This is a genomic window from Paraburkholderia atlantica (assembly GCF_009362785.1).
GTDB lineage: Bacteria > Pseudomonadota > Gammaproteobacteria > Burkholderiales > Burkholderiaceae > Paraburkholderia > Paraburkholderia atlantica.
This window is the reverse complement of record NZ_WHNQ01000019.1, coordinates 1-115343: the sequence shown is the minus strand read 5'-3', so window position 1 is coordinate 115343 and position 115343 is coordinate 1. Positions and strand designations below refer to the sequence as shown.

Here is a 115343-nt window from a genome sequence, read left to right as displayed (position 1 = left end):
GCATCGCTTCGACGATATCGCCCATCCGGATCAATTCGCGGGTCGCGCATGCGAGCGCCTGCGAGGGCACCCGCAGCGCAGCTTCGTCGAGGTAGCGCGGCGCGTCGCCGTTTTCAGCGGCGCCCGGCGCCGGCAGCAGCCGTTCGAGAAGGTGCGCGACAGGCGCGAGCAGCCCCATGAAAGCCACGGCGATCGCCACGTTCACGCCCGTGTGGAAGTCGGCGATCGCACGGGCGGGGCTACCGTAGACCTGCTGCAGCAACGTTGCGAGCGGCGAGCACGCGGCGAGCATCAGCAGGCACACACCGCCTCGCAGCACGAGGTTGCCGGCCGGCAGACGCCTGCGGCTGCGGTCAGCGCCCTTCGCGGCCTCGAAATACGGGTTGAGCGCGCTGCCGATGTTCGCGCCGAGCACCATCGCGATCGCCGTGTCCATCGGCACGGTATGCAGGTTGGCGAGCGACATCACGAACAGTACGACCGGAATACTCGAATGCGCGGCCCACGTGAGCACGCACGCGAGCGCCGCGTTCAGCACCGGCTCGCCTGCCAGCGCGCCGAGCACCGTGCGCAGGGCAGGGGCGGTCTCGGCGGGCTGCACGGTCGAGACGAGGAGCGTGAGCGCAAGCAACATCAGGCCGAGCCCGATCGACGCGCGGCCGATATCACGATTGCGCGAGCCTTTGCCCCTCTCGAAGAGCGTCATGCCAACCAGCAGACACACCGGCGAGATCCAGCTCAGATCGAGCGAGAACGCCTGCACGATCAGCGTCGAGCCGACGTTGGCCCCCAGCATGATGGCGAGGCCGGTAACAGGCCGCATCAAGCCGCGTGCCGCGAACGACGACGCGATCATGCCGGTCGCCGTGCTGCTTTGCAGCGCGCCGGTGATTGCGAGCCCGGCGCAGAACGCGTTCAACCGGTTGCCGAGACTCTTGGCCATGAAGCGCTTGAGCGAGGCGCCGAACGCGCGCATCAGGCCGGACTCGACCATATGAAGGCCCCACGTCAGCAGCGCGACGCCACCCGCGAGATGAAGCACGATCATGATCATCTGGCACCTCCCTTTATGTTTTTTGTCGTGCGCATCTTTCAGGCCCGCTCAGCGCCCGCCGCGATTGCCTCCTCGAGTATCCACGGCGCCTCCGGCATCTGCGCCGGTGTGACGGCGAGCGTCAGATCGCGGCTCTTTCCCTGACGCTCAGGGACACCGTCATCCACGCACCATTGCACGGTTCGAGATGCGCGAGAGCCCCATCAATACCGCGAGCGTGCCGATACCGAGGATCATCGTGAGCGTCGCGGCGTCGAAGATCGCACCGCGGTCGGACAGCGCGAAGATGCCCACCGGCAGCGTGACCCAGCCCGGCGGATAGATCATCAGCGTCGCACCGAGTTCGCCCATCGACAGTGCGAAGCTCAGGCTGAACGATGCGAGCAGGTACGGTGCGACGAGCGGCAGCGTCACGCGCGAGAGCTGGTAGAGCGGCCGGGCGCCGAGGCTCTGGGCCACCTCGCCGTATTCCGGCGCGACCCGCGCAAGCCCGGCCGCCACGTTGCCGTAGGTGAACGCCGAGATCAGCAGGAAGTGCGCGATGAAGACGATCGTCGCCGTGCCGTTGAGCAACACCGGCGGCCGGCTGAATGCGACCAGCAAGCCGAGCCCGATCGAGACCGACGGCACCGCGCTCGGCACGAAGAAGACCACGTCGAGCACGCGGCGCGGCAGGCCTTTGATGCGGCGCAGCGCGAGTGCGGCCCACGTGCCGCTGACGAGCGCCGCGACGCTCGCGACCACGCCGGTCAGCACGCTCACTCGCAACTGGCTCGCCGAATCGGTATGCAGCACCCGCGCGTAATGCTCGAGTGTCAGGTGGCTCGGCAGGATACCGTTCCACTGTCCGCTGATGCTGGCGAGCGCGATCATCGCGACCGGCAGCCCGTAGACTGCGCAGAACAGCAACGCCGTGCCGCTCCACGTCAGCCACTTACCCCATTTAGCCCAGAGCAGCACGGCGACCTCCGCAAAGTGACACGACGGCGCGGTAGCAGGCATAAAGCCCGAGCGACAGCGCGATATTGACGACGGCGATCACACACGCGGTGGTGTAGTCGAATTCCTGGATCGCCTTGTCGTAAATCAGCAGCGGCAACGTGATCACGTCTTTCGCGCCGATGAAGAGCACGATGCCGAACTCGTTGACGGTCAACAGCAGACACAGGCTGCCGCCCGCCAACAGCGCAGGCAACGCGGCGGGCAGGATGATCTGCCGGATGATGCGCAGCGGCCGCGCGCCGAGGCTGCCCGCCATCTCGATCTGAGCACTGTCGATCTGCGAGAAGCACGCGAGCAACGGACGCATGATGAACGGTGTATAGACCGTGATCTCCGACAGCACGACACCCCATTGCGTGTACAGGAAGTTCAGCGGCGGCAGCGGCAGATGGAACATCTCCATCAGCGACTGGTTCAGCAGTCCGGCCGAACCGTACACGAACGTGAACGCGAGCGCGACGAGGAAGGTGGGAAGCGCGATGAACGTATCGATGAGCCGGCCCACGAAACGCGCGCCCGGAAACGGCACGAACGCGATCACGAGCGAGAACACGAAGCCGAGCACGAGGCATCCCGCCGAGGCCGATACTGCGATCGCGATCGTGTGATAGAGACCGCTCAGGAACTGGCGCGAGCGCAGCACGTGCTCGAAGTTCGCGAACGACAGCACATGCTGGTCGCCGCCCAGCGCCTGTACGACGATCAGCCCGAACGGGTAAAAGAACAGCGCGGCGAGCACCGCGAGCGGCGGCGCGATCCACAGGCCGCCTAGCCCCGCGGCCGGCGCACGCGCGCGTGCCGGCGGCGCGATGACGATATCAGCCATGACGTTCAGCCTCCGGTACGAGAGTGACATCCGCGGGATCGAAACGTACGCTGAGCGCAGTGCCCGGCTCTGGCGGCTCCGCGAGCGGCGCGCAGGTGAGCCGCAGCAGCTCGCCTTCGACATCGAGCACGATGCTGTGCATTTCGCCGAGCCACTGCACGCTGACGACGACCCCTGTCAGTTGGTTCAGGCGTCGCCCATCGCCGCCTCGCTCACCGCCGCCCGCAGCGAACTGCAGATGGTGCGGCCGCACGCACACGAAGCAGGCGGCGCCGGCCGCGAGTCCGTGGTGGTTGCAGCCTTCGAGCGGCTGGCTATGAAAGCGCACGCGTGCGCGCCCGTCGTCCATCGGTTCGAGCTGCTGTGCCGGCAGCACGTTCGCGCGGCCGAGGAACTCGGCGGCGAAGCGGTTCGGCGGATGACGATAGAGCCCTTGCGCGTCGCCGTAAGCGACCAGGTGGCCGTCGCGCATGATGCCGATGTGGTTTGCGAGCGTCAGCGCCTCGGTCTGGTCGTGCGTCACGTACAGCACCGTGAGCGACGGCAGCGTACGGTGCAGCTTCGCGAGTTCGTCGAGCATCGAGCGGCGGATCTGCGCGTCGAGCGCCGAGAGCGGCTCGTCGAGCAGCAGCACCTGCGGACGGATCGCGAGCGCGCGGGCGATCGCCACGCGCTGCTGCTGACCGCCCGACAACTCGCGCGGATAGCGCTTCGCGTACTTCGCCATACCGACGAGGCCGAGGCACTCGGGCACGCGTTCGCGAATCACCTCGGCGTCCGCGCCACGGGCACGCAGCCCGAAGGCGACGTTGTCCTCGACGCGCATATGGGGAAACAGCGCGTAGTTCTGCACCACCATGCCGATGTTGCGTGCGTACGGCGGCAGCCGGGTCACGTCGCGATCGCCGATGGTGATGCGCCCGGCGCTCGGCTGCACGAAGCCGGCGACGGCGCGCAACGCGGTCGTCTTGCCGGAGCCGGACGGGCCGATCAGCGCGACGATTTCGCCGGGCTTCACGGTCAGCGTCAGGGACTCCAGAATGGTCTGGCTGCCGTAAGCCACCGACACGCCTTCGAAACCGATGCCGCTCGCTCCGTGCGCGATGACGCTCGGGGCAGTGGAGGCGCGCCGCTGCGGCCCCCGTTCCATGGTCATGGTGTTTGCCATTAGTCGCTCGTCGGTAGCTGGGTTAGTCGATGGAAATCGCCTGGTTGTAGGCGGCCACGTCGGGACGCAGCTCCTGGAGCACCTGGTTCCAATCGGGTTGCCAGATGTCGACGCCCTTCAGCATCGTGTTCAACGCCTGGAAGTTGCTGTCCGTCGGATGCACATCCGTGCGCACCGGGAAGCCGTAGGCGACCTTGCTGACTTCCTGCTGCGCTGGCGCGCTCAACAGGAAATCGATCAGCTTTTTGCCATTGCCGGCATGCGGCGCGTTCGCCACGAGGCCGACGTAGTAGGGCAACGCAAAGGTGGTGCGGCGGCCGTCGGGACCGGCCGGGAAGAACATCGCGACGTTGGGGTTCTCGCGCATCTGCGCGAGGTTCATCTGCATATCGCCGTTGGCCACGAAGAGCTCGCCTTTGTTGACGAGCGCCGTCAGCTTGCCGGTCGACGCGGACGGCCCGAGGTTGTTGGTCTGCAGCTTGCGCAAATAGTCGAAGCCGGCCGGCTTGCCACCGAACGCGTGGAAGGTCTGCAGCATCAGCGCCGTGCCGTCGCCGGCCTGACCCGGCGTCGAGTACTGGATCTTCTGCTTGAACTGCGGTGCGAGCAGGTCGGCGTAGGTCTTGGGCGGGCTCTTCAGCACCGCCGAGTTGTAGATGAAGCTCGGATAGTTACCGACCATCGCGTAGTACAGGCCTTTCGGGTCCTTGTCGCGCGTCTCGATCTTGTCGGCGCCCGCCGGCGAATAGGACTGCAACAGACCGTCAGCCGCGGCTTTCTGCATGAAGGGCGGCAGTGTGACGAGCACGTCCGCCTGGGTGTTCGACTTCTCCTTGCTCAGCCGGTCCACCACGCCGCTCGAGCCGGCCTCGATGTACTGCACCTTGATGCCGGTCGCCTTCGTGAAGGCTTCGAACTGGTTGCCGAACCAGCTCGGCGAACCGTCGTGCAAACCATCCGCGGCATAGAGGGTCACGACGTCGGACTGTGCGTAGAGGGGGGGCGTTGCCATGGCGAGCGCGCAGGCGGCCAGGGCGATCAGACGAGTTTTCATATCCATCCTTCCTTGCGTTGAGTTCGGATGAGGTCAGCATTTCACCTGGTCGAGCGGACGGTCACTCCCAGGGCATCGACCAGGTCCGCACATTCGAGTAGCTCTTCATTGCCTCGACCATGCCCTCCTTGTAACCATTGCCTGAATCCTTGATGCCGCCGAACGGCGACATCTCCGTGCGATAGCCGGGCACTTCCCACACGTTCACGGTGCCGACTTCCAGCTCCCTGACGAAGCGCGTGATGTAGTCGAGCCGGTTCGTGCAGACGCCCGACGAAAGGCCATACGCGGTCGAGTTCGAAACCCGGATCACTTCTTCGATCGCATCGGGCACGCGGATGAGCGGGATTACCGGGCCGAAGGTCTCTTCGCGCACGAGCTCGCAGTCGTACGGCACATGGTCGACGACGGTCGGATGGAACAGCGCGCCTTGGCGCGGCGCGCCGTAAAGCACCTGGGCACCGTGGGCCTGCGCGTCGGCCACGCGTCGCTCGAACAGTTGCGCGGAGGCCTCGTTGATGACGGTGCCCACGTCGACGGACGGGTCCATCGGATCGCCGCACTTGAGCTTTTTCGCATGCACGAGCACGCGCTCGACAAACGCGTCGGCCACGCTTTGCACCACGAGAATCCGCTTGACCGCCGTGCAGCGCTGCCCCGAATTTTTCGTCGCACCGGTTACCGCGAGCTGCGCGGCCTTGTCGAGATCGGCGTCCTCCATCACGATCAGCGGATCGTTGCCGCCGAGTTCCAGCACCGTGCGGCGATAGCCCGCGTGCTGCGCGATGTATTTGCCGACTCGCACGGAGCCTGTGAACGTGACGAGATCACAGTGCGGATCGGTGATCATCGCATCGCCCATCGTGCGCGGATTGCCGGTGACGACGCTCAGCATTTCCGGCGGCAGGCCCGCTTCATAGAGCACGTCGGCAAGCGCGAGCGCGGTGAGCGGCGTGAGCTCGGTGGGCTTCAGCACCACCCGGTTGTTGGTCGCGATCGCGGGCGCGAGCTTGTGGCTCACCATGTTCAGCGGATGATTGAACGGCGTGATCGCCGAAATCACGCCGAGCAGCGGCAGCCGCGTCGTGAAAATCTTGCGGTTCTTGCCGTTCGGGCTGATATCGCAGGAATAGACCTCGCCGTCATCCTTGATCGTGAGCTGCGCCGCGAACGACCACACGTCGTAGGCGCGGCTCGCCTCGTAAAGACCATCCTTCCAGCACAGCCCCGACTCCGCGGTGATCAGGCGTGCAAAGTCTTCCTTGCGCTCGCTCAGCATCTCGGCCGTGCGCTGCAGGATGCGCTGACGCTCGAAGCGCGTGAGCCGCGGCTTGAATGCGTGCGCTTTCGCGAACGCCTGCTGCACGTGTTCGGGACGACCCGCGGGCACGGTGCCGACGACCTCGTTCGTGTACGGGTTGAAGACTTCGATCAGCTCGTCGGTGGTCGTGTGCTGGCCGGCGATGCGCATCGATTCCTGCCTGAAGGCGGGTTTGGTCATGACGTTCATCGAATACCTCGTTCAATGATCCGGTGGAGCCCGCAGGCCGCCGCGACAAGCGGAGCGCGCGGGTTGTTGTGATCGACGCGTTATGCCGCGGCGCCTTGCGTTACGTGGTTCAGCGCGACATCGAAGATGTCGAAGTTGCGCAGCGCGCGGTCCGCTGGCCAGTCGGTTCTGCGGTTGACGATCAGCGGCACGTTCTGTTCCGATAGCCCGCCATGCGAACGCAACGGCTCGGTGAGTCCCGACAGGTCGTGACGCGCGGCGCTCGTGCCGAATACCTTGGCGCGTGTGCCGACCACGACGACGTCGCCGATACGGTCGGGCGGCAGCTCGAAGCGCTCGCAGGCGTCGGCGCTCGTCAGCGCGAGCTGGATGCCTTCGGTCCCGCGCAGCCGTTCGAGCAGCGCCGCTGCGTCGGCCGCGGCGATCCCATCGGGCAGATAGATGGTGGCGAAAGAGCCGAGCGCCCCGTGATGCGCGACGTACGGATCGGTGATCGGCAGAATCACGCGCGAGCGGCCTTTGCCTGTCCATCCGTCGAACAGGTCTTGCAGGTACAGCACGTCGGGCGCGCCATCCGCGCGATGTTTGCCGTTCATGCCGTGATCGGCGGTGATCGCCAGCACGCAGCCTGCCGCATCGAGCGCGCCGACGTAGCGGTCGAACATCGCGTAGAACTCGTTGGCTTTGGGCGAGCCCGGCGCCGCCTTATGCTGCACGTAGTCCGTCGTCGACAGGTACATCAGGTCAGGCCGGAACGTGTCGAGCAGTTTGACGCCCGCCGCGAACACGAACTCGGACAGGTCCGCCGAATACACATCCGGCAGCGGCTTGCCGACGTAGGCGAGCACGTCGCCGAGGCCATTCTGTGCACGGGTCGCCTCGTTGGCCTTTTCAGCCGAAAAGGCGATCGCGCGGCCGCTCGTGAAGTCGAGCCCTTTGCCGAGCAGCGTGCGCAGCTTGTCCTTCGCGGTGACGACGGCGACCTTCGCACCGGCGTCGTGGAACGCCGCGAAGATCGTCGGCGCACGCAGGAAGCGGGCGTCGTTCATCATCACTTCTTCGCCGCTCGCGCGGTCGTAGAAGTAGTTGCCCACGATGCCGTGCACCTTGGGCGGACGGCCTGTGACGATCGACAGATTGTTCGGGTTCGTGAAGCTCGGAATCACGCATTGGGCGATGCGGCTCGTGCCCGTGCGCAGCAGCTTCGCGAGATGCGGCGCGTGCCCGGCCTTCGCGGCTTCCTCGATATAGGCGGGCTCCGAACCGTCGAGGCAGATCACGACGACCGGCTCCGCCGGAAAGCGATAGTCGCGGCCATTGATGCTCAGCACCGTGTCTTGCAGCGTACTCATGATGTCCCCCTCAAGCCGTTTTCGCGACCGGCGCGTTAATGCCCATTTCATCGAGCACCTCGCTGATCGCACTGAGCGCGGCGCGCATCTCGCGCTCGCCGAGCCGGCCGATGCAGCCGATGCGGAACGAGTCCGCGACGGTGAGCTTGCCCGGATAGATCACATAGCCGCGCGCCTTCAGGCTGTCGTAGAAGCGCTGGAATTCGAAGCGAGGGTCCTCGGGCATGTGGAAGGTCACGATGATCGGAGCCTGCAGCGCTTCAGCCAGCAGCGGCTTGAAGCCGAGCGCGCGCATGCCTTCGACGAGAATCCGGCAGTTGTTGCGATAGCGCGCGCCGCGCCCCGCAACGCCGCCTTCGGCATCGAATTCCTCCAGCGCCTGATGGAACGCGACGATCACGTGCGTGGGCGGCGTGAAGCGGTACTGGCTGGTCTTTTCGAGGTTGGTCCATTGCTCGTGCAGATCGAGCACGAGCGTAGTCGCGTTGCCCTGCGTGCGGGCTAGCGCTTCACGTCGGCAGATCACGAAGCCGAGACCGGGCACGCCTTCGATGCACTTGTTCGACGACGCGGCGACCGCATCGATATGCATCGTCTGCACGTCGAGCGGCAACGCGCCGAACGCGCTCATCGAATCGACCAGATAGCCCTTGCCGTAGCGGGCCGCGAGCGCGCCGATCTGCGCGATCGGATTGAGAATGCCCGCGGTGGTCTCGCAGTGAACCGCGAACACATGCGTGATCGACGGCGAGGCGGCCAGCACCTTGTCGATCTCGGCGAGATCGGGCGGCGTGTCCTCGGCCGTTTCATGCACGACGGTCTTGCGGCCGGCGATTTCGAGGATGCGCTTCGCACGCTTGCCATACGCACCGTTGATCAGCACCAGCACCTCGCCGCCGGGCGGCACGAAGGTGGTGAGCATCGCCTCGACGGCGAAGGTGCCCGAGCCCTGCATCGGTACCGTCACCCAGTCGCGCGCGCCATTGGCGATCGCGGCAAGGCGCGCGAGAACCGAGCGGTTGATCTCGATGAAGTTGGCGTCGCGCGAGCCCCAGTCGTGAATCATCGCGGCCTTGACGGTGCGTGACGTCGTTAGTGGTCCTGGGGTCAGCAACAGTGGATCGCCAGTTTCGGAACAAGCCGGCGATGCATACGTGGAACCGGTCATCGATGTCTCCTTGTGGGTCGATTTGGGTACTGCGCAAGTGCGTGAGACCCACTCTAGGAGCTGCAACAAAAACAGTCAAGATGCCAAAAAATGCCACATTCCGGTCGGACACGCGAAACGCCGCCTGGAAGTTGGCGAAGTCCGTGATGGATATGGGGAAGCGGCCTCCGCTCGGGACAAACCCGCAGTGGGAGGCGTGGAGGGGCGGGGGGTGGTAGCCGGCGCCGATTGAGTGACAGGCGCGGCCGGTTGCGTCACTGCTCAGGAGGCCGGTGCGCCGCCTTCAGCGCCGAAGAGCACGCCTAGAACAGTCGCATCAGCGCAAGGCCGGCCAACGTCAACGTAGCGGCCGCGGTACGCACGCGGCTGAACGGCTCCTTGAGCACATACACGGCGATGAAGCCAGCGAATACCACGCTCGTCTCGCGTACTGCCGCAACGAGGGCGATGGGAGCGACGGTCATCGCCCAGATCACGATCCAGTACGCCGCGAGCGACATCGCGCCGCCCGCGAAGCCCGGCAGCAGGAAACGCCGCATCGGCGCCATGCCGGCCAGCCCGTAGCGATACAGGCAAAGCGTCAGCATCGGTAACGCATCGAACACGAACAGCGTCGCGGCGTATGAGTTCGGATTGCCGGCGACGCGCGCGCCCACGCCGTCGACGACCGTGTAGCCCGCGATCGTCACCGCCGTGAGCAGCGCGAAGCCGAGCGCGACACGGTTTTCCGATGCGGAGTGATGGCGGCCGCGCAGCGACAGCAGCAACACGCCGCTGCCGAGCAGCACGACCCCCGCAACGCCGCCCGCGCTCATCGTCTCGTGCAAGATCGTGACGGAGACGAGCGCGGTCATCAGCGGCGCGGAGCCGCGCGCGATCGGGTAGATCTGGCTCATGTCGGCACGACGGTATGCCTCGCTCAGACACACGTAGTAACCGAAATGAAGCGCCACCGATCCCGCCACCCAGGGCCACGCGGCAGGTCGAGCGAATCCGGTGAACGCTAGCGACGGCAGCGCGATCAGACCGCAGGCGATGCACAGCAGGGTCATCGCCAGAAAAGGATCGAGGCGCACCTTGATCACCGCGTTCCAGCCCGCATGCAAAAGCGCGGCGGACAGCACGGCGAAGAACACGGGAAGCGTCATCGTCATGCTAGGTGTGGCGATTGGCGATGATGACTTCCCAGCGCTGTTCGGCGCAGGCGCGGACGATGCCCGCGGGCGGCTCGGCGTCGACGATCAGTCCGGCGATATGCGGCACAGGCGCGATCAGCACGGGCGTCTGCTGTTCGAACTTGCTATGGTCCGCGAGCACGTAAACCTTCTTGCCCGACTTCATCATCAGATGACGTTGCTCGGCGGCGAGCCGCGAGTAGTCGGTGAATTCGCCTTCGGGCGAGATGCCGCCCACGCCGACAAACACCAGATCGACGCGGAAATGGCTGAGCGCCGTCATCGTCTCGACGCCGATAGCGGCCTCGTCGTTCGGGTCGATGTCGCCGCCGAGCACGACGACTTTCACGCCGGGCGCGCGGCACAGCATCAGTGCGATCGGCAGGCTGTTGGTGATCACGGTCAGGTCGCGATGATGCTGCAGCGCCTCGGCGAGACCCAGCGTGGTCGAACCCGAATCGATCAGCACGACCATGCCGTTGGCGACGAGCCGTGCGGCCGCGGCACCAATGGCCGCCTTGCCCAGCGCGTTGACCGCCTCGCGGCTTGCCAGCGACGGTTCGGCGACGGGCCGCTTCGACGCGCCCCCGTGTACGAGATTCGCGCGGCCCTGTTCCGCGAGAATCTTCAGGTCGCGGCGGATCGTTTCGCGCGACACGCCGAGCGTCGCCGAGAGGTCCGCGACGCTGACCGAGCCGCTCGCCTCGAGGCTTTGGACGATGTAGTCGATGCGCTCGATCGCGAGCCGGCGGTTCGGGTTCAATGAAGCGGGCACGGGCCCAGCTGAGCGGTTATCGAGCATGGTGTGGCTCTCCGTGCGCATCGTCGGCGCTGGCGTCGCTGGATGCATGGCAAGTCGCGTCGGACAGACCGCGCGGGGGCGAGCGGTGCGCTGCCTCGTCCGGTCCTTCCGTCCCTTCTGCGAGGGCAACGGTCATCGGCGCGGCCGCGCTGCCCGGATACCGCACCTCGACGCGTGCCGCGGCGAAGATCTGCGCATAGTGCGCGTCGAGCGGCGCATCGGTGACCAGCACGTCGATCTCGTCGGCGTTCATCGCGCGCACCAGCGCGCTGTGCTCGAACTTGGCGTGCACGGCGACGACGACCCGCCGCCGCGCTTGTCCGAACGCGGCACGCGTGAACTCGACATCCCACGGCTGTGCGTCCATGAAGCGTCCGGCACCATCCACGGCCGTCACCGAGACGATTGCGTACTTGACGTGAAACTGCCGGATGTAGGCGAGCACCGGCTCGCCGAGCGCGGCGGCGTCGTCCGCGCAAAGCTCGCCGCCCGCCATGAACACGCGATTGCCGTTGTGCTGCGCGAGCAGGCTGGCGATGGCGGCGGAGTTGGTGATCACCGTGAGCCGGGAGCGGCTGCGCAGCGCCTGGGCGATGTGCGTGCAGGTCGTACCGCTGTCGAGGATCAGTGAGTCGCCGTCTTGCACGAGTTCGCAAATCTGCTGCGCGACGATGTCTTTTTCCGCCCGGTGCTCGTGCATACGCCGCCGGAACGGCGACTCTTCCAGATGGCTGGGCAGCATTACGCCGCCGTGCACTTTGATCAGCAGGCCCTCCTCGATCAGCGGCTTGACGGTGCGCCGGATCGTTTCGTCCGATACGGCGAGCGCCTCGGCGAGCTGGGCAATCGAGGTGGTGCCCTGCGACTGGGCGATCCGCAAAATCTCGGCACGACGTAGCAACGGATACATAGGCGACCAGGGTGACAAAAACAAAAAGGGGCGCGAGGTGTAACGGCGCGCCAAGTTGGGGCCGTCACAAAGCCACAAAATAACACACATTTCCTCGTCACTCGGAGTTTTATTGCGATTGGATTGCACCGGTCACCGCTCGAAAAAGACAAGGTGGGCAAGTGTCTCGCGGATTCCGGGCATGCGTCATAGGCCCTTTGGCCAAGGCATTGTGGGCGAATTTTCACCGTGCGCCCGCTCTTCGCTGGCTCCCGGTGATTTCCGGTTTCTGTTGTTTTTTGCGTCTTTTTGTTGCAGTCTATGGCCACAGCGTTTTCCACACATTGCCACACACATCCAAAAAAGCGAGGCCGCCGATGTCCACGGAAATCCCAAGCCATGCTCGTGTCGTCATCATCGGCGGCGGCATCGTCGGTTGCTCGGTTGCGTGGCACCTGACGAAGCTCGGCTGGACCGACGTCGTGCTGCTCGAACAGGGGCAGCTGTCGTGCGGCACCACCTGGCATGCGGCCGGTCTCGTCGGGCAGTTGCGGGCGCAGGAAAGCATGACGAAGCTGATCCGCTACTCGACGAAGCTCTACGCGGAGCTCGAGGCCGAGACCGGCCTCGCCACGGGCTGGAAGCAGTGCGGTTCGTTGTCGGTCGCGCGCACCGCGGAGCGCATGACCCAGCTGAAACGCACGGCGGCAGTCGCCCGCGCCTATGGCGTGGCCTGCGAAGTCATCGGGCCGCGCGAGGCCGGCGAACTGTGGCCGGTGATGCGCACCGACGATCTGCTCGGCGCGGTCTGGCTGCCGGGCGACGGCAAGGCGAATCCCACCGATCTGACACAGTCGCTCGCGCGCGGCGCACGCATGCGCGGCGCACGTATCGTCGAAAACGTTCGCATCACCGCAGTGCAGACTCGCCCGGCGCGTCAGGGCCGCGAGGCCTGCGGCGTCACATGGTGTCGCAAGGACGGCGCCGAAGGGACGCTGCACGCCGATATCGTCGTCAACTGCGCAGGCCAGTGGGCCAAGGCGGTCGGGCGGCTGTGCGGCGTCACGGTGCCGCTGCATTCGGCTGAGCACTACTACATCGTCACCGAGCCGATCCCCGGCGTGCATCGCGATTTGCCCGTGATGCGCGACCCGGATGGCTACATCTACTTCAAGGAGGAGGTGGGCGGCCTCGTGATGGGCGGCTTCGAGCCGAACGCAAAGCCGTGGGGCATGGCGGGCATCCCCGAGAACTTCGAGTTCCAGCTTCTGCCGGATGATTGGGATCAGTTCGAGATCCTGATGCAAAACGCGCTCGTGCGCGTGCCGGCGCTCGAAACCGCGCAAGTCAGGCAGTTCTATAACGGGCCCGAATCGTTCACGCCGGACAACAATTTCATCCTTGGCGAGGCGCCTGAGTTGCGCCGCTTTTTCGTGGCCGCAGGGTTCAACTCGATGGGTATTGCGTCGGCGGGCGGCGCGGGCATGGCGCTCGCCGAGTGGATCGTCGCTGGCGAGCCGACCATGGACTTGTGGCCGGTCGACATCCGCCGCTTTGCGCGCTTCAATGGCAACGACACGTGGCTGCACGACCGCGTGAAGGAAACCCTCGGTCTGCATTACGCGATGCCATGGCCCAATCGCGAGCTCGATACCGCGCGGCCATTCCGGCGTTCGCCGTTGTATGCGCTGCTGCGCGACGATGGCGCGTGCTTCGGCAGCAAGATGGGTTGGGAGCGCGCCAACTTTTTCGCACCGAGCCCCGCGGAAGCGCGCATCGACTACGCGTTCGGCCAGCAGAACTGGCTGCCGTGGAGCGCCGCCGAGCACCGCGCGTGCCGCGAGCGTGTCGCCCTGTTCGACATGAGCTCGTTCGCGAAACTGCTCGTCAAGGGGCGCGACGCCGAAGCGGTGCTGCAAGGCATCGTAGCGAACGACGTCGCCGTGCCGCCCGGCACCACCGTCTATACCGGCGTGCTGAACGAGCGCGGCAACTACGAATCGGACCTAACGCTGACCCGCCTCGCCGACGACCAATACCTGGTCGTCACGGGCTCGGCGCAGGCAACGCGCGACCTCAACTATCTGGAGAAGGCGATTGCGCCCGAGCGCCACTGCGTGGTGATCGATGTCACGAGTCAGTACGCGGTGCTCGCGGTGATGGGGCCGCACGCTCGCGCGCTGTTGCAAAGCGTGTCGAAGGCCGACTGGAGCAACGAGGCGTTCCCGTTCGGCCAGAGCCGCGAAGTCGACATCGGCTACGCGACGGTGCGCGCGACGCGCCTCACCTACGTGGGCGAGCTGGGCTGGGAGTTGTACGTGCCGGTCGAATTCGCGGTGGGCGTCTACGAGACCTTGCGCGCGGCTGGCAAGCCGTTTGGGCTCGTCAACGCCGGTTACTACGCGATCGAATCGCTACGGATCGAAAAAGGCTACCGGGCGTGGGGCCGCGAGCTTTCGCCGGATTGCAATCCGTTCGAGGCAGGCCTCGCATTCGCCTGCAAGCTCGACAAGGACATCGACTTCCGCGGCCGCGACGCCCTTTTGCGTCTGCGCGACGCGCCGCTGCGCCGGCGTCTCGTGACCCTGACGGTCGACGGCGCCGAACATCTGATGCTATGGGGTGGCGAAGCTATCTTGCGCGATGGCGAGCCGGTGGGGGCGGTAACGTCCGCCGCGTTCGGGCATACCTTGCGATGTCCGGTCGCAATGGGTTTCGTGAACCGTGCCGATGGTGCCGCCGATGCTGCGTGGCTCGCGCAAGGCCGCTATACGATCGACGTGGCGGGCGAACAGGTGAGGGCAAGCGTGCATCTGAAGGCGCCGTACGATCCGCGATCCGAACGCGTGAAGGGCTAGAGGCACCGGCCTTCGACCCAGACTTCTTCGTGATTCAGTTCGTGGTCCAGTCCCGCGTCAGAACAGATGCGTAGCATGGAGGATTTGCCGAAAATGAATTCGTTTGGTCACAGTGAAGCGTCATACGCGACTGAAACCGTGCTCGGTGTCGGCGTGGTGATTCAGCGCGAAGGCCGTTATCTTCTGGGTCTGCGTCGTAGCGAATATGGCTACGGAACATGGGGCTTCCCCGGCGGCAAAGTCGACATGGGTGAAGATCCGCTTGCAGCCGCTTCCCGCGAGTTGCTCGAGGAGACAGGTCTGGTGCTAACGGATTCAGTGGCAACGACCTGGAGGACGGGATGGATCGAGCCCGGCAAGCTTCGGCATATCACATTGTTCGTCGAGGGCGGTTCAACGGGTTTGCCGATATGTATGGAGCCGGATAAGTGCGAAGCATGGTCATGGTTCGCGGAAGACGCCCTGCCGGCGAATCTCTTCGAACCAACCCAGCTCTATTTTTCTCGGGCACAGCGAATGGGATCGCCGCAAAGGGGGCGACAGTAGACGCAGGCGACCGGCCCGCGCGGAAAGCGCAATCCGGTCCGATCCGTCGAGCATCGCCCACCTATCCGGCCGATGCCGCGGGGCGCTGCTCAATGGTTGCTTCGTCGCTCTCTCGCACGGTCAATCTATTCCTCACCGACTTGACACCGAGCACTGATCTCGCCGCATTGGCGGCGCGCGAGATCTGCCAGCTCTCCGGCACCGTTCCGGTGAGCGTAACGACGCCTTGGCTCGACCTGATGTGAATCTTTGAATCATCCATATCCGGTACGCGCCTGAGGGCACGGCGGACGTCGCGAACTATCGAAGTATCCGGCTTGGGTCGAGGCGGTGAGCCTGAGGCCGCGACCTTTTGTGCGACCACGTCGGCCGTCGCGCTCAGAGCCGGTTGCGCGCTCGCATAGGCCGAGGCACTCGCGATGGCCGCGACTAAGGTTGCGCCGATTATTCTGCTCGCATTGTTTGCATTCATGCTTTGCCTCCTTTGGGTTCTGTCAACCTTGCGGCGCAAGACAGAAAGATTGGGCGCGGCTCTACCGTTTATAGCGCGATTGAGCGATTTTGTGGCATTTCCGTGAACTTGTCCCGCCCGGAAAATCCAGTTACGCGCAACCCTGTCCGGTCAAAACCTGTCCGACAATAGCTAGCGCGGAAGCGACGAACGGGCCGCTGCAACTTAACATCCTGCAGTCGATGGCAACGAAACGGATAGGGCGGTTACGCATACCCACGCAGTCCACTGCCATCAATTCGGACGCGTACGTACAAGAGAGTACGCCTTACGCGAAAATCGGAACAGGAACATGAAGAAAGGCGCCAGCTGATACGCGGGGCGTAAATATTCGCTTTGCGCGACGCTGGGCCTCATATGGTAAAGGCGCTGGCGGCCGAGCGGTTGAGCAAAGAGAGCACGTGTTCTTAGGAGTCTGGCAGCAGGTGTGTATTTGGGTCTTTTTGCTACCACCGGTTTCAAGCGACTTGAAGCATCCCATGGAATTGCAACGCCGCCAGGTCTCAACGGTTAATTTACCCGCGCATCGCACTCGCTAGAGTGAGGGGTTTCTGGGCTTTTCGCGTGGGCACTCTTCACGAATATCTTCATTTGCCGAGGTACGTTGCAGGGTCTCTGGCGGCTTGCAGGGAATCGCTGTTTCGTCCGGCTCAATGTCGGCACAGAGGCCGATTTCCGATTGTGCGTGGCGCAGGAGCAGAGCAAGAAGTTCGGGACGCAGCCCGTCACCGCGTTGCGCTGCAAGTGAATGCAGCGAGAGAAATGGCAACATGGTTCGACTCCAATCAAGATTGGGCTGTTCGATTCAGGAAAGGTAAGAAGTCACTTCGAATCGGCAGCCCTAACAGTCAGGCGGCAAAAGCGGGCCATGTGGCTACCAGGAGAAAACTTTTTTCACGAGCGGTCGACCATCGGCGTTAAGCGCCGGTTGATCTTGAGCGTCGGCGTATTTCAACTGGACGTAACAGGGGACTGCGTGCTTGCGAAACCATGTCGCCAACTATTTTTGAGCAGCTTGTATCGCTCGCATACCCCCATTTGGGAGTAGGGAATGCTTGACGCCAAAGTGAATCATGATTTGCTCAACGAGATGATGGACGATATTTTGTTGTAGTTACACGATGAATATTCGACTACGTTTTTTATCGATTCTGGCGGCGTAGTGCCGCCCAAAGGCGTTTTAAAGCGTCGAGACGTGCTTAAACTGGAAATCGGCGAGGTTACCTGATCCCTCTCGTGGCAAGGATGAGGGCGACTGTGGGCACAGACAATATCCATTTAGCGATTCAGCGTATCTACGAAGCGGTTCTAGCGCCGCAAGCGTGGGAAGAGGCTGCGGCAAGTATTGTCACGGCCATCGGTGCGGACTGGGGATTTTTAATCGCGACCCAGGGAGGCGTGACGGCGCTTTCGGTGTCGGCGGGGCTTGAGCCGGTTCTTGCTCGAGGGCTTCAGCGTGAATTTCAAAACCGCCTTCCGCAGTGGATCAAAAATATTCCTGTTGGAACACCGCGACGACAGTCATCGGAAATCTCAGACTCCGAGTTCAAACGCACTCACATTTATAACGAAGTAGTCAAGCCCGCGAATATGTTCTATGGGCTCGTTCTGCCGGTTTCTCACTCCGATACGCGGCAGGTTTATTTCTCGGCGGGTAGACACCTTGGTGCCAGAGACTTTGGCGAGGCCGATCTTTCGGCTGCCGCAATGATAGCGCCGCACCTAACAGCGGCCTTGAACGCGCGCGGTCATATGGTGTCGGCTGATCTGCGCGCCGATGGTGCATTCGACCTTTTGATGCGCCTCAATATAGGCGTCGTGCTTCTCTACTCGAAAGCCCGACCCGTCTTTGTCAATCGCTATGCCGAAGCGCTTTGCGAACCTCACGACGGTTTGATAATTAACCATCAGGAAGTATCTGCCCTCGTTCTGTCGGACGCGAAAAGCTTGCGGGACACGATTGCTTGCGCGATCGATATCAATGGTGACCGGTCGAATCTGACCATCAGTCGCCTGACGATGCGTGCATCGCCTCGCTGCTATGTTTCTCGACGATCGCCGCGATTGCCGTTGATCGTTCGCGCCATACCGGTGATGCCGCCTGAATCCTTGGGTGGGATTAGTCCACTTGTTTGCACGGCTTTATTAATCTTCGACCCGGAGCGACCCGTTGCAGTCAATCAGTCGGACGTCGCGAAAACATTCGGGCTCACGCCGCGCGAGGCTGAGTTCGCAGCACTACTGGCGCGCGGGCATGATGTTGACGAAGCCGCGTTGATGATGGGAATCAAATCTGAGACCGCACGAGAATATCTGAAGGATATTGAGGGGAAAACACAAACGCATCGCCAGTCACAGTTGGTCTCTCTGCTGCTGCGTGGTGGCACGGATATCTTTCGCGAATAGAGAATGCCCGCCGCCATCTGCTGTTCACCGCGACCGATCCCAAGGGTCCGGAAATCAATCGCTACGACTTCCACGCAAAATCTGATCTCCTAGTCGAACGATTTCCTTGACCAGCAAATCAAGGTCGTCCCGACGGGTCCGGTGATTGCATATCGCGACCCTGAGGCAATGTACTCCTTGCACCGTTGTGTCCGACAACGCAGCAATACCAGCCTCCTGAAGCTGCAACATGATCTCGATGTTGAGAGCCTTTAACGCTTCCTCTTCCATCTCCTTCTCTGGCCGATATCTGAAGCATACGATGTTGATGTTGGTCGGTACGATCAACTCGAGGCGTTGCTCAGAGACGATGAGGTCACTGAGGTAGCGCCCCTGCGCGATGTTCTGGTCGATCAGACGGCCGAACTTCTCGACGCCATGCTCTTTCAGAGCCATCCAGACCTTCAGCGCACGGAAACCTCTGGACGTCTGCAATCCATACTCGTATAACCAGGGAGCCGAAGCAATTCCACGCGGTGTGGGTTGCAGATATTCCGGTGTCAGCGCGAATGCGCCTCGATGCGCAGCGGCGTCGCGAACGAGCGCGCAGCCGACCTCGAACGGGGCGTGCAGCCACTTGTGAGGATCGAGGGCAATCGAATCAGCGCGTCCGATGCCCGCAACGCGATATGCATTGTCGGGTGCGATCGCAATCAGCGCGCCGATGCATCCGTCGACGTGTAACCAGACATCCTCTTCAGCGGCCACGTCGGCCAGCGCCATCAGATCGTCGATCGCGCCGGTATTGACGGTCCCCGCCGTCGCGATCACGCACGCGGGCTGAAATCCGGCGGCCCGGTCCTCTGCGATCGCATTGCGCAGAGCGGCGACGTCGATTCTCAACGCCGCATCGGTCGGGACCCGCCGCAACGCCGTATTTCCCAGGCCGAGCGACTCGATAGCCTTACGATGGCAGCTATGCATCTGATCGGAGCCGTAAAAGCGCAACGGCCGGTCGATGGCCGCTACACCATGCTCCCGCACGTCGATTCCAGCCTTCGCATTGCGCGCCACTGTCAACGCAATGATGTTTGCCATCGAGCCGCCGCTGACCAATGTGCCACTGGCCGAAACGGGAAAGCCGACCATCTCCTTGCACCAGTCGACCACCTGCTGGTCCATCAAAGCCGCCGCATGATTGCCCCCACCCAGGTTAGAACCCTGAATTGCCGCCAGAAAGTCTCCCAGTGCTCCGGTGAAGTTGCTTGCGCCCATATACCAGGACCAGAAGCGAGGATGCACGTTGCCCAGTGGATAAGGCATCAAATTGTCGCCAAGCTCGTGATAAATGCTTTCCGCCGATGACGCCGAGCGTGGCAGCGGCTGCTCGAACAAGGCCTTGGCGTCCTCGGGCATGCTTCGCCACACTGGCCGGCTGCGGACGTCGCGCAGGTAGTCGACCGCATCGTCGACGATGCGGTGTGACAGTGTGCGCAACGCAGTCCAATCGTCCGGATCGAGCGTTTCCTCGGTACGTGGCTGAACGCCGTGGATAGGGAGCAAACCGTCTGCGTCGTTCTTATCCATCACGGCACCTGTCGGGTTCGATGTTGAGCAAACAAGAATAACGCCAGCAGGAAACACAGGACGAGTAAAGGACGCCCCTTCACACCAGCGGTGAACTCATCTTCGTCGATCCGCCTCGCGCGCAAGCGCAGCGTCGATCGTCTGGAGCGCATAGAGGAAGCCCAGGCTGCCGCCCTCCTGCCGTAGCCGCTGCAGTTCCTTCAGCAATGCCGGATCGCGATTGCCGGTTCCATACGAGACGAGCGCCCGCGCGCGCGCCACGAAAAATGCAGAAAAGGCCGATGGTTCGCGGCGCGCATAGTCTTCAAGCGCCGCCGCGTGATGCGCGGCCGCATCCCAGCGTTTGCGGTCGATGCATGCATCTATCGCATCGCGTCGAAACAGAAAGTGGTTGTGGCTCACCGCTCCCGCCGAGAGCAAAGCTTCGCCTTCCGCGAGCGCCTGTGCGAAGACGACAGGGTCATCCGTCGTGCGCGCGAGCACGCCGAGATAAGCCGCGCCCAGGTAGTTCATGCCGGTCTCGCGGCTGATCGACAGCGCCGCTTCGATAGCGGCGCGTGCTTCGCGCTGACGGCCGGCAACACGATGCATTTCCGCGCTAAATGCCAGAGCTTCACCTTCGAAGCGCCTCGATTTCAGCTCGCGCGCGCACTGTAGCGCGGGTGCGACGTGCTCCCACGCGCGATCCCACTCCGCGCGATCGTGCAGGCAGTGCCAGGCAGCGTGATGCGCGACGGCAAGCGCCCGGGGATGACCCACCTTCTGCGCCGCGGCGACGCTGGCGAGCGCGGCGTCGAGTGCGCTCGCGGCTTCGCCGGTAAACCACGTGGTGATCGCCCGCATCGGCAGGTTGGCAACCTCGATCCGTCCGAAGCCATGGCATTGGCAGAGTTCGATGCAGCGGCTGAAGGCCTCGTGGGCACTGATCATCCGGCCGCGCATGTACTCTGCGTCGCCGAGGCCGCCAAGCGCGGCCGCCTCCTGTTCGGGGTCGCACGCGTCGCGCGCGAGGGCGAGGCTGCGTCCGTGTTCGCGCACGCAACCGTCGATATCGCCGCTCGGAAAACACAGATTGCCGCGCAGGAAGTGAATGCGCGCCTGCTCGCGCGCAAGACCTTCGGCGGCTTCGGCGGCATGATCGAGGTCGGCCCACGCACCGTCGAGATCGTCGATGATCCGCTTCACGGTCGCCCGCCCGATCCATGCGCGGCAACGCTCCGCGTCGCTCGTCGCAAATTCGAGAGCGGTTTCGAATGCATGGAGTGCCGACTTCATGTCACCGAGGTCATGCAGGACGTCGCCACGCAGACACTCGAGTGCGGCGCGCTCGCTACGTTGATCCGCGAGATCGAGCCCGCGTTCGACAAGCCGGAGCGCGGTTTCATGGTGGTAGCCCGACGCCTGCGAGCGCGCTGCGTCGCAATAGGCGAGCGATGCCCCGGGGTCTCCCGCGCGATCGAGATGTTCGGCACGCAGCACGAGGTCGCGCTCGCCGTACCACTGTGCGGCGCGACGATGCAAATCGCGGCGCCGGCTTTTCAGCAGCCCGTCATAAATGGCGTCGCGAATCAGCGCGTGATGGAAGATGAATCCGCTGCCTTGACGTCGTAACAGCAGACCGATCACGAGCGGTTCCAGCGCAACACCGGCATCGGCGCTAGCGCCGTCGCCATCGACGAGAAAATCGACTGCCTCCTTCTCGAACAACTGGCCGAGCACCGAGGCAGCCTGCAGCACTGTCTTATTGGCGGGATCGAGTCGATCCAGCCGCGCCTGTACGAGGCTTCGCACCGACCCCGGTACGCCGGTCCCTTGGCCGTCCTGCGCATCGTTCAGCAACTGCTCGAGAAACAGCGGATTGCCCGCCGCCCGTGCGATGCAGCGTCCCGTCAGACCTGCCTGCGCCCCGGGAAACGATCTGGCCATCGCATGCGCGTCGCTGGTGCTTAGCGGACCCAGATCGATCTGCGAATACGGCTCGCTCATCGCCGCGCGCCACGGCTCTTCGCTCGAATCGCCGTGCGTTCGCGCGGTCAGCACGAGTACGGCCGGACATCCCGCCATCGTTGCCGACAGCCCGGCGAGGTCGCGAAGCGTCGATTCGTCCGACCAGTGAATATCCTCGACGACAAGTAGCCGAGGCCGCCGGCGGCTCGCGCGTTGGACGAGCCGGGCGACGGCGTTGCGCCGGCCGCGAACACGCATTTCATTGTCCATCGCCTCGTAGACCGTCCGGTCCTCGAAACCCATCGGTACATCGACGAGATCGTCGAGGAAGAGTGCGTCGCCAGCGTCGATCAACCCGGTATCGAGCGCGTGCTCGACGCCGGCGGCACTCGCATTTCCATCAGTCGAGCCGTCGGGTGCCAACAGGCCGCGCACGAGAGACTGAATTGCGCCACGTCCGGTTGCTGCACCGAAGTCGAGTACGAGGCCCGTATGAGAAAGAAATCCTGACTCCCGTGCCTCGCGTTCGAATTCCTCGACCAGCCGTGTTTTGCCGATTCCGGCCTCACCGCGCAGCAGAACGGTGCGTCCGACGCCGGTCTCGCGGCACGAGTCGAGCACCGATCGAAACTGTTGCATCTGATGATGCCGGCCGACCAATGGCCGGCCCGGGCGCGAGCGCAGAAGGGCGGCGATAGACCACGCCGTGACCGTTTCCGCGAAGCCCTTGACCGACAGCGCGCCGCGTTCGACGCAGTCGAGGCGGTCAGCCAGTGGGCGTCGCACGGTTTCCGATATCAGGATCTGCCCCGGCTCGGCCGCATCGGTGAGACGCGAGGCGAGGTTGACCGTGTCGCCGGTGACCGTGTATTCCCTGTGAGTCGCGCTACCGGTGCCGCTTGCGACGACTTCGCCGCCGGCTATACCGATATGCACGGACACCGGCCGGCCGAGAGCGCGCGCCAGGTCGGGCATCCCGTCCCGGATCGCGAGTGCCGTCCGCACGGCGCGTTCGACATCGTTTCCATGCGAGACTGGCGCGCCGAATACGGCCATCACGCAGTCGCCGACATGCTTGTCGACGTGCCCGCCGTGCTGCTCGACGGTGCGATCAGCCTGGTCGAAGTAGCGATCGAGCACGGCGAGTACTTCCTCCGCGTCGACTTCACGGCTCATCTGCGTAAAGCCACACAGGTCGGCGAAGAGGACGGCGACTTGCCGTCGTTCGCCTTTCGCGTCGCCCGGGCTCGCGGCGCCGTGCCGGGGTTCTTCGGTGTGCGCCCGCAATTCCGTCAATGCAGCGAGCAGTTTGCGGCGATGACCCACCGAAGCAATACCCAGTTCTTTCAGATCGTCCGCGGTGAGATTGCGAAGCACGTCGGCGTCGATGGCGTTGTCGCGAAACACCGGTTCATACCGCTCCATTCCGAGGTTGTGCAGCCACGCGGCGACGTCCACGAGCCCTCCTGACAGGAAGGTTTCGAATCAGTCAAAGATAGCACGCGGTTACACCGCGCTTGCCCCGCGCTTCGAGCGTGCCAACGCCAGCGCCAACCTTGCGCCGACCTCGGCATTGTGTTTCACGAGCGCGATGTTTGTCGCCAGGCTGCGCCCGCCCGTCAACGCCTTGATGCGCGCCAGCAGGAAGGGGGTGACGGCCTTACCGGTGATTCCCTGCGCAGCGGCCTCGTCGAGCGCGTGCTGAGTCAGCGCGTCGATCTCTTCGGACGACATCGCCGCCGCTTCCGGCACCGGCGTGCTCAACACCACACCGCCGTCGAGGCCGAGGTCCCACTTGGTGCGGATGAAGCGTGCCTGCTCCGCGGCGTCGTCCATCCTGAAGTCCGCGCGAAAGCCGCTATCACGCGTGTAGAACGCCGCAAAGTTGTCCTGTTCGCAACTGAGCACCGGCACGCCGTGGGTTTCCAGGTATTCCAGGGTGAGCCCGATGTCCAGAATGGACTTCGCACCGGCGCAGATCACCGCAACCGAGGTCTTCGCCAGTTCCTGCAGGTCGGCCGAGATGTCGAAGGTGTCCTGCGCCCCGCGGTGTACGCCGCCAATGCCTCCGGTGACGAAGACCTCGATGCCGGCCAGCGCCGCGCAGATCATCGTGCCAGCCACGGTCGTGGCGCCCAGGCCGCCGCTGGCCAGCACAGCCGGCAGGTCACGACGGCTGACCTTATGTACGTGATCGGAGCGGCCGATCATTTCCAGTTCGTCATCCGAAAGGCCGATGCGGATTCGCCCGCCGATCAGCGCGATCGTCGCCGGCTCGGCGCCCGCGTCACGGATCAAGGCCTCCACTTCGCGCGCGGTTCGAACGTTTTCCGGATAGGGCATGCCATGGGCGATGATGGTCGATTCCAGCGCCACGAGCGGGTGGCCTGCGGCTTGCGCAGCGGCCGCAGGCGCGCTCCAGCTCAACCAGGAGCGTGCCAGGTTGGCAACCATTTCGATCCTTTCGGTGGTGCGAATCACTGCAGCCTGCGGCGCAGGACCGGTTTAGGCGCCCGTGTGTCCTTGGCGCCGTAGAACGACATGGGTGGCCTTCTCCGCCGCTACGAATTCAACGCATTCGTATCCCAAAGCCCGTAAATCGACCCCTTCGAACAGCGATTCTCCGCGGCCGAGCAGGACCGGCGCGATTGCAATGTGCAGTTCATCGATGAGGCCCTCACGGAGATACTGCCGGATCGTGTCCGGCCCACCGCCGATCCGCACGTCCATTCCGGCGGCGGCCTCGCGTGCATGGTCGAGCGCCTCGCGAATGCCCCCCGTGATGAAGTGGAACGTCGTGCCGCCTGCCATCTCGATGGGGGCGCGCGGATGATGGGTCAAGACGAACACTGGGACGTGATACGGGGGACTGTCTCCCCACCAGCCTTTCCAGTTCGTGTCCGGCCAGTCGCCACGAATGGGTCCGAACATGTTCCGTCCAAGAATCCAGGCCCCGACATTCTGAAAGCCACGGGCGGCGAAATCATCGTTAACCCCGGTCGTACCATCGTCGTTGCCGAACAAGGCTCGCTGGAACGTGCGTGTTGGGACTAGCCACTGGTGCAATTCCGTCCCGCCAACGCCGAGTGGATTGTTGATGTCCTGATTCGGGCCTGCACCGTATCCGTCGAGCGAGATGGTGAAGCCCTGAACGCGAACGCGTGTCATCGTTTTCCTCCGATTGGACGCCTAACGTAATGTGGACCGTAAATATGCAGGGTTTCCGGAACTACGCGAAATAGTCTGGCAGCATATTTATGCTTAACGATACGTCTTCAAGAGAATTTTCTGAATTTGTAAACTGGCATACAGCAGTGATCATCCGCCCACAGGATTGCCGGCGGCGGGCGTACGATAAAGAGCATCGTCCCGTAGGAGGACGGCTTGGTTGATGGAGGATCGAGATGAGACGTCTTTATTTTCTCGCACCCGACACGACGACGGCGAAGGCGATCGTAGACGACTTGCTGCGGGCGCGGATCACGTGGCGACACATCCATGTTCTCGCGAATCACAGCGTCGCACTCGAAGAGCTGCCCGAGGCAACTTTGCTGCAAAGCAGCGACGTCGTGCACTCGCTCGAAAGGGGCGTGGCGCTCGGCGGTGCGACCGGCGCGCTTCTCGGCCTCGTGGCACTGGTGTTTCCTCCCGCGGGGCTCACGATTGCGGGCGGAGCCGTCATCGCATTGACGTTGACAGGTGCCGGCTTCGGAGCCTGGACGGCCACGATGATCGGCGTCGACGAGCCGAACGCACAACTCGAGCGCTTTCGCGGCGCCATCCGTGACGGCCAGCTCCTGATCATGGCCGACGTGCCAGGATCGCGAGAACAGGAGATCGAGCAAATGGTCGTGCAGCATGTTCCGAAGGCCGATCTCGAAGGCGCGGAGCCCACGACACCGATCTTCCCGTGAGAAGCAGTCGAGACGAGGCCATCGGCGGCACCTTCGGGGCTGGTGCATGCCCGAACCTGCCCGACGGGTAACGGGGGCGTCGCGCCCGATGCCGTTGCAAGCGGCTTTCGTTAGAATCTGTTTTCGATTCTATTACTCGTCAATTACTGGAGGCGAACGTGCCAGGTTTACTTCCCGATGTCGACCGCGAGGGACTCCTCGAATATTCGGTCGTGTACACGGACCGATCAATCAATCACATGTCGGAGCTCTTTCAAGGCGTCGTACGCGATATTTCCGGCGCCTTGAAAAAAGTCTACAACGCGAAGTCGGCCGTGATCGTCCCGGGCAGCGGGACCTTCGGCATGGAAGCCGTCGCCCGGCAATTCGCGACGAACAGCAAGTGTCTGGTCATCCGCAATGGCTGGTTCAGTTACCGCTGGTCGCAGATTTTCGACATGGGCGGCATTCCGTCTGAATCGATCGTGCTGAAGGCGCGTCCGGTCGACCAGGGAAGGCAGGCCGCCTATGCACCCGCTCCGATCGAAGAAGTGGTCGCCGCGATCAAGCAACACAAGCCGGATCTGGTGTTTGCGCCGCATGTCGAAACGGCATCCGGAATGATGCTGCCCGATGCCTACATGCGCGCAGTGTCCGACGCCGTGCATGAGGTCGGCGGCATGTTCGTTCTCGATTGCATCGCCTCCGGCACGATCTGGGTGGACATGCAGGCCAGTGGCATCGATGTCCTGATCAGCGCACCGCAAAAAGGATGGAGCGCGTCACCTTGCTGCGCCATGGTCATGCTCAGCCCGCTCGCCCGCGAACGAATCGACGCAACGACCAGCACCAGCTTCGCTTGTGATCTTCGCAAGTGGCTGCAGATCATGGAAGCCTACGAGAACGGCGGCTTCGCGTACCACGCCACAATGCCGACGGACAGTCTCGCGACGCTGCGCGACGTCATGAAGGAAACCGAAGCATATGGCCTGGACAAAGTGAGAGCGGAGCAGCTTGAACTCGGCAAGCGCATTCGCTCACTCCTGAGCGACAAAGGCTTCAAAAGCGTGGCGGCCGAAGGATTTCAGGCTCCGGGCGTCGTGGTCTGCTATACGGACGATGACGGCATACGATCCGGCAAGAAATTCGCCGATGCCGGTTTGCAGATCGCGGCCGGCGTCCCCCTTCAATGCGACGAGCCTGAAGACTTCAAAACCTTCCGCGTAGGTTTATTCGGCCTGGACAAACTGCATGACGTCGAGGGCTCGGTCGCCAGGTTCGCCAAGGCGCTGGACAATATTCTTTAGAGCGTTTTTCCGAAGTATGTGCGCATGGCTCGCCTTCGCAGCTGCATCGGCGGGAGGATTCCGGGACCTGCAGGAATAGCTATGCGCACTTCAAAGCCTGAGCTATAGGCGAGAAAGTAGTTGTAGAAGATCGGCCCCATCACACGCACGTGGCCGTAAAAGCGCCGCCCGGTGGTACCGCCGAACCGCTCAAACCTGCGTCGATTGGTTCGCCTGGGCAGTGATTTCCCACCGCTTTGCGGCATGAGTGTCGTGAAGAACCGCCCGACTGTCGGGCGGTTTTTTTACGCGTCAGTTCGTGCCCCTCATGCTGCCAGCGCCTCGCCGTGATGAAACGGATAGTCGGTATAGCCGATTTCCGTGCCACCGAAGAACGTCGGGCGATCGTACGGATTGAGTGGCAAACCCTTGCGCAAACGTTCCGGCAGATCCGGGTTGGCGATGAAGTCGCGGCCGAAAGCAACGAGATCGGCGTCGCCCGCTTGCAGGATGGCTTCGGCCGTGTCGCGCTTGAACCCGCCCGCGGCGATGATCACGCCGTGATAGTGCCGGCGAATCAGTTGCGCGGCGACAGGGTTCGGGTCTTTCGAATCGTCGTCGACATTGCCAAGCACGCGCGGTTCGATCAGATGCAGATACGCGAGATTCATCGCATCGAGCTTCTCAGCGACGAACGTGAAAAGGCCTTCCGGGTCGCTATCCGACATGTCGCCCCAACTGCCGCTCGGGCCCAGGCGCACGGCGACGCGCTCGCTGCCCCACACCGAGATGACTGCTTCGGTCGCTTCGATCAGCAAACGCGCGCGATTTTCGAACGAGCCACCATAGATGTCCGTGCGTTTGTTGCTGCCGTCCTGCAGGAACTGATCGAACAGATAGCCGTTGGCCGCATGCAGTTCGACGCCATCGAAGCCGGCCTCTTTGCCGCGCAGCGCGGCGCGGCGAAAGCTCTCCACGAGATCGGCGATTTCCGTCAAGGTCAGCGCGCGGCTCGGTGTGTTGGGGATCCAGCCTGCTTCCGTATAGGCCACGCCGCCGTGCGGCACGGCGGAAGGTGCGACCGGCTGCGCACCATCGGGCTGCAATTGGCTGTGCGACTGGCGTCCCGCGTGATACAGCTGGAGGAAGATGCGACCGCCTTTGGCGTGCACGGCATCGGTAACCCGTTTCCAGCCTTCGATCTGGCTGTCGTCGTAGAGCCCCGGCGCGCCGAGATAGCCATTTCCGTTGGGTGCCGCGATGGTGGCTTCGCTGATCAGCAAACCGCCTTGCGAGGCGCGCTGCGCATAATACTCGGCCATCAGCGGGCCGGGTCGCGCGCCTTGCTCGGCGCGCATCCGGGTGAGCGGCGCCAGCACGACGCGATGTGAAAATTCGAAGGAACCCACCTGGATGGGTGAATGAAGTTTGAACATGACTCTCTCCGGTTGTAGTGGCTGTCGATGGCAATCGACTGCGGTGAGGAGAGTGTAGGAACCGATCGAAAGAAGAAAAATGGGCCAGGGTTCCGAATATATCGGACAGAAATGTCCTAAATTGAAAGCTGCGCCGCGGTTCCGGCGAGCCAGCCCACCAATCGTCCGGGGGAATGCTGATGGATAGCTTTGGCGGTATTTCTCTATTCGTGCAGGTCGCCGATACACGCAGCTTCACCGAAACGGGACGTCAACTCGGCCTCTCGTCGTCGGCCGTTGGCAAGAGCATCGCGCGGATGGAAGAGCGCCTCGGCGTGCGGCTATTTCATCGGAGCACGCGCAGCATCACGCTGACTGCGGAAGGCGCGCTGTTTCTCGAGCGCTGCCGTCGCATTCTCGGAGAAATCGAGGCCGCCGAAGCAGAACTTTCCGGTGCTGCTGGAAGCCCGCGCGGCCGGTTGCGAATCAGCACGCCGCAGTTGTCGGGCCTCATCATGCCGGCGCTGGACGGGTTTATGGCGCAATACCCGGACATCGAACTCGATGTCGATCTGTCGGATCGCATGGCGGACATTATCGAAGAGGGCTTCGATGCCGTCATTCGTACCGGCGAGCAGCACGACTCGCGGTTGGTGTCGCGTCGGCTGGGTTCGTGCGGTCAGGTCCTGGTCGGCTCCGCTGCTTATCTCGAGCGCCACGGCACACCCGCGCATCCGTCCGAACTCGCCGCTCACGCCTGCCTGCTGCATAAATTTCCGGCTACGGGCAAGTTCGAACGCTGGCCGTTCCGGCTCGGGGCGTCTGAAGCTCAGCCGGAATTACCTCAGACGTTCTCGGCCAATACCATCGAAGTGCTGGCCTTTCTCGCACTTCAGGACAAAGGCCTTGCGTTCCTGCCGACATTCATCGTGCGTGATGCATTGTCGAGTGGGGCGTTGCGGATCGTGCTCAGCGACTACATCGAACAGACCGTGACTTTCTGGATTCTGTGGCCCGCGAGCCGTTACGCTTCGCCGAAGCTCAGGGTGTTCATCGACTACATCGGGCGGCACTTGCGGATTTGATGTCGGCTTCGATGTGGCATGCGATTTCACGATTCAGCCACCAGAACCGTCAAGACGGAATTTGTCAATTGCGCCGGTGTATAGCGGGTTCGAAATTTTGTGAGTGCTACTGAGTCACTGGATCGTGACAACAAACGCAAATCTTGTTTTCCTCTGGGTCGCGAAAATACGCCCCGTAATAATCCGGGTGATAGGGCGTGCGCAAACCGGGAGGGCCTTCGCAAGAACCTGAATTTGCCAACGCGGTAGCGTATGCGTTGTCGACCGAACTACGATCAGGCGCAAGCAATGCCACCATTTGGCCGTTTCCATGTTCTGCTGGGTTGCCATCGTATGGCCTGCCGATAAGGAAGAGTGGACGCGGCATACCCACAGCCATCCAACCAGCCCACGGTCTATCTGGCTCGCAAAACTTCAGTCGATGTCCCAACTCGCTCATGACGGCCGAATAGAACTTCAACGCACGGTCAAAGTCGTTAACCCCAACGAATACATGCGAAATCATCCTGATCTGTTCCTGTTCGAGAGCCGAGATGTCTTTGCACGTTACCACGGCGGAGTTGCGCTCAAGCCCTTAGACGCTTGCGAGCACCGGGCCCGCGAGTGGCAACCTGGAAACTTCAATTAATGATTCTGTAATCACGAGCGACAAAACCGTGCACGCATGCCCCGTATTGGACGGGCGACAGGAAAACGCGCTCGCCCATGGTGCCCGGGTACATTCCACCTGTACGCCGCATTCCGCGACGAAGCCTTCTGACGGTCCCGCCACCCGATGCCGTTCCGTTCCTCACAACATCCATCTGACCGCCGAAGGACCCAACACTCGGCTCCTCTGATAACTCTCCCGCTGCAATACCGTTCGTGCGAATGGCATGACAGTTGCTTTGAACGTCCCCGCGCGCTGAGCCACGGTCACCGACGGCCAGCATCGGGATGGGCGATCAACGGAGGGCAAATTGAAACTAATAAGTGCGGTAATCAAGCCATTCAAGCTTGATGAGGCTCGAGAAGCCTTGTCATCGCTTGGCGTCTCTGGAATCACGGTTACGGAGGTCAAGGGCTTTGGGCGTCAGAAGGGCCACACCGAAATGTATCGGGGCGCGGAGTACGTCGTCGATTTCCTGCCGAAAGTGAAGATCGAGGTCGCCGTCCCGGATGACATCGTCGATCAGGCTATCGAAGCGATCGAGCGTGCGGCGCGTACTGGAAAGATTGGTGACGGGAAGATCTTCGTGACGTCGATCGAACAGGTGATCCGGATCCGCACCGGCGAGACCGGCGCCGACGCCCTATAAAGACACTCGGATAAGAGGAAAGAGAGATGCGCAAACTGTTGATGACGTTGTTGATGGCGGGCTCGTTGCTCGCGGGCGGGCTGAGCCCCGCATTCGCGCAAGACGCCTCGGCGCCCGCGGCCGCCTCCGGGCCGGTCGCGCAAGCGTCCACGGCTCCCGCGGCGGATGCCGCTGCATCGGCCCCGGCCGCGCCGACCGCACCGTTCTCGGTCGATTCATCGAAGATCAACTCCGGCGACACCGCGTGGATGCTGACCTCGACCGCGCTGGTGCTGTTCATGACGATCCCGGGTCTCGCGCTGTTCTACGGCGGCATGGTTCGCAAGAAGAACGTGCTCGCGACGCTGATGCAAAGCTTCGCGATCACCTGTCTGGTGACGATCGTCTGGACCGTGGTGGGCTACAGCATCGCGTTCACGCCGGGCAACTCGTTCATCGGCGGCTTCTCGCGCGTGTTCATGACGGGCATGAACTACATCAAGGGCGACAAGGCCACGACGCTGACCGTCAGCCATCTCGCGCCGACGATCCCCGAGACGGTCTACTTCGTCTATCAGATGACCTTCGCGATCATCACGCCGGCGCTGATCACCGGTGCGTTCGCTGACCGCATGAAGTTCTCGGCGATGCTGGTGTTCATGACGCTGTGGTCGATCATCGTCTACTCGCCGATCGCGCACATGGTGTGGGAACCGAGCGGCTGGCTGGCTACCGCGGGCATCCTCGACTTCGCGGGCGGCACGGTGGTGCACATCAACGCGGGTATCGCAGGTCTGGTCTGCTGTCTGGTGCTGGGCAAGCGCGTCGGCTACGGCAAGGAAGCGATGGCGCCGCATAACCTGACGCTGACGCTGATCGGCGGCGCGATGCTGTGGGTCGGCTGGTTCGGCTTCAACGCGGGTTCGGCGGTGGCGGCGGACGGCCGTGCCGGCTTCGCGATGTTCGCGACGCAGGTGGCGACCGCCGCGGCGGCGCTCGCGTGGATGTTCGCCGAATGGGCGGCCAAGGGTAAGCCGTCGGTGCTCGGTATCGTGTCGGGCGCGGTCGCGGGGCTGGTGGCGGTGACGCCGGCGTCGGGCTTCGTCGGCACCCTCGGCGCGCTGGTGATCGGCATTGTCGCCGGTGTGCTCTGCTTCTGGTCGGCCACGTGGCTCAAGCACAAGCTCGGCTACGACGATTCGCTCGACGCGTTCGGCGTGCACTGCGTGGGCGGGATCGTCGGCGCGATCCTCACGGGCGTGTTCGCGGTCAAGGACATCGGCGGCGCGGACGGCGACGTGTTGCTGCAACTCAAGGGTGTCGCGACGACGCTGATCTACAGTGGGGTGGTTTCGTTTGTCCTGCTCAAGGCGATCGACGCAGTGATGGGATTGCGCGTCGCCGAGGAAGAAGAGCGCGAAGGACTGGACCTGGTGCTGCACGGCGAGGCGGTCGAATAACGGTTACGCCGCGGATGGAGTGGGTACGACGGTCACTGCCCGTTATTTGGGGTGGCCCGTACCCGCGGACATCTGTGCCACGCAAGGCGGGGCCCCTGTGTGCCTTCGGTTGGGGGCCGGGCGCTTACAGCGGTCAGGCCACGACAGAAGCCGGGGAGGTCGTGCCGGGTTCGAGCAATCGGATTTCCGCCAGTCAATGAAAAAGGATAATCAGCAGCATATTGCCGTACTGGTTGTTCTCATATCCCAAATCGCCTTCTTGGCAATGTTCGCATTCGCTGAACATCTCGTCAGGCATAACAAATGGATCGCCGCAGGATTTGGATTCGACCTTTTATTCGGGCTGATTTTGTCGGTCGGGTTTGTTGGGACATGGCGCGCACGGTCTATCGATTCAGATTTTCTCGGCCTTCTTCTGGCCAATCCGGTCGAGCTGGCTGTCGTTATTGCGACCGCCGGTCAGTTAGTGGCCATTCTCCTTGTTTAATGTCATCGGAAAGCGTGAGCTGAAGTGACGCGGCTGTGTGCGTAACGTGAAGCATGAACGCAGCCGCGTCGCCAAATACGCTCAGCTATCGGCATGGCTCGCGATAAAACTCGCGAATGCGTTATACGAAAGCGGAAGCACCGTGCCGTCGATCATCAGGCCGTAGGTGGAGTCCCCGCTATCGAGCTCGTAATACATCGCCGATTGGATGTTCTTCGTCTTTCTCGCCTGATAATAAGTGAGCAGACGCGAGCTGATGTAGTTAGCCCGGTACCCCTCGGTCTTCTCCGGTCCAGTGTTCCATTCCGAGATCACGAAGGGGACGCCATATCGGGCCTTGCAATAGGTGGGCAAATCGAAGCCCGGGCCGGACCCGTCGGTGCCGATGTCGAAGATGTCGCCATACACCTCGTAGTTGTGCCACGTAGTCAGGTCCCACCTCACGGTCGGATGGCCGCTCGTGCCGTCGGGCTGCTTGCCGTCCCACAGAGCGTCGGATGCGCCGGTATCGGCAACACAAAAGTTGACGCCACATTTAGCGTCCGCCTGCACCGACTTCACTCCGTCGATCATGCCGCGCATCACGCCGCGCATCAGCGGCCAGTTCGCATTGTTGAAGTCGACGACGTTCGTTCCCGCGTTGGTCGAGTCGAGAATGATCCCATTCGCGCGCGTCAGCTCATTGCCGCATTCATACATGGTCACGCCGTGGGGTTGCAATGCCGACGCGACAGCGACCGCGCAATTGAAACCCCGCGTATAGGCCGCCGATTCGCTCGTGAACAGGTTGCCGTTACCGTCGTAGATGCCGACGTCGACCAGCACGAAAAGCTTCAGGCCCGCGGGCTGGAAGGCTTGGGCCAACGCCACGACCTTGGCGAGTTGCGGTGCGTAGTCGGTACAGCTGAGCCGGTACGTAGAGCAGCCGAGGGCTTGCATGATCGATACGATCTGTGACGTCGAATACCGGTAGTCGTAATGCCCGTTGATACCGTGAAACGAGCCGGCCGGTGCCGCGGTCGCGATGCGCGGATCGTTGCACGGCAACCATTGATCGGCACCGCCGCATACATAGAACTGACCGCCGGTCGACTGTGCCCAGAACTTACCGCCGTACCACAGCAGAAGCGCCGCATCCGAGATCGTGCCGACGGCACTGCGATTGCGGTATACGACGCCATTCTCAACGGTCCATATCGAGCCGGCCTTGTCGATCAGATACGTCGCGGGCGGGATCATGGCGCCGTCGGCGGAGGTGCCGCCCAAACGCGGGTCATTGCACGATCGCCATGTCGTCCCATTCCATCCGTAAAACTGACCGCCGGTTCCCTCGTGATAGATCGCGCTCCCGTACCAGAGGATCAACGAAACGTTGTAGGTGTAGCCCGCTGCGACGCCGTTCCTGTAGACAGACCCGCCGACCAGGGTCCACGGCGCGTTCTGACTGTCGATGATCACCGTCGCCGGCGGGATCGTCGTGTTCTGTGGCGAAGCGTTCGAAGCGTTGCCGGGCGACCCCGAGTTCGGCTCTGATGCAGAGCCGGAGCTGTCGCCCGAGGTCGAGCCGGATGTATCGGTGGGCCCCGTCCCACTCGATGGCGTCGGTGACGAGCCGTTCGCCACGGGGGTCGCATTACCCGTCGAGATCGGAATACTTGCGGCAGTCGTGCCCGTCGAGGCCGCGATGCCGGAGGTTGCTGTGCCGGTAGAGGGCGCTGCGGTGCCCGACGGACTCGCGGAATTGCCCGTGGAAGAACCGCCGGCATCCGGCGTACCACTACTACCACCGCCGCCGCCGCACGCGCTCAATACGACGCTTCCGCCGAGCGCAGAAAGACAACCAAGAAATTGACGTCGACCAATCATGACAATAGCGCGGGCTGCCGCGAGGCGGCCCACGAGAAAATCTGGAGAGAGTTGGGGAGTCCTGCGGGTCGCGAGTGCGTCGCGTGAGCCGTTCAGGACATTCGATGTGCGGTAGTGGATGGTCTTTCGTGGCGACCGATCACTGAGTCCGGCAAGTCATGCCTGTGTGTCGGCACAAGTTGCACGTGGGAGCAGGGTTGTTCGGAAATAAAATCTTTTCGCTCGCAATGGACGGACTGCGGAAAGATTTCACTCCGGGTGAGGCGGGGGAATTGGACGATGTCTGGGCGGCGGCGGACATGGATGGCCACCGCGTTGTGCTACCGGTAGATCGAAAGCATTGCCAAGCCGCATGCGCGGCCCAGTAACAGATCACGTACTGCTTGTCGAACACGAACGTTGCGGATGACGGCGACCGAGAATTCAGTGTTGATGCCGCCTATGTGCGATGCGGCCCGACGATGCCCAGCCGCGCGATGCGCCGGTACAGCGTCGCGCGCGATATGCCCAACGCCTGCGCGGCGGCATTGGGCCGCCACTGGCAACGCGTGAGTGCCGCGACGATCCTGGCCCGCTCGTCGTCGGCGCTGGCCGGCGACGTGGAGTCCGCCGCGAGAGCGGGCGTCGCGGCGGGTGCGAGTTGCGCGGCGAAGTCCGGCGACACGTGCCGCAACTCGACGCGAGCCGAATCGCAGACCGCGCACGCATAGCGCAGCACGTTGCGCAGCTGCCGGATATTGCCGGGCCACGAGAAAGCGGCAAGACGCTCGGCGAATTGCGGATCGAGCATCAGCACATGGCTGGCCGCCTGTGCTTCCTCGTTGAATACCGTATCGATCACATCGCGGATGTCGGTGCGCTCGCGCAGCGGCGGCATCCGCAGCGTCGCGCCGCTCAGGCGATAGTAGAGATCTTCGCGGAACGTTCCCGCTTCGACCATCTGCAACAGATCACGGTGCGTCGCGCAGATCACGTCGATATCGACGCGTACCGGCGCGTCGCCGCCGAGCGGCACCACTTCGCCCTCGGCGAGCACGCGCAGCAGCCGTGTTTGCAGGCCGAGCGGCATGTCGCCGATTTCATCGAGAAACAGCGTACCGCCGTGCGCGAGCGCGATCTTGCCGCGCGCGCCGCGACTGCGCGCGCCGGTGAACGCGCCGGGCGCATAACCGAACAGCTCGCTCTCGATCAGCGGCTCCGGAATCGCACCGCAATTCACGGCGACGAACGGCCGCGTACGCCGCGAACCCGACTCGTGCACCGCGTGCGCGAACACCTCCTTGCCGACTCCGGTTTCGCCGAGCAGCATAACCGGCAGCCGCTTGCCGGCGATCCGCAACGCGACTTCCGCATTGCGCGCGATCCGTTCGTCCGAGCTGTGCAGAAAGTGGCTCATTGCGCCGATGCTGCTGTCGGCGTGCACATCGCCCGGCCGTGTCGTGACGAGCGGGCGAGCCGCGCGTCTCATCGGCGCGCGAATGCGCGCATACAGCATCGCGCCGGTCGCGCGCAGCCGCAGCGCCACGATCATGTCGGTGCGCGCGACGTCGTGCAGACGGACCTCGGACGTATCGAATATCTCGTCGATGTGACGCGGACCGTCGAGGCCCGCGATGCTCTCGTGCGCCTTACGGTTTGCGGCGGCGATGTTGCCGCATTCGTCGAATGCGATCAGTGCTTCGGGTTGCGCTTCGACGAAATGGCGGCTTTGATGGCCGAACAGGACCCAGTGCTGTGCGGTCTGGTTCAGGAAATAGCCATCCTCGATCAGACTCGCGCTTTGCCGCACCAATTGAAAAACCAGCCCCTGGCTGTCGCGGTTGTCGGGCGATCGAATCGCCGATGCATCGAGCACGCCGATCAGCTCGCCGGTCGGCGCGAAGATCGGCGAGGCACTGCACGTGAGCGTCGTGAAGGCGGCCCGGAAGTGATCGGTCTTGTGCACGGTGATCGGCGCGAGATCGGTGAGCACGTTCGCGATGCCACAGGTGCCTTCTTCGCGCTCGGACCAGCACGAGCCGATGTGCAGCCCCGCATGCTTGAAATCGTTGCGCCGGTCGCGGTCGATCCGATAGTCGATCGTGACGCCGTGCGCGTCGGACAGCATCACGCAATAGTCGGCGACGCGGATCATCTCGTGCAGCCGCGTCAGGCACTGGCCCGACGCACGCAGAAAGGCTTCCTCCTTGCCCTGGACTTCGCGCAGCTCGGCGGACGACAGCACGCGCGGGCCGATCACGGAGCTGGGGTCGAGCCGGTACTGCTCGAACGAGCGCTGCCACGACGACACGAGGCGCGGCGAATTCGCCGGCGCGGGCAAGCGCCCTTCGATGGCCCCGCGTACGCGATCGACGTGCTGCGTTTGAGAAACATAGGGCATGGCCGGCTCCAGGCGAGCGACACCGAGTTGGGCGAGTCCCTGTCTTGTAGCACATCCGCAACGAGCAATCACATTGCGGCGCAGCACTCGACGCGCGTGAGACGAACGTCTCAGAGGCTGGCGAGACGCTGGTCGCATTGCGCAAACCCTTATCTGGCGCGGCACCGCGCAGGCGTCGCGAGGTGCGTCGGGACTCGCGCCACGTCGCGGGGCGTGCTCGTGAGACACAGTGAACTGCGCGGCGCAGGTCTGATGAAAGCGGCCGGGAACCCGGGCCCCCGCGTCTGCCCTTTGAATACAACGCTTTCGGCGCGTGAGCATGGCGCGCAAGCAACTGGCCCGACCTTTGCAGTATCGCTGCCAGACGAAAGCAAACGCAAAAGCAAACGCGAAAGCAAGCGCTCTTCAGCACAGCAAGTCCGCTTCGCAACTCGCGCACAGGAGACAAGCCAGTGTTATCGCCCATCACCGTCGGCGTGATCGCGAACCCCGCATCGGGCCGTGATATTCGACGCCTCACCACACACGCCTCGGTGTTTCCGACCGCCGAGAAAGCGAACATGGTCGTGCGTCTGCTCGCGGGCCTCGGCATGCTCGGTGTTGCGCGCGTGCTGACCTTGCGTGACCGGACCGGTGTCGCCGCCTTGGTGCTGCGTGCGCTCGAAACGCATGCGGCCGTAGCAGAGCCGCAGCCCTGGCCGAAGGTCGAATTCCTCGAACTGCCGATCACGGACAGCGCGGCGGACACCCACGCAGGTGTCGCGCGGATGGTCGGGCTGGGTGTCGATCTGATCGCGGTGCTCGGCGGCGACGGCACGCATCGCGCGGTGGCCGCGCATTGCGGCGACGTGCCGCTGCTGACGCTGTCGACGGGCACCAACAACGCGTTCCCGGAACTGCGCGAAGCGACGGTGGCGGGCCTCGCGGGCGCGCTCGCGGCTTCCGGGCTCGTGCCGCCCGAGGTCGCGCTGACGCGCAACAAGCGTCTCGTGGTCCGCTGCGTCGCGGGCCCGAACAAGGGGCGCGAGGAAATCGCGCTGGTCGATGTGTGCGTAAGCCGGCAGCGGTTCGTCGGCGCGCGGGCCGTCTGCGAGCCCGCGGATCTCGAAGCGCTGTTTCTGACGTTCGCGGCGCCCGATGGCATTGGCCTGTCGTCGATCGGCGGCGCGTGGGCCCCGGTCGAGCGCGGCGCGCCGTACGGGCTGCATATGACGTTCGCGCGCACGGGCGAATCCGGCGTGCCGATCTTCGCGCCGCTCGCGCCGGGCCGTGTCGATCGGGTGACGATGCGCACCTGCGAGCGCTTCGAAGCGGGCTGCTGGACGCCGCTGCATACGGAACAAGGGACGCTCGCCTTCGACGGCGAGCGCGAGATCGAGCTCGAGCGCGACGACCGCTACGAGATCGCGCTCGATTGGGCGGGACCGCTGACCGTCGATGTCGGCCGCACGCTCCGCTTTTGCGCGTCGCGGCAGTTGATGCGCGAAGCGGCGACGCGTCCGAGGTAATCAGAGGAGGAAGCGAACGCCTGAAGCAAAGCCGGCTGAAGTAGCAGTGACCATCGAGATCATTCCAAGGAGACACACCATGTCTGTTTTGACGCAGTTGAGCAAGGAAAAGCTGCTGGAAGCGTACCGGATGATGCGCACGATCCGCGAGTTCGAGGAGCGTCTGCACGTCGAATTCGCGACCGGCGAGATACCCGGCTTCGTGCATCTGTATGCCGGCGAAGAGGCGTCGGCGGTCGGCACGATGATGCATCTGAACGACGCGGATTACGTTGCGACCACGCACCGTGGTCACGGCCACTGCATCGCGAAGGGTGTGGACGTGCGCGGCATGATGGCCGAAATCTACGGCCGCAGCACCGGCGTGTGCCGCGGCAAGGGCGGCTCGATGCACATCGCCGATCTGTCGAAAGGGATGCTCGGCGCCAACGGGATCGTCGGCGCGGGTGGTCCGCTCGTGTGCGGCGCCGCGCTCGCCGCGAAGCTGAAGAAGACCGGCGGCGTCGGCGTGTGCTTTTTCGGCGACGGCGCGTCGAACCAGGGGGTGATCTTCGAATCGATGAATCTCGCTTCCGTGTGGCGCCTGCCAGCGATTTTCGTCGCGGAGAACAACGGCTATGCGGAGGCGACCTCGTCGACGTGGTCGGTCGCGGCCGACAACATCGCCGACCGGGCCAGCGGCTTCGGCATGCCCGGCGTGATCGTCGACGGCTTCGATTTCTTCGCGGTGCACGAGGCGCTCGGCGCCGCGATCGAGCGGGCCCGCGGCGGCGGCGGCCCGACGCTCGTCGAAGTGAAGCTGTCGCGCTATTTCGGTCACTTCGAGGGCGATGCGCAAACCTATCGCGCGCCCGGTGAGGTGCAGAAGCTGCGTGACGAAAAAGATTGCCTGAAGCGTTTCGAGGAGCGCGTCGTGCGCGCCGAAATGCTCAGCGCCGACGAACTGCGCGGCGTCGATGCCGAGGTGAAGCAGTTGATCGACGGCGCGGTGACGGAAGCGAAGGCCGCGCCTTTGCCGACTGCCGCTGACCTGCTGACCGACGTCTACGTGTCCTATCCGTAATCCGCAGCGCGAACCAATCAATCAGGAGACAGTCATGGCACGGAAGATCACGTTTTCCCAGGCGATCAACGAAGCGCTGAGCCAGGAAATGGCGCGCGACGAAACCGTCATCGTGATGGGCGAGGACAACGCGGGCGGCGCCGGGTCCCCCGGCGAGCAGGATGCGTGGGGCGGTGTGCTCGGTGTGACGAAAGGGCTCTTTCACAAGTATCCCGGGCGCGTGCTCGACACGCCGCTATCCGAAGGCGGCTTTATCGGCGCGGCGGTCGGCGCGGCCGCATGCGGTCTGCGTCCGGTGGCCGAGCTGATGTTCATCGATTTCATGGGCGTGTGCTTCGACCAGATCTTCAATCAGGCCGCGAAGTTTCGCTACATGTTCGGCGGCAAGGCAGTGACGCCGGTCGTGATTCGCACGATGCAGGGCGCGGGCCTGCGCGCGGCCGCGCAGCACTCGCAGATGCTGACGTCGTTGTTCACCCACATACCCGGTCTGAAAGTGGTGTGTCCGTCGACGCCGTACGACGCGAAGGGCCTGCTGATCCAGGCGATCCGCGACAACGACCCGGTCATCTTCTGCGAGCACAAGCTGCTGTATGGCCGCGAGGGCGACGTGCCGGAAGAGTCGTATGCGATTCCGTTCGGCGAAGCGAACGTGGTGCGCGATGGCGACGACGCGACGATCGTCACTTATGGCCGGATGGTTCACCACGCGACCGACGCCGCCGAAAAGCTCGCGAAAGAGGGCATTCAGGCCGAGCTGATCGATTTGCGCACGACCTCGCCGCTCGACGAGGAAACGATATTGGAAAGCGCTGAGCGCACCGGGCGCGTCGTCGTGGTCGACGAGTCGAATCCGCGCTGCTCGGTCGCGACCGATATCGCCGCGCTGGTCGCGCAGCGTGCGTTCCATTCGCTGAAGGCGCCGATCGAACTCGTGACCGCGCCGCATACACCCGCGCCTTTCGCAGGCGTGCTCGAAGACCTGTATATCCCGTCGGCGGAAAACATCGCCGCGGCCGTGCGGAAAGTAAGGAGCTGAGCAATGCCGATTCACATGATCACGATGCCCAAGTGGGGGCTGTCGATGGAGCAGGGTCAGGTCAACGGCTGGCTGAAGGAGGTCGGCGAAAAAGTCGCGAAGGGCGACGAGATACTCGACGTCGAGACCGACAAGATTTCGTCGGGCGTCGAGTGCGCTTTCGACGGCACATTGCGCCGGCAGATCGCGCAGCAGGGCGACACGCTGCCGATCGGCGCGCTGCTCGGCGTCGTCGCGGACGCCGAGACGTCCGACGCCGACATCGATGCTGCCGTCGAGGCGTTCCAGCGCGACTTCGTGCCGGCCACCGCGGATGCCGCGGACGCGGGACCGCAGCCGGAAAAAGCGCAGATCGGCGGGCGCACCCTGCGTTACCTGAAGATCGGCGACGGCGGCACGCCCGCGGTGCTGATCCACGGCTTCGGCGGCGATCTGAACAACTGGCTCTTCAATCATGCGGATCTCGCCGCGCACCGCGCCGTGTGGGCGCTCGATCTGCCGGGGCATGGCGAGTCGGGCAAGACGCTCGACACGGGCAGCCTCGACGAACTGGCCGACAGCGTGATCGCGTTTCTCGACGACCGGGGTATCGAGCGCGCGCATCTGGTCGGCCATTCGCTGGGCAGCGCGGTGTCGATGACGGTCGCCGCGAAGGCCCCCGAACGCGTCGCGTCGCTGGCCTTGATCGCGGGCGCCGGGCTCGGCGACGAGATCAACCGCGAGTACATCGAAGGCTTCGTCGAGGGCAGCAGCCGTAACACGCTGAAGCCGCATCTGGTGAAGCTGTTCGCCGACGGGTCGCTGGTCACGCGGCAATTGATCGAAGACATCGTCAAGTACAAGCGGCTAGAAGGCGTGAACGACGCGCTGCGCAAGATCGCCGGGTCCGCGTTCGAAGGCGGGGTGCAAAGCCGCGTCTATCGCGACCGGCTCGACACGCTGGCACCGCGCACGCTGGTGATCTGGGGGGCGCAGGACCAGATCATTCCGGCCGCGCACGCGCAGGGCTTGCCCGCTCAGGTGCGCGTGCACGTGATCGACGGCAAAGGGCACATGGTGCAGATGGAGGCTGCATCGGACGTGAACCGCCTGCTCAACGAGTTCTTCGGATAACCGCGATGGACGCCGCTTCCGATACCGACAGCCTCACGGCGCTTGGCCAGCATGGCAAGCGCAACCGCGACAAGCTCGCCCGCATTCCGGTGAAGATCGTGCCCGCGGACCATGCGGCCGTCTTGCCGAAGCCGCCCTGGCTGCACGCGCGGCCGATGATGAGCGAAACCGTCGCGGGCATGGCGGCGGTTCTGCGCCAGCACAAGCTGCATTCGGTCTGCGAGGAGGCGATGTGTCCGAACATCGGCGAGTGTTTTGCGCAGCGCACCGCGACATTCATGATCATGGGAGGGATCTGCACGCGGCGCTGCGCGTTCTGCGATGTCGCGCATGGCCGGCCGCAAGCGCTCGACGACGACGAGCCCGCGCGGCTCGCCGACGCCGTCGCGGCGCTCGGGCTGCGCTACGTCGTGATTACATCGGTGGACCGCGATGATCTGCGCGACGGCGGCGCCGCGCACTTCGCGCGCTGTATCGCGCTCGTGCGCGAGCGCGTACCGGGCATTCGCGTGGAAATCCTGACGCCGGATTTTCGCGGGCGGATCGAGCGCGCGCTCGATGCGCTGTCGGGGGCGTGGCCGGACGTCTTCAACCACAACATCGAGACGGTGCCGTCGCTGTATCGGGCGGCGCGGGCAGGCGCGGACTACGGCGGCTCGCTCGACCTGCTGTCGCGTGCGAAACGCCAGAACGCGGCGGTATTGACCAAATCCGGCCTGATGGCCGGCCTCGGCGAGACCGACGGCGAACTGCTCGCGACGATGCGCGATCTGCGCGCGCACGACGTCGACGTGCTGACGATCGGCCAGTATCTCGCGCCGTCGCGGTATCACATGCCGGTGCGCAGATATGTGCCGCCCGCGACTTTCGACATGCTGCGCGACGAAGGTTTGAAGATGGGGTTCGTCGAAGTGGTGGCGGGGCCGCTCGTGCGCTCGTCGTATCACGCGGATCGGACGCCGCACGGCCGCGCCCCAATCCCGTGAATACCTCCCCGTAACCTCGGCTTTTCGACCGATTGGTCGCCTCGCAGGTAGCCGACAATTGGTGGCTATGCGAGGCGAGTCCCAGCGCGCGGCTGCCTCCCGGACGACGAAACGGTATTCGTCACCACGAGCACTTTGTCGAGGCAGACATGTCAAGCAACATTACGATCACGGACGAACTCGTAGCTGAAATCGCAAACCGGATGGCCGACGAGGGCCAAAAGGTGTCTCCCGTAGCTATCTGGTCCGAAGTTCATAGCGGTTCGGTGGTCGCGGTGTCCGCGGCATTGCGCAAGTGGCGCGAAACGCGCGCCGCGCGTGTGCCGCAGGTCGTCGAACGTCCTGCTTTGCCGGAAACCGTGACGGACACCATGCGCGAAGCGCTCGACCGGCTGTGGACGTCGGCGCAGGACGAAGCGGAACGCTCGGTGGCGCGACGCCTCGCCGCGATGCGCCAGCGTGTCGAGGACGCCAGCAACGAGCGCGACGAAGCGCTCGCCGAGCTGCAAACCACCGTCCAGGAACTGGACGCGCTGCAAGTCCAGCTGGACAAGATGACCAGCGCCTACGACGAAAAGGTCGATGCAGTGGCCGGGCTCGAAGAGGACATCGCGCTCGCGGTGCAACGCACCGACGCAGCCGAGAAGCGCGCGCAGGAGCTGGCCGACCGCGTTTCGCACCTCGAAGCGGAACTGGAGCGCGCGGAACAGGCCGCCGAGCGTGGAGCGATTGCGGGCGACGACAGCGATGCCGCAGGCGAGAGCGAGGTGGCGAGCGAGTCGGCGGAGTCGGTTGTCGAAACGGCGGCCGGCGAAGCAGAGCGCGCGGCGCTGGAGGCGGAGCATGCCGAAGCGGTCGCTCGTCTTCAGAGCGAGCTCGAAGCGATTCGCGCGGAGCTGCAGGCCGAGCAGGAAGCGCACACGGCCCGGCGCGAAGAGGTCGCGGGCGCGAAGGCCGAGCGGGATGCCGCGGCGCTTGAATTGCAGAATGCCCAGACGCAAATCGCCAGCCTGACCGATGAGCGCGATGCGGACGCCTCCGAAATCGCGAGGTTGTCGGCTAGCTTGTCCGAAGCACAGCAGCGTGCCGACGCGGAGCAGCAGCGCGCGGCCGAACTGGCCGAAAGCGCGGCGGCGAGCGAGCAGGTCGAGGACCTCGAGTCGGCGTCGCCGGCGGCTGTCGACTCGCATGAACTCGAGGCGTTGAAGGCGCAGATGTCGCGCGACGCGGAAGCGCATGCCGCCGCGATTGCCGAGGCGCGGGAGACCGTCAGGAAATGGTCCGACTACTCGAACGCACTGAAGCAGCAGCTGACTCAGGCGAATGAAAAAATGGTGGTCGTCCTTGCCCGCGGCGCAGGCGAAGCGACCTTGAGCCGCCGGCTTACCGCTGAACTGAGTCAGGTCAAGCCGGAGCATGAATTGCTGCGCAAGGAGATCCAGCAGCAAGTGATCGTCGAAACGATCACCGCTCACCTCGAGAAACAAGGCTATCGCTACGACGAGCAGACGGGTGCGGTGTCGAAGCTGAACGCCGAAAGCTCGCCTGCGTAACGGTATCGTCGATGGGATGGCGCGCGTCGCGGGGATGGCGACGCGCAATGTGCTCATAGGGAGGGCGGCGCTGTCGAGGGCTCGGTCCGCTCACTCGGAAGCGGGAACACCTGCCGGAGCAGTATGGCGGGCGCGCGAACCGTCGTTCGATGCGAACAGGTAGTAAGTCACTGCCGTCGCCACCAGTCCAACGATCCAGGAGACGTCCGCACCGCCCATGATCGACGCCCACGGACCATGGAAGAAGCTCTCCTCCATGAACGGGACCTGAACCGCGATGCCGAAGAGGTAAATCGCGATGGCCTTGAAATTGAACGAGCCGTACACGCCGCCGTTACTGCCGATGATCTCCGACACGCGGTAGCGCCGGTTGCTGATCAGGTAGAAGTCGACCAGATTGATCGCTACCCATGGCGCGAGCACGATACGCATCGCGAAGATCGCGGTCAGGAAGATCGCGATAAAGTTGCTCGACGCCCACAACGCAGTGACGGTAGACGAAGCCAGCAGCACCGTCGATACGACGATGCGAACGTTGCGGCCCGGCACCCAGTTCGGACGGAACGTTTGCGCGGCGGTAATGAACGACAACACGCCGCCATACAGATTCATGCCGTTGTGCCCGATGATATTGACGAGGAACAGCAAGATCAGCACGTAGCCGAACAGGCCGGTTTGCGTGCGGATGGCTTCCATCGCATCGCTGGCGTGGCTGGTGCTGATCGCCAGTACGCCGAACAGGAACGCGAAGATCGTGCCGAGCGACGTGCCGAAATACGTGAACGCGAACGTCTTCGCGAAGCCGGTGGTGGCCGGAAGGTAGCGCGAATAGTCGGACGTGTAGGGCGCGAAGCTGATTTGCCAAACGGCGCAAAGTCCGAACATCGCGAACCAGTTCGACAGATCGAAATGGCCTTGCTGGAAAATCCGCGCGTCGAGACCGGGCGCCATCATGATCATGCCGATCAGCAGCGCGCCGCCCATGAACCATGCGCCCACCTTGTTGAAGCGGTGGATGAAGTGATAGCCGATTACGCCGACCAGCGTGGCGAGAATCGCGCCGAGCACGGTGCCAACCGCCACCGGTACGGCAGGGACAGCGGTGTGCAGCGTCTTGCCCGCGAGGATGATGTTCGAGACGAAGAAGCCGAGGTAAATCAGCGTGGTGAAGCCGACCACGAGCAGCGAGCCATAACGGCCGAACTGCGCGCGGCTTTGAATCATCTGCGGCACGCCGACGAGCGGACCTTGCGCGGAGGTCAGCGCATGAAAAATGGCGCCGAAAAACTGGCCGGCGGCGATCGCGAGAATCGCGCTCACCACATCGAGGTGGAAGACCAGTACCGACGTCGCACCGGAAATCACCGCAAGCGGCGCGACGTTCGTGCAGAACCACAGGGTGAACAGATCGACGGGTTTGCCGTGCCGATCCGCGGGAGCGACGTACTCGATCGAGTTGCTTTCAATGGTCAGAACGCGGTTGTCGTTCGACTGGTCTTTCATAGTGTCTCCATCTTTATCGCACAGGCATGCGCGATGCCACGTTCGATCGACGTGGCATCGCGTTGTCCTCTACGGCTTTGAAACGGTGCAGCGGGGGATGGATCGCGCGTGGGCTCAGCGCATCACGAACGGATCGCTGATCGGCTCATCCGAGGTGCGCAGCCATACCGACTTCGTCGTCGTGTATTCGAGCGCCGCGGCCATGCCGCCCTCGCGGCCGTGGCCGGACAGGCCGAAGCCGCCGAACGGCACCAGCGGCGACACCGCGCGATAGGTGTTGATCCAGACGATCCCGGAGCGCACGCGCCTCGATACGCGATGCGCGCGAGTCAGATTGGTGGTGAAAATGCCCGCGGCGAGACCGTAGACGGTGCTGTTCGCCTTGTCGATCGCTTCCTGCTCGGTGGTGAACGTATCGACCGAAAGCACCGGCCCGAACAACTCCGTCGTGATGCTGTCGGCGTTGCTCACGCCGGTGCAGTCGAGAATCGTCGGCGCGTAGTAGTAGCCGTCGCGCTGCAGCGCATTGCCGCCAGCGAGCACCCTGGCGCCCTGGCGCACCGAGTTCGCGACGACCTTCTCGATATTGCGCAACTGCCTCTCAGTGCAAAGCGGCCCGTATTCGGTCGTCATCTCGTTGGGGGAACCCACGCGTATGCGCGACACGCGTTCCACCAGCAGGGCGAGAAACCGCTCTTTCACGGAGGCTTCGATCAGCAGCCGCGAGCCCGCCACGCAGCTTTGGCCGCTCGCCGCGAAAATGGCCGCGACCTGCGCGTTCACGGCGCTCTGGATATCCGTATCGGCGAACACGATGAAGGGCGACTTGCCGCCCAGTTCCAGCGACACCTTCGCGAGGTTGTTCGAGGTGTTCGACACGATGTGCCGAGCAGTTTCCGGGCCACCTGTGAAGGCAACCTTATCGACCTTCGGATGGCTGCTGAGCACCGCGCCGCATTCCGGCCCGAAGCCGGTAATCACGTTGACGACGCCCGGCGGGAAGCCCGCCTCGTGCACGAGCTTCGCGAATTCGAGCAGCGGCCCCGGCGCCTCCTCGGACGCTTTGAGCACGACCGTGCAACCGGCGGCGAGCGCCGGCCCGAGTTTGACGGCGGATAAAAACAGCTGGCTGTTCCACGGAACGATCGCGGCGACCACGCCGACCGGCTGCCGTTCGAGCCAGACCTGCATGTCCGGCTTGTCGACGGGAATGCTGCTCCCTTCGAGCTTGTCGGCGATGCCGCCGTAGTAGCGGTAGTACTCGGCGACGTAAGCGATCTGGCTGGACGTCTCGCGAATGATCTTGCCGGTGTCGTTCGTTTCGATTTCAGCGAGTTGCGACGCTGCCTTTTCGACGAGCCCGGCCAGCTTGTAGAGCAGCTTGCCGCGCGCCGACGCGGTGAGGCCGGCCCACGCGGAATCGGTGAGCGCGCGGTTGGCCGCCTCGACCGCGCGGTTGACCTGCTCCGTGCGCGCTTCGGGCATCCGGGCCCATGCTTCGCCGGTGGCCGGGTTCACGCTCGCGAACGTGGCGGCGCCCGGTTCGAACTGTCCGTCGATATACAGCTGGAAATGCGAATCCATGGAGTCGGCCCCTTAGCGGAATGCAGGCATCACGTCGTTGATCATGCGTTCGAGCGACGCCTTCTTGCGCTCGAAGCTCATGCCCGTATCGATCCAGAACGAGTACTCGTCGAAGCCGAGCGCCTCGTATGCCCGCAGGCGCGCAATCACTTCCTCGGGCGTGCCGATCACGTTGTTCTTGCGCATCGCCGCGGGCGTGTAGAACGGATGAGCGGCAATCTCTTCCGGGCTCAGCGTCTTGATCATGCCGCGGCTCACCAGTCTCTCGTTCTTGAACCATGCACCGAAGTAGTTGTAGAAGGTGTTCACTTCGTCGGCGGCGATCTGCGCGTCGTGCTCGCTGCTCGCCACATACGTGTGACGCAGCAGCATGATCTGCGGGCGCGGCAGGTTGCTGAACTTCTCGCACGCGGCGTTGAAGTGGCCAACCAGCTTCTCGACTTCTTCGTCGCCCAGATGCAGCGGCGTCACCTGCACGTTGCAACCGTTGGACACCGCGAATTCGTGGCTGTTCGGGTCGCGCGCGGCCACCCAGATCGGCGGGTGCGGGCGCTGCAGCGGCAGCGGCGAAGACGTCGTGGCAGGGAATTTCCAGAATTCGCCTTCGTGCGCGTAATCGCCTTCCCAGAGCTTTTTTACGGCCGGGATCAGTTCGCGCATGCGTTGACCCGCGCCCCACGCGTCGAGGCCCGGATGCAGGCGTTCGTATTCGAATGAATACGCGCCGCGCGCGATGCCCAACTCAAGGCGACCGTTCGAAATGATGTCGGTCATTGCGGCTTCGCCGGCGAGCTTGATCGGATGCCAGAACGGCGCCACCACCGTGCCGGTGCCGAGCCTCACGTGCTTCGTCTTGTTGGCGAGGTCCGCGAGATTGATGAACGGATTCGGCGCGATCGTGAAGTCCATGCCGTGGTGCTCGCCGGTCCAGACCGCGTGCATGCCGCCGCGATCGGCGATCTGGCAAAGCTCGACCATTTCGTCATACAGCTGCTTCTGACTGGTCTGCTCGGAGACGCGCTCCATGTGAACGAAGAGGGAAAATCGCATGATGTGACCTTTCAGGAATGAAGCGGGCGGACTGTGCCGTTGCTATGGTCGCCGAAGTACAACCCGTAGCTCTTCAACTGGCTTTCCTTGCGGTAGCGATGCAGCATGCTGGCCAACGCGCTGTCCTGCAACGCTTGCGTGTCGATGTCGTCGAGGCTGATGAACTTGCCCGAAGCGTGACCCGAAGCGGCGAGTTCATCCGGTGCGCTGCACAGGAACGAGATGTACTGGTATTGGGTTTCGGTGTTGTTGTAGGCCGAATAGATGAAACTTGCCGATGCGTCGGGCTGGTACTTCTCGAAGATCTCGGCGAGTGCCTTGTCGGCGCCTTCCTTGCCGATCTCTTTCGACGGGAGTCCCCATTTGTCGTCGGCTGTTTTGACCAACAGCACTTTGTCGTCGCGCGCAATGATCGCGCTGACGATGACCTTCGGGCCCGCGATGACTTCGGCCGACACCCTGGCCGGCGTGAAATAGCCGCCGCGGTAGTAGCCGAGGCCCGCGTAGCCGGCCGAATGGAACGCCTCGACCTTGCCGACGATCAGCGCATGATCGCCCGCGTCGATCACCGCGTGCGTCGTGCAGTCGAACCACGCACTGACGTCGTCGATCAGCGGGTTGCGGTTTTGGCTCAGATGCCAGGCCACGTTGGCGAAGCGATCGTCGCTCGGTCGCGCGAACGTGTTGGACAGCTCTTTTTGCCCTTCCGCGAGGATGTTGATCGCGAAGTGCCCGCTGGTGGAAAACGTCTGGTAGTTGCTCGACGTCTTCGCAATACTCACCAGCAGCAACGCGGGGTCGAGCGAAACGGACGAAAACGAATTGGCGGTGAAGCCGAGCGGCTTGCCGTCATCGCTCGCGGTGGTCACGATCGTCACGCCGGTCATGAACGCGCCGAACGCGTCGCGCAGCTCGCGCGTGTTGAGTCTCGCGGCTTCCTGGCTCACTACCTGGCAAACTTGCTGGCTCGTCTGTTGGCTCATTTCACACTTCCACTTCGTGGTTTTCCGTCTGCGGCGCCGTCTGCAACCATGCACGCAGCGCGCGGTTGACTTCGCGAGGCGCGGTTAGGTTCACCATATGGCGCTCGTTGTCGATCACGACGGCGTGGCCGTGACGGGCGGCTTGCGCCATCTGTGTGGCCATTGCCGGCGTCGAGTTCGGATCGTCGGAACCGGTGAGCACGAGGGCAGGGCAGGTGATCGTGTTCCAGCCTTCGGCATATACGTCGTCGCCGTTCGCGAATGCTGTGTAGGCAGTCGCGTAGCCGCACAGGTCCACCGACTTCAGCCACGACTCGACCCGTTGCGCGGCAACCCGTTGCGATTCCTCAGCGGTGAACCAGCGCTGCATAGGCGTTGCCACATCGACGGCGCCCGAGCGCAGTTCGGCCGCGCGACTCAGGACGGCAACGCGCGCTTGCGCGGTGCGCCGATACACGCCGTTCAACACGGCGACGCGCTTGACCAGATCGGGCCGCGTGACCGCGATGCCCGCAGCGATCAACGAGCCCATCGAATGGCCGCCCAGATTGACGGGGCCCATATCCAGCGCCTCGATGAAACTCGCTGCCCACTCGACGAACTGTTGCAAGCCGACGCCCGGTTCGAGCGGATCGCTTCGACCGTGGCCCGGCATATCGACCGAGATCACCCGGAACTCGGACGACAGCGCTTCGATCTGCGGATACCACGCGAGCGCCTGCATGCCGACGCCGTGGATCAGGACCAGCGGTTCGCCGGTGCCCTGTTCCAGATAGTGCGCGACGCGCTTATTTGACAGCTGCAGGGTTCTTGACGTCATTTCCGAGCTCTGCGAGGTCTTTGTAGCGATCGCCAATGCGGTGATGCGGACGGCCACCGATGGAGGCGCCAATCGCGATCACCAGTTCGTCCGCGGCCGGCGCGTCCGCAATCGCAAACTGCAGCGTCAGGTAGTGCGAACGGCGGCCTTCGTCGTTCTTGTCCATCATCGGGATCAGCAGCGGCGCGTTGGCGGGGCCGCGCGTGTTGTTGAACGCCAGATACGACTTCGCACCGACGGCCGAGCGATAGATGTTGCCGAAGTGCAGCGTGTGGATCAGCGCGGACGCATGCTCGATCTCACCCGCAAGGCCGACGATCGCGCTCTTGCCGAACGCTTCGACCGCTTCGCCCGAACCGGCTTCGTCGATGATCAGCCTGGTCAGGTGCTCGCTCAATTGCGGCGCGAGCGCACGAATCTCCGGCGACAGGTCTTCCACATAGCCGCGGCCCGCCCACGGGTTCTTGATCACGGCGGCCGCGCCGATCATTTTCAGCGGCTTGGCGGCGACCTTGTCGCCGTCGACGAAGACGGTTTCGACATGGAGGATGGATTTGCGAATCAGGCTCATGGCAGCTTCCTGCGTGGGTTGGATGTGTGAGGCATTGTGGTATACCATGTTACGGCATGCCATGAGTGTTAACCCGGGGCGCCGGCGAAAGCCGTGTCCGGTGGGGAACAGGGCGGTTTTGCGAGGTATTTGCTGGCGAGCAGCGACGCCAAAAACACGCAGCGCGGTTCGTCAGACCATCAACGAAACGGCCGGCATTGCGCAAACCATTCAGGAGTTAGAAGGAGGAGATATGGCTGCATATTGGATCGCCCACGTAACCGTACTCGACGCCGCGAAATACAAGGGCTACACGGACATCGCACCGCAGGCGTTCAACAAGTACGGCGCGGTGTTTCTCGCGCGCGGCGGCGCGTCGGAGGTGCTGGAAGGCGAGTCGTTCGAGCGGCACGTCGTGATCCGCTTCAGGGACATGCAAACGGCGCTCGACTGCTATCACTCGCCCGAGTATCAGGCCGCCAAACAGAAGCGCGACGGACATTGCCGGGCCCAGATCACGATCGTCGAGGGCCTGGGCGGCTGATCGTGCCCTTGCGTGCAAGCCTGAACGCCGGATAGGTCATAATATGGCATTCCACGCCCGCACTCCGTGTGTGGGCCTCCGTCCACCGTCCCACTGCCGCCTATGCACGACCTCAAAATCGACCGCAATGTCAAAACCTTGCGTGAGCTCACGCTCGACAAACTGCGCGCTGCGATAGTCCAAGGGTATTTCCGGCCGGGCACACGCCTCGTCGAACGTACGCTGTGCGACGAGCTTGGCGTGAGCCGCACTGTCGTGCGCGAGGTGCTGCGGCATCTGGAGACCGAGGGTCTGGTCGAGATCGTCGCGCGGCAAGGACCGATCGTCGCGCGGCTCGACCCCGCGCAGGTCAGCGAAATTTACGAATTGCGCGGGCTGCTCGAAGCGAACGCCGCGCGGGCCTGCGCCGAGGGCGCCACCCCTGAAGTCGTGCGGCAACTGCGCGAGATCCGCGCCATCATCGAAGACGCGTTCGAGAAACACGATCTGCCGCGCGTGCTCGAGTACACAGAGCGCTTCTACGAAACGCTGTTCGAAGCCGCCAACAAACAGGTGTCGCTGGCGGTCGTCACATCACTCAACGCGCGCATCAACCGCCTGCGCGCGTTGACCATCGCGACGCCGGGCAGAGGCGGCGAGTCGAACCGCGAAATGAACCTGCTGCTCGACGCGATCGAGCGGCGCGACGGCGACGCGGCTTCCGCAGCATCGTTCGCGCATATCAAACGGGTGTCGGAACTGGCTTTGAAGGTTCTTGCCGAGCAGAACGAAGCGACCGGCGACGCCTGAGTCCATCCGCAGTCGCCTCTATCAAGGCCGCCGGCATATGCCGGCGGCCTTTTCTTTTGTCTGTTTGATCGCGCTAAACCGCGCATTAGCCCAAAGCGTGCCAGCCGAATTCACCGCGAGATCATGGTATTCCATAATACGCCATGCATTGTTGTGTGCCATAAGATGGCATACCATAATCTCATCGATGTTGGTTTGCGGCTCGAAGCCTGAAAGGAGAACCCCATGCCGTTCGAAGTGGAGCGTGTCCGATGAAGCCCGATTTGTCGCCGACGCGCGTGATCTCGCGTGGTCAGCGGGACCGAACCGCGGGCACCTGCTACAGCGTGTACCCGCCGCAATCGGATGCCGTCGCCGAAACGGTCGTGCTGATCCACGGCGTGGGCATGAATCAGAGCGTGTGGGCGCCGCAGATCGATGCGTTGTCCGCATCGTTTCGCGTCGTTGTCTACGACATGCTGGGGCACGGCGACAGCGTGCTGCCGAGCGCGGAGCCCTCGCTCGACGAATACGCGGCGCAGCTCGCGTCGCTGCTCGACGCGCTGCGGATCGAGCGCGCGCACGTGGTGGGGCACTCGATGGGCGCACTGGTCGCGCTCGAATTCGCGCTGAATCACCCCCAGCGCACGCTGAGTGTCGCCGCGCTGAACGCGGTGTACGACCGTACGCCGGCACAACGCGAGGCGGTGATGACACGCGCGGCCACGCTCGGCGATGCGCGGGCCGACACCGGGGTGGACGGAACGCTGTCGCGCTGGTTCGGCGATCCCATTCCGGGACATCTGACCCAGGCCGCGCGCGCGGTGCGCGCGCTGCTGCTTGCTGTCGATCCGGTGGGCTACGCGCGCACCTATCGTCTGTTCGCATGCTCGGACGACGCGCATGTCGGGCGTCTCGCGAGTCTCGCGGTTCCCGCGCTATTTCTGACGGGTGAAGGCGATCCGAATTCGAGCGCCCAGATGTCGCGGGCGATGGCCGCAGCGGCACCACATGGCCGCGCCGAAGTCATCGCCAACGCTCGCCACATGATGAACGTCACCGACCCGGAGCGCGTGAACGCAAGCCTGCTCGCGTTCCTTGTCGAAGCATCGGCGTCGCGCCGCAAGAACGCCGCAACGACCGCAGCAACGACCGCAGCAACTACCGCCGCAACTACCGCAGTACCAACCGGAGAACGCCATGGCTGAGCCGATCACCGCCGCGACCGCGCAACCCGCTTTCGATATCGTCGATTTTCGACGCGCGCTCGGCGCATTCGTGACGGGCGTGACCGTCGTCACGACGATCCAGGCAGACGGTTCGCCGCGCGGCTTCACGGCGAACTCGTTCACGTCGGTGTCGCTCGATCCGCCGCTGATTCTCGTATGCATCGCGAAGACCGCGGCGAGTTATGCGGTGTTCTCCGACACGCACCGCTTCGCGGTGAGCGTGCTCGCCGAAGACCAGAAGCATGTGTCGGGCGTGTTCGCTTCGAAGGCCACGGACAAGTTCAAGCAAGTGCCGTGGAGCACACGCAAAACGGGTTCGCCGGTGATGGATGGCGCGGCCGCGAGCTTCGATTGCACGACGCATCAAGTGGTCGATGCGGGCGATCACATCATCCTGATCGGTCGCGTGGTGGACTTCGTGCAAACGAGCTCGTCGCCGCTCGGCTACTGCCGCGGCGCATACGTGAACTTCAGCCTGTCGCAGGACGCGCTGGCCGCAGCCGGTGCGCGCGCGAAAGTCGGCGCGATTCTCGAGCATCGCGACGGGCTCGTACTGGTCGACACAGGCAAAGGCTTGGGCCTGCCAACAGGCATCAAGCTCGACCCGGCCAGCGACCCCGCGAGCCTGCACGGCGTGCTCGCGAAGCTCGGCCTGCGCGTGCATCTCGACTTCCTGTTCGCGGTATTCGAGGACGGCAGCGGCAAGGAGCCCGGCGTGCATATCTACTATCGCGGCCGCGTGATTCCCAACGGCTCGCCGTGGCTCGACAGCAGCGTGCGCATCGTGCCGCTGTCCCAGATTCCGTGGGACGACGTGAGCGACGCCGCGGTGCGCTCGATGCTCGAACGCTATGAGCGCGAACGCCGGCAGGACGCGTTCGGCATTTATGTCGGCGATAGCGAAGCCGGCACCGTGCAGCCGCTCGGCCTCGCTCATTGACAGCGCGGCACCGCTGCAACCCGAAATCCACAACTCACAACGATGAAGCCGGCGCGTTTTCTCGCCGCCGGACCGACGAAGCAACACCCAACCGTATCCCGGAGACAGACATGAGCAGCAGAAGCATTCCGTTTATCGCGCCGTTGTTCGTTGCTTGCGCGACGGCGCTCGCCGCAGCGCCCGCACTCGCCGCAGACCCGATCGTCTTCACCAGTTGGGGCGGCACCACGCAGTCGTCGCAACAGAAGAACTGGGCGCAGCCGTTCACGCAAGCGAGCGGCATCACCGTATTGATGGATGGTCCGACCGACTACGGCAAGCTGAAGGCAATGGTCGACAGCGGCAACGTCAGCTGGGACGTCGTCGATGTGGAAGGCGACTTCGCGTACGCCGCGCAAAAGGCCGGTCTGATCGAGCCGATCGACTACTCGGTCGTGAAGAAGGACGAACTGGACCCGCGCTTTGCGACCCCGGACGCGGTGGGCAGCTTCTATTACTCGTTCGTGCTCGGCTACAACAAGTCGAAGTACACGGGCGCGCAGCCGCAGACGTGGGCAGATCTGTTCGACACCAAGAAATTCCCCGGCAAGCGCACGTTCTACAAGTGGTCGGCGCCGGGCGTGCTGGAAATCGCGCTGCTCGCCGATGGCGTGCCGCCGAACAAGCTCTATCCGCTCGACCTCGACCGCGCCTTCAAGAAGCTCGACACGATCAAGGGCGACATCGTCTGGTGGAGCGGCGGCGCGCAGTCGCAGCAACTGCTCGCGTCGGGCGAAGCGCCGATCGGGATGTTCTGGAACGGGCGCTTGCACGCGCTCGCGCAGACCGGTGTGCCGGTGGCCATTTCGTGGAACCAGAATCTGACCGCCGCCGACATGCTGGTGATTCCGAAGGGCGCCAAGCATCGCGCGGAAGCCATGAAGTATCTGGCGGCCGCGACGAGTCCGCAGGCGCAGGCGAAGTTCGCCGCCGAGACGGGTTACGCGCCGATCAACGTGAAATCGGCCGCGCTGATGCCGGCCGCGATGGCGAAGACGCTGCCCGACCAGTACAAGGACTCGCAGATCAATCTCGACATGAAGTACTGGGCCGACAACCGCGACGCGATTGCGAAGCGCTGGTACGCGTGGCAATCGAAATAAGCCGCACGGACCGACGTTAGAGCCGAGCGCCGCGCAGTGAACCGGCGCGCACAGAGACACCGAGCAGGAGACATCATGCCCAACGTAATGAGTACCGTCGCGCATCCGCCCGCGACGGCCGCGCGCAAGCGGCGCGACTGGCGCAGCATCTGGCTGCTGACGCCGGCCATGCTGCTGCTGCTGATCTTCTTCCTGCTGCCGGTGCTGTCGCTGCTATTGCGCAGCGTGCTCGAACCGACACCGGGACTGGAGAACTATCAGCAACTGGTTGGTTCGACCACGTATCTGCGCGTCTTCGGCAATACCTTTCTCGTCGCGACGGTCGTGACGCTCGTCACGGTGCTGGTGGGCTTTCCGATGGCGTGGCTGCTCGCGATCGCACCGCGCAAGCTCAGCTCCGTGCTATTCGCGATCCTGCTGCTGTCGATGTGGACCAACCTGCTTGCACGGACCTTCGCGTGGATGGTGCTGTTGCAGGGCACCGGTCCGATCAACCGCGCGCTGATGGCGATCGGCCTGATTCACGAGCCGCTCGCACTGGTGAACAACCTGACCGGCGTGACGATCGGTATGACATACATCATGCTGCCGTTCCTCGTGATGCCGCTGCACGCGACGCTGCGCGGCATCGACCCGTCGACGCTGCGCGCCGCCGCGGTCTGCGGTGCGAGCCGCTGGCAGGCGTTCTGGCGCATCCTCGTGCCGCTCGCGATGCCGGGCGTCGCCTCCGGCGCGCTGATGGTGTTCGTGATGGCGCTCGGCTACTTCGTCACGCCCGCGCTGCTCGGCGGTCCGTCCTACATGATGCTCGCCGAACTGATCGCACAGCTGGTGCAGGAACTGCTGAACTGGGGCCTCGCCGGTGCTGCCGCTTTCGTACTGCTGAGCGTGACGCTCGTGCTCTATGCGTTGCAATTGCGCTTCACCGGCAGTGCGCGCGCAATTCAGGGAGGACGTTGACATGTTGCTCGATTTCGATCGTCTCGGCGGCCTTCGCTGGGCATTGGTGGCGATAGGCGCGGCCGTCGCACTGTTTCTGTTGCTGCCGATCCTGTTCATCGTCGCGCTGTCGTTCGGCGATTCGCAGTGGCTGATCTTCCCGCCGCCGGGCTGGACGCTCGAGTGGTATCGGCAGCTCTTCACGGACGCGGGCTGGATCGACTCGCTGCTGACGAGCGCGAAGCTGGCCGTGATCGTGATGGCGCTTTCGGTGCTGCTCGGTTTTCTTGCGTCGCTTGCGCTGGTGCGCGGCAAGTTCCGCGGCCGCGAAGCGGTAAAAGGCTTCTTCCTGACACCGATGGTGCTGCCCGTCGTCGTTCTGGCCGTCGCGCTGTACGCGTTCTTTCTGCGCATCGGCCTGAACGGCACGATGACCGGTTTCGTGATCGGCCATCTGATCATTGCGCTGCCGTTCTCGATCATCTCCATCAGCAACTCGCTGGTGAGCTTCGATACGGCGCTCGAAGATGCCGCGCTGATCTGTGGCGCGTCGCCGCTCACCGTGAAGCTGCGCGTGACCCTTCCCGCGATCCGGCTCGGCCTGTTCGCCGCCGCGATCTTCGCGTTTCTGGCGTCGTGGGATGAAGTCGTGGTGTCGATCTTCATGTCGAGCCCGACATTGCAAACGCTGCCCGTGCGTATCTGGTCGACGCTGCGGCAGGACCTGACGCCCGTCGTTGCGGCGGCGTCTTCACTGCTGGTCGCATTGACGACCGTATTGATGCTGGCGGGCGCCGTGCTGCGCCGCGCGCGCTAATCGACGTAATCAGCGAGGTAAACAAGCCATGACTGCATTTCTGCAAATCCAGCGTCTGCGCAAGACCTACGACGACGTCGTCGCCATCGACCAGGTTTCCCTCGATGTGCGCAAGGGCGAATTCATGACCTTTCTCGGACCGTCCGGTTCGGGCAAGAGCACGACGCTGTATATCGTCGCGGGCTTCCAGGAGCCCACCGACGGCCGCGTGCTGCTCGACGGCAAGCCGCTGCTGGCGGTCGCACCGAACAAGCGCAACATCGGCATGGTGTTTCAGCGCTACACGCTGTTTCCGCACCTGACCGTGGGTGAGAACGTGGCGTTTCCGCTGCGCGTGCGCCGGCGCCCCGAAGCCGAGGTCAACGCGCAAGTCGACAAGATGCTCAAGCTCGTGCATCTGTCCGAGTGCCGCGACCGGATGCCCGCGCAGTTGTCGGGCGGGCAACAGCAACGCGTGGCGATCGCCCGTGCGCTGGCTTACGATCCGCCCGTGCTGCTGATGGACGAGCCGCTGTCCGCGCTCGACAAGAAGCTCCGCGAGGAAATCCAGCTCGAACTGCGCCGCATCCATCAGGAGACGGGCGTGACCATCCTCTACGTCACGCACGACCAGGAAGAAGCGCTGCGCCTGTCCGACCGCATCGCGGTGTTCAACAAAGGCCGCATCGAGCAGGTGGGCACCGGTGAGGAGTTATACGCGAACCCGGCGTCGCGCTTTGTCGCCAGCTTCATCGGCAATTCGAATTTCTTGCCGGTGAAGGTCACGAAGAGTAGCGAAGGCCGCATGAACGGCGTGTTTCCGAACGGTCACGAGATCGCGTCGGACGCCTTCAGCCCCGCGCTGACCGCGGGCGACGACGGCACCTTGATGATCCGCCCCGAGCAGATGCGCATCAGCGCGCTGCAAAGTGCAAGCGGCACGAGCGGCCTGCCCGTGACGGTGCGCGATATCACGTATCTCGGCGACGCGATGCACTACGCGGTGGCGACGCCGTGGCAGCAGGAAATCTCGATCCGGATGCCGGCCGCGCATCGGCACGACAGCGGCATCGCGATCGGTACCCAGGCGCTCGTCGACTGGGACGCACGCGATGTGCGCCTGTTCGCTCAAGCATGACGGCGACTGCCATGAGCGGCGCACTGCCATCGCTGAAGGTTCAACGCCCGACGACCACCTTGCGCGAACTCGCGCTCGAGAAAATGCGCACGGCGATCCTGGAGGCCCATTTCCATCCGGGCGAGCGGCTCGTCGAGCGCTCGCTGTGCGAGATTCTCGGCGTGAGCCGCACGGTGGTGCGCGAGGTGTTGCGGCATCTGGAAACGGAAGGGCTCGTCGACTCGATACCGAACCAGGGGCCGATCGTCGCCGTGCTCGACTTCGACACGGCGGCGGAGATCTACGAAATCCGCGCGCTGCTCGAAGGCGAGGCGGCGATGGCGTGCGCGCAGCATGCGGACGAGCAGACCGTTGCCGATCTGGCAGGTTTCATCGAGCAGATCCAGGCGGCCTTCGAAGCGCAGGATCATCAGGCCGTCAGGGCGCTCACATCGGCGTTCTACGAACGCATGTTCATCAGCGGGAAAAAGCATGTGGCCTGGGAGATCGTGCAGTCGTTGACCGCGCGCATCAACCGCCTCAGAGCGCTGACGATTGCTTCCGACGACCGCGGCCGCCAGGCCGTCGACGAGATGCACCGAATCCTGTCGGCCATCGAGGTTCGCGATACCGCGGCCGCGCGCGAGGCCGCGATCGCGCATGTGCACCGAGTGGCCGAAATCGCTCGTAAGCTGCTGGCGGAAGGGCACGAGCAGGCGGTGTGGCGTCAGGCGGGCTAACTCGCGGTCCCCATCAACCGGCGGCCGGAACGTGGCATCAACCGCATTTTGTGTAATGAAGGAAAGCAACGTGGAATTGAAGACCCTGTTGAAGGACGCGGCGCTTTTGCGCCATCAGGCTTATATCGACGGGCAATGGTGCCCGGCCGACTCGGGCGCGAGTTTCGACGTATTGGACCCGGCAACGGGCGCAACGCTCGGCAGCGTTCCTTTGATGGGCGAGGCCGAAACGACGCGCGCAATCGAGGCGGCCAACGCCGCGTGGCCAGCGTGGCGAGCCCGCACGGCCAAGGAGCGCGCGGTCGTGATGCGCCGCTGGCACGAGCTGATGATCGAGAACGCCGACGACCTCGCGCTGATCCTGACCGCGGAACAGGGCAAGCCGCTCGCGGAAGCGAAAGGCGAAATCGCTTACGGCGCATCGTTCATCGAGTGGTTCGCCGAGGAAGGCAAACGCGTGGCCGGCGACACCCTCGCGTCGCCGGCATCGGACAAGCGGCTCGTCGTCCTCAAGGAGCCGATCGGCGTGTGCGCCGCCATCACGCCGTGGAATTTTCCGAATGCAATGATTACCCGCAAGGTGGGCCCGGCGCTCGCGGCGGGCTGCCCGATCGTCGTGAAGCCCGCCGAAGCCACCCCGTTCTCCGCGCTCGCGCTCGCGGTTCTGGCCGAGCGGGCCGGCGTGCCAAAGGGTGTGCTCAACGTCGTCACCGGCGATCCGAAGGCGATTGGCGGCGCGATGACGAGCAGCCCAGTGGTTCGCAAGCTGTCGTTCACCGGATCGACCGGCGTGGGCAGATTGCTGATGGCGCAAAGCGCGCCCACGGTGAAGAAGGTCACGCTCGAACTGGGCGGCAATGCGCCGTTCATCGTGTTCGACGACGCGGATCTCGATGCTGCGGTGGAAGGCGCGATTGCATCGAAGTACCGCAACAACGGACAAACCTGCGTGTGCACGAATCGCTTCTACGTGCATGAGCGGGTCTACGACGCGTTCGCGTCGAAGCTGGCTACGGCAGTCGAAGCCCTGAAGGTTGGGCACGGCATGGAGGACGGCGTCACGCTGGGTCCGCTGATCAACGACGCGGCGCTCAGCAAGGTCGAAGCGCACATCGCCGATGCGCTCTTCAAAGGGGCGACGCTCGCCGCCGGCGGCAAGCGCCATGCGCTCGGCCACGGATTTTTCGAGCCCACGGTGCTGACCAACGTCACCGCGCAGATGGCTGTGGCGACAGACGAGACCTTCGGCCCGCTCGCGCCGCTGTTCCGTTTCTCCAGCGACGAAGAAGTGGTGAGGCTCGCCAACGACACCGAGTTCGGACTGGCCGCCTACTTCTACAGCCGCGATATCGGCCGCATCTGGCGCGTGGCGGAACAACTCGAATACGGCATGGTGGGCATCAACACCGGCCTGATCTCCAACGAGGTGGCGCCGTTCGGCGGCGTCAAGCAGTCGGGTCTCGGCAGGGAAGGCTCGCACTACGGGATCGATGACTACCTCGTGATCAAGTATCTGTGCATGGCGGTTTGACGCCGGTCCGATAGACAGCGTGCGGCACGGCCAAGCGTAGAATTGCGGGCGCAGCGGCGAGTCCATTCGTCGCCCGACCGGAGACCGATGGCTGATGGAAATCAAGTGGATCGAAGACTTCATCGCGCTCGCCCGCTATCAGAGCTTTTCCCGCGCGGCGGAGTTTCGCAACGTCACGCAGTCGGGTTTCAGCAGACGGATTCAGCAACTCGAACAATGGGTCGGCGCCGATCTAGTCGATCGCAGCGGCTTTCCGCCGACCTTGACTCCGGCAGGCCAACTGTTTCGTGACGCGGCCGAAGACATCCTCGACAAGCTGTTCGACACGCGCGCGATCATTCGCACCGAACAGCGCATCGCCGGCACCAGCCTGCAGATCGCGGCGGGCCACACGATCGCGCTGAACTTCCTACCCGCGTGGCTGCGCACGCTGTCGAAGCATGTCGGCGAAGTGCGCGCGCGCGTGATTCCGGCGAACGTGCACGATTCGATACTGATGCTGGTCAACGGCAACTGCGAGCTGATGTTCGCTTATCACCATCCGCAGTTGCCGTTGCATCTCGATCCGACCAGGTACGAATGCGTGACCGTGGGCGTCGACACTTTCATGCCGGTATGCAGGCCCAATCAGCGGCTGGCGCACGCGTACCGTCTGCCCGGCGTGATCGACCATCCGATGCCGTTCATCGCCTATACGGAGACCAGCTACTTCGGGCGCTGCTTCGCGTTGCTGATGGAGCAGAGCAAAGCGTCGCCCGCGTTGCAGCTTCACTATGAGTCCGACATGGCCGAGGTCGTCAAGAAGCTGGTGCTGGAAGGCGAGGGCGTCGCGTGGCTGCCGAAGAGCTCGATCGCCGCCGAACTCGACAGCGGCGAACTCGTCGCCGCCGGCCGCGCCGAATGGCAACTGCAACTGGAATTGCGCGTGTACCGTGACCTGACGAATCGCAGCGAACTGCTCGATACGCTGTGGCGGCATCTTCGGGCCTCGTCGGAGCTTGGTGAGCAGCGCTGATAGGGTTATCCCGCGTTATGCGAAACTTGCATAGCCGTATGCAACACTAGCATTCAAGGCTGTTCTGCCGTCTCTAGAATTCCGTCCAGACACAAAAAAGCGGTACATCGACATCCGATGTGCCGGCCATTCCCGAGCGCGCGCCGGTCGATGCCGACCGTTCGTGCGCCATCCCTGGACGGAGACACATGAAGAATCGGCTCACCCTCTACATCCTCGCCGGCATGCTGCTCGGCGTGGCCGTCGGTTATGTCTGCCATCGCACGGCGGCCGATGCCGCGCACGCGAAGGAGATCGCCGGCTACTTTTCGATCATCACCGATATCTTCCTGCGGCTCGTGAAGATGATCATCGCGCCGCTCGTGTTCGCCACGCTCGTGTCGGGTCTCGCCGGCATGGAAGGCACCAGCGACGTGCGCCGCATCGGGCTGCGCTCGATCGCGTGGTTCCTGTGCGCGTCGCTGTTCTCGCTCGCCCTCGGTCTGGTGCTTGCGAATCTGCTGCAACCGGGCGCGGGTTTGCACATGGCCCAGACCAGCGCTGACGTGGCCACCGGCCTCAACACGTCCAGCCTCAACTTCAAGGACTTCATCACACACGCGTTCCCCACCAGCATCGTCGATGCGATGGCGCGCAACGATATCCTGCAGATCCTGGTCTTCTCGGTGCTGTTCGGCATCGTGCTCAGCGTGATCAAGTCGGACCCGCGCGTCGCGCCGCTGATCGCGGGCGTCGAAGGGCTCGTGCCGACCATGCTGAAACTGACCGATTACGTGATGCGTCTCGCGCCTCTCGGTGTGTTCGGCGCGCTGGCCTCGGCGATCACCGTGCATGGTCTCGACGTGCTGACCACGTACGGCAAGCTCGTCGCCAGCTTCTATACGGGGCTCGCGCTGCTGTGGGCGGCGCTGATTTTCGCCGGCTACGCGTTTCTCGGCAAACCGATCTGGGCGTTGCTGAAGGCGATCCGCGAACCCGCGATGCTGGCGTTCTCCACCGCGAGCAGCGAGGCGGCGTATCCGCGCCTGACGGAGAAGCTGGAGGAATTCGGCGTCGACAAGAAAGTGGTCGGCTTCACGTTGCCGCTCGGCTACGCGTTCAATCTCGATGGCTCGATGATGTATCAGGCGTTCGCCGCGATCTTCATCGCGCAGGCGTTCGGCATCGATATGCCGATCAGCACGCAGATCGTGATGCTGCTAGTGCTGATGGTCAGCAGCAAGGGCATGGCGGGTGTCGCGCGCGGCTCGGTGGTGGTTGTCGCTGCCGTGGCGCCGATGTTCCATCTGCCGCCATCGGGCGTCGTGCTGGTGCTCGCGATCGACCAGATTCTCGACATGGGGCGCACCGCGACCAACGTAATCGGCAACAGCATCGCGACGGCAGCCATCGCGAAGTGGGAGGGCAAGCGCGTGGCGCGCCAGGAACGCCGCGCGGCGATCGCGACGGCTTCGTTCGGCCAGCTCGAAGGCGAGACGAAATGAGCGGCATCGACGCAACGGCTGCCACGAGCGCGCGCAAGTTCGGCGTGGTGGGCGGGCTTGGCCCGCTCGCGAGTGCGGATGTGTTCTTCAAACTGATCAAGTCGACGCCGGCCACCCGCGACGCCGAGCACTTCGATGCAATCTTCGAGCAGCAGCCGTTTCGCAGCGCCGATGCCGACAGCGAGACGCTGACGCAGCGCAAGCTGTACATCTTCGATCTGATCAGCAGCTTCGAGAAGCGCGGCGTGACGACGGTCGTGCTGCCGTGCTTCCTGAGCCACACGTTCATCGACGAACTGAAAGCCAATTCGCCGCTGCAGATCGTCGACATGATCGACGCGGTGCGCAGCCATGTGCGCAGAAGATTTCCCGCGGTGCGCCGCGTGGGCGTGCTGGCATCGGCCTATACGCGGCGCAAGCGGCTGTTCGAGAAGTACTTCGCGGCGCCCGAATTCGAGGTGATCCATCCGCGCATTGGCGACGGCACCGATTTCGTCACCGAAGCCGTCTATGGCGAGGATGGCGTGAAGAGCGGCAATCTGCGTGGCCGTCCAGTCGAGTTGCTGCGCGCGGCTTGCGAAGATTTGATCGCGCAGGGCGCCAACGTGATCGTGCCGGGGCTCACCGAAATCGCGCTGGTCGCGGACGAACTCGGTGCGTTGCGCGTTCCGCTCGTCGATTCGAACCTGGCTTACGCGCAATACGTCGTCTCCGGCCAGTACCACACGCCCGAGACGATCTTCAAGGTCGGCGTGGTGGGCGGCGTGGGTCCGGCGGCCACCGTCGATTTCATTCACAAGATCGTGCGCGCGACGCCCGCGCAGCGCGATCAGGACCACATCAAGCTGCTCGTCGAGCAGAACCCGCAGATCCCGGATCGCACGGAGAACCTGATCGGCGATGGACCCGATCCGACCATCTCGCTGTACGCGACCTGCAAGAAGCTCGAAACGGGCGGCGCAGATCTGATCGCGATCCCGTGCAATACCGCGCATGCCTTCGTCGAGCGGATTCAGCCTTATCTCGGCGTGCCGATCGTCAATATGCTGACGGTGACGGTGCGTTACCTGCGCGAGTCGTTTCCCGCGCTGCGCTCGGTCGGTGTCCTTGCGACTTCCGGCACGCTCGCGAGCGGCGTCTACCAGAAGGCGCTCGAATCGCAGGACTTGCGGCAGGTCGTCCCGGCACCCGCGCTGCAGGCGCGCGTGATGGACGCGATCTACGGCAAGGCAGGCGTGAAAGCCGGATTCACGGCGGGACAGTGCCAGCAAGACCTTGCCGCGGCGATCGATGGACTGATCGCCGAGGGCGTCGAAGTGATCGTGCTCGGCTGCACGGAACTGCCGCTGCTGCTGCGCGAGCCGTATGTGATCGGCGCGAACGGCGCGCGCGTGAGCATCGTCGATCCGACCGATGTGCTCGCGAAGCAGTGCGTCGCCTGCGCGACCGCGCCGCCTCGATAAGCCAACCGCATCACCCATTCAACGCGACGGACCTGCACACGACGTGTGCCGGATGACCCCGTTCGCCTGTCGTTATCAGAACCTGAGAGGAACTTATGCTTGCACCGATCGAACGTATCGAACACGACCTGCTCGGCGATCTCGCCGTGCCCGCGACCGCGTACTACGGCGTACACACGCTGCGCGCGCTGCAAAACTTTCCGATCACGGGCATTCCGATCTCCGTGTATCCGAACCTCGTCAACGCACTGGCGAGCGTGAAAGAAGCCGCCGCGCTCGCGAACTACGATCTCGGCCTGTTGAGCGCAGTGAAGATGCAGGCCATCGTGCACGCATGCAGGCAAGTGCGCTCAGGCACCGCGCACGAGCATTTCGTCGTCGATGTGATTCAGGGCGGCGCGGGCACGTCGACCAACATGAACGCGAACGAGGTGATCGCCAATCTCGCGCTCGAACATCTCGGCCGACAGCGCGGCGAATACGCGATTCTTCATCCGAATGAGGATGTGAATCTCGGCCAGAGCACCAACGACGTTTATCCGACCGCGCTGAAGATCGCCACGTACGCGGGAATCATGCAGCTCGTCGACGCGATGGGCGTGTTGCGCGCATCGTTCGAACGCAAGGCGGTGGAATTCGGCAACGACCTGAAGATGGGCCGCACGCAGCTTCAGGACGCCGTACCGATGACGCTCGGCCAGGAGTTCAGCACCTTCGCGGTGATGCTCGGCGAAGACGAAGAGCGGCTGAAGGAGGCCGCCCAACTGATCTGCGAAATCAATCTCGGCGCGACGGCGATCGGCACCGGCATCAACACGCATCCGGAATACGCGCAGCTTGCCTGCCGGCACCTGAGCGAAATAACCGGTATTGCGTTGACCACGTCACCGAACCTGGTCGAAGCGACGCAGGATGTCGGCTCCTTCGTGCAGCTCTCCGGCGTACTGAAGCGCGTCGCCGTCAAACTGTCGAAAACCTGCAACGATCTTCGCCTGCTTTCGAGCGGTCCGCGCGCGGGCCTCGGCGAAATCAACCTGCCGCCGGTACAGGCGGGCTCGAGCATCATGCCGGGCAAGGTGAATCCGGTGATTCCTGAGGTCGTCAACCAGATCGCGTTCGAAGTCATCGGCAACGATGTGACGGTGAGCTTCGCCGCCGAAGCGGGTCAGCTGCAGCTCAACGCGTTCGAGCCGATCATCGCGCACAGCCTGTTCAAGAGCGTCGCGCATCTGCGCGCGGGGTGCCTCACGCTCGCGTCGAAATGCGTCGACGGCATTAGCGCGAATCGCGAGCGGCTGCGCGCGATCGTCGAGAACTCGATCGGCATCGTGACCGCGCTGAACCCGTACATCGGCTATTCGCACTCGACCGAAGTCGCGAAGGAAGCGCTGGCGTCGGGCAAGAGCGTGGCGCAGATCGTGATCGACAAAGGGCTGCTGAGTCAGACCCAGCTCGACGAGATCCTTCAACCGGCGATGCTGACGCAACCGAGAAAAATGACCCCGGCCGCATGAGCGACGAAGGTTTCCGGTCACAGGTCGCGTGCATACGCGCGCGACTCTTTTTAAAACGATGGTGGAGACGAAACATGAGCATCAACACGATCAATCGAAAAGCACTGCGGCTGTGCGGTTCGGCGGCACTGCTGATCGCGGCACTTGCCGCGGGTACCGGCGCGCAGGCGGCCGACGTGTCATCGCAACAGGCAAGCGCCGTCACGGCGATGCCGCGCGTTCTGCTGCTGGCCACCGGCGGCACGATCTCGGGCACCGCCGATCCGCGTTCGGCAATCGGCTACAACTCGGGCAACGTGAAGGGGCAGGAACTGGTGCGCGGCGTGCCGGGCATCGACAAGCTCGCGAGCATCAACGCGGAGCAGATCTCGAACGTCGGCTCGCAGGACATGAACGACAAGATCTGGTTGCAGCTTGCGAGGCGGATCGATGAGGCGTTCGAGCGCAACGAGGCCGACGCCGTCGTGATCACGCACGGCACCGATACGATCGAGGAAACGGCGTTCTTCCTGAACAACGTGCTGCACTCGGACAAGCCGGTGGTCCTGGTCGGCTCGATGCGCCCGGGCGGTTCCACGAGCGCCGACGGTCCCAACAATCTGTACGAAGCCGTCGAAGTGGCGGCGAGCCCGCAGTCGCGTGGCCGCGGCGTGATGGTCGTGATGAACGATCAGATTCACGCGCCGCGCTGGATCACCAAGACCAATACCACGGCGGTACAGGCGTTCGCGTCGCCGAACGCGGGCGCGATCGGTTATGTCGATCCGGCCAGCGTGCGCTTCGTGATGCCGGCGGTGCAGTCGGCACGCGCCGCGCTGAGCCTGCCCGCGAACGGGCAATTGCCGCGCGTCGATATCGTCTATGCGCACAGCAACATGGATGGCCGCCAGATCGATCATGCGATCGCCGATGGCGCGAAAGGTATCGTCGTCGCCGGTGAAGGCGATGGTGACATGTCGAAGGAAGCCCTCGCCGCGCTCGACCGCGCGGCGGCGAAAGGCATCGTGGTGGTTCGTTCGACGCGGCTCGTGTCGGGTTTCGTGAACCGGAACGTCGAGGTGGATGACGACAAGCGCGGCTTCGTCGCATCGCTCGATCTGAATCCGCAGAAGGCGCGCTTGCTGACGCAGTTGCTGGTGGCCAACGGCGTGACCGACCCGGTCAAGGTACAGCAGGCGTTTAGCGGTACATGGTGATGGGTTGTGGGCGGCGCGGCATCGCAAGCGACGGCTAGCCGCTCTATCGCCCCTTCATCAGCGACGAAAGCAGTTTGAGCAGGCTGTCGATATTGACGGGTTTGACGAAGTGATAGTCGAAGCCCGCCGATTGCGCGCGCAGTCTGTCTTCCGTCTGACCGTAGCCGGTGATCGCGATCAGCAAGGGCTTCGCATCGCCTTTGCGGCGAAGCTGCCTCGCCAGTGCGTATCCGTCGATATCCGGCAAACCGATATCGAGCAACGCCACGTCCGGCACGAATAACGGTGCCGCTTCCAGCGCCTCGGCTGACGAATACGCGACGCGGGCAGCATGCCCTTCGGATTCGCACAGCATCGCAAGCGAATCGGCGGCGTCGCGATTGTCATCGACGACCAGCACATGCAACGCGGTTCGCGCGTGCCCCGGCGCGGGCTCCGACAGCGCGACTGCCGAATGACGTTCCTGGTGATGTAGACGCGGCAGTCGGACCGTCACCGTCGTGCCGAGATTGGGGCCCTCGCTGTGCACGGCGATCGTTCCGTTGTGCATTTCGACGAGCTTCTTGACGAGCGACAGTCCGATTCCGAGGCCGCCATCCGATCGATCGAGCGTGCGTTCGCCTTGCGAAAAGAGCTCGAACACCTTCGGCAGCAGCTCGGCCGAAATGCCGGTGCCAGTATCTTGCGTGACGATGGAAACCCATTCGTCGTCAGCCGCTACGTTCACCGTGATATGCCCGTTCTCTGGCGTGTACTTGCTCGCGTTGTTCAGGATATTGACGAAGATCTGAGAAATCCGCGTGATGTCGCCGCATACCCATGTGGTCGGATCGCAAACACTGACGTGCAACTGCTGATGACGAGCTTCGGCCATCGCCGCGATCGCCTCGACAGCGTGGTAGACGGCCGTGCCGACCAGAACGGGTTCGAGTTGCAGCACGATGCGTCCTTGCGTGATGCGCGACACTTCGAGCAGATCGTCGACGATTCGCGTCATGTGCTCGACCTGCCGACGCATCAGGTTGATCAGCTCGTGTGGACGTGAGGCCGTGCCGGGTTGCTTGTCGAGCAACGCGATGGCTGTGCGTAGTGGCGCGAGCGGATTGCGCAGCTCGTGCGCGAGCATCGCGAGAAACTCGTCCTTGCGGCGATCGGTTTCGCGCAGCATCAGTTCGAGCTGCTTGCGCTGGGTGATGTCGATCACGCTGGCGATGATGCGCAACGGCTTGCCGTCCGCGCCTCGCTGAAGCAGCGCGCTGCCATGCATCCATTGCTCGCCGTGCGCGTTCTGCAAACGAAATTCGAAGTTCGCGACCGGGTCGTTGCCTTCGGCCAGCCCGAGGACATATTGTTCGAGCATCGCGCGGTCGTCGGGATGCACGTTGCGCAGCGCCTCGTCGTAGCTGAGCACATGGTCGATCCGCGGTGCGCGGCCCTCTTCGAACGATAGTGTGCGCGAGGCCAGGTCGAAGCAGACGATGTTCAGCCGCGCCGCCTGCATCGCGACGGACAGACGCAGATTGCGGGCTTCGATCGCCAATTGCGCTTCATACTGAGGCGTCACGTCGGTCGACGTGCCGAACCACTCCTGTAGTTTGCCGTGGCTGTCGAACAGTGGCGCTGCCTGGGCGTGCATCATCCTGTACTGGCCGTCGTGACGCCGCATGCGGAACATGGTCGATGCGGGCGCGCGTCGCTGCAGCACATCGACCCACACCTGCCTTGCCGCCTCGCGGTCGTCCGGATGAACGTAGTCGAGCCATCCCCAGTCCGCCAGACGGACCACGTCGTCGCCCGTGAAGCGTCTCCAGTCCTCGCCTGCGGGCCGTATGTCGCCGTTCGGCTCGGCCGACCATACGAGTGCGCCCGTCGATTCCACGAGCACCCGATAACGCCGTTCGCTGAGACTGAGTTGCTCTTCGGCTGCGCGCTGCTTGCTGATGTCGAAGGTCACGCCGTACACATGCGCGAGCGTACCGTGCTCGTATTCCGCGTGGCCGCGCATGCGCAACCAGCGTGGTGAAGGCGATCCACCGTTCAGCACGAAGTCGAATTCGAAGGGACCGCCGTGTTGCAGAGCGTCATCGACCTTCCGCTGGAATAGCGCCCGATACTCGGGTTCGACACGGTTCTCCAGATCGGATAGCGCAAGCGCATCGGTGCCGGGTGGAAACCCGTACAGATCCGCGAGTTGCGAGGTCATTCGCACGACGCGGCTCTTCATGTCCCATTCCCACGCGCCCATGCGAGCGCCGTGGAAGGCGGCCTTCAGGCGTCGCTCGCTCGCTTCGTACATGGCCCACGCGTGACGGGCTTCGTGGATATCGGTCGCGACGCCCACCGTGTCGCCGATGCGGCCACTCGCGTCGCGCTCGGCTTGAAGATGCAACACGTGCCAGCGATACTCGCCGTCCGCGCGCAGCAGACGCACTTCGACATTGCCGAGCAGCGTACCGTCGCGCATCTTCCGCACTGCGTCGAGCACATGATCGATGTCGTCGGGATGAACGAAGGTCTTCCAGTGCATCCCGACCAGTTCAAGGGCGGGAATGCCGAGATACCGTGATGTCCACGGGTTGGCATAGCGGACGACGCCGTCGCGATCGGCACGCCAAACGAATGAGGGAAGGAAGTGAGCAGGATCGTTCATCAGCGTCCTTGCATCGGTTTCCTCTGCGGACACGGCGCCGAAGACGATCCGGCGCTGCCCGCATGGTGTGCCTGCTTACATTAGCTAGCCCGAACAGCTAAACAGGATGTTTGTACCATGCGAATGTTCATGCGGTAAAGACGAGCCCGGCAGTTGAAGATGTGCCCGTGCAATAACGGTGTGTCCATGGAAAAATATATCTCACGTTGTGATGAGTTTGACGTGCGTGCCGGTTGACACGCACGTCGTCGAGCGCGCGGTGCCGCCCTGGCTTGCTTTCGTTGCAGATGGATGCCGCGATGGCATTGAAATTGCTAAATCATGCATATCAAGCCGGGAGTTTCGCCGAAATGGACGCATGCCTCATTTCTGCTTTGAACGCATCCATGACGGAACCATCGGCATTTTAGAAGGAGACAACGATGAATCACCCCGAAAACAGCAAGCCGCAGGAAGGTCAGCGGCGCGACGCGGATGGGATGAGCGAAACCTACGTACCGTCATACCGTTTGTTGTTGAAAGAGCCAACCGTACTGCTTGCTGGCAACCCGATCGACCGCACGGATGTCGCGACGGCAGCGATCCTCGGCTATAACTGACGATCGCGCGCGATGCGTCGGTCCTGCATAAATCAGTTACAGAGCCGCGCGTAGTGCTTCGTCCGCAACGGCAAGACGCAACGCAATCGTCTTCACGAGAAACCGATGCAACTGTTGCGCCGTTGCCGGGTCCTGCTGTTCGAGTTCGAGCAGCCGCGTGATCGACAGGCGGTAAACGCGTGTCGGTGCCTCGGCAATCACATCCGCGCTGCGCTGCTGCTGCGTGTACACCGCCATTTCCCCCACGACCGTGCCCGGGCCGAACGAGCGCAGACGTGCCGAGCGGCCGTCGCCGAGCGGCAGCGAGATCGCCACACGTCCTTGTTCGACGAAATACAGCGCGTCGCCCGGCTCGCGATGTCGAAACAGCGCCTGCCCCGACAGCAGATCGCGCATCTCCAGACACGCAATCAGCCTGTTCAACGCGCTGGCCGTGAAATGCGGCTCGAGCATCGCCCGCAGTTCGCCGCCATGCGTGGGCACGAGCGAGTTGGACGCTAGCAGCTTGTCTTCGATCCACTCGAGACCCGCGTCGAGCGTATCGAATTGATGGATCTTCAGATTGAGCGTACCGGTCTTCTCGAGCAGATCGCGTGAGCGCGGCGGCAGCGAGGTCAACACGAGGTCCGCGTTTTTTGCCGCGCAGAACTGCCTGAGCTTGACGAAACTGATGGATACCGACGCATCCATGCCATGTGTCGCCGCAAAGTCGAGCACGACGAAGCGGACCGGCGCCTGATCGCTCGCACCGAAGCGTTCCCGCAGGCGCTGCAGAATCGAATTGGCCGTGCCGAAGAAGAGGAACCCTTGCAGGCACATTCCGCATACCTGGTTGCCGATGGCACGCAGAGCCTGGGTGTCTTCGATGCTGCGCTCCACATTCGAGGACCGCGCGCGCAGGTCGAACTCCATGCGTATGCAGCCGACCCGGCCGTAGAGCAGCGTGAACATCACGCACGCCGCAACGACGCCCACGACGACGCCGACGATCACGCCATAGGCCGCGATCGTGCCGAGAATCACGGGCACGAGCAGATACTCATACCAGTTGAGCTTGGTCCAGGCGCCTGCGAGCCAATGCACGAGCAATCGCAGCCCCATGAACAATTGAAGGCCGACCAGCACCGGCACCGGAAACAGCGCCACGATGTCGGGCGACGTGGCGAGCACGACCACGCACGCAAGCGACGCGAACACGCCCGCCACCCGGCTCGTCGCGCCCACCCGCGCATTGAGCATCGAGCGATTGAACGACTGGTAGCCGACCATGCCGCCCAGCAGTCCGCTCGCGAGATTGGCGAGGCCGGCGGCGCGCATCTCGCGATTGAGGTCGACGTCCTCTCCGGTAGCCGTGCCGATCGCCGTCGAATTCATCAGGATCGTCACGGCCGATACCGACGTCACCACCAGACTCTCGGGAAGATGCGCGCCGACCGCCGACCAGTCGATGACGCCCCGTCCGAGCCTCGCGGCCAGGTGCAACTCCGGCAGCCCGGCAAGGTGCAGCTTGACGCGCGGCAGCAGCAGACCCATGCCGCGCGCGTCCTCGATCGAAACGCCGGCAAGCTGGAGCAGAACGTAGAAAAGCACGACACCGAAGGCCAGCGTGAGCGGCAGCGCGGCAATGTGCTGCCACGTGCGCATCAGCACCGTGGCCAGCACGCCGACGACCAGCGCCGGAACCCATGTGATCCAGTGAAGGTGCGCGAGCAACGCGAGCGTGTGCCACTCCAGCGGCTGGCCCGTCAGCACGCGGAACGCTCCGGCGAGCAGCAGGTAGCCCGTGCCGGCGAGAAATCCGCCGAGCACCGGATAGGGCAGGAACTGCAACGAGCGGCTGCGCCTGGACGAGCCGATCGCATAGAGCGCGATGCCGGTCATCACCGAACAAAGCGCGATTGCGATCAGCACCGTGAGGATCTGCGTCTGCGGTGAGCCGCCGTCCGCGCGCACGCTGCTGGCCACACCCGCCGCCACGCCCGCGAGGAAGGCCGCGGCATTGCTGTCGGGGCCGCCGATGTTGAAGCGCATCGAACTCGTCAATGCGATCACGAGCGCCGTGACGACGCAGCTCACGAGCGCGGTGGGCACCCCCAGCATCGCGTAGCGGGCAAGATCGGCGCTAAAGATCATCGTGCCGAGGCTCATCGCATAGCACAGCATGACGAGCGTCGAAACGGCGCCCGCCGCCACGTCGCCTGGCAGACCCGCCAAACGCGAGCGCAGCGGGAGGTCGGAGACGGAAACGGTCTTGCCCGGCTTCACGTGGATTCCCGGTCGAATGCAAGGGCGCGGTGGGGCGCGCCAGCCAGTATCCTGCGTGGCTCGAACGGCTGTCAAACGCGATGCAGCGTGCTGATCGGACACCTACACTGTTTATTCATCGGCCCCGCAGCTGGCGAACTCCACGCGAAAGTCATGCAACCGCGGGCCGTTCACGCTGGCGGCCGGCACGCGTGTAATTCATCTGAGCTTTTGCCCGCGGGACCACGCATCGGAGGCAGGGCGACGCACATGGACATCGAGAAATGGCTGCAGGGCCTCGGGCTCGAGCAGTACGCCCACGCGTTCGCTGCAAACGACATCGACGTGTCGCTGCTCGGGCAGCTGACCGACGCGGACCTGAAGGAGCTGGGGGTACAGTCGCTCGGCCACCGTAAGCGCATTCTTGCCGCGGCGACGGCATCGTCAACGATCGCGGCGGCGCTACCGCCGCAGACGGCCGCCGACCACGAAGTGCCCGCGGACGAGCGCAGGCAGGTCACGATTCTGTTTGCCGATCTGTGCGGGTACACGATGCTGTCGCGCTCGCTCGATCCCGAAGACTTGCGCGCGCTGATCGGACGCTACACGGCGCTGGTCGACGGCATCGTGCTCGCCTATGGCGGCACGATCGACAAGCACATCGGCGACGCAGTGATGGCCCTGTTCGGCGCACCCCGCTCGCACGAAACGGACACGCTGCGCGCCGCCCGTGCCGCACTCGACATCCACGACGGCGTGGCACGGTTGGCCGCGCAGACCGGGCGCGCGTTGCAGGCGCACATCGGCATTGCGAGCGGCGAGGTCATCGCGGGCGCGCTGAGCCGCGCCGACGCGCAGGACTACACCGTGCATGGCGATCCGGTGAACCTCGCCGCCCGGCTCGTGGCTGCAGCGCCAGCGGGCGAAACCTGGCTATCCGACGACGCGGCGCGCACGCTCGGCGACGTCGCCAGTTGCGAAGCGATCGGCGAGCGGCGCTTCAAGGGCATCGACACACCGGTGCGGCCATGGCGCCTCGTCGCGCTCGGCAGCGAGCCGCTCAGGACGAGCCACAGCCGCTTCGTCGGACGCGAGGCCGAGCTCGAACAGTTTCACGGCATCCTGCATGCGTGCATGGCAAAGCGCGCGGGGCACGTCGTTCATGTGCGAGGCGAAGCCGGGATCGGCAAGACGCGGCTCGTCGACGAGATGCGGCGCCATGCACAGGCACAGGGCTTCACGCTGCATCGAAGCCTCGTGCTCGATTTCGGCGTCGGCAAGGGCCAGGACCCGGTGCGAACCATCATCGGCAGCCTGCTCGGGTTGCCGGCCGGTGCATCGAGCGAGGCGCGGCAGGCCGCCGCCGCGCAGGTCGCGGCCCAAGGCATCGTCAAGGCCGAGCAGATCGTGTTTCTGCACGACTTCCTCGACCTCCCGCAGAGCGCCGAATGGCAAACCATCTACGAGGCCATGGACCACGGCGCGCGCAAGCGCGGCAAGCAGGCGCTCGCCGCGAGGCTGACCGAGGACGTTTGCGCGCACGCGGCGACGCTGATCGTCGTCGAAGACCTGCATTGGGCCGATGCCGAAGTCATCGGCTACCTGTCGGCGTTCGCCTCAGGCATTGCCAACGGTACGGGCCTGCTGGTGACGACTTCGCGCGTGGAAGGCGATCCGATCGATGCGGGCTGGCGCGCACGTTGCCGCGACACCCCGTTCGCCACGATCGATCTCGGACCGCTGCGCAAGGACGAGGCCCTGAGCCTGGCGGGCAATTTCATCGATGCGACGCAGCGCGTCGCGCTCGCCTGCATCGAGCGCGCGGGCGGCAATCCGCTGTTTCTCGAACAGCTGCTGCGCAATGCGGAAGAAGGTAGCGGCAACAACGTACCCGCGTCGATCCGCAGTCTGGTGCTCGCGCGGATGGACCGGCTCGCGCCCCGCGACCGCCTGGCGTTCCAGGCGGCTGCAGTGATCGGCCAGCGTTTCGACCTGGCGCTGCTGCGACAACTGGTCGACGATCCCGGCTATGTCTGCGCCGGCCTGCTCGTCAATGCGCTGGTGCTGCCGGAAGGCGAGGACTTCCTGTTCGCGCATGCGCTGATCCATGAAAGCGCCTACTCGACGTTGCTGCGCGCGCGCCGCCGTGAACTTCATCTGCGCGCGGCCGAATGGTTCGCACAGAGCGATGCCACGTTGCACGCCCAGCATCTCGACCGCGCCGAAGACCCGCACGCGCCGCATGCCTACCTGGGCGCGGCGGTGGCAGAGCGCGCCGCTCATCGTTTCGAAGCGGCGCTGCGGCTGGCCGAGCGGGGCATCGAGATCGCGCAGTCGGACGCGGACCGCCATGCACTGAGCTGCTGCAAGGGCGAACTTCAGCGCGACCTGGGCGACATTGCGGGATCGATCGCGACGTACCGCGCCGCACTCGCCGCCGCCGCTGACGCCGCCGCCCGATGCGACTGCCAGCTCGGACTCGCGGAAGGTCTGCGGGTCAGCGAGGGTCTCGACGAAGCGCTTGGCCTACTGGCGCAAGCGCAACAGATCGCGGAGCGAGACAACCGGCTGGCCGAGTTGGCAAGCCTCCATTATTTGCGCGGCAACATTCTGTTTCCGCTCGGCAAGATCGACGCCTGCTGCGCCGAACACGAGCGCGGTCTCGCCTATGCGCGCCGCCTCGATCTGCCCGAGGCAGAGGCTCGCGCGCTCGGCGGCCTGGCGGACGCGGCGTATGCGCAGGGGCGTATGCGGACCGCGTTCCATCATTTCAGCGAATGCGTGGCGATGAGCCGGGAACACGGCTTCGGCCGCATCGAGGTTGCCAATCTGTCGATGCAGGGCTTCAGCCGCATCTATCTGAACGACGCGGGTCCGGCACGCGAGGACGCCATCGCCGCCGCCCGCACCGCCGAGCTGATCGGGCAGCCTCGCGCGCAATTGCTGGGGGAGACGCTGGGGGTATTCGCGTGCCAGGAATTGGGCGACGTACAGGCGGCCAGCAAGCATCTGGCGCAGGAACTGCGTGTGATCCGGCAACTGGGTGCGCGGCGCTTCCAGGCGCAGAACATGGAGATGCAGGGGCGCCTGTTACTGGACCAGGGATGCCGCAGTGAAGCGGTGACGGCGCTGCGCGAAGCACTCGCCATCTCGCGCGAGGTAGGGAGTCAGTTCTCCGGGCCAAAGACCTTGAGCGCACTGAGCCGCGCGGTTGACGACAAACACGAGCGGACGCGGCTACTGGCTGAAGGCGAGGCGCTGTTGCGGCTTGGCGCGGTCGGCCACAATCACCTGTGGTTTTACCGCGACGCCATCGAAGCGATGCTGGAGGCGGGCGATCCTGCTGGCACGCTGCACTACGTGAACGCACTCGAAGTCTATACACAGCGCGAACCGTTGCCGTGGTCCGAGCTATTCGCGGCGCGTGGCCGTGCGCTTGCGCTCGCGCTTCAGGCGCCGCTTGACGACGCCACACGACAGGAACTGCTGCGGCTGCTCGAGGCGTTACAGCAGGCCGGTTTTCGCAATTACGTGAGCGCGGTCGAAGCGGCCCTTGCGGCTTGAGGCACGCGCGTAGCCGATAGTCAGCGTGGCGCGGAATCGTCGTGGGGCGGGTCCTTGTGGACGACCTCCATGTCGATGGTGCGGCCGTCGTCGTCGGGCGTGTTCCTGTTGACGACCTCCATGTCCACGGTACGACCGTCGTCGCCATACGCGGCCGCCTGCCGGCGCAGCTTGCGCATCTTCCACCACAAATAGCCGACGACCACCGTGCCGGCCGCGAACAGCACGGCGAACAGCACGATCGACAGCATCGCGGCCACCACGAACAGGATCGCGCTCAGGGCGACGGTCAGCAACCGGCCGAACCAGCCGGAGCCACCGATCCGGATCCCTTTCTCATATGTCACCCGCCGCGGCGGCGGTCTATCGTTTTGCATCGTTCATCTCCCGGCCGCCATTCGGCGGCTGATGCGGGTAAGTCCTCATGGGTCGTCATTATGCGGGATGTGAACGGCGAACGTCGCCGGCGCGGGGCGGCTCAGCGTATAGTCGACTGATGCCGTTGAAGAAGCCCGCGCGTTGACTCGTTTATCTTCGGTAGTAAGTTGCCGCTCGCCAAGGCTGACCGAGCGGCGTGGTTTTCCTTTACCTCGGTTGCCCGCGTGATCATGCGACGCCTGCATCTGCTCGAAATCGAAGACCAGCCGTGGTGCCCACGCGCCCTCCGTGACGGCGGGACGGACTGGCTGCACTTTCTGGCCAATTCCCACAAGGGCTTCAACGTGATCGCGGGCAAGCTGCGCGAGGCGATGCGCCGGGTCGGCAGCGACCGGATCGTCGATCTATGTTCGGGCGGCGGCGGGCCGTGGCAGACGCTTGCACCGTTGCTCGCGCTGTCCGGCCGCGTGATGGTGCAGTTGACCGACTTCTATCCCAATCGCGCCGCGTACGAGCGGATCTCAGCCGGAGCGACCAGCTGTGTCACCTATGTGAGCGAACCGGTGGACGCGATGAACGTGCCATCGAGATTCGACGGTGTGCGCACGATGTTCAACTCGTTCCACCATTTTCGGCCGCACGACGCGCGCGCGATCCTCGCCGACGCTGTGACGAAACGCCGCGCGATCGTCGTCGTCGAGGGTGCGGATCACCGGCTGCTCGGTATCGTGTTCATCCTGGTGATGCCGCTGATGATGCTCGCGCTGACTCCGCTGATCCGACCGTTTCGCTGGTCGCGGCTAGCGCTCACCTATTTGCTGCCGGCGATCCCGCTGCTGTGTCTGTTCGACGGCATCGTGTCGATGCTGCGCATCTACAACCCCGACGAATTGCGTGAGATGGTCGCGACTATCCCGGACCAGCAGAGCTTCGAATGGGATATCGGCACGCTGCCGGTGCAGGGCTCGCCGCTCGGTCTGACGTACCTGATCGGCGTTCCGCGGCAAAGCGCAGGCTTGAAACCAAGCGCGCGCCGTCGGGAGCGGCGCGCGGATCACTTGCCGGCCAGATGCTCGGGTGTCTGGGTGTTGCCCGGCGGCAACTCGCCCATCGCCTGAAACAGCGTCGCCGTATCGGCCAGGCGCCGGCCGATCAGGCGGATTTCTTCCAGCCTCGCAGCTTCGTACTGCTGCTCGCCGCCGCGGGCGGATGCAGCGGGCAGCGCGCCGAGCCGGTGACGCGACGTGGCATCGTCGAACGTCTCGCGTGCGTCGCGCGCAGCGCCGCTCGCGGCTTCGAGTGCCTGCGCGTCGTGTTCGAGCGACGCAAGCGTGTCGGCGACGTTTTCGAACGCGGCCAGCACGGTCTGCTTGTACTCGAACACGGCGGCCTCGTAGGTGTCGATGGCCGCGCGCCGCTGCGCGACGAGCGCGCCGCCATGAAACAGCGCTTGCGACATCGTCGCGGCGATGCTCCAGATCGCGCCGGCGCCCGACAGCGCGAGCGGCCAGTTGAACCCGCCTTGTCCCATCGACGCGTTCAGCGTCAGGCTCGGAAACAGCTGTGCGGTGGCGACGCCGACATCGGCCGCCGCGGCTTTCAGCGCCGCCTCGGCGGCCGCGATATCGGGCCGCGTGCGCAACAGGTCCGATGGCAGCACGACCGGCAGGTCCTGCGGCAAATGCAGGCTCGCCAGATCGGGCTCTGGCGGCGCCGCGTCGGGCGTACGGCCGAGCAGCACCGCGAGCGCGTGCCGGGTCACGGTCAGCCGTTGCCGCAGATCGGCCACGCTGACCTGGAGTGCAGCGATGCTTTGCCGCGCAGTCGACACGTCGCCGCGCGTCAGCGAGCCGAGTTGGTAGTGCCGTTCGGTATCGTGAGCCTGATCGCCCGCAAGCCCGATCAAGCGCTCGGTCGCATCGATCTCGGCGCGCAACATCGCCGCCTCGATCGTCGCCGTGACGATGTTGGTCGCCAGCGCGCGGCGCGCGGCTTCGCGTTGATACGCGTCGATGTCGACCCGCGCGGAACGCGCCGCGTTGGCCTTGCGCACCGCACCGAACAGGTCGAACGTGTATTGCGCCTGGACTACGCCGATGAACTCGTTGTAAAGCAGCGTATTCGGCGCGCCGGGAACCGGAATGCCGAGATCGCGTCCGCGCGAGGCCTGCGCGACCAGATCGACCGACGGCAGCAGCGTGGCGCCGATTTGAGCGCGAAGTTGTTCGTGCGCGGCGGCCAGATGTTTGTCGGCGGCGGCGAGCGTCGGGCTATTGCGCAAGCCTTCTTCGACGAGATCATTCAACGCCGTCGATCCGAACAGCCGCCACCATTGCGGTACCGGCTGCGCGCCGGTGGTGAAGCGCTGCGCGACACCGAGCGCCTCGACCGTTTGCGCGGGCTGTGGCTCGACGCCGTAATGGCCGGGAGCAGGCATCGCCGGCGGCTCGCCGGTCGGACCGAACGAGCATGCGCCAAGCGCAATCGCAGCGGCCGCACCGAACGCCGCGCGCCAGCCATGGCTCGCCACTGCCCGCGCTCGACGCGGCGCGCCAGTGAAATACGGCGCGCTCGCCGGCCCGTCAACAGGGTTGCAATCTGTGCGCACGATCAGCTCCACGTGTATTCGATTGTCGGAGACGCGGTTCGCACACCGCGCTCGAAGTGCCGCACCTTGAACGCGGTCGCGTAGAGCGCGGGAACGAAGAACAGCGTCAGCACGGTGGCGCCCGTGATGCCGCCCATCAGTGCGGTCGCCATCGGTCCGAAGAAGGCCGATTGCAGCAGCGGGATCAGCGCGAGCACCGCTGCCGCGGCAGTCAGCATGATCGGGCGGAAGCGCCGGACCGTGGCGCTCACGATCGCATCGAAGCGCCCCTGGCCCGCGGCGATATTGCGTTCGATCTGATCGACGAGAATCACCGAGTTGCGCATGATGATTCCGGACATCGCAATGACGCCGAGCATCGCGACGAAGCCGAACGGCTTGCCGAACAGCAGCAGTGCGGCGACCACGCCGATCAGCCCGAGCGGCGCGGTGAGCACGACCATCAGCACGCGCGCGAAGCTGCGCAGTTGAATCATCAGCAGCGTCAGCACCACGACGAGCATCAGCGGCAGCTGCGCGATCACCGACGCTTGCGCCTTGCCGCTGATCTCGCCCGCGCCGCCGGTCTCGATCCGGTAGCCGATCGGCAACGATGCCCGTAGCGGCGCAAGCGTCCGATCGATCGCCTGGGTCACGTCGAGGTCCAGCGCGTTGCCGCGCACGTCGGCCTGGACCGTGATCGTCGGTTGACGGTCGCGGTCCCAGATCACCCCGTATTCGAGCTCGTTGTGCAGGTGCGCGAGCGTGCCGAGCGGAACCGCGCCGTTCGGCGTCGGCATCGCGAGGTTGACGATCTCGGCGGGGTCGACCCGCTCACGCTGGGGCGCGCGCAGGTCGACGCTGATCAACCTGTCGCGCACCCGGTATTGCGTGAAGGTATAGCCGGACAGCGTCATCGCGAGGAAGCTCGCCACGTCTTCCGACGTGACACCGAGCTCGCGCGCCTTCTGCTGGTCGATCTCGAAGCGCACCGAGCGTTCGCCGGGCTCGTCCCAGTCGAAATGCACGCCCGTCGTGCGGGCATCGGCCTTCATCGTCGCCGCGACTTTTTCCGCGATTTCGCGCACGGTGGCGAGGTCGTTTCCGCTGACGCGAAACTGCACCGGATAGCCGACCGACGGGCCCGTCTGGAGCGGCGAAACGCGCGCACGCACGGCGGGAAAGTTGTTTTGCAGCGTGCTCGCGAGCCAGCGTTCGAGCTTCGCGCGGTCGTCGACGGACCTGGCGGTGATCACCAGCTGCGCGAAGTTGGGCTGGGGCATCTGGACGTCGAGCGGCAGATAGAAGCGCGGCGCGCCCGTGCCGACGAAGTCGACCAGATGATCGATCTCGGGCCGGCCGGTCAGCGTCTTTTCGAGGCGCGCGGCTTCGCGCAGCGTCGCTTCGAACGACGCACCTTCGGGCAGCCGCAGGTCGACGAGCAGCTCGGGCCGCTCGGAGCTCGGGAAGAACTGTTGCGGCACGAGCGCGAAGCCCGCCAGCGCGACGACGAACAGCGCAACCGTGACGCCAATCACGACGAGGCGCCGCTTCACGCACCACGCGATGCAGTCACGCAGGCGGTCGTGAAAGCGGGTCGCACGCGGCGCCGCCAGCGGGGCACGGCGTGTCTGCGCGTCGTCGCGCCGGCGCAGCTTGCGAAGCGCGCGCCGGGGCGGCGTCTCGTGTGCGGTGTCCTTGCGTTCGGGCAGCAGGTGATAGCCGAGCAACGGAATCAGCACGACCGCCGCGAACCACGAAGCGATCAGCGCAATCGCGGACACCTGAAAGATCGAGCGCGTGTATTCGCCAGTGGCCGATTTCGCCAGAGCGATCGGCAGGAATCCCGCCACCGTGACCAGGGTTCCCGTCAGCATCGGAAACGCGGTGCTGCTGTAGGCGAACGCCGCGGCCCTGGCGCGCCCCCATCCCTGTTCGAGCTTCACGGCCATCATCTCGACCGCGATGATCGCATCGTCGACGAGCAAGCCCAGTGCGAGGACCAGCGTGCCGAGCGAGATCTTGTGCAGGCCGATGTCGAACCCATTCATGCATAGCGCGGTGACCGCGAGCACGACCGGGATCGAGATCGCCACCACCACGCCGGCGCGCCAGCCCAGTGAGATCAGGCTCACGGCCAGCACGATCACGATCGCCTCGGCGGCGGCGCGCAGAAAGCCGTTGACCGAATGCGAGACCGCGTGCGGCATGCTCGACACCTGAACGAGTTCGAGGCCCGCGGGCAGACGCGCGCGCAATTCGGCTGTCTTCGCGTCGAGCAGCTTGCCGAGCTGAATCACATCGCCGCCAGTCTGCATCGTGATGCCGATGGCGAGCACCGGGCGGCCGCTGGTGCGAACCTGCGAGACCGGCGGATCGTCGTAGCCGCGCTTGATCGTCGCAATGTCACCGAGACGGACCAGGCGGTGATTGATGTCGATCAGCGTGTCGCTCATCGCCTTCAGGTCGGTGAACTGGCCGCTCGGACGCACGAACACGCGGTCGAACGCAGTGGTCAGCGTGCCGCTCGGCGTGACCGCGTTTTGCGCGTTGATCGCCCGCGCGAGCTGTTGCGGCGTGATGCTGAGCCGCGTCAATTGAGCGTTGGGAATCTCGATCGTGATGTGCTCGTCGGGGTCGCCGAAATAATCGACTTTCGCGACGCCGGGCACACGCAGCAGCACGCCGCGCAGTTCGTCCGCATAGTCGTGCAGTTGGGCCGGCGAGAAGCCGTCGCCGGCGAGCGTATAGATGTTCGTGTAGACGTCGCCGAATTCGTCGTCGAAGTACGGCCCGCGCACGCCGGGTGGCAGCGTGTCCACGATGTCGCCGATTTTCTTGCGCACCTCGTACCACGTGTCGCGCACCTCGCTCACCGGCGCGGAGTCTTTCATCGTGAACACGATCAGCGATTCGCCGGGACGCGAGTAGCTGCGCAGATAGTCGAGATGCGGCGTCTCCTGCAGCTTGCGGCCGATCCGGTCGGTCACCTGTTCCTCGACCTGGCGTGCGGTCGCGCCGGGCCAGAAGGTGCGAATCACCATCGCGCGGAACGTGAACGGCGGGTCCTCGGATTGGCCGAGCCGGGAATAGGCGAGCACGCCGAACAGCGTCGCGAGCACGACGACGAAGAAGACGAGCGCCTGGTTGCGGATCGCCCACGCGGACAGATTGAAGCGGCCGGTGTCGTCCGCTGCTGGGCGTCGCGGTCCGCCCGGTTCACCGGGGCCGCCCGCTCCGTCGGGCCCCTGGCCGAACAGCGCTCTCATGATGCGAAGTCCTCGGGATGCAACGGCGCGACCGCGCGCACGGTTTCGCCGGCGCTGACTGTGTGCACGCCTTGCAGCACGACGCGCTCGCCATCGGTGAGGCCTCGCGCGACGGAGATCGTGCGGTCGTCATAGCGGCCCACCTGGACCCGGCGCAGTTCCAGCGCCTCGTCGCCGGGCCGCACGACCCAGACGGCCGGCGCATTGCCGTCGTGAAAGAGCGCGCTGGCGGGCAGCGTGATCGGGTCGTCCGCTTGCGCCTCGCCGGACGCGTCGGCGAAGGTGATGGTGGCCGTCATGCCGAGGCGGACCTCGGGGCCTGGCGCATCGAGCGTCAGTTTCGCGCGATAGGTGCGGCTGCCGGGGTCTGCTGCCGGCGACAGCTCCCGGACGTGCGCGGTGAAGCGTCGGTCCGTGACGGCCGGCAGCGACACGCTGGCCGCGCTGCCGACCGCCAGCGCGTTCAGCAGGCTCTCGGGTACGTCGCAGAGGATATCGACCTCGCCGGACCAGGCGAGGTGGTAGACCGCCTGTCCCGCCGCGACGTTCTGCCCGGTATCGGCGTCTTCGGCGGTGACGACGCCGGCATGGTCCGCCGCGAGGACCGTGTATTGCGTCTGGTTTTTCAGCAGCGCGAACTGCTGTACCGCCTGATCGCGCTGCGCGGCGGCCGCCACATACGCATCCTGGGTCTGTTCGAGCTGCGCCGTCGAGATCAGCTGTTCCTGCGCCTGCGCCCGGTCGCGATCGAGTTGCTGCTCGGCGAAGGTGAGCCGATGCTGCGCCGCCATCAATTGGGCCTGCGCGCTCGCGAGGCTGCGCTGCGCGTCGTCGGCATCGAGCCGCGCGATCACCTGACCCGCCGTGACCGTATCGCCGAGCCGCACCTTCCGCTCGACCAGCTTGCCCGCGATGCGAAACGACAGCGGCGTCGCATAGCGTGCGTTGACTTCGCCCGGCAGCGTCGCGAGCACGGGCTTGCTGTCCCGATGCACGACCACGGCGATGACCGGGCGCGGCAGCGTCACCTCGGCCTCTTTCGCGTGACAGGCGGCGAGCGCGAGTGCGCCCGACACCGTCAGCATGATCTCGCGCCAGCGCATGCTCACGAGTGTTCCTCCAGCTCGCCGGCTTCGAACTGTGCCTTGGTCCGGCGGCGTTGCACCTTGCCGCTCGAAGTCCGCGGCAAGCTTCCCGCCTGCACAATCGCGACGTGACCGACCTGCAGGCCCGCGCATTCGGCGACCTTCTGCGCGATCGCACGGCGCAGCGCCGTGGCCTCCGCCGGCTTGCCCTCGGCACAGACGACCAGCGTCTCGTCGCCGTCGCGCATCACGCTGAACGCGATGACGCCGCGGCTTTGCACGCTCGGCAACTCGGCCACCGCCCATTCGATGTCCTGCGGATAGAGGTTCGAGCCGTGAATCACGATCAGGTCCTTGCTGCGGCCGCAGATATAAAGCTGGTCGCCGGCGACGTAGCCGAGATCGCCGGTCTGCAGCCAGCCGTCGCGGTACGCGTCGGCGCTCGCGTCGGCCAGGCCGTAGTAGCCCACGGTGATGCTGGGCCCACGCGTGACGATCTCGCCGACGCAGCGTTCGGGCAACGCACGCCCGGATTCGTCGACGATCCGCAGCTCGTGTCCGGGAAAGCAATGGCCGCAGCCGACCAGTTCGATCGTGCGCAGGCCGGTGTCATGCGCGGCCGGTATCGCTCGGCCGAGCCCCAGCGGGGCCGCATAGACGACGTCGGTGACGATCGGCTGGCCGTGGTCGTGAAACGTGATCGCGAGCGTTGCTTCGGCCATCCCGTAGCACGGCAGCAGCGCTTCGGCGCGAAAACCGGCCGGTTCGAAGCGCGCGGAAAACTGGCGCAGCGCTTGCGCGTTGATCGGCTCGGCACCGCAGCCGGCCACGCGCAGACGACTCAGGTCCAGGCCTTCGAGGTCCTGGTCGCGGGTGCGGCGCGCGGCGAGCGCGTACGCGAAGTTGGGCGCGAAGCTGATCGTGCCGCGGTACTTCGTGATCGCCTCCATCCACAGGCCGGGCCGGCGCACGAATGCTTCGGTTGATAGCAGCACGCTCGGCAAGTCGCAGATCAGCGCGCCGAGTACGCTGATGAGTCCCATGTCGTGGTGCAGCGGCAGCCAGCTGACATAGACATCCTGCTCGTGCAGATCGATGCCGCGGGGGCCGAGGAACGCTGTCGCATTCGCGATCAGATTGCGATGCGTGACCATCACGCCTTTCGGCAGCGACGTGCTGCCCGACGTGTATTGCAGGAAGCACAGGTCGTCGGGATGCAGCGTGGGCAAATCGCAGGCGGGCGGCTCGCCGTCGAGCAGCGCTTCGACGGTCACGATGCGTTCGAGGCCGGTGCCGGCGGCCAGCACGTCCTCGATGGTCTCGCGTGTCGAGTTCGACGTCAGCAGCATGCGCGCGCCTGCCGAGCGCACGATGTGACTGACGGTTTCGGCGTAGCGCTCGCGGGTTCTGAAGTTCAGGCTTCCGCGCGGAAAGATCGGGACGGGCACCAGACCGGCGAACGACGCGCCGAGGAAGCTCAGGATGAACGCTTCCGGGTCGAGGATCACGAGCGCGATACGGTCGCCCTTGTTCAGGCCGAGTGCCACGAGCTTTTGCGCACGCTTGCGTGCCTCGCGCTCGAGTGCCTCGTACGGATAGTAGTGCTCGTCGCCGTGTGGGGAGATAAAACGAAGACCTCGAGCGTCGCCGCGCGGCAGCGCTGAAACGGCATCGACTAGCGTCAGGTTCATGGTGACGGCTCCCCGCTTACTTGGTCGAGATTCCGTGATCGAGCGAAGCAGCGGGCGACCAGTCGCGGATCGGCTGCAGACGGCGACGCAAGAGCGCGATCACCTCGTCGTCGCTGCGCACCGGCGCGCCCGGCAAGCGCACGAAATGCCTGGCGAGCTTGCGGTGCTGGCGCGTGACGAGCAGCAGCCAGATCTGCGCGATGTCGATGCGATCGAACACGACCGCGTCCTCCTGACCGTACTTCTCGAGGTTCGCTGCGAATTCCTTCGTGAGTTCGCTGTAGTGCGTGCCTTTGCGGACGTGGTGGTAGATGTGATAACCGGCGTTGAAGACGCGCGCATTGAAACGCGAGTCGATCGTATTGGTGCTGCTCGTGTACGGGTTGTCCGGATGATCGGGGTCGATGAACGCGTGCTGGACCCAGTTGCCGATCATCATCATCAGCCGCACGAACACGAACGGGAACACGAACACGACGAGGGTTGCCCGCAGGTTCCAATATGCGGCGGCGGCAATCGCCGCGTAGAACGCGATCTCACCGACGAGCAGTTGCCGCATCAGCTTCGTATTGCGCGAGCGCCACAGATAGACGCTGAGCTCGACCGGCACCAGCGCGGCGAAGCGCAGGTAGTAGTGCAGAAAGCCGATCACGCTATCGCGCTGAAACCGCATCGTCGAGCTCAGGTCGCGTGGCAGGTTGTCGTCGATGTGATGCATGCCCATGTGATGGACATAGAACGTGCCCGGCGTCTGGCCGAAGAACGGACACAGCACCCAGTCGAGCAGGATTTCGAGCGCGCGGTACTTCTTCCTGAAGAGCCGCCGATGCAGCGTGCAGTGGTAGCTCATCGTGAAGCGGTCGCCGAACATGTTCCAGACCAGCACATAGGCCACGCCCGCCCACCAGGGAAAGTGGCCGAGCCAATACAGCACGGCCGCGGCGGGGATGAATATCAGCGCGCACTCGATGTAGAGCCACAGATGCGGCAGGTCGCGACGATCGTTGAGCAGGCGGTACATGGCAGTTTCCTTCAGGGGCGGTTGCAGTGGTCAGTCAAGCGGGTGGGGATTCGTTTCATGTCGGCTCGGGCAGTTCGATCACGCCGCTATGGCCATCGACCTTGAGCTGCATGCCTGACTGCACGCGCGTAGTTAGGCCCGGAATCTGGACGACGGTCGGGATGCCGATTTCACGCGCGACGATCGCGGCATGGGTCAGCGGACTGCCGCGCTCGATCAGCAGCCCGGTCGCCGACGCGAATACCGGGACCCAGCCGGGGTCGGTCCGATAGGTGACGAGGATGCCGCCGTCGAATTCGTTTGCTTCGCGCACGACCTTCGCGCGCCCTTCGGCGAAGCCCGGCGAGCAGGGCGTGCCGCGCAGCGTCGCGCCGGCCGCCTGGGCGGGCGCCGCGTGCAGAGCGGCGAGGTTCGCCGGCTTGCCGAGCCAGGCCGCAACCGGCCCATGCGTGACGAAGCGTGGCGGCAGGTCGTCCATCGCGCGATAGCTCGCATCGTCGCGCTTGCGCTGCTCGATGAGCGGGCGCAGTTCGCGGTGAGACACGGTGCCTTCGAAGCAGCCGCGAATTTCGTCGAGGCGCAGATGGAAGATGTCGCGGCCAGTGGCCAGCACGCCGTCGGCGGCGAGACCCTCGCCGATCGCGCGGAACATCCGGCGCGCGACGCCGAACGCGCGCGACCGGCAAAAGCGCACGGTCTCACGCGCCCGGATCGCGGCACGCACGCGGCTGCGTGCGCGGGCAAAAATCCAGCGCTGCTGTGGACTAAGCCGCTCACGCACCAACGCGTCGATGCGCGCTTCGGTGGCGCTGCGATCGATGGTCGCGGCACCATGCGCGAGCGAGGCTTTCAACATATCGAACAGCACGCCTGGGTCTTCGCGAAGATCGGGTTCTTCGAGCTTCAGCTCGTTGTTGCTGCGGTACGCGAAGTCGGCGAGGTAGCGTTCGATGTCGGCGACGATCTCGGGCGCGCCGCATTCGCGCAGCGCCGCATACGCTTCGCTTGACGGCGTGTTGCGGATCAGCGCTTCGACCCGCGGGTTCGACCGCACGGCTTCCGCCAGCGCGGCCAGCCTGCGGACCGGCTCGATCGACTCGATGTCGTCCATGCCGCCGATGACCGCGACTTCGAGCCAGTCGGGCGCATCGGGGATCCATCGCTTGATCAGGCGCCGGAGCACGCCGTAACTGAGACCGATCGCCGACTCGAGCACGATCATCATGCCCCAGCGCGCCAGCAGCGCCTGCTCGAAGCGGCAGTAGTGCGCATAGACGGCGTCGGCGGGAAGCGCGCGATAGTCGAGCGCGTTGAACTCGTCGTAGACCGGATAGAAGAACGCGCGGAAGCGTTCGACGTTGCGCTCCAGCCGCGCGAAGTGCCACGCGAACTTCGTGCCGCTCACGGCCCGGATGCAGGCGAGCCCAGTGCGCGAGCCGGCCTTGTACGGTTTGATCAGCTCGGCGAAGCTCGCCAGATCGAGCGGCTCGTCGACGCCCATCTGGACTTCCATCATCTTGCGTCCGAGGTCCTGGAACGGCGCGAGCCCGGAAAGCTTGTACCAGTGCAGCAGGTTGTAGTACACGCGCCCGTTCAGGAACGCGAGCGTCGAGCCGAGGAAGCCGTCCATCTCGCGCCGCTGCTTGTGCGGAATCGCGAGCAGCCGGCAGAACTCACGGAACACCTGCGCATAGACGTGCTGCGCGAAGGTGAAGGTCAGTTGCGTGGTGACGCCGGGATAGTTCTCGACGATGTTCGAGTTGTCCCACAGCTGGAAGTCGCCAGCTCTCGATTGGGCCGGTGCGACCGGCGTGGTCACGGGGCGTGCCTGCAGAATCCACAGCTGATGTTCGGCGAGACACCATTCGATATCGAGCGGCTCGTCGAACCTGTTTTCGAGCGTGCGGGCCGCCGCCACGACGCGCTCGATCTCGTCGTTGGAAAGGGCTGCTGCATCGCGCAGCGCGGCCGGCACCTCGCGGATGTGGCGGCCGTCATGACGCTCGCGTTTTTCACCGATCACCACCTGCTTGTGCTGCCCGGTCTGGCGGTCCACGGTGATCGTGTCGGCGTCGACAGCGCCCGACACGAGTCCTTCGCCGAGCCCATAGACGGCGCTCAGCACCAACTCGTCGCGGTTGCCGTTGGCCGGGTTGATCGTGAACACGACGCCGCTCGTATCCGCCTGAACCAGGCGCTGCAGGATCACGGCCATGCCGGCGCCGGCCATGTCGAGTCCGTGCTGATGCCGGTAGCGCAGCGAGCGCTCGGAATACGCGGAGGCCCAGCACCGGCGCACGTGTTCGAGCGTCGAGTCGAGTCCGCGTACGTCGAGGAAGGTGTCGAACTGGCCTGCGAACGAGAAGCTCGCGCTGTCTTCTTCGACACCGGACGAGCGCACCGCGAGCGCTCCGTCTCCGATCGTGTCGCGTGCGCGTGCGATGTCGGCGCGCAACGTGGCGCTGATGTCGCACGTCAGCACCGCCTCGCGGATCTGACTCGCGATCGCGGCGGCGTTCGCGGGCGTGAAGTCGCTGAGCAGCGCGGCGATGGTTTGATCGAGACCGCCGTCGCGGCGGAACTCCGCAAAGCAGTCGGTGCCGAGGATCGCCCAGTGAGGCACCGCGACGCCGAGGTTCGCCAGCCGATGGAGCGATCGTCCCTTGTTGCCGGCGAGCCGCTCGATGGCTTCGGCGGGACTCGCCGCGGTCAGAATCACGCGGGGCGATGCTGTTGAGCCGGCGCTGCTGCTTGCGTCGAAGGTCTCGTGCGGTGCGTAGCTTCCGCCCGCTTCGAATTCGTCGCGTGCGCGCGCAATGGTGTCGAAATTCATTGAGTTCCCCGTTGCTCAGGTGCTCGACGAAGCGAGCAGATCCCTGGCTTCCTCGGCGGTACCGCGCCCGCCGTGAGCGGTTTGCGGAAAGCGCGCGTGCAGATGCGCGCCGAGGTTGATCCAGTCGTAGGCGGCGTGGATCGTGCCGCGCCAGCCCGACGCCGTATCGAAGCTCGCCGGAAACTGCGGATCGCCGCCGAGGTTGCGCAGACGCTGCGCGAGCTCATCGGCCAGCGCGACGTAACGCTGCGCATCGGGTGCCGATCCGATCGAGCACTGTTCGAGTTCGCGGATGCCGTCGATTAGCGCCGCATCGAGGGGCAGCAGCCGGATCGCGTCGAGCGTCGCTTCTTCCATCGTCGACTGCGGCGTCACGCCGTGCGCGCCGAGCGTGACCATGCAGGCGGTTTGCATCATCCGTTGCAGCGCGTACTCGAGCACCTGCCATTGGCCGCGCTGCAGTGCGCCCTGAGCGTCCTCGCGCGCATTCTCGAGTCCGATGTTGGCCCAGACCATCTCGAGGCCCGCTTCGGCGAAGCGCCCGGCGGGCATCGGCAGCAACTGGGCGCCGCTCGCGCGGCCGGCCGCGAGGCGCGCGCCGTCGATCGAGATCAACGGTGCACGGGACACCGGCGTCGAAGTCGCCTGCTGACGCGCATGGATTTCTCCGCCGCCCTTCCAGCGCAGGCTGACGAGGCCCAGCCGGCTGAACTCGGCAATCAGCGCGCGCTGCCGGCTGACCGCCTGCGCGTCGCCGCGGCTGGCGATGGCCGTGCAGGGGGTGTCGAAGGTGATCGCACGCCACGCGTGGGCGGCTTCGTCGTCGAGCGCAAAGACGTCGCTGCCGCGCAGCACATGCACCCGTTCACCGATCTGCCAGGTCGTCGTGTCCTTGCCCGGGCCGATCAGCACGTTGTCGGCCGCGAGGTTCACACCGCTGACGCCGAACTCACGGATCAGCGCGACCCCCGCCGCGAGGAACGCGCTTTCGGCGCCATGCTCGCGCGGCGCGTGCAGCAGGCTCCACAGGCGGCCGGCGAGGTTCGCGTCGACAGCCGCGCGTTCGAGCTGCAGGGACAGCCATTTCGGGCTCATGTAGCACTCGCCGACGCGTGCCACGTGACTCTTCGCTGCATGAAACGCGGCGGTTCTGATCCAGGCGCGGGCATAGTCGGGTTCGCCGAGCGAGAACATCGCGACCGCATAACGGCCGGTCTGGCGAGCGAAATCCTCGAACCACAGCGCCACCGCCTCGCAGAGCGCGTCGCGGCCAAGCTCGGCTTGCAGCGTTTCGATCAATGCCGGGTTGTCGATCGGCAGCGCGCCGATGAAGCGCTGGCACCGTTCGAGCAGATTCCACGACAGCCGTGCAACCGCGCGACGGCCTTTGCCGAGCGCTGCGCGAACCTGCGCGAGTTCGCGGCGCAGGCGCGCCGGACTCAGCAGCCTGACTTCGATGCGGCGGCCGTCGATGAACAGGATGTACGGCATCGTGGCCGGCTCCAGGCCGCTATCGACGATCGCGACGAAGTCGACATCGGAGCGCTCGTTGCCGAAACCTTCGGCGATCGAGCCTTCGAGAAAGACGGCGCGCGGTGCCCGCTGTTCGAACTGGGCGCTCAACGCGGTTCGCGCTTTTTGCCAGAGCTCGGCGAGCATCGGATCGGTCATCAACATGGTTCGGCTCCCTGAGTGTCAAGCCGTGCGCGGCACGAAGTAGCCCGCCGCGATCCCATAACGGAAGATCCTGCGCAGCAGCGTTTTGCCGGTCGCGCGAGGCAGCGCCGGCAGGATCGCGGCGGTCGCGTCGCGGGCGAAGCGCACCTGGCGCGTCAGGTACGACTCGTACAGCTTCACGACCTCGTCGTAGTAGCGCCGCTCGAGCGGTTTCATCGCGGCGGCGTCGAAGACGTGCCGCGGCACATAGCGAGGCACGTGGAACGATGGAAACTCCGCGCAGACGTCGTTGATTTCGCGCAGCGTAGTCGGCGTGCCGGAGGTCAGATGCAGCGTGCGTCCGCGCACCAGGTCGAACTTCGCCAGCGCCTCGACGACGCAGTCGGCGACCCAGTCGATCGGCACGATGTTCAGCGTCGCGCCGTAGTCGCCCGGCATCGTGCGCACGAGTCCGGCGGCCGTCAGGCGCACGACGGTGTAGAGCGTGTCGAACTTGCGGATCACACCGGTCGCCGAATCGCCGACGATGATCGACGGGCGCAGCACCGCGGCCGGCAGACCGCTGCGCATCGCCGCCCGCACCGACTGTTCCGCGCGGTACTTGCTCTGCTCATACGGGTTGCCCAGCCGCTGGCCGAGGTCGAGATCGTCCTCGCTGAACACGCCCGGGCGCTCGCCGCAGACATAGGCGGTACTCACGTAGAGCAGCGGAATCGGCGCGTCGGCGCGAGCTTGCGCGAACTCGACGATGCGCTCGGTGCCGCGAAAGTTGATCGCCTCGTAGACCTCGGGCTTGCGCCCAAAGCTGGTCAGCGCGGCACAGTGGACGATCGCGCCCGTCGTTTCGCGTAGTGCCTCGTAGGTGTGCGGGTCGAGCCCGAGGTGGGGTTCGGCGACGTCGCCCCGCACACATGCGAAGGTTCCGGCTGCAGGCGTGTGGCCGTCGTACGTCGTTGCCGCGAGCGGCGTGCCGTCGTTGCGGACGACCGGCCCTTCCGAGCGCAAGAATGCGACGACCGGGTAGCCCATTGCCGTCAGACGGGCGATCACTTCGGCGCCCAACAGACCGCGAGCACCGGTGACGAGAACATGCTTATCCATCGTGGGAGACCATCCAGGGTTGCGTGTCATTTGAGGAGAATCTCGGCCAGCAGCCCGAGCTCGACGGCGACGATGAAGCGCGTGCCCGCCCAGCGTGGCCGGCCCGGCCTGCTCGCGGGCCCCGGCCAGCTCGCGTTGAGCCAGACGAGCCAAACGAGCGGCAGCGTTGCGGTGTAGATCGCATAGGTTTGCGACAGGCCTGCCAGGCGCGACAGCGACACGTTGAGGCCGAGCGCCAGAATCAGCAGGAGATTCAGCGCGACGCGGATTCCGCGTGCGGACAGGTGATAAGGCTGCAGCGCAGTGGTGCCAAGCTTGCGCGAGAACTTCCAGAATTCGTAGCCGGCCCACATCGAACCCGCCACGCACATCACGACGTAGAAGCTCAGTTCGCGTCCAGCCATGTCGCGCCACAGGAAATAGCCGTACATGAAGATGGCGAAGGGCGCCCCCTCGAAAGCGGGAAAGCACGCCAACGGGCGGCTCGGGAGCAGCCGCTTGAATACGAACGGCGCGGCGAAGGCCAGGGCGGTGGCGGCAGCGGCGGCCGTCGTCGCGCGGCCCATGCCGGTGTTCAGCGCGACGAGCAGCAGCGCGCTTGTCGCGAGGCTGGCGACGAGACGTGTGCGCCGTGCCTCGCGGCGTGCCAACAGCGCGTGCCCGGTGGGATAGTCGCGTTCGAGATCGTCGAGGTCGTCGATCAGGCGAAGCTGGACGAACAGCAGGAAAAAGGACGCGAGGCCGGCCAGCACACGCCAGCCCGGTTCAACGGCGACGCCGGCGATCCGTCCGTATAGCAGCAACGAGCAGACAAACGCGCCGGCGATCGGCAGCGCCTCGGCGGCCAGCGGCAGGCGGCCGAGCGTGCTCCCGACCGCAGCTGCCGCGGCCGCAAACCGGCCACGTCTTGCATGCGAGGTGGCCAGCGAAAGGCGGGGGCTCATGTACGCATCCCCTCATTGGCGTCCAACCGGACGGCGGCGTGCCGGATGCACAGGTCCACGAGCGAGCCGACCGTGAAATACGTTTCGGCGTGTTCTTCGTTCAACGCTTCTAGCGGCAGACGCTCGATGCCGAACGCCTGCTCGACCGCGACCACCGCTTCGACGAGCGATAGCGAGTCGAGGCCCAGATCGGCGATCAGCGAACTCTCGAGGTGAATCTCGGCGTTGAAGTCACGCTGATGCTCGCGGCAGACGCGCAGTAACTGCGTGCGTACGATGCCGAATACGGTGTTGCGCATCGACGCATTTTTCGGTGTGCTGGCCATGCTGAGTTCCTTTCCTTTCACGCGTTGCTCGGCGCGGCGTAGCGCCACGGCAGAGTTTGGCCACCGGCCAGGATGCCCAGGGGATGCGCGAGCGCGACCGGCTCGATCGCCAGTTGCAGGCGGACGAGTGCGAGCGGTCGCTCCAACGCTTCTTCCCAGCGGTATGAGAGGGGAATGCGCGCGCGCTTGCCACGCAGCCATGCGCGGTGCAGAAAACGATGGACCCAGAAGTTCGGCCACCACGGCGCGGTCAGCGCTGTGCCGAGCAGACCGACGATGCGCGCACGCATCGGCTCGAGACCGCAGTCGAATGCGAGAAGCGAGGTCTCGCCGGCCCAGTCCTGTCCATAGCCCGTCAACACGTGCAGCAGGTCATGAATGCAGCCGCTGCGCTCGATGAACCACTGACGGTCCGGGCCCGGGAGGATTTCTTCGAGGCCCGCGGCCAGCCGGCTCGCTTGCAGCAGACCATCAGCGCTGTAGCCGCTGCGCTCCATCATTGCCATGTAAGCGCGGCCGAACGAGCCAGGCGGCAAGCGCAGCAGCGTGTCGGAATCCGCGAGCGTGCCGAGCAGTGACGGCTGTTCCGAAAGCAGCGCGCCGGCGCCCGGTTCGCTCAGAAAGCGCTGGTACATCGTCTCCATCTGGCCGCCGTCGAGCGCGATCATCACCTCGTAGGCATGCTGAATGTCGTCTACGTTCTCCCTCAACGCCTTGATCGCTCGCAACGCGCGCGGCCAATCGATGTGGCGTCGCGCCATTGCGTGGTCCTTCAAGGTTGCTGTCATCTGCGGCTCCCGGCAAAGATCAAGAGGCGGGTCACGAGTGGCGATCGACTGGTGCCACTTCTTGCGGACGCTTTTTGCAGGGTTCATGCCAGTCATCCGTTGGCACCGCGCAAGTCGTCCTCATCCCCTGCAAGAACGGAACGAAGTGCCCAGATCTCAAAAGGCGGCGCGGGTATCGCGCGGATTGAAGCGGTGTCTGCGATTTGCCGACGCACTTTCGGGTGGAGCCCCCCGCAGCCTGCCGAATGTCGGTACCGGGCCAACATCTGAAAAGCATCTGTTGGTTGCCGCTCGACTGCAGGACGTCTGATACCGGCCCGGTTCACATGTCGACGTCCAAACATCTATACGTGCGGATGTATCGCTCCGCCTTTTGAAATCTGGCTGCCTGCTTGCGTCATTGCATCTGACGGGGACTCACGTCGCGCAGCAAAACAATGCCTGGCACGAACAGTGCACCAGGAGCGCGAACAATGGGTGGCGCCCTTTGGAATTTCCGGAAATCACGAGGATGGAGGTAGAGCAATGAATCAGGCCTGGAAGGCGAAAGCGGGGCAGTTCCTGCCGGGGGCGAATCTGACTGTGCTGCCGCACTGGGAGCGCGATGCGGTACCGAGCTACGATCGTGCCGAAGTCTCGGTGCCAGGGCGCCTTCACTTCGCCGTGTTCGACTTCATGCAGATGATGCCCGGCTTCGGTGGCGGCGGACTCGGCGTATCGACGAGCACGGTCGGACACCGGATCACCGTCACGAAGACGAACAACGGCGAAGGCGGCTGCGACGTGCCGAGCGGGCGGCACATGCTCGAGCTGTTCAAGCGAACGGTCGGCTACGCACGCGACGACATCCGTGTCGATCGGCTGCGCAGCATCCAGCATCAACACAGCGGCTTCGGCTCGAATGTGTCGTTCAACACCGCGACGCTCGCCGGCTTGAACGCGTTGTTCGGCTCACCGTTCTCGCCGCACGACATGTGGGAAATGATCACCCGCAATTACGTCGAGACCGCGAAGGATCACGAGCACGTGTATTTCGGCCTCGAGACCGGCGTCGGCGAAGCGTGCCTGTTCTTCGGCGGGCTGGTCTGGGTCGACGAGAAGCACGGCAACGGCCGTTTCCTCGGCAATCTGAGTTCGGAAAACCTGTGGGTGACCACCGCCGTTGGCAACTACGACACGCTAGCGACCGAAGCGCTGCGCGCGCATGGCGAAGGCGCGGACATGTCCGGCACCACCGAGGCGGGATTCGTGCCGACGCATTTCGTCGAGTGGCAGAAGCGCTATGGCACCGCGTGGCGCAACTTCATCGAACAGAAACTGCGGCCCGCGCTGCATCGCAACGACCTTTTCGCGTTTCTGAAGCACGGCTGGGAACTCAACAGCATGAGCAACATGAAGGTGCTCGAAGGCATCTTCCGGACCGACGTGATGCGTGAGTTCGACGAGACGATGCAACGCGAGGGCGCGGTGTACGCGGGGATGAGCAGCGCGGGTCCGGGCTTCTATGCGTTCTCCGACTGCGAGGCAAAGGCGACGCATCTAGCGACGGTAATGCTGCATCGGTTCAGTGAATTCATGAGCGAGATGACGGTGGCCCGCGCGGGCCAGAAGATGTCGATCGACGTCGCCGTCTAGCCGCATGCCTGCTAACCCTCGCGAAACTTTCCACTGAGACTGATCGAACATGGCCAAGCGCGTCACCTTCGTCAACACGAACCAGATCAAGCCGGCGATTGCGCCGATTGCCTTCGACTATCTGTCGGCGCCGATGGAGCGAGCAGGGTTCGAGCTCAACTTGCTCGACCTGTGCTTCTCCGACGATTGCGAGGCGGCCATCGCCGAGCACTGCCGCACCGCCGCGCCGGACTACTGGGGGGTGACGCTGCGAAATACCGACGACGTCTATTTTTCCAGTGGCTACAGCTTTCTCGACAGAATCAGGGACATCGTCGCGATGCTTCGGCGTGCGCGCGCGGTCCCGATCGTGATGGGCGGTGCAGGCTACTCGGTGATGCCGGAGAAACTGCTTGCTTACCTCGACGCCGACTTCGGCATCGTCCGGGAAGGCGAATTCAGCTTCCCCGAGCTGCTGACTTGCCTCGAAGAAGGCAGGAGTTTCACGCACATACCCGGCTTGGTCTACCGCGATACGGCCGGGGTGCACGCTACGCCGCTCGCCCCGAACACATGCGGACCACTGGCCAGCATAGGGCCTCACAAACGCGAACTGGTCAACAACCCGCACTATTTCGCCAAAGGCGGCCAGATCGGCATCGAAACGAAACGCGGCTGCAACCGCTCCTGCATCTATTGCGTCGAGCCGCTGATCAAAGGCCGCTCGGTGCGCATGCGCGAACCCGATGACGTCGTCGCCGAGATGGCATCGCTCGAGGAGCGCGGCGTCAACGTCTTTCATATCAACGACTCGGAATTCAATCTGAGCGTCGCGCATCCGATGGCGCTGTGCGCGGCCATCATCCGGCACGGGCTCGCCGGCAAAATCCAATGGTATGCGTACGGTATGCCGCGGCCTTTTCCCGATGAACTCGCGGCCGCGATGAAAGCAGCCGGTTGCGTCGGTATGAACTTCGGCGTCGACACCGCCAGCGAAACGATGCTGAAGATACTGCGCCGCACCTTTGGCGCTCACGACATCGAACATGCGGTCAATACCGCGAAGCGCCACGGTCTCGAGCACATCATCGAACTGCTGTTCGGCGCGCCCGGCGAGACGCAGGAGACCGCGCGCGAGACCATCGAGTTCATCAAGCGGGTCGATCCTGAACGCGTTTCGGTCACGGTCGGGCTGAGGATTTTTCCGGGCACCGAGCTCGAGCAGATGATCCGCCGCGAAGGGCTGCATGCCGGGAATCCGAATCTGCACGGCCATATCGAAGGCAATGACGATCTGCTGCACCCGGTGTTCTATCTGCCGACCGCATTGGGCCCGGACCCGCAGCAATTCATCGCCGATCTGATCGGCAATGACCGGAGGTTCTTCGGGACCAATGCGAGCCTGTTCAACTACAACGCGAACGACGCGTTGGTCGAAGCGATCGCGCAAGGCGAGCGGGGCGCGTATTGGTCGATCCTGAACCGGATCGAGAAACGCTTCGAAGCGGCTCATAACGCGCGCGGTTGTCACCGCACGTCCGCGGACGGCGGCGATCCGGACTGGTCGCCAATCGAGATATTGCCGATCGAGCAAAGCGCCTGACGCGGTATGTGATGTCCGAAGCGGCCAGCCATCCGCTGGCCCGCGTATTTTCAACGCAGGAGGAGTGCATGCTTCTAGAAAACAGTCAGCCTGAGCCATACAGGATCAAGATGGTCGAGCCGATCAGGCTGATCGACCGCGAGCAGCGGCAGGCGCGGCTTGCCGCTGCCGGGTACAACGTGTTTCGCCTCGAAGCCGACGACGTCTATATCGATCTGATGACGGACAGCGGCACGACCGCGATGAGCGCGAACCAGTGGGCCGGCATCATGACCGGCGACGAGTCGTATGCCGGCTCCCGCAGCTTTACGAAGCTGACGCAGGCCGTGCGAGACATGCTCGGCTTCGAATACGTGCTGCCGACTCACCAGGGCCGGCCGGCCGAGCACTTCCTGTTCCGTACTCTCGTGCGCCCGGGCCAGGTGGTGCCGTTCAACGCGCCGTTCGATTCGACCGAGGCGCACGTATCGATTGCCGGCGGGACCGCGATATCGTGCGTCGCCGAAATCGGCTACCAACCCTCTGTCGAGCACCCATTCAAGGGCGATGTCGATGTGCAGAAGCTGCGCAACGTGATCGAAGGCGAGGGACGCGACAACGTTCCGCTGATCATGGTCTCGCTGACGAACAACGCGGGCGGCGGCCAGCCGGTATCGATGGCGAACCTGCGCGCGGTGAAGGCGTTGGCCGATGAGTTTGCGATTCCGGTGTACTTCGACGCGGCGCGCTGCGCGGAGAATGCTTACTTCATCCAGCAGCGCGAAAGCGGCTATGCGAACCGGTCGGTGGCGGAAATTCTGAAGGAGCAGTTTTCCTATGCCGAGGGCTGCACGTTCAGCTGCAAGAAGGATGCGCTGGTCAACATCGGCGGTTTGCTCGCGACCCGATCGCGCACGCTCTATGAGCAGGTCGTGCCGCTGCTCGTGCTGCACGAAGGCTTCGTCACGTACGGAGGGATGGCGGGCCGCGATCTCGAAGCGCTCGCGATCGGTCTGCGCGAGATGGTCGACGACAGATACCTGCAACACCGCGTGGGTCAGGTCGAACGGCTAGGGGACACACTGCTTGCGGGCGGCGTTCCGATTCTGCGGCCGACCGGTGGACACGCGGTGTATGTCGATGCGGCCGCCTTTCTGCCGCACGTGCCGCGCTCGGAGTTTCCGGCCGAGGCGCTGGCTTCCGAGCTTTATCTGGAGGGCGGCGTGCGCGCCGTCGGTCTGGGCTCGTTGGCGTTCCTGAAAGAAGATCCATCGACGGGCGCGGTCAGCGCTCCGAGGCTGGAACTGCTGAGGCTGGCCATTCCACGCCGCGTCTACACCGATAGTCACCTCGCGGCGGTTGCCGCCGCGTTGATCCGGGTCTACCAGCGACGCGATACGATCCGCGGAATGCGCATCGTCTCGGCACCGCCGATGCTCAAGCACTTCACCGCGGTCCTCGCACCGATCGAGGTCCGTGACGAGGCGGTTGCCGAATGTCGCGAAGTTATGGTCTGAGGTGATTTCATGTCGAATGCTGTGTTCGAAGCGCTCGAGCTCAAGCCCCATGCTTATCCTGGCGTGCTGATCACGTTGTGCGGTGTGGATGGGGCGGGGAAATCTTCGTTGATGAAGAAGCTCGAAAGCGCGTGCACGGGTGCCGGGCTCAACTGCGTGACGACCTTTACGCCGACCAGTCGCATCCGCAAAGATGCGGTGTTCCGGGACATGGTCGACAGCCACTGGGATACCTCCAAAGCCAGCTCGGGAGCCGACGCAAGCGGACGGCGGGTCGATATGCTGGGCATTCTGCTGTCCATCATGGGAGACCTCGTCCAGCATCTGACCGACACGGTCATACCGGCGCTGCAACGCGGCGACGTGGTCTTTTGCGACCGCTACGTGTTCACCTCTCAGGCTGAGATCGGCACGCGTTCCGATCCCGCTGAGACTGCGCTGGTGCTCCGCAGCGTCGCTGGCCATCTGCTGCGTCCAGACGTCGCCTTTGGTCTGAACGTTTCCGGCGCGACTTCACACCGTCGCGTGCGGTCAAGGAACGACGAGAACGACCAGCCGCCGCCGATGAGCTTTCTGACCCGTCAGGTGGCGGCTTATCGCGCCGTGTTCGAGGCCAACGGCGTCGTCGCGCTGGATGGGGAGCGGAGTATCGACGAGACGTACGGTGCGGCACTCAGTCATATCGTGGCTATCGAACGGGTTGCGGGGCGGTTGGGCTCTATCGCGGCGGCACATCCTGCACGAACCCTGGCGGCATGCTGAGTCTTCGACCTGCGCGGAGACGCGGCCTTCCGGCGTCGAGGCGTGCGACAAAATGCACGTCGACACGTTTTGGTGAGCATCTATCCTTCGAGACAGGACCATGTTGCATGGAACGTCGGAGCCAAGGAGACGATGATGCTCAGCCCACATGAGATCGCAACGCTCATGCTTCTCGAAACAAACCCGCGTCCGGAAAATTTCGATCCCGGCGATCTCGACGCGTTGTGTGAACGCCAACTTGTATTTCTGGAAAAACTCCCGTCTGGATACGCGCGAGGGCGTCTGACTGCTCAAGGACGTTCGATATTGAGGTCGGTCGGCAGGGTGCACTGATTCCCCTCTCTGCATTGCCTCGGAGCTTCGACCTTCAGGAGCAGTCACATGCAACATCCAATCGCGCGGAGGGCGGTACAGACCATTGTCCGCGAACATCAACAGCTTTCAGCGGTGGTCAACGGCATGACCCAACTCGTCGACGAAACGTGATCACGCACGGACGCTGACCCGATATGAATTGACCGGGTATGCGGCGGCGCCGGCTTTACGAATGCTGGTTGATGAATACGCGGCGTTTTACAGCCAGCACAGGCGCCTGGAAGAGGAAGTGATATTGCCGGCCGCGTTGCGCTATCTGACTGCGGACGACTGGCTGGAACTGGACGAGGCGTTCGGCGCCAATCGTGATCCGTTCAGCGGCATCGAGATCGAAGGTGAAATGACCGCTTGTTTTCGCTGATCGTCAGCACGGTCTCCGAGTCCATTCACTAGGCCGCCAACGGGACCGCGCCCGTGCATTTGATTTCATCGAGGCAAACGCTGGACTTGACTCCGCTCACACCCGGAATGCGCATCAGCGTATCGAGCAGAAACTCCGACAGCGCCTTGAGGTCGTGCGCGACGACCTTGAGCATGTAATCGATATCACCCGTCACGACGAAGCATTCCTGAACCTGGGTGAGTTCCGAGATCATTCGCTTGAACTTCGACAGGTCGCGCACATGGCCTCGCTCCATCGTCACCTGGATGAAAGCCACTACGCCGAAGCCCAGCAACTGTGCGTCGAGCCGCGTCTCGTAGCACTTGATCACGCCCATTTCCTCGAGCCGGCGATGACGCCTCAGCGTTTGCGCGGGCGACAGCTTGATCGCCTCCGCAAGCTCGAGATTGGAGATGCGGCCTTGCGACTGAAGAATCTCCAGCAAACGCACGTCGATTCGGTCGATGTCGATTGTATGCACTGTTATTTCCTCATTCCTCGGTGAAATGAAATGTTAATGCACAAATCAGGGTTTGTCTGCGTCCGCTAGGAAATCCTATTGCATCGATAAAAAATTAAACTGATCCCAGATGTCGCCGCAACACGAGCATGTGCGTTGGGAAATGCTCAGATGTGCAGGTGGCACGAGGACCCTGCCTACGAGACGAGCAGAGAAATTTTCTTTCATTTCTACAACATGCCTCCGCATCATTCAGTGCTAGTCGCTCGCCACCAATCATTCACCATCCGCTGAACCTGAGAGATCATGGCCGACCTGTTTGACAATCCAATGCAACTGATGGGCTTCGAATTCGTTGAATTTGCCTCGCCCGTACCCAATGTCCTCGAACCGCTGTTCGAGCAGATGGGCTTCACACTGGTGGCTCGCCACCGTTCGAAAGACGTGCTGCTTTACCGCCAGGGCGAAATCAACTTCATCGTCAATCGCGAGCGCAATAGTCAGGCCGCGTACTTTGCCGCCGAGCATGGCCCGAGTGCGTGCGGCATGGCGTTTCGCGTGAAAGATTCGCACAAAGCCTACGCCCGCGCGCTGTCGCTGGGCGCTCAGCCGATCGAAATCGCAACCGGTCCGATGGAGTTGCGATTGCCCGCGATCAAAGGCATTGGCGGCGCACCGCTTTATCTGATCGACCGCTTCGAAGACGGCAAGTCGATCTACGACATCGATTTCGAGTTCATCGAAGGTGTCGAGCGGCGGCCGGCCGGTCACGGCCTGCGCCTCGTCGATCACCTGACGCACAACGTCTATCGCGGCCGCATGACGTATTGGGCCAACTTCTACGAGACGCTGTTCAACTTCCGGGAGCTACGCTACTTCGACATCGAGGGCGAATACACGGGGCTCACGTCGAAGGCGATGACGGCGCCGGACGGCAAGATCCGCATTCCATTGAACGAGGAATCCGGCAAGGGCAGCGGCCAGATCGAAGAATTCCTGATGGCCTTCAACGGCGAGGGCATTCAACACATCGCCTTCTTGACCGACGATCTGATCACGGTGATCGACAGCCTGCAGATGGCAGGCGTGCCGCTGATGACCGGGCCGAACAGTTACTACTACGATGCGCTCGAGACACGCTTGCCGGGTCACGGTCAACCCGTTGGCGAATTGCAGTCGCGCGGCATTCTCCTCGACGGAACGACGGCGGATGGATCGCCGCGCCTGCTGCTGCAGATCTTTTCCAAACCGCTGCTTGGCCCCGTCTTTTTCGAATTCATCCAGCGCAAGGGCGATGAAGGCTTCGGGGAAGGCAATTTCAAGGCGCTGTTCGAGTCGCTCGAACGCGATCAGATCGAGCGGGGGACGCTGAAGGTGTGACGCGCATACAACCCGTTCATCGCCGCTTCAACAATACCTATCCCAGCAAGACACGGCACCGGCGACACGAGCGTCGGCTGTGAGGCCTCGGCATATTTCGCCTGCTCTGACCGGAGCAGGCGGAAAACGAGGCGTGGCGTCCAGAACCAACCGCAGGACACAGGAGACAACACCGTGGCACATCAGGAACAGGGCACGCTTAAGCGCGGCCTGAAGAATCGTCACATCCAGTTGATCGCGCTAGGAGGCGCAATCGGCACGGGCCTCTTTCTCGGCATCGCGCAGACCATCAAGGCGGCAGGGCCGTCCGTGTTGCTTGGATACGCAATTGCGGGCATCGTCGCGTTCTTTATCATGCGGCAACTCGGCGAAATGGTCGTCGATGAGCCCGTCGCTGGTTCCTTCAGTTACTTCGCAGGCAAATACTGCGGGCAATTCTCCGGTTTTGTTTCCGGGTGGAACTACTGGGTGCTCTACGTGCTCGTGTCGATGGCGGAACTGTCGGCCGTGGGCATCTACATGCAGTACTGGTGGCCAGGTCTGCCAACGTGGGTTTCCGCGCTCGTGTGCTTCTGCGTGATCAACGCGATCAACCTCACCAGCGTGAAGTCGTACGGCGAACTCGAATTCTGGTTTTCGATCGTCAAGGTCGCGGCGATCGTTGGCATGATCGGCTTCGGCGGCTATCTGCTGATTTCGGGCCATGCGGGCCCTGACGCGGGCGTGGCCAATCTGTGGCGCCACGGCGGCTTTTTCCCGAACGGCGTGTCGGGTCTCGTGATGGCGATGGCCGTCATCATGTTCTCGTTCGGTGGATTGGAGCTCGTCGGCATTACGGCCGCCGAGGCCGAAGATCCTTCGCACACGATCCCGCGCGCGACCAACCAGGTGATCTACCGGATCCTGATTTTTTACGTCGGCGCACTCGGCGTGCTGCTGTCGCTGTATCCGTGGGAGAAAGTCGTCACGGGCGGCAGTCCTTTCGTGCTGATCTTTCACGCGATGAACAGTAACTTCGTCGCCAATGTGCTCAATGCGGTGGTGCTCACCGCGGCGCTGTCGGTATACAACAGCGGCGTCTACTGCAACAGCCGCATGCTTTACGGCCTCGCAGGCCAGGGCAATGCGCCGCGCGCTCTGCTGAAGGTCAACTCCCGCGGGATTCCGCTCGCCGCGCTGGGTGTATCCGCCGTGGCGACGGCTGCCTGCGTGGTGATCAACTATCTGATGCCGGGCAAGGCATTCGAACTATTGATGGGGCTCGTCGTCTCGGCGCTGATCATCAACTGGGCAATGATCAGCATCATTCATTTGCGTTTCCGCGCCGCGAAAGCGCGCGCCGGTGAGACGACCGTATTCCGCAGCCTCGGTTATCCGGTTACCAACTATCTTTGCCTGATCTTCCTTGGCGGCATTCTGGTCGTGATGTGGCTAATACCTGATCTGCGTATGTCGGTCTACCTGATCCCCGTTTGGCTCGTTGCGCTAGGCGTTGGTTATCGCGTGCGCAATAGGCGCGCGGGCGCCTCGGTCGCTGTTGGCGTGGCGACGCGCTAGGCACCGCGCTTGTGCAATCTTATGGCCTGATCCAAGGAACTAGCATGTTTGAACACATTGATGCCTATGCGGGCGACCCGATCCTCACATTGAACGAGAACTTCGCGAAGGATTCGCGCGATCATAAGGTCAATCTGAGCATCGGCATTTACTACGACGATCACGGCCGCTTGCCGGTGATGCAAGCCGTACGCGAGGCCGAAGGACAACTGCTCGCCGAGCTCGGCCCCAAGCCGTACCTGCCGATGGCGGGCTTCGCCCACTACCGCGATGCCGTGCAATCGCTGGTATTCGGCGACGACTCGGCGGCGCGTACCGAGGGGCGCATCGCGACCGTGCAGACCTTGGGCGGCTCGGGCGCGCTGAAGGTCGGTGCGGATTTCATCAAGCGCTACTTTGCGGGCTCGCGCGTATGGGTCAGCGATCCGACCTGGGAAAACCACCGTTTCATCTTCGAGCGCGCGGGATTCGAAGTCAACGCGTACCCGTACTACGACGAGTCGAGCGGCGGTCTGAAGTTCGAAGAGATGCTGTCGGCCATCGATGCGCTGCCGGCGCGCAGCGTCGTCCTGTTGCACGCGTGCTGTCACAACCCGACGGGTGTCGATCTGAACGACGCGCAATGGGTGGAACTGATCGAGGTCATCAGGAAGCGGGACCTGCTGCCCTTTATCGACATGGCGTATCAAGGCTTCGGCGCAGGCATCGACGCGGACGCATTTGCGATTCGTGAACTGGTGCGCCAGAACGTGCCGGCGTTGGTGGCCAATTCGTTCTCGAAGAACTTCTCGCTGTATGGCGAGCGGTGCGGCGGATTGTCGGTGATTTGCGAGTCGCCGGATGTTGCGGCGCGCGTCTTGGGTCAATTGACGAGCGCTGTGCGCGCGAACTACAGCAATCCGCCGACGCATGGCGCGAAGATCGTAGCGCGCGTGCTGACCACACCGGCGCTGCGGCAATCGTGGCAACAGGAGCTTGCCTCGATGTGCCGGCGCATCATGCGTATGCGCGCGGAGATCCATGAACGCCTGCGCGGCAAGGTGCCGGACACGATGCTCGCGCGCTACCTCGAGCAGCGCGGCATGTTCACGTACACGGGGCTGTCGGCGGACCAGGTCGACACGCTGCGCGAACGGCACGGCGTCTACCTGATCCGCTCCGGGCGCATGTGCGTCGCCGCGCTCAATGACAACAACGTTGCGACGGCGGCGCAGGCTATCGCGAGAGTCATCTCGCAGGCTGGCGATTGACACCGCCGCAAGCTGACAGCCGCAGCCTGCTACGCGCTCGATCCGGCTGCATCCACGCCGGATCGGGCGGCGCCAATCTGCGCAACGTCAGCCGGAAATCTCGCGCGACGGCCGACAACGTCAGTTTGGTCGCGCGCCCGCATTGCCGCAGTGCTTGAGCGTCGGATCGATCAACGAAGCCTTGACGTCGACCGAAGACGCTTGCCCGAGCTTCGCGTAGTCGTTTTTGAGCCATACGTCGGCCACTTCGCGGCCACGCTCGAATAGCGTGCTGAGCAATGACCACGACGTGCTGCTCTTCGACACAAAACCGAACTTCGCCAGAAAATCGTCGTCGCGAATCAGGTGAAACCGGACGGGTTTGAAGCGGCTTTTGCTTGCGGCTTCCTCGCCGACCGAGTCGAGCACATGGTTGACCGCTTCGATCGCGTTGATCTCCAGCACCACGGACGCGTTGAAACCGATTTCGTTGAGCCGCTCGAGAATGCCGCGCGCATCTTTGGGCGGCATGTCGTGGCGCACGAACGGATTCGCGAGCACGAGAATCAGGTCCTGGGCATGGTCGATCAACGGCGCCAAAGGCGGGTTGCCCAGGTAGCCGCCATCCCAGTACGGTATGCCGTCCACGCTGACGGTGCGGAACTCGTTCGGCAGGCATGCGGAAGCGCGCAATACGTCGATGGAAATATCGGGGCGGGTGAAGATTGCGCGTTGGTTGGTTCGTACGTCGGTTGCGCAAAGGAATAGTTGCGGGCCATCGCGCGTCGTATTGAGCGCGGCGAGGTCGTGTTCGGGGAGCGCGGAACGAATTACCGGCCCGAGCGGATCGCGGTAAAACGGATTGCCATAAGGCGAAGCGACGAGCCCGACGGCCTCCAGCATGATGGCGGCGGGATTCCAGTCGATGTTCCAGCCGCCGAACGGGCCAGGTTCGGAAAAGCCGAGCAGCGCGTTGCCTGCCAGCGCGCCGGCGCGCGATACCGCTTCCCAGAAGGCGCGCAGCATGTCGCGTGCTTTCGCTGCTCCGCTGGTTGCGAGGCCCGCGGCGCACAGCGTCGCATTGATGCCGCCCGCGCTCGCGCCGCTAATTGCCGCGATATCGAGTGGCATTGCCTGCGACGAAGCCTCTAGCAGACGGTCGAGCACCCCCCACGTGAACGCCCCGTGCGAACCGCCGCCTTGCAGGGCAAACGCGACTTTGGGGCCTTTGTGTCGCGTCGAGTTCCGAGGTTCCTCCATCGCCATGGCTCCTTCGCGTCTTGTTCGCGTTCCGGCAATCTTACCCGGAAGTGTCACGCGTTTGGTCTAGCCTCGCCAGACGCGGCTGCGGGTTTGTCTCGGTTAAACCGCCGCCCCACAACAGGTACAGTGTCAGACGATTTGCGGCGGGCTGGGGTCCAACCTCGGCCGATCGATACTATTAATAGTCGCAAGCGACATATCCGATAAAAAACGGGCCATGAGAGAGAAGTTGATTGACATATGCCGGCGTGCCAGGGCGGTATCGCGGGCTCACCGCGCTCGTCCGGGGGCGTCTCGATGAAACGGGATCTCGATCCGGATTCCCGCGGCGCGATCACGCTAAACGGGCTGGCGCGCCAGCTGGGACGCACCCGTGAGCAGCTGATGCAGCGCTGGATCGCCGAGACCTCGGAGCAGGGCGCACACACCGCCGATGCGGACAGCGGGCAGGGACTGGCGGGCTGTTTCGCCTACATGCTGGCCGAGGTATGCGCTTCCTTGCTGGTCGCCGACAGCGACCCGTCTCTATCCGATCATGTAGCTATCGCGCAGCCTGGCAGGTTCTGGCCGGACGACTGGCGGGTCACGGATCTGTTTCGCAACATGGATCTGATGCAGCGCTTTCTGAAGCATGAGATCCGCGCGTATTTCGGTCCCGTTGCCGCTTCCGTCGACGTTCACATGCGCGCGCACGACGTCGTCGAGCGCACCTTTCGCGCGATGATCGAAAACGCGATCGAGGCGCACATGCAACGTCAGGCGGCCGAGGTGGCGGCGGCACAGGACAGCCTGCATACCGCGCTGACCGCGCTGAAGCTCACGGAGGAGCGGCTGCGCGTCGCGACGAGCGCGGCCGGCATCGGCATCTTCGAGTGGTGTGGCGCGTCGCGACAAGGCGTGTGGGAAAACCGCCGGATGTATGAAATCACCGGGCAACCGGAGGAGCGGGGGCCGTTGACGGAAACCGAGTTCATGACGTCGGTCGTTCATCCGGACGATGTCGAACTGCTGCGAAGTCATTTCCAGTCCCGGCGAATCTCCGGCGAGCCGGTGCATGTCGCGTTCCGGCTGCACCGTGTAATCGACCGTGCGCTCAGGACCGTCGAAATGTTCGGGTATCTGCGACCGCCCGTTCATCAGGACGATTACACGTTCATTGGCAGCTTGTGCGACGTGACGGAGCGCGCCGACGCGGAGGCGAAACTGCGCGACGCCGATCGCCGCAAGGACATCTTTCTGGCCACGCTCGCGCACGAGCTGCGCAATCCGTTGGCGCCCGTGCGCAACGCCGCGCATCTGCTGGGTCACAGCGCGGGAGCCGATTCCGCCAAACGCGAGTGGCTGCGCAATGTGATCGAACGCCAGACCGGTCACCTGTCGCATCTGATCGACGACCTGCTCGATGTATCGAGAATCACCACCGGCAAGATCGTGTTGAAGCGCGAGGTCTTCGATATCAGGCTGGCACTCGACCACGCTCTGGAAATCACGATGCCGGCTGCGTTGCAGCGGCATCACGACATCGTGCGTCTGCCGCTGGAGCACCCGGTGTACGTGCACGGCGACCCGGCGCGGATCACCCAGACATTTTCGAATCTGCTCGATAACGCGATCAAATACACCGACGAGGGTGGGCGGATCGTCGTATGCGCGACGCTCGTCGGGCAGGAAGTCTGCGTGACCGTGTCGGACACGGGCACGGGCATTTCGGACGACGCACTGCCTCACGTGTTCGATCTGTTCGTCCAGGGCTCGTGCCACGGCGAACCGTCGAGGGGCGGTCTTGGGATTGGGTTGTCGGTGTGCAAGACGCTGACCGAGATGCACGGCGGGACCATTGCCGCGAGGAGCGCAGGCAAGAACAGAGGCAGTGAATTCGAAATACGTCTACCCGTTTGCCAGGGCCGCAACCAAGACGCGAAGGACGGTGCCGAAGCCGGTCTACCTGCGTCCGACCGTCTGCGGGTTCTGATCGTCGACGATAACAGCGATGCCGCTGTGTCGCTCGCCATGATTCTCGACGCGCACGATGTGCGCACCGCGCACACCGGTGAAGACGCGCTTCAGATAGCCGCTGCGTTCGATCCGCAGATCGTGTTCCTCGATCTTGGTCTGCCGGGAATCAGCGGCTATGAGGTTGCGCGTCGGCTGAGGGATCATCAGGCGGCGGGCAAGCGCCTCGAAATCGTCGCAGTGTCGGGATACGGACAGCCTGAGGACGTGGCTCACTCGGCGGAGGCGGGGTGTGATGCGCATCTCGTCAAACCCGTCGATATCGAGGAGTTGCTCGCGATCATCAGGCGGATCACCGGCGAAAATCCAGACCTCGGCCGCCAATTGAGCGGATAACTCACCGGGCGTCACCCCGACGATGATCGTTGCGCCGGCCGCGATCCAGACGTTTCGCTCGATCACGATCGGACTGGCGCGTTGCGCCCGCATGACGCTGGGATCGTTCTACGGGGTGACCCGATGTGATGGGAACGCTGGCTGGCCGGGTACGCTGTTTCATGAGTTGAGCCCGAAGGGCGACGAATCATGAGCCGCGAATGACGAAGTATTCACGTAAACACGAGCCGTGACACCCCGTCTGCACCCATTTCCAATCTGCGACAATAGCCGCGATTCTCGTCCACGACGATCGTGAAATGGAACTCAGACAATTACGCTATTTCCTCAGCGTCGTCGAACACGGCAGCATGGGAAAGGCCGCGCTCGAACTCGGCGTCGTCACTTCCGCGCTGAGTCAGCAGATCAGCCGCCTCGAAGGTGAACTGTCGACGCGCCTGCTGCAGCGCACTTCCAGCGGTGTCGTGCCGACCGATGCCGGTCTCGCGTTCTGGCGTCAGGCGCAACTCGCGCTGCGTCATATCGACGATGCCGCGCTCGCCGCGCGCGCTGCCCGGCTCTCGGGCCACGTCAGCGTCGGCATGGCGCCGAGCACCGCCAGCGTGCTCGGGGTGCCGTTCATGCAGGCCATGCGCGCGCGCTATCCGGACGTGCGGCTGCGCATCGTCGAAAGCCTGTCCGGCTATCTCGCGTCGATGCTGAGCGCGCGCCAGATCGATCTTGCCGTGCTGTTTCGCCCGGAGCCCGCGCAGCGCTGGAGCGTCGTGTCGCTGCTCGACGAGCGGCTGTTCGTGATCGGCCGGCACGAGCTCGAAGATATGCCGGCGGGCGCGAGCGTGCGTCTCGGGCAACTCGGCAAGCTTCCGCTCGTCCTTCCGAGCGGCGCGCACGGCCTGCGCTCGCTGTTGTCCGCCGCGTTCAAGCGAGCCAAATATGAACCGAACATCGCGGCCGAAGTAGACGGCCTCGCGCTGCTGATGGACGTCGTGCGCACGGGCATCGCCGCGACCATCCAGCCCGGCGCCGCGCTCGCGCGACCGGAGAACGCGGTACTGGTTAGCGTGCCGGTCACCGAAAGTTTCGCCACACGGCCCAATATGATCGCGAGCATCTCCGACGACGAGCTCTCGCCCGCGGGGCTCGCCGCGCGCGTGGTGCTCGCCGACGTCGCGCGCGAACTGGTGCGCGAAGGCCGCTGGCCCGGCGCGCGCCTGCGTCAGTCGGAGGCCTTCACAAAAACTGAAGGCCCGTTGACGGCCCGCTGATGGCGGAGGACGAGCGCGACCATTAGAGTGCGTCCGAAAGGAGGCCCACAAGATGGTCGACGTACTCGTAATCGGAGGAGGCAATGCGGCGCTTTGCGCGGCATTGATGGCGCGCGAAGCCGGCGCGTCGGTTCTGCTGCTCGAATCCGCGCCGCGCGAATGGCGCGGCGGCAATTCCCAACACACCCGCAATTTGCGCTGCATGCACGACGCGCCGCAGGACGTGCTCGTCGATGCCTATCCGGAAGAAGAATTCTGGCAGGACCTGCTGAAAGTCACCGGCGGTATCACGAATGAGCATCTCGCGCGGCTGACGATTCGCGCGTCGTCGTCGTGCCGGCCCTGGATGCAAAAGCACGGCGTACGCTTTCAGCCGCCGCTGTCGGGCGCGCTGCATGTGGCGCGCACCAACGCTTTTTTCATGGGTGGCGGCAAGGCGCTCGTGAACGCCTATTACCGCAGCGCCGAAGCGCTGGGTGTCGAGATTCGCTACGACACGCCCGTCGATTCGCTGGAACTCGACGGCGGCCGTTTCGTCGCGGCCCGAAGCGGTAACCAGCGCTTCGAGGCGCGCGCCTGCGTGCTGGCGGCAGGCGGCTTCGAATCGAACCGCGAATGGCTGCGCGAGGCCTGGGGACAAAACGAGCGCGGCGAATGGCCCGCCGACAACTTCCTGATCCGCGGCACGCGTTTCAACAAGGGCGTGCTGATCCGCCACATGATGGATGCCGGTGCGGACATGATCGGCGATCCGTCGCAGTCGCACTGCGTGGCCATCGATGCGCGCGCGCCGCTCTATGACGGCGGCATCTGCACGCGCATCGACTGCGTGTCGCTCGGCGTGGTCGTCAATCGCGAGGCCGAGCGCTTCTACGACGAAGGCGAGGATTTCTGGCCGAAACGATATGCGATCTGGGGACGCCTCGTTGCGCATCAGCCGGGGCAGATCGGCTACTCGATCATCGATTCGAAGGCGATCGGCCGCTTCATGCCGCCGGTGTTTCCCGGCGTAAAGGCCGACACGCTGCCCGAACTCGCACGCCAGTTGAAGCTGCCGGAAGCGCGCTTCATGGAGACGCTGTCGCGTTACAACAAGTCCTGCCGCGTCGGCACCTTCGATCACACCTCGCTCGACGACTGCCACACCGAAGGCGTCACGCCGCCCAAAACGCACTGGGCGCGCCCCATCGATACGCCGCCGTTCTACGGCTACGCATTGCGTCCCGGCATCACGTTCACGTATCTCGGCCTGAAGACCAACGACCGCGCCCAGGTGCACTTCGGCGGCGAGGCGAGCGAGAACCTGTTCGTCGCGGGCGAGATGATGGCGGGCAACGTGCTCGGCAAGGGCTATACAGCGGGCGTCGGCATGTCGATCGGCACGGCGTTCGGGCGCATTGCCGGCACTCAGGCCGCGCGCGCCGCACTGCAGACAACGGAGGTTTCCTGTGCAGCAAACTGACACGCTCGCGCCCGAACGCACGCGCGCCGCGGCGTTCGAATCGAAGCAAGACATGCAACGCACGCGCGGCGGCTCGCGCGTGATTCCGATCGTGCCGCTGACCGCAAGCGAAGGCGAAGTGGCGCGCCAGATGCAGATCTGCAACGCGTGCCGCTATTGCGAAGGCTTCTGCGCGGTGTTCCCGGCGATGACGCGGCGCCTCGAATTCGGCAAGGCCGACGTCAACTATCTGGCCAATCTGTGCCACAACTGCGGCGCCTGCTACCACGCGTGCCAGTACGCGCCGCCGCACGAATTCGCGGTCAACGTGCCGAAGGCGATGGCGCAAGTGCGCCTCGAAACCTACACCGAATACGCGTGGCCCAACGCGCTAGGCGGGTTGTACAAGCGCAATGGCGTGACGCTGTCGGTCGCGCTGGCGGCGGGGCTAGCTCTCTTTCTGCTGCTCGGCACGGCCATGCATGGCGGTTTGAGCGGCAACATCGCGCCCGCGAACTTCTACGCGATCTTCCCGCACAACCTGCTGGCGGCGATGTTCGGCGCGGTCTTCCTGTTTGCCATCGTGGCGCTCGGCATCGGCGTGACGCGCTTCTGGCGCGACGTGTCGCAGGGAACCGCGAACGCGAGCGCGCCGGCCGTGACGGAAGCGGCGAAAAACGCACTGACGCTCAAGTATCTCGACGGCGGACATGGCGACGGCTGCAACGAATCGAACGATGCCTTCACGCTCGCGCGGCGGCGCTTTCACCACTTCACGTTCTACGGCTTCATGCTGTGTTTCGCGGCAACGGTGGTGGCGACGCTCTATCACTACCTGCTCGGCGAGGAAGCCCCGTATCCGTTCTTCAGCTTGCCGGTATTGCTGGGTACGGCGGGCGGGATCGGCCTGATTGTCGGGCCTTTGGGGCTGCTGTGGCTCAACCTGAAGCGCCATCCGGAGCAGGGCGATGCGCACCAGCGTCCGATGGACCGTGGCTTCATCGCGCTGCTGTTGCTCACGAGCGCGTCGGGCCTCGGGCTGCTGGCTTTGCGCGAAACGGCGGCGATGCCGTGGCTGCTGGCGGTGCATCTGGGCATCGTGATTGCCTTGTTCGCGACGCTTCCGTACGGCAAGTTCGCGCACGGCATTTTCCGCTCGGCGGCGCTGCTCAAATCGTCTATCGAAAAGCGCCAGCCCAATACGTTGGGTCTCGGCTCGGACTAGGCGCGACAACACGCGCCGCATATTGTCATAACAACAGGGGACATATTCATGAACGCTACCGAACCACTAGCCGGCACGCCGGTCGCGGCGCGCTCGTCCAAAGCCGCGGCCGTACTGCGCGTGACGAGCGGCAACTTCCTCGAACAGTTCGACTTCTTTCTGTTCGGCTTCTACGCGACGTCGATCTCGAAGATCTTCTTCCCGGCGTCGAGCGAGTTCGCGTCGCTGATGCTGACCTTCGCCGTGTTCGGCGCGGGCTTTCTGATGCGTCCGTTGGGCGCGATCTTTCTCGGTGCGTATATCGACAAGGTAGGGCGGCGCACCGGCCTGATCGTCACGCTGTCGATCATGGCGAGCGGCACGATCCTGATCGCGTGCGTGCCCGGTTACGCGACCATCGGCCTGCTTGCGCCCGCGCTCGTTCTGCTCGGACGGCTGTTGCAGGGCTTCTCGGCGGGCGCGGAACTGGGCGGCGTGTCGGTGTATCTCGCGGAAATGGCCACGCCCGGCGCAAGGGGCTTCTACACGAGCTGGCAGTCGGCCAGCCAGCAGGTCGCGATCGTGATGGCGGCGGCGCTCGGCTACGGATTGAATCACTGGATGAGCGCACAGCAGATCGGCGCGTGGGGCTGGCGCATTCCGTTTTTCATCGGCTGCGCGATCGTGCCATTCCTGTTCCTCCTGCGCCGTTCGCTGCAGGAAACCGCCGCGTTCGAGGCGCGCCGGCATCATCCGCAGACGCGCGAGATCTTCGCGATGCTGCTCAGCAACTGGCGCACGGTGATCGCGGGCATGTTGCTCACCGCGATGACGACGACCACGTTCTATCTGATCACCGTCTACACGCCGACCTTCGGCAAGTCCGTTCTCAAACTGTCGACGTCGGATAGCCTGATGGTGACGTTGCTGGTGGGCGTGTCGAACTTCATCTGGCTGCCGATCGGCGGCGCATTGTCGGATCGGATCGGCCGCAAGCCGATTCTGCTCGCCATTGCCGTGCTGGCGATTTTCACCGCGTATCCGGCATTGTCGTGGCTCGCCGCGGCGCCGAGCTTCGGCCGCATGCTGAGCGTGCTGCTGTGGTTCTCGTTCTTCTTCGGCATGTATAACGGCGCGATGGTCGCCGCGCTCACCGAGGTGATGCCGGCGGAGGTGCGCGTCGCGGGTTTTTCGCTGGCGTTCAGTCTAGCGACGGCGCTGTTCGGCGGCTTCACGCCGGCCGTGTCGACCTTCCTGATCGAAACCACGCACGACAAGGCCGCGCCCGGCTACTGGCTCAGTTTCGCCGCGCTGTGCGGGCTTGGCGCGACGCTTGGGCTCTATCGGCGGCGCGCGGGGCGGGCGGCTTCGACGGCTTCGTCGGCGCAAGGCTTTTAGCGTGTTGCCGTTGACGCGCCGAGCTGGATGGAGAGGGTGCCGCCATGCCTGGCGGCGCGCTCTCGTGCAGATGATATGAGGCCCGCCGAGTTTCCTCGGCGGGCCCGATGCGGATGAAACTACAAGGTCAGTCGAGAATCAGAACGCGGTGCGAAGGCCAACTCGTGCAATGGCCTGCGACGCCGTGCTGGATGATCCGTTGGGACCCATGATGCCGTTGATGGCAGCGTGCGAACCTGCGCTCGCCTTCTGATAAACGCCCTCCGCATAAACCATGCTCCGCTTGGAGAGCGAATAGTTCAGCGTTGCGCCGAGCTGATGCGCGTGGTTGTTGTCGAGTTCCTCGTTACCCTTCAGGTACATATAGTTCCCGCCGAAGGACCAAGCGGGAGTGATCTGCCAAGTGGCGCCGACTTGCGCGGCATAGGCGGCGGCGCCGTTGAACGAGTTGCGCACGGTCGTGAAGTCTGCGACCGTGTAGACGGGTCCGATTACATAGTGCGCGCCGACTCCCCAGTTCGTGATCGGAATCTGCGGCGAGCCGGTGCTGGAGCCGGGATATTTCGCTTTCGTATAGGCGGCCCCGACTCCGAACGGACCGGCACCGTAATTCAGCCCGAAGCTCATGGTCGAATTCGACCCGAACGAACCAGCCACTCCGCCGAGCGAATACAGCGCCCCAGCGGACAAGCCCGCAAACACCGGTGATTGATACTTGATCGAATTGGCCGCGGGGATGCCGCTCGTGCGGCTCCAGTCGAACCAGCCGGTCGGGTTTTGCGGAATATTCAGTTTCTGGAACGGGCCGGCCGCGAAGTTGTACAAGCCGCCAGTGAACACGGCGGGAGCATTGCCCGCCTCGGTCAGCGACGTCGTCATGAAATCGAAGACATTGCCGAAGGTCAGCTTGCCGAAGGTGGGACTATTTAGACCGACGTAAGCGTTTCGCCCGAAGATGCCCGGTTGCACCGTCGTGCCCGTACCGAGCTGAAACTGGTTTTCCAGCTTGAAAATGACCTTGTTTCCACCGCCGATATCTTCGGCGCCCTGCAAGCCGAACAGGTTCGGCGTATAGATGCCGTCGTCAAACTTCGTGACCGAATGCCCGCCCTGGTTCGTCACATAGGACACGCCGCCGTCAATCAGACCGTACAGCGTGACGTTGCTCTGCGCGAACGCGTATCCGACAGGCAGGAATCCCACAAGAATTGCAATGGAATGTTTTTTCATTCCAGTCTCCAGATAGTTTATTTAATCGATCTTTTTTGCAGCTTCAATGAGGCTGTTAATCCGCGCTCATCAAGCCTGGCGTGCCTGCTTCAAGTCGAGTGCGACGTCGACGATCATGTCTTCCTGGCCGCCCACCATGCGGCGCTTGCCCAGCTCGACCAGAATGTCGACGGTCTTCAGGCCGTACTTCTTCGCGGCCACTTCCGAATGACGCAGGAAGCTCGAATACACGCCCGCATAACCGAGCGCGAGCGTTTCGCGATCGACGCGCACCGGCCGGTCCTGCAGCGGACGCACGATGTCGTCGGCGGCGTCCATCAGCGTGTAGAGGTCGGTGCCGTGATTCCAGCCCATGCGCTCGGCGGCCGCGATGAACACTTCGAGCGGCGCGTTGCCCGCACCCGCGCCCATGCCCGCGAGCGATG

At 64.1% G+C, this 115343-nt stretch carries 92 protein-coding genes and 1 pseudogene (1 of these 93 running past the window's edge); 47 read left to right on the top strand and 46 right to left on the bottom strand.

Going from position 1 to position 115343, the window contains the following annotated elements:
- The 12 genes from GCT19_RS24870 to GCT19_RS24820 all read right to left on the bottom strand — a co-directional run.
- Positions 1 to 1054: the 5' portion of a Na/Pi cotransporter family protein gene (locus tag GCT19_RS24870; RefSeq protein ID WP_152853385.1), read on the bottom strand. Its footprint begins 590 nt before the window's first position; only the first 1054 of its 1644 coding nucleotides appear in the window; it begins with the start codon at positions 1052 to 1054; its stop codon lies off the left edge, out of view.
- 38 nt (positions 1055 to 1092) lie between these two features.
- Positions 1093 to 1221 carry a hypothetical protein gene (locus GCT19_RS44425; RefSeq protein ID WP_018436726.1) on the bottom strand — a complete coding sequence of 43 codons (129 nt, stop codon included), beginning with the start codon at positions 1219 to 1221 and terminating at the stop codon, positions 1093 to 1095.
- Positions 1214 to 2014 (bottom strand): ABC transporter permease subunit, encoded by an 801-nt coding sequence (locus tag GCT19_RS24865; RefSeq protein ID WP_013094267.1) that lies wholly within the window; start codon positions 2012 to 2014, stop codon positions 1214 to 1216. The genes GCT19_RS44425 and GCT19_RS24865 overlap by 8 nt, the downstream gene beginning before the upstream one ends.
- Complete coding sequence (locus tag GCT19_RS24860; protein ID WP_152853383.1) at positions 1998 to 2882, bottom strand: 2-aminoethylphosphonate ABC transporter permease subunit; 885 nt, start codon at positions 2880 to 2882, stop codon at positions 1998 to 2000. The genes GCT19_RS24865 and GCT19_RS24860 overlap by 17 nt, the downstream gene beginning before the upstream one ends.
- Complete coding sequence (locus GCT19_RS24855) at positions 2875 to 4050, bottom strand: ABC transporter ATP-binding protein (protein ID WP_152853382.1); 1176 nt, start codon at positions 4048 to 4050, stop codon at positions 2875 to 2877. Before GCT19_RS24855 ends, GCT19_RS24860 begins: the two co-directional genes overlap by 8 nt.
- Positions 4051 to 4072: 22 nt before the next feature.
- Entirely contained in the window at positions 4073 to 5104 is a 1032-nt protein-coding gene (locus GCT19_RS24850; protein WP_152853381.1) for a 2-aminoethylphosphonate ABC transporter substrate-binding protein, read from the bottom strand.
- 61 nt (positions 5105 to 5165) lie between these two features.
- Positions 5166 to 6614 carry a phosphonoacetaldehyde dehydrogenase gene (phnY, locus tag GCT19_RS24845; protein WP_152853380.1) on the bottom strand — a complete coding sequence of 483 codons (1449 nt, stop codon included), beginning with the start codon at positions 6612 to 6614 and terminating at the stop codon, positions 5166 to 5168.
- An 80-nt stretch (positions 6615 to 6694) separates the two neighbouring features.
- Complete coding sequence (gene phnA / locus GCT19_RS24840) at positions 6695 to 7966, bottom strand: phosphonoacetate hydrolase (RefSeq protein WP_152853379.1); 1272 nt, start codon at positions 7964 to 7966, stop codon at positions 6695 to 6697.
- A gap of 10 nt (positions 7967 to 7976) precedes the next feature.
- Entirely contained in the window at positions 7977 to 9134 is a 1158-nt protein-coding gene (locus GCT19_RS24835) for a 2-aminoethylphosphonate--pyruvate transaminase (protein WP_152853378.1), read from the bottom strand.
- A 302-nt stretch (positions 9135 to 9436) separates the two neighbouring features.
- A complete protein-coding gene (locus GCT19_RS24830; protein ID WP_018436719.1) occupies positions 9437 to 10288 on the bottom strand; it encodes an EamA family transporter in 852 nt (283 codons plus the stop codon).
- 1 nt (position 10289) lies between these two features.
- A complete protein-coding gene (locus tag GCT19_RS24825; RefSeq protein WP_152853377.1) occupies positions 10290 to 11111 on the bottom strand; it encodes a DeoR/GlpR family DNA-binding transcription regulator in 822 nt (273 codons plus the stop codon).
- Entirely contained in the window at positions 11101 to 12150 is a 1050-nt protein-coding gene (locus tag GCT19_RS24820; protein WP_321576867.1) for a DeoR/GlpR family DNA-binding transcription regulator, read from the bottom strand. The genes GCT19_RS24825 and GCT19_RS24820 overlap by 11 nt, the downstream gene beginning before the upstream one ends.
- Before the next feature lie 227 nt (positions 12151 to 12377).
- On the opposite strand from GCT19_RS24820, the gene GCT19_RS24815 reads away from it, so the two are divergent.
- Positions 12378 to 14858 (top strand): GcvT family protein, encoded by a 2481-nt coding sequence (locus tag GCT19_RS24815; protein ID WP_152853376.1) that lies wholly within the window; start codon positions 12378 to 12380, stop codon positions 14856 to 14858.
- A gap of 75 nt (positions 14859 to 14933) precedes the next feature.
- Positions 14934 to 15404 carry a nucleotide triphosphate diphosphatase NUDT15 gene (locus tag GCT19_RS24810; protein WP_193727448.1) on the top strand — a complete coding sequence of 157 codons (471 nt, stop codon included), beginning with the start codon at positions 14934 to 14936 and terminating at the stop codon, positions 15402 to 15404.
- 61 nt (positions 15405 to 15465) lie between these two features.
- Here GCT19_RS24810 and GCT19_RS24805 read toward each other — a convergent pair whose 3' ends face one another.
- Together GCT19_RS24805 and GCT19_RS24800 are read right to left on the bottom strand one after the other, a co-directional pair.
- Positions 15466 to 15876, bottom strand: coding sequence for a BON domain-containing protein (locus GCT19_RS24805; RefSeq protein ID WP_018436714.1), 411 nt, complete (start codon positions 15874 to 15876; stop codon positions 15466 to 15468).
- Positions 15877 to 16450: 574 nt separating this feature from the next.
- Positions 16451 to 16687 (bottom strand): hypothetical protein, encoded by a 237-nt coding sequence (locus GCT19_RS24800; protein WP_152853374.1) that lies wholly within the window; start codon positions 16685 to 16687, stop codon positions 16451 to 16453.
- A gap of 485 nt (positions 16688 to 17172) precedes the next feature.
- Here GCT19_RS24800 and GCT19_RS24795 point away from each other — a divergent pair, with 485 nt between their 5' ends.
- Positions 17173 to 18321: a helix-turn-helix transcriptional regulator gene (locus GCT19_RS24795; RefSeq protein WP_227749328.1), complete on the top strand. Its 1149-nt coding sequence runs from the start codon at positions 17173 to 17175 to the stop codon at positions 18319 to 18321.
- 54 nt (positions 18322 to 18375) lie between these two features.
- On the opposite strand, the gene GCT19_RS24790 is transcribed toward GCT19_RS24795, so the two are convergent.
- From GCT19_RS24790 to GCT19_RS24775, 4 genes are all read right to left on the bottom strand, one after another.
- On the bottom strand, positions 18376 to 19887 hold the full coding sequence (locus GCT19_RS24790) for a pyridoxal phosphate-dependent decarboxylase family protein (RefSeq protein WP_152853372.1): 1512 nt from the start codon (positions 19885 to 19887) through the stop codon (positions 18376 to 18378).
- A gap of 96 nt (positions 19888 to 19983) precedes the next feature.
- Positions 19984 to 23292: an adenylate/guanylate cyclase domain-containing protein gene (locus tag GCT19_RS24785; protein WP_321576866.1), complete on the bottom strand. Its 3309-nt coding sequence runs from the start codon at positions 23290 to 23292 to the stop codon at positions 19984 to 19986.
- Positions 23293 to 23340: 48 nt separating this feature from the next.
- Entirely contained in the window at positions 23341 to 24288 is a 948-nt protein-coding gene (locus tag GCT19_RS24780; RefSeq protein ID WP_152853419.1) for a pseudouridine-5'-phosphate glycosidase, read from the bottom strand.
- A gap of 51 nt (positions 24289 to 24339) precedes the next feature.
- Positions 24340 to 25002 (bottom strand): dihydrofolate reductase family protein, encoded by a 663-nt coding sequence (locus tag GCT19_RS24775; protein WP_152853371.1) that lies wholly within the window; start codon positions 25000 to 25002, stop codon positions 24340 to 24342.
- A 236-nt stretch (positions 25003 to 25238) separates the two neighbouring features.
- On the opposite strand from GCT19_RS24775, the gene GCT19_RS24770 reads away from it, so the two are divergent.
- Positions 25239 to 25748 carry a DUF1269 domain-containing protein gene (locus GCT19_RS24770; protein WP_152853370.1) on the top strand — a complete coding sequence of 170 codons (510 nt, stop codon included), beginning with the start codon at positions 25239 to 25241 and terminating at the stop codon, positions 25746 to 25748.
- Positions 25749 to 25906: 158 nt separating this feature from the next.
- The gene (locus tag GCT19_RS24765; RefSeq protein ID WP_321576865.1) at positions 25907 to 27034 is read left to right on the top strand and encodes an aminotransferase class V-fold PLP-dependent enzyme; all 1128 of its coding nucleotides are present in this window, start codon (positions 25907 to 25909) and stop codon (positions 27032 to 27034) included.
- A gap of 305 nt (positions 27035 to 27339) precedes the next feature.
- Here the strand turns inward: GCT19_RS24765 and GCT19_RS24760 are convergent, their stop codons facing one another.
- Positions 27340 to 28449 (bottom strand): alkene reductase, encoded by a 1110-nt coding sequence (locus GCT19_RS24760; protein WP_152853368.1) that lies wholly within the window; start codon positions 28447 to 28449, stop codon positions 27340 to 27342.
- A 179-nt stretch (positions 28450 to 28628) separates the two neighbouring features.
- Here GCT19_RS24760 and GCT19_RS24755 point away from each other — a divergent pair, with 179 nt between their 5' ends.
- Complete coding sequence (locus GCT19_RS24755; protein WP_152853367.1) at positions 28629 to 29513, top strand: LysR family transcriptional regulator; 885 nt, start codon at positions 28629 to 28631, stop codon at positions 29511 to 29513.
- A gap of 106 nt (positions 29514 to 29619) precedes the next feature.
- Here the strand turns inward: GCT19_RS24755 and GCT19_RS24750 are convergent, their stop codons facing one another.
- Complete coding sequence (locus GCT19_RS24750; RefSeq protein ID WP_152853366.1) at positions 29620 to 30018, bottom strand: VOC family protein; 399 nt, start codon at positions 30016 to 30018, stop codon at positions 29620 to 29622.
- A gap of 454 nt (positions 30019 to 30472) precedes the next feature.
- Here GCT19_RS24750 and GCT19_RS24745 point away from each other — a divergent pair, with 454 nt between their 5' ends.
- The 3 genes from GCT19_RS24745 to GCT19_RS24735 all read left to right on the top strand — a co-directional run bounded on the left by GCT19_RS24745 (position 30473) and on the right by GCT19_RS24735 (position 32737).
- Positions 30473 to 30811 carry a P-II family nitrogen regulator gene (locus GCT19_RS24745; RefSeq protein WP_018436703.1) on the top strand — a complete coding sequence of 113 codons (339 nt, stop codon included), beginning with the start codon at positions 30473 to 30475 and terminating at the stop codon, positions 30809 to 30811.
- Positions 30812 to 30837: 26 nt separating this feature from the next.
- The gene (locus GCT19_RS24740; protein WP_152853365.1) at positions 30838 to 32250 is read left to right on the top strand and encodes an ammonium transporter; all 1413 of its coding nucleotides are present in this window, start codon (positions 30838 to 30840) and stop codon (positions 32248 to 32250) included.
- Between the two features lie 196 nt (positions 32251 to 32446).
- The gene (locus GCT19_RS24735; protein WP_018436701.1) at positions 32447 to 32737 is read left to right on the top strand and encodes a hypothetical protein; all 291 of its coding nucleotides are present in this window, start codon (positions 32447 to 32449) and stop codon (positions 32735 to 32737) included.
- Positions 32738 to 32818: 81 nt separating this feature from the next.
- Here GCT19_RS24735 and GCT19_RS24730 read toward each other — a convergent pair whose 3' ends face one another.
- Positions 32819 to 34603, bottom strand: coding sequence for a hypothetical protein (locus tag GCT19_RS24730; protein WP_193727447.1), 1785 nt, complete (start codon positions 34601 to 34603; stop codon positions 32819 to 32821).
- 439 nt (positions 34604 to 35042) lie between these two features.
- Positions 35043 to 36983 (bottom strand): sigma-54-dependent Fis family transcriptional regulator, encoded by a 1941-nt coding sequence (locus GCT19_RS24720; RefSeq protein ID WP_152853363.1) that lies wholly within the window; start codon positions 36981 to 36983, stop codon positions 35043 to 35045.
- 452 nt (positions 36984 to 37435) lie between these two features.
- Between GCT19_RS24720 and GCT19_RS24715 the strand changes: the two genes are divergently transcribed.
- From GCT19_RS24715 to GCT19_RS24690, 6 genes are all read left to right on the top strand, one after another.
- Positions 37436 to 38491, top strand: a complete 1056-nt coding sequence (locus GCT19_RS24715) for an ATP-NAD kinase family protein (RefSeq protein WP_018436696.1) — start codon at positions 37436 to 37438, stop codon at positions 38489 to 38491.
- Positions 38492 to 38570: 79 nt separating this feature from the next.
- Positions 38571 to 39554: a thiamine pyrophosphate-dependent dehydrogenase E1 component subunit alpha gene (locus GCT19_RS24710; RefSeq protein ID WP_152853362.1), complete on the top strand. Its 984-nt coding sequence runs from the start codon at positions 38571 to 38573 to the stop codon at positions 39552 to 39554.
- A 34-nt stretch (positions 39555 to 39588) separates the two neighbouring features.
- The gene (locus GCT19_RS24705; protein WP_018436695.1) at positions 39589 to 40593 is read left to right on the top strand and encodes an alpha-ketoacid dehydrogenase subunit beta; all 1005 of its coding nucleotides are present in this window, start codon (positions 39589 to 39591) and stop codon (positions 40591 to 40593) included.
- Between the two features lie 3 nt (positions 40594 to 40596).
- Entirely contained in the window at positions 40597 to 41706 is a 1110-nt protein-coding gene (locus GCT19_RS24700; protein WP_152853361.1) for an acetoin dehydrogenase dihydrolipoyllysine-residue acetyltransferase subunit, read from the top strand.
- A 5-nt stretch (positions 41707 to 41711) separates the two neighbouring features.
- Positions 41712 to 42692, top strand: a complete 981-nt coding sequence (lipA, locus tag GCT19_RS24695) for a lipoyl synthase (RefSeq protein WP_152853360.1) — start codon at positions 41712 to 41714, stop codon at positions 42690 to 42692.
- 149 nt (positions 42693 to 42841) lie between these two features.
- Positions 42842 to 44245: a DNA-binding protein gene (locus tag GCT19_RS24690; RefSeq protein WP_152853359.1), complete on the top strand. Its 1404-nt coding sequence runs from the start codon at positions 42842 to 42844 to the stop codon at positions 44243 to 44245.
- A 90-nt stretch (positions 44246 to 44335) separates the two neighbouring features.
- Here GCT19_RS24690 and GCT19_RS24685 read toward each other — a convergent pair whose 3' ends face one another.
- From GCT19_RS24685 to GCT19_RS24660, 6 genes are all read right to left on the bottom strand, one after another.
- Positions 44336 to 45748 carry a purine-cytosine permease family protein gene (locus GCT19_RS24685; protein ID WP_152853358.1) on the bottom strand — a complete coding sequence of 471 codons (1413 nt, stop codon included), beginning with the start codon at positions 45746 to 45748 and terminating at the stop codon, positions 44336 to 44338.
- Positions 45749 to 45862: 114 nt separating this feature from the next.
- Positions 45863 to 47332: an aldehyde dehydrogenase gene (locus GCT19_RS24680; protein ID WP_018436690.1), complete on the bottom strand. Its 1470-nt coding sequence runs from the start codon at positions 47330 to 47332 to the stop codon at positions 45863 to 45865.
- Between the two features lie 12 nt (positions 47333 to 47344).
- Positions 47345 to 48382 carry an LLM class flavin-dependent oxidoreductase gene (locus GCT19_RS24675; protein ID WP_152853357.1) on the bottom strand — a complete coding sequence of 346 codons (1038 nt, stop codon included), beginning with the start codon at positions 48380 to 48382 and terminating at the stop codon, positions 47345 to 47347.
- An 11-nt stretch (positions 48383 to 48393) separates the two neighbouring features.
- Positions 48394 to 49365: a flavin reductase gene (locus tag GCT19_RS24670; RefSeq protein ID WP_152853356.1), complete on the bottom strand. Its 972-nt coding sequence runs from the start codon at positions 49363 to 49365 to the stop codon at positions 48394 to 48396.
- A gap of 1 nt (position 49366) precedes the next feature.
- A complete protein-coding gene (locus GCT19_RS24665) occupies positions 49367 to 50185 on the bottom strand; it encodes an alpha/beta fold hydrolase (RefSeq protein ID WP_152853355.1) in 819 nt (272 codons plus the stop codon).
- A complete protein-coding gene (locus GCT19_RS24660) occupies positions 50154 to 50756 on the bottom strand; it encodes an amino acid synthesis family protein (protein WP_018436686.1) in 603 nt (200 codons plus the stop codon). The genes GCT19_RS24665 and GCT19_RS24660 overlap by 32 nt, the downstream gene beginning before the upstream one ends.
- A gap of 232 nt (positions 50757 to 50988) precedes the next feature.
- Here GCT19_RS24660 and GCT19_RS24655 point away from each other — a divergent pair, with 232 nt between their 5' ends.
- The 15 genes from GCT19_RS24655 to GCT19_RS24585 all read left to right on the top strand — a co-directional run bounded on the left by GCT19_RS24655 (position 50989) and on the right by GCT19_RS24585 (position 67153).
- A complete protein-coding gene (locus GCT19_RS24655) occupies positions 50989 to 51279 on the top strand; it encodes a DUF1330 domain-containing protein (protein ID WP_018436685.1) in 291 nt (96 codons plus the stop codon).
- Between the two features lie 102 nt (positions 51280 to 51381).
- Complete coding sequence (locus GCT19_RS24650; RefSeq protein WP_018436684.1) at positions 51382 to 52068, top strand: GntR family transcriptional regulator; 687 nt, start codon at positions 51382 to 51384, stop codon at positions 52066 to 52068.
- A gap of 251 nt (positions 52069 to 52319) precedes the next feature.
- Entirely contained in the window at positions 52320 to 53255 is a 936-nt protein-coding gene (locus GCT19_RS24645) for an alpha/beta fold hydrolase (protein WP_152853354.1), read from the top strand.
- Entirely contained in the window at positions 53248 to 54216 is a 969-nt protein-coding gene (locus tag GCT19_RS24640) for a flavin reductase (protein WP_152853353.1), read from the top strand. Before GCT19_RS24645 ends, GCT19_RS24640 begins: the two co-directional genes overlap by 8 nt.
- 110 nt (positions 54217 to 54326) lie before the next feature.
- On the top strand, positions 54327 to 55358 hold the full coding sequence (locus GCT19_RS24635; RefSeq protein ID WP_018436683.1) for an ABC transporter substrate-binding protein: 1032 nt from the start codon (positions 54327 to 54329) through the stop codon (positions 55356 to 55358).
- A 75-nt stretch (positions 55359 to 55433) separates the two neighbouring features.
- On the top strand, positions 55434 to 56318 hold the full coding sequence (locus tag GCT19_RS24630) for an ABC transporter permease (protein WP_026228935.1): 885 nt from the start codon (positions 55434 to 55436) through the stop codon (positions 56316 to 56318).
- 1 nt (position 56319) lies between these two features.
- Positions 56320 to 57114 carry an ABC transporter permease gene (locus GCT19_RS24625; RefSeq protein ID WP_018436681.1) on the top strand — a complete coding sequence of 265 codons (795 nt, stop codon included), beginning with the start codon at positions 56320 to 56322 and terminating at the stop codon, positions 57112 to 57114.
- A 28-nt stretch (positions 57115 to 57142) separates the two neighbouring features.
- Positions 57143 to 58231: an ABC transporter ATP-binding protein gene (locus tag GCT19_RS24620; protein ID WP_152853352.1), complete on the top strand. Its 1089-nt coding sequence runs from the start codon at positions 57143 to 57145 to the stop codon at positions 58229 to 58231.
- An 11-nt stretch (positions 58232 to 58242) separates the two neighbouring features.
- Entirely contained in the window at positions 58243 to 58950 is a 708-nt protein-coding gene (locus GCT19_RS24615; protein WP_018436679.1) for a GntR family transcriptional regulator, read from the top strand.
- Between the two features lie 55 nt (positions 58951 to 59005).
- A complete protein-coding gene (locus GCT19_RS24610; protein ID WP_152853351.1) occupies positions 59006 to 60481 on the top strand; it encodes an NAD-dependent succinate-semialdehyde dehydrogenase in 1476 nt (491 codons plus the stop codon).
- A gap of 94 nt (positions 60482 to 60575) precedes the next feature.
- Positions 60576 to 61496 (top strand): LysR substrate-binding domain-containing protein, encoded by a 921-nt coding sequence (locus tag GCT19_RS24605; RefSeq protein WP_018436677.1) that lies wholly within the window; start codon positions 60576 to 60578, stop codon positions 61494 to 61496.
- A gap of 188 nt (positions 61497 to 61684) precedes the next feature.
- On the top strand, positions 61685 to 62980 hold the full coding sequence (locus tag GCT19_RS24600) for a dicarboxylate/amino acid:cation symporter (protein ID WP_152853350.1): 1296 nt from the start codon (positions 61685 to 61687) through the stop codon (positions 62978 to 62980).
- A complete protein-coding gene (gene cuyB, locus GCT19_RS24595) occupies positions 62977 to 64443 on the top strand; it encodes a cysteate racemase (protein WP_018436675.1) in 1467 nt (488 codons plus the stop codon). Before GCT19_RS24600 ends, cuyB begins: the two co-directional genes overlap by 4 nt.
- 95 nt (positions 64444 to 64538) lie before the next feature.
- Complete coding sequence (aspA, locus tag GCT19_RS24590; protein ID WP_152853349.1) at positions 64539 to 65957, top strand: aspartate ammonia-lyase; 1419 nt, start codon at positions 64539 to 64541, stop codon at positions 65955 to 65957.
- 74 nt (positions 65958 to 66031) lie between these two features.
- On the top strand, positions 66032 to 67153 hold the full coding sequence (locus GCT19_RS24585) for an asparaginase (RefSeq protein ID WP_152853348.1): 1122 nt from the start codon (positions 66032 to 66034) through the stop codon (positions 67151 to 67153).
- A 43-nt stretch (positions 67154 to 67196) separates the two neighbouring features.
- Here the strand turns inward: GCT19_RS24585 and GCT19_RS24580 are convergent, their stop codons facing one another.
- Entirely contained in the window at positions 67197 to 69803 is a 2607-nt protein-coding gene (locus GCT19_RS24580) for a PAS domain-containing hybrid sensor histidine kinase/response regulator (RefSeq protein WP_018436672.1), read from the bottom strand.
- A 422-nt stretch (positions 69804 to 70225) separates the two neighbouring features.
- Here GCT19_RS24580 and GCT19_RS42870 point away from each other — a divergent pair, with 422 nt between their 5' ends.
- Positions 70226 to 70402, top strand: a complete 177-nt coding sequence (locus GCT19_RS42870; protein ID WP_013094306.1) for a hypothetical protein — start codon at positions 70226 to 70228, stop codon at positions 70400 to 70402.
- Positions 70403 to 70438: 36 nt separating this feature from the next.
- Here the strand turns inward: GCT19_RS42870 and GCT19_RS24575 are convergent, their stop codons facing one another.
- Complete coding sequence (locus GCT19_RS24575; RefSeq protein WP_184245628.1) at positions 70439 to 72667, bottom strand: SulP family inorganic anion transporter; 2229 nt, start codon at positions 72665 to 72667, stop codon at positions 70439 to 70441.
- A gap of 249 nt (positions 72668 to 72916) precedes the next feature.
- Here GCT19_RS24575 and GCT19_RS24570 point away from each other — a divergent pair, with 249 nt between their 5' ends.
- On the top strand, positions 72917 to 76210 hold the full coding sequence (locus GCT19_RS24570) for an adenylate/guanylate cyclase domain-containing protein (RefSeq protein WP_152853347.1): 3294 nt from the start codon (positions 72917 to 72919) through the stop codon (positions 76208 to 76210).
- A gap of 20 nt (positions 76211 to 76230) precedes the next feature.
- Here GCT19_RS24570 and GCT19_RS24565 read toward each other — a convergent pair whose 3' ends face one another.
- Positions 76231 to 76587 (bottom strand): CPBP family intramembrane glutamic endopeptidase, encoded by a 357-nt coding sequence (locus tag GCT19_RS24565; RefSeq protein WP_018436669.1) that lies wholly within the window; start codon positions 76585 to 76587, stop codon positions 76231 to 76233.
- Between the two features lie 231 nt (positions 76588 to 76818).
- Between GCT19_RS24565 and GCT19_RS24560 the strand changes: the two genes are divergently transcribed.
- Complete coding sequence (locus GCT19_RS24560) at positions 76819 to 77706, top strand: hypothetical protein (RefSeq protein ID WP_035491755.1); 888 nt, start codon at positions 76819 to 76821, stop codon at positions 77704 to 77706.
- Here the strand turns inward: GCT19_RS24560 and GCT19_RS24555 are convergent.
- Genes GCT19_RS24555 through GCT19_RS24505 form a run of 11 tightly spaced genes read right to left on the bottom strand, consistent with a single transcriptional unit; the run spans position 77643 to position 93910 of the window.
- On the bottom strand, positions 77643 to 79196 hold the full coding sequence (locus tag GCT19_RS24555; RefSeq protein WP_321576863.1) for an efflux transporter outer membrane subunit: 1554 nt from the start codon (positions 79194 to 79196) through the stop codon (positions 77643 to 77645). The genes GCT19_RS24560 and GCT19_RS24555 overlap by 64 nt on opposite strands.
- Positions 79197 to 79198: 2 nt before the next feature.
- On the bottom strand, positions 79199 to 82444 hold the full coding sequence (locus tag GCT19_RS24550) for an efflux RND transporter permease subunit (protein ID WP_152853346.1): 3246 nt from the start codon (positions 82442 to 82444) through the stop codon (positions 79199 to 79201).
- Positions 82441 to 83547: an efflux RND transporter periplasmic adaptor subunit gene (locus GCT19_RS24545; RefSeq protein WP_152853414.1), complete on the bottom strand. Its 1107-nt coding sequence runs from the start codon at positions 83545 to 83547 to the stop codon at positions 82441 to 82443. Before GCT19_RS24545 ends, GCT19_RS24550 begins: the two co-directional genes overlap by 4 nt.
- A gap of 2 nt (positions 83548 to 83549) precedes the next feature.
- Positions 83550 to 85220, bottom strand: coding sequence for a fatty acyl-AMP ligase (locus GCT19_RS24540; RefSeq protein WP_018436664.1), 1671 nt, complete (start codon positions 85218 to 85220; stop codon positions 83550 to 83552).
- Positions 85221 to 85236: 16 nt separating this feature from the next.
- Positions 85237 to 86241 carry a fatty acid desaturase gene (locus GCT19_RS24535; RefSeq protein WP_018436663.1) on the bottom strand — a complete coding sequence of 335 codons (1005 nt, stop codon included), beginning with the start codon at positions 86239 to 86241 and terminating at the stop codon, positions 85237 to 85239.
- Between the two features lie 55 nt (positions 86242 to 86296).
- Positions 86297 to 89074, bottom strand: a complete 2778-nt coding sequence (locus GCT19_RS24530; RefSeq protein WP_152853345.1) for a phosphoenolpyruvate synthase — start codon at positions 89072 to 89074, stop codon at positions 86297 to 86299.
- A 15-nt stretch (positions 89075 to 89089) separates the two neighbouring features.
- On the bottom strand, positions 89090 to 90751 hold the full coding sequence (locus tag GCT19_RS24525) for a nucleotidyltransferase domain-containing protein (RefSeq protein ID WP_152853344.1): 1662 nt from the start codon (positions 90749 to 90751) through the stop codon (positions 89090 to 89092).
- Between the two features lie 18 nt (positions 90752 to 90769).
- Positions 90770 to 91852 carry an SDR family oxidoreductase gene (locus GCT19_RS24520; RefSeq protein ID WP_152853343.1) on the bottom strand — a complete coding sequence of 361 codons (1083 nt, stop codon included), beginning with the start codon at positions 91850 to 91852 and terminating at the stop codon, positions 90770 to 90772.
- 26 nt (positions 91853 to 91878) lie between these two features.
- Positions 91879 to 92796, bottom strand: coding sequence for a hypothetical protein (locus GCT19_RS24515; protein ID WP_152853342.1), 918 nt, complete (start codon positions 92794 to 92796; stop codon positions 91879 to 91881).
- Positions 92793 to 93122, bottom strand: coding sequence for a phosphopantetheine-binding protein (locus tag GCT19_RS24510; protein ID WP_013094320.1), 330 nt, complete (start codon positions 93120 to 93122; stop codon positions 92793 to 92795). The genes GCT19_RS24515 and GCT19_RS24510 overlap by 4 nt, the downstream gene beginning before the upstream one ends.
- 17 nt (positions 93123 to 93139) lie before the next feature.
- The gene (locus GCT19_RS24505) at positions 93140 to 93910 is read right to left on the bottom strand and encodes a Coq4 family protein (protein ID WP_026228932.1); all 771 of its coding nucleotides are present in this window, start codon (positions 93908 to 93910) and stop codon (positions 93140 to 93142) included.
- A gap of 525 nt (positions 93911 to 94435) precedes the next feature.
- Between GCT19_RS24505 and GCT19_RS24500 the strand changes: the two genes are divergently transcribed.
- The 6 genes from GCT19_RS24500 (at position 94436) to GCT19_RS43515 (ending at position 100121) form a co-directional block, all read left to right on the top strand.
- Positions 94436 to 95545, top strand: a complete 1110-nt coding sequence (locus tag GCT19_RS24500; protein WP_018436657.1) for a hypothetical protein — start codon at positions 94436 to 94438, stop codon at positions 95543 to 95545.
- A gap of 49 nt (positions 95546 to 95594) precedes the next feature.
- Positions 95595 to 97127 carry a B12-binding domain-containing radical SAM protein gene (locus tag GCT19_RS24495; RefSeq protein ID WP_152853341.1) on the top strand — a complete coding sequence of 511 codons (1533 nt, stop codon included), beginning with the start codon at positions 95595 to 95597 and terminating at the stop codon, positions 97125 to 97127.
- A gap of 68 nt (positions 97128 to 97195) precedes the next feature.
- Complete coding sequence (locus GCT19_RS24490; RefSeq protein WP_026228931.1) at positions 97196 to 98623, top strand: tryptophanase; 1428 nt, start codon at positions 97196 to 97198, stop codon at positions 98621 to 98623.
- A 9-nt stretch (positions 98624 to 98632) separates the two neighbouring features.
- A complete protein-coding gene (locus GCT19_RS24485; RefSeq protein ID WP_152853340.1) occupies positions 98633 to 99385 on the top strand; it encodes a dTMP kinase in 753 nt (250 codons plus the stop codon).
- Positions 99386 to 99520: 135 nt separating this feature from the next.
- A complete protein-coding gene (locus tag GCT19_RS43520) occupies positions 99521 to 99718 on the top strand; it encodes a hypothetical protein (protein ID WP_152853413.1) in 198 nt (65 codons plus the stop codon).
- Positions 99719 to 99932: 214 nt separating this feature from the next.
- On the top strand, positions 99933 to 100121 hold the full coding sequence (locus GCT19_RS43515; protein WP_227749326.1) for a hypothetical protein: 189 nt from the start codon (positions 99933 to 99935) through the stop codon (positions 100119 to 100121).
- A gap of 28 nt (positions 100122 to 100149) precedes the next feature.
- Here GCT19_RS43515 and GCT19_RS24470 read toward each other — a convergent pair whose 3' ends face one another.
- On the bottom strand, positions 100150 to 100623 hold the full coding sequence (locus GCT19_RS24470) for an Lrp/AsnC family transcriptional regulator (RefSeq protein WP_013094327.1): 474 nt from the start codon (positions 100621 to 100623) through the stop codon (positions 100150 to 100152).
- Between the two features lie 285 nt (positions 100624 to 100908).
- On the opposite strand from GCT19_RS24470, the gene hppD reads away from it, so the two are divergent.
- The 3 genes from hppD to GCT19_RS24455 all read left to right on the top strand — a co-directional run bounded on the left by hppD (position 100909) and on the right by GCT19_RS24455 (position 104789).
- Entirely contained in the window at positions 100909 to 101982 is a 1074-nt protein-coding gene (hppD, locus tag GCT19_RS24465; RefSeq protein ID WP_152853339.1) for a 4-hydroxyphenylpyruvate dioxygenase, read from the top strand.
- Between the two features lie 174 nt (positions 101983 to 102156).
- Positions 102157 to 103539, top strand: a complete 1383-nt coding sequence (locus tag GCT19_RS24460; protein WP_184245593.1) for an amino acid permease — start codon at positions 102157 to 102159, stop codon at positions 103537 to 103539.
- A gap of 44 nt (positions 103540 to 103583) precedes the next feature.
- Entirely contained in the window at positions 103584 to 104789 is a 1206-nt protein-coding gene (locus GCT19_RS24455) for an amino acid aminotransferase (RefSeq protein WP_018436648.1), read from the top strand.
- Between the two features lie 120 nt (positions 104790 to 104909).
- Here the strand turns inward: GCT19_RS24455 and GCT19_RS24450 are convergent, their stop codons facing one another.
- A complete protein-coding gene (locus tag GCT19_RS24450) occupies positions 104910 to 106028 on the bottom strand; it encodes a patatin-like phospholipase family protein (protein WP_018436647.1) in 1119 nt (372 codons plus the stop codon).
- Between the two features lie 300 nt (positions 106029 to 106328).
- Here GCT19_RS24450 and GCT19_RS24445 point away from each other — a divergent pair, with 300 nt between their 5' ends.
- The 5 genes from GCT19_RS24445 (at position 106329) to tcuC (ending at position 113688) form a co-directional block, all read left to right on the top strand.
- Positions 106329 to 108380, top strand: a complete 2052-nt coding sequence (locus GCT19_RS24445; RefSeq protein ID WP_152853338.1) for a hybrid sensor histidine kinase/response regulator — start codon at positions 106329 to 106331, stop codon at positions 108378 to 108380.
- A gap of 299 nt (positions 108381 to 108679) precedes the next feature.
- Positions 108680 to 109645, top strand: a complete 966-nt coding sequence (locus GCT19_RS24435) for a LysR family transcriptional regulator (RefSeq protein ID WP_152853337.1) — start codon at positions 108680 to 108682, stop codon at positions 109643 to 109645.
- Positions 109646 to 109697: 52 nt separating this feature from the next.
- Entirely contained in the window at positions 109698 to 111107 is a 1410-nt protein-coding gene (gene tcuA, locus GCT19_RS24430; protein ID WP_018436643.1) for an FAD-dependent tricarballylate dehydrogenase TcuA, read from the top strand.
- The gene (gene tcuB / locus GCT19_RS24425) at positions 111094 to 112311 is read left to right on the top strand and encodes a tricarballylate utilization 4Fe-4S protein TcuB (RefSeq protein WP_018436642.1); all 1218 of its coding nucleotides are present in this window, start codon (positions 111094 to 111096) and stop codon (positions 112309 to 112311) included. The genes tcuA and tcuB overlap by 14 nt, the downstream gene beginning before the upstream one ends.
- Positions 112312 to 112359: 48 nt before the next feature.
- Positions 112360 to 113688 (top strand): MFS transporter, encoded by a 1329-nt coding sequence (gene tcuC, locus GCT19_RS24420; RefSeq protein ID WP_018436641.1) that lies wholly within the window; start codon positions 112360 to 112362, stop codon positions 113686 to 113688.
- 138 nt (positions 113689 to 113826) lie between these two features.
- Here the strand turns inward: tcuC and GCT19_RS24415 are convergent, their stop codons facing one another.
- Both GCT19_RS24415 and mhpE read right to left on the bottom strand, forming a co-directional pair.
- Positions 113827 to 114918 (bottom strand): porin, encoded by a 1092-nt coding sequence (locus tag GCT19_RS24415; RefSeq protein WP_018436640.1) that lies wholly within the window; start codon positions 114916 to 114918, stop codon positions 113827 to 113829.
- A 69-nt stretch (positions 114919 to 114987) separates the two neighbouring features.
- Positions 114988 to 115343, bottom strand: a pseudogene (gene mhpE / locus GCT19_RS24410) (4-hydroxy-2-oxovalerate aldolase); the annotation flags it as partial.

What these genes read in the sequence shown, in the direction of transcription:
- GCT19_RS24860 (WP_152853383.1), bottom strand. Translation starts at nt 2,882, where the DNA reads ATGGCTGATATCGTCATCGCGCCGCCGGCACGCGCGCGTGCGCCGGCC.
- GCT19_RS24855 (WP_152853382.1), bottom strand. Translation starts at nt 4,050, where the DNA reads ATGGCAAACACCATGACCATGGAACGGGGGCCGCAGCGGCGCGCCTCC.
- GCT19_RS24850 (WP_152853381.1), bottom strand. Translation starts at nt 5,104, where the DNA reads ATGAAAACTCGTCTGATCGCCCTGGCCGCCTGCGCGCTCGCCATGGCA.
- phnY (WP_152853380.1), bottom strand. Translation starts at nt 6,614, where the DNA reads ATGAACGTCATGACCAAACCCGCCTTCAGGCAGGAATCGATGCGCATC.
- phnA (WP_152853379.1), bottom strand. Translation starts at nt 7,966, where the DNA reads ATGAGTACGCTGCAAGACACGGTGCTGAGCATCAATGGCCGCGACTAT.
- GCT19_RS24835 (WP_152853378.1), bottom strand. Translation starts at nt 9,134, where the DNA reads ATGACCGGTTCCACGTATGCATCGCCGGCTTGTTCCGAAACTGGCGAT.
- GCT19_RS24830 (WP_018436719.1), bottom strand. Translation starts at nt 10,288, where the DNA reads ATGACGATGACGCTTCCCGTGTTCTTCGCCGTGCTGTCCGCCGCGCTT.
- GCT19_RS24825 (WP_152853377.1), bottom strand. Translation starts at nt 11,111, where the DNA reads ATGCTCGATAACCGCTCAGCTGGGCCCGTGCCCGCTTCATTGAACCCG.
- GCT19_RS24815 (WP_152853376.1), top strand. Translation starts at nt 12,378, where the DNA reads ATGTCCACGGAAATCCCAAGCCATGCTCGTGTCGTCATCATCGGCGGC.
- GCT19_RS24810 (WP_193727448.1), top strand. Translation starts at nt 14,934, where the DNA reads ATGGAGGATTTGCCGAAAATGAATTCGTTTGGTCACAGTGAAGCGTCA.
- GCT19_RS24805 (WP_018436714.1), bottom strand. Translation starts at nt 15,876, where the DNA reads ATGAATGCAAACAATGCGAGCAGAATAATCGGCGCAACCTTAGTCGCG.
- GCT19_RS24800 (WP_152853374.1), bottom strand. Translation starts at nt 16,687, where the DNA reads ATGTTGCCATTTCTCTCGCTGCATTCACTTGCAGCGCAACGCGGTGAC.
- GCT19_RS24790 (WP_152853372.1), bottom strand. Translation starts at nt 19,887, where the DNA reads ATGGATAAGAACGACGCAGACGGTTTGCTCCCTATCCACGGCGTTCAG.
- GCT19_RS24780 (WP_152853419.1), bottom strand. Translation starts at nt 24,288, where the DNA reads ATGGTTGCCAACCTGGCACGCTCCTGGTTGAGCTGGAGCGCGCCTGCG.
- GCT19_RS24775 (WP_152853371.1), bottom strand. Translation starts at nt 25,002, where the DNA reads ATGACACGCGTTCGCGTTCAGGGCTTCACCATCTCGCTCGACGGATAC.
- GCT19_RS24770 (WP_152853370.1), top strand. Translation starts at nt 25,239, where the DNA reads ATGAGACGTCTTTATTTTCTCGCACCCGACACGACGACGGCGAAGGCG.
- GCT19_RS24760 (WP_152853368.1), bottom strand. Translation starts at nt 28,449, where the DNA reads ATGTTCAAACTTCATTCACCCATCCAGGTGGGTTCCTTCGAATTTTCA.
- GCT19_RS24755 (WP_152853367.1), top strand. Translation starts at nt 28,629, where the DNA reads ATGGATAGCTTTGGCGGTATTTCTCTATTCGTGCAGGTCGCCGATACA.
- GCT19_RS24750 (WP_152853366.1), bottom strand. Translation starts at nt 30,018, where the DNA reads ATGATTTCGCATGTATTCGTTGGGGTTAACGACTTTGACCGTGCGTTG.
- GCT19_RS24740 (WP_152853365.1), top strand. Translation starts at nt 30,838, where the DNA reads ATGCGCAAACTGTTGATGACGTTGTTGATGGCGGGCTCGTTGCTCGCG.
- GCT19_RS24735 (WP_018436701.1), top strand. Translation starts at nt 32,447, where the DNA reads ATGAAAAAGGATAATCAGCAGCATATTGCCGTACTGGTTGTTCTCATA.
- GCT19_RS24730 (WP_193727447.1), bottom strand. Translation starts at nt 34,603, where the DNA reads ATGATTGGTCGACGTCAATTTCTTGGTTGTCTTTCTGCGCTCGGCGGA.
- GCT19_RS24720 (WP_152853363.1), bottom strand. Translation starts at nt 36,983, where the DNA reads ATGCCCTATGTTTCTCAAACGCAGCACGTCGATCGCGTACGCGGGGCC.
- GCT19_RS24710 (WP_152853362.1), top strand. Translation starts at nt 38,571, where the DNA reads ATGTCTGTTTTGACGCAGTTGAGCAAGGAAAAGCTGCTGGAAGCGTAC.
- GCT19_RS24705 (WP_018436695.1), top strand. Translation starts at nt 39,589, where the DNA reads ATGGCACGGAAGATCACGTTTTCCCAGGCGATCAACGAAGCGCTGAGC.
- GCT19_RS24700 (WP_152853361.1), top strand. Translation starts at nt 40,597, where the DNA reads ATGCCGATTCACATGATCACGATGCCCAAGTGGGGGCTGTCGATGGAG.
- lipA (WP_152853360.1), top strand. Translation starts at nt 41,712, where the DNA reads ATGGACGCCGCTTCCGATACCGACAGCCTCACGGCGCTTGGCCAGCAT.
- GCT19_RS24690 (WP_152853359.1), top strand. Translation starts at nt 42,842, where the DNA reads ATGTCAAGCAACATTACGATCACGGACGAACTCGTAGCTGAAATCGCA.
- GCT19_RS24685 (WP_152853358.1), bottom strand. Translation starts at nt 45,748, where the DNA reads ATGAAAGACCAGTCGAACGACAACCGCGTTCTGACCATTGAAAGCAAC.
- GCT19_RS24680 (WP_018436690.1), bottom strand. Translation starts at nt 47,332, where the DNA reads ATGGATTCGCATTTCCAGCTGTATATCGACGGACAGTTCGAACCGGGC.
- GCT19_RS24675 (WP_152853357.1), bottom strand. Translation starts at nt 48,382, where the DNA reads ATGCGATTTTCCCTCTTCGTTCACATGGAGCGCGTCTCCGAGCAGACC.
- GCT19_RS24670 (WP_152853356.1), bottom strand. Translation starts at nt 49,365, where the DNA reads ATGAGCCAACAGACGAGCCAGCAAGTTTGCCAGGTAGTGAGCCAGGAA.
- GCT19_RS24665 (WP_152853355.1), bottom strand. Translation starts at nt 50,185, where the DNA reads ATGACGTCAAGAACCCTGCAGCTGTCAAATAAGCGCGTCGCGCACTAT.
- GCT19_RS24660 (WP_018436686.1), bottom strand. Translation starts at nt 50,756, where the DNA reads ATGAGCCTGATTCGCAAATCCATCCTCCATGTCGAAACCGTCTTCGTC.
- GCT19_RS24655 (WP_018436685.1), top strand. Translation starts at nt 50,989, where the DNA reads ATGGCTGCATATTGGATCGCCCACGTAACCGTACTCGACGCCGCGAAA.
- GCT19_RS24650 (WP_018436684.1), top strand. Translation starts at nt 51,382, where the DNA reads ATGCACGACCTCAAAATCGACCGCAATGTCAAAACCTTGCGTGAGCTC.
- GCT19_RS24645 (WP_152853354.1), top strand. Translation starts at nt 52,320, where the DNA reads ATGAAGCCCGATTTGTCGCCGACGCGCGTGATCTCGCGTGGTCAGCGG.
- GCT19_RS24640 (WP_152853353.1), top strand. Translation starts at nt 53,248, where the DNA reads ATGGCTGAGCCGATCACCGCCGCGACCGCGCAACCCGCTTTCGATATC.
- GCT19_RS24635 (WP_018436683.1), top strand. Translation starts at nt 54,327, where the DNA reads ATGAGCAGCAGAAGCATTCCGTTTATCGCGCCGTTGTTCGTTGCTTGC.
- GCT19_RS24630 (WP_026228935.1), top strand. Translation starts at nt 55,434, where the DNA reads ATGCCCAACGTAATGAGTACCGTCGCGCATCCGCCCGCGACGGCCGCG.
- GCT19_RS24625 (WP_018436681.1), top strand. Translation starts at nt 56,320, where the DNA reads ATGTTGCTCGATTTCGATCGTCTCGGCGGCCTTCGCTGGGCATTGGTG.
- GCT19_RS24620 (WP_152853352.1), top strand. Translation starts at nt 57,143, where the DNA reads ATGACTGCATTTCTGCAAATCCAGCGTCTGCGCAAGACCTACGACGAC.
- GCT19_RS24615 (WP_018436679.1), top strand. Translation starts at nt 58,243, where the DNA reads ATGAGCGGCGCACTGCCATCGCTGAAGGTTCAACGCCCGACGACCACC.
- GCT19_RS24610 (WP_152853351.1), top strand. Translation starts at nt 59,006, where the DNA reads ATGAAGGAAAGCAACGTGGAATTGAAGACCCTGTTGAAGGACGCGGCG.
- GCT19_RS24605 (WP_018436677.1), top strand. Translation starts at nt 60,576, where the DNA reads ATGGAAATCAAGTGGATCGAAGACTTCATCGCGCTCGCCCGCTATCAG.
- GCT19_RS24600 (WP_152853350.1), top strand. Translation starts at nt 61,685, where the DNA reads ATGAAGAATCGGCTCACCCTCTACATCCTCGCCGGCATGCTGCTCGGC.
- cuyB (WP_018436675.1), top strand. Translation starts at nt 62,977, where the DNA reads ATGAGCGGCATCGACGCAACGGCTGCCACGAGCGCGCGCAAGTTCGGC.
- aspA (WP_152853349.1), top strand. Translation starts at nt 64,539, where the DNA reads ATGCTTGCACCGATCGAACGTATCGAACACGACCTGCTCGGCGATCTC.
- GCT19_RS24585 (WP_152853348.1), top strand. Translation starts at nt 66,032, where the DNA reads ATGAGCATCAACACGATCAATCGAAAAGCACTGCGGCTGTGCGGTTCG.
- GCT19_RS24580 (WP_018436672.1), bottom strand. Translation starts at nt 69,803, where the DNA reads ATGAACGATCCTGCTCACTTCCTTCCCTCATTCGTTTGGCGTGCCGAT.
- GCT19_RS42870 (WP_013094306.1), top strand. Translation starts at nt 70,226, where the DNA reads ATGAATCACCCCGAAAACAGCAAGCCGCAGGAAGGTCAGCGGCGCGAC.
- GCT19_RS24570 (WP_152853347.1), top strand. Translation starts at nt 72,917, where the DNA reads ATGGACATCGAGAAATGGCTGCAGGGCCTCGGGCTCGAGCAGTACGCC.
- GCT19_RS24565 (WP_018436669.1), bottom strand. Translation starts at nt 76,587, where the DNA reads ATGCAAAACGATAGACCGCCGCCGCGGCGGGTGACATATGAGAAAGGG.
- GCT19_RS24560 (WP_035491755.1), top strand. Translation starts at nt 76,819, where the DNA reads ATGCGACGCCTGCATCTGCTCGAAATCGAAGACCAGCCGTGGTGCCCA.
- GCT19_RS24550 (WP_152853346.1), bottom strand. Translation starts at nt 82,444, where the DNA reads ATGAGAGCGCTGTTCGGCCAGGGGCCCGACGGAGCGGGCGGCCCCGGT.
- GCT19_RS24545 (WP_152853414.1), bottom strand. Translation starts at nt 83,547, where the DNA reads ATGCGCTGGCGCGAGATCATGCTGACGGTGTCGGGCGCACTCGCGCTC.
- GCT19_RS24540 (WP_018436664.1), bottom strand. Translation starts at nt 85,220, where the DNA reads ATGAACCTGACGCTAGTCGATGCCGTTTCAGCGCTGCCGCGCGGCGAC.
- GCT19_RS24535 (WP_018436663.1), bottom strand. Translation starts at nt 86,241, where the DNA reads ATGTACCGCCTGCTCAACGATCGTCGCGACCTGCCGCATCTGTGGCTC.
- GCT19_RS24530 (WP_152853345.1), bottom strand. Translation starts at nt 89,074, where the DNA reads ATGAATTTCGACACCATTGCGCGCGCACGCGACGAATTCGAAGCGGGC.
- GCT19_RS24525 (WP_152853344.1), bottom strand. Translation starts at nt 90,751, where the DNA reads ATGTTGATGACCGATCCGATGCTCGCCGAGCTCTGGCAAAAAGCGCGA.
- GCT19_RS24520 (WP_152853343.1), bottom strand. Translation starts at nt 91,852, where the DNA reads ATGGATAAGCATGTTCTCGTCACCGGTGCTCGCGGTCTGTTGGGCGCC.
- GCT19_RS24515 (WP_152853342.1), bottom strand. Translation starts at nt 92,796, where the DNA reads ATGAGCCCCCGCCTTTCGCTGGCCACCTCGCATGCAAGACGTGGCCGG.
- GCT19_RS24510 (WP_013094320.1), bottom strand. Translation starts at nt 93,122, where the DNA reads ATGGCCAGCACACCGAAAAATGCGTCGATGCGCAACACCGTATTCGGC.
- GCT19_RS24505 (WP_026228932.1), bottom strand. Translation starts at nt 93,910, where the DNA reads ATGACAGCAACCTTGAAGGACCACGCAATGGCGCGACGCCACATCGAT.
- GCT19_RS24500 (WP_018436657.1), top strand. Translation starts at nt 94,436, where the DNA reads ATGAATCAGGCCTGGAAGGCGAAAGCGGGGCAGTTCCTGCCGGGGGCG.
- GCT19_RS24495 (WP_152853341.1), top strand. Translation starts at nt 95,595, where the DNA reads ATGGCCAAGCGCGTCACCTTCGTCAACACGAACCAGATCAAGCCGGCG.
- GCT19_RS24490 (WP_026228931.1), top strand. Translation starts at nt 97,196, where the DNA reads ATGCTTCTAGAAAACAGTCAGCCTGAGCCATACAGGATCAAGATGGTC.
- GCT19_RS24485 (WP_152853340.1), top strand. Translation starts at nt 98,633, where the DNA reads ATGTCGAATGCTGTGTTCGAAGCGCTCGAGCTCAAGCCCCATGCTTAT.
- GCT19_RS43520 (WP_152853413.1), top strand. Translation starts at nt 99,521, where the DNA reads ATGCTCAGCCCACATGAGATCGCAACGCTCATGCTTCTCGAAACAAAC.
- GCT19_RS43515 (WP_227749326.1), top strand. Translation starts at nt 99,933, where the DNA reads ATGCTGGTTGATGAATACGCGGCGTTTTACAGCCAGCACAGGCGCCTG.
- hppD (WP_152853339.1), top strand. Translation starts at nt 100,909, where the DNA reads ATGGCCGACCTGTTTGACAATCCAATGCAACTGATGGGCTTCGAATTC.
- GCT19_RS24455 (WP_018436648.1), top strand. Translation starts at nt 103,584, where the DNA reads ATGTTTGAACACATTGATGCCTATGCGGGCGACCCGATCCTCACATTG.
- GCT19_RS24450 (WP_018436647.1), bottom strand. Translation starts at nt 106,028, where the DNA reads ATGGAGGAACCTCGGAACTCGACGCGACACAAAGGCCCCAAAGTCGCG.
- GCT19_RS24445 (WP_152853338.1), top strand. Translation starts at nt 106,329, where the DNA reads ATGAAACGGGATCTCGATCCGGATTCCCGCGGCGCGATCACGCTAAAC.
- GCT19_RS24435 (WP_152853337.1), top strand. Translation starts at nt 108,680, where the DNA reads ATGGAACTCAGACAATTACGCTATTTCCTCAGCGTCGTCGAACACGGC.
- tcuA (WP_018436643.1), top strand. Translation starts at nt 109,698, where the DNA reads ATGGTCGACGTACTCGTAATCGGAGGAGGCAATGCGGCGCTTTGCGCG.
- tcuC (WP_018436641.1), top strand. Translation starts at nt 112,360, where the DNA reads ATGAACGCTACCGAACCACTAGCCGGCACGCCGGTCGCGGCGCGCTCG.
- GCT19_RS24415 (WP_018436640.1), bottom strand. Translation starts at nt 114,918, where the DNA reads ATGAAAAAACATTCCATTGCAATTCTTGTGGGATTCCTGCCTGTCGGA.